This is a genomic window from Bacillus sp. Root920 (genome assembly GCF_001429445.1).
Lineage (GTDB): Bacteria > Bacillota > Bacilli > Bacillales > Bacillaceae > Bacillus > Bacillus safensis.
Window position 1 is genome coordinate 57,672 of the sequence record NZ_LMJV01000001.1, and the last position, 115,343, is coordinate 173,014.

82 protein-coding genes, 2 pseudogenes and 1 riboswitch (2 of these 85 cut by a window edge) are annotated in these 115,343 nt (G+C 43.6%); of the genes and pseudogenes, 65 read left to right on the plus strand and 19 right to left on the minus strand.

All coding sequences use genetic code 11. The annotated features are described in order from the left end of the window. Both ASE42_RS00260 and ASE42_RS00265 read right to left on the minus strand, forming a co-directional pair. A protein-coding gene (locus ASE42_RS00260) for a sensor histidine kinase (protein WP_056764975.1) crosses the window boundary here: on the minus strand, positions 1-795 show its 5' portion. 171 nt of this gene lie to the left of the window's left edge; the window shows 795 of its 966 coding nt (coding positions 1-795); the start codon lies at positions 793-795; its stop codon lies off the left edge, out of view. Between the two features lie 11 nt (positions 796-806). Beyond that, a complete protein-coding gene (locus tag ASE42_RS00265; protein ID WP_056764978.1) occupies positions 807-1,508 on the minus strand; it encodes a LytR/AlgR family response regulator transcription factor in 702 nt (233 codons plus the stop codon). Positions 1,509-1,669: 161 nt separating this feature from the next. Here ASE42_RS00265 and ASE42_RS00270 point away from each other — a divergent pair, with 161 nt between their 5' ends. Both ASE42_RS00270 and ASE42_RS00275 read left to right on the plus strand, forming a co-directional pair. Beyond that, positions 1,670-2,410 (plus strand): ATP-binding cassette domain-containing protein, encoded by a 741-nt coding sequence (locus tag ASE42_RS00270; RefSeq protein ID WP_025092774.1) that lies wholly within the window; start codon positions 1,670-1,672, stop codon positions 2,408-2,410. Continuing rightward, a complete protein-coding gene (locus ASE42_RS00275; protein WP_056764981.1) occupies positions 2,410-3,585 on the plus strand; it encodes an ABC transporter permease in 1,176 nt (391 codons plus the stop codon). Before ASE42_RS00270 ends, ASE42_RS00275 begins: the two co-directional genes overlap by 1 nt. A 56-nt stretch (positions 3,586-3,641) precedes the next feature. Here ASE42_RS00275 and ASE42_RS00280 read toward each other — a convergent pair whose 3' ends face one another. Both ASE42_RS00280 and ASE42_RS00285 read right to left on the minus strand, forming a co-directional pair. After that, entirely contained in the window at positions 3,642-4,193 is a 552-nt protein-coding gene (locus ASE42_RS00280) for a hypothetical protein (protein ID WP_034623944.1), read from the minus strand. Between the two features lie 534 nt (positions 4,194-4,727). Next, positions 4,728-5,789 carry a DUF4352 domain-containing protein gene (locus ASE42_RS00285; protein WP_024424362.1) on the minus strand — a complete coding sequence of 354 codons (1,062 nt, stop codon included), beginning with the start codon at positions 5,787-5,789 and terminating at the stop codon, positions 4,728-4,730. A gap of 527 nt (positions 5,790-6,316) precedes the next feature. On the opposite strand from ASE42_RS00285, the gene ASE42_RS00290 reads away from it, so the two are divergent. Beyond that, positions 6,317-6,745, plus strand: a complete 429-nt coding sequence (locus tag ASE42_RS00290) for a cell wall hydrolase (protein ID WP_024424361.1) — start codon at positions 6,317-6,319, stop codon at positions 6,743-6,745. A 119-nt stretch (positions 6,746-6,864) separates the two neighbouring features. After that, positions 6,865-7,644 carry a glucose 1-dehydrogenase gene (locus ASE42_RS00295; RefSeq protein ID WP_024427225.1) on the plus strand — a complete coding sequence of 260 codons (780 nt, stop codon included), beginning with the start codon at positions 6,865-6,867 and terminating at the stop codon, positions 7,642-7,644. Between the two features lie 20 nt (positions 7,645-7,664). Here ASE42_RS00295 and ASE42_RS00300 read toward each other — a convergent pair whose 3' ends face one another. Together ASE42_RS00300 and ASE42_RS00305 are read right to left on the minus strand one after the other, a co-directional pair. Continuing rightward, positions 7,665-8,705 (minus strand): acyltransferase family protein, encoded by a 1,041-nt coding sequence (locus ASE42_RS00300; protein ID WP_024424359.1) that lies wholly within the window; start codon positions 8,703-8,705, stop codon positions 7,665-7,667. A 210-nt stretch (positions 8,706-8,915) separates the two neighbouring features. After that, entirely contained in the window at positions 8,916-9,908 is a 993-nt protein-coding gene (locus tag ASE42_RS00305) for an LLM class flavin-dependent oxidoreductase (protein WP_044333581.1), read from the minus strand. 406 nt (positions 9,909-10,314) lie between these two features. Here ASE42_RS00305 and ASE42_RS00310 point away from each other — a divergent pair, with 406 nt between their 5' ends. From ASE42_RS00310 to ASE42_RS00380, 15 genes are all read left to right on the plus strand, one after another. Next, positions 10,315-10,917 (plus strand): TerD family protein, encoded by a 603-nt coding sequence (locus ASE42_RS00310; protein ID WP_024427228.1) that lies wholly within the window; start codon positions 10,315-10,317, stop codon positions 10,915-10,917. 20 nt (positions 10,918-10,937) lie between these two features. Beyond that, complete coding sequence (locus ASE42_RS00315; protein WP_024424356.1) at positions 10,938-11,519, plus strand: TerD family protein; 582 nt, start codon at positions 10,938-10,940, stop codon at positions 11,517-11,519. 41 nt (positions 11,520-11,560) lie between these two features. Then, positions 11,561-12,139, plus strand: coding sequence for a TerD family protein (locus ASE42_RS00320; protein ID WP_007498343.1), 579 nt, complete (start codon positions 11,561-11,563; stop codon positions 12,137-12,139). Between the two features lie 140 nt (positions 12,140-12,279). Next, complete coding sequence (locus tag ASE42_RS00325; RefSeq protein WP_024424355.1) at positions 12,280-13,059, plus strand: TerC family protein; 780 nt, start codon at positions 12,280-12,282, stop codon at positions 13,057-13,059. Positions 13,060-13,158: 99 nt separating this feature from the next. Further along, positions 13,159-14,346 (plus strand): HpcH/HpaI aldolase/citrate lyase family protein, encoded by a 1,188-nt coding sequence (locus ASE42_RS00330; protein WP_056764983.1) that lies wholly within the window; start codon positions 13,159-13,161, stop codon positions 14,344-14,346. Then, positions 14,336-15,667: a phosphoribosyltransferase family protein gene (locus ASE42_RS00335; protein WP_056764987.1), complete on the plus strand. Its 1,332-nt coding sequence runs from the start codon at positions 14,336-14,338 to the stop codon at positions 15,665-15,667. The genes ASE42_RS00330 and ASE42_RS00335 overlap by 11 nt, the downstream gene beginning before the upstream one ends. Then, entirely contained in the window at positions 15,660-16,769 is a 1,110-nt protein-coding gene (locus ASE42_RS00340) for a cysteine protease StiP family protein (RefSeq protein ID WP_056764990.1), read from the plus strand. Before ASE42_RS00335 ends, ASE42_RS00340 begins: the two co-directional genes overlap by 8 nt. Beyond that, positions 16,766-17,581 (plus strand): HAD family hydrolase, encoded by an 816-nt coding sequence (locus ASE42_RS00345; protein WP_056764993.1) that lies wholly within the window; start codon positions 16,766-16,768, stop codon positions 17,579-17,581. Before ASE42_RS00340 ends, ASE42_RS00345 begins: the two co-directional genes overlap by 4 nt. Before the next feature lie 70 nt (positions 17,582-17,651). Continuing rightward, positions 17,652-19,268, plus strand: a complete 1,617-nt coding sequence (locus tag ASE42_RS00350; RefSeq protein WP_056764996.1) for a YceG family protein — start codon at positions 17,652-17,654, stop codon at positions 19,266-19,268. Positions 19,269-19,282: 14 nt separating this feature from the next. Beyond that, complete coding sequence (locus tag ASE42_RS00355; protein ID WP_024427234.1) at positions 19,283-20,377, plus strand: toxic anion resistance protein; 1,095 nt, start codon at positions 19,283-19,285, stop codon at positions 20,375-20,377. 399 nt (positions 20,378-20,776) lie between these two features. Continuing rightward, the gene (gene opuAA / locus ASE42_RS00360; protein WP_056764999.1) at positions 20,777-22,042 is read left to right on the plus strand and encodes a glycine/proline betaine ABC transporter ATP-binding protein OpuAA; all 1,266 of its coding nucleotides are present in this window, start codon (positions 20,777-20,779) and stop codon (positions 22,040-22,042) included. Between the two features lie 10 nt (positions 22,043-22,052). Beyond that, positions 22,053-22,898, plus strand: a complete 846-nt coding sequence (gene opuAB / locus ASE42_RS00365) for a glycine/proline betaine ABC transporter permease subunit OpuAB (protein ID WP_056766792.1) — start codon at positions 22,053-22,055, stop codon at positions 22,896-22,898. Beyond that, a complete protein-coding gene (locus ASE42_RS00370) occupies positions 22,898-23,779 on the plus strand; it encodes a glycine betaine ABC transporter substrate-binding protein (RefSeq protein ID WP_044333560.1) in 882 nt (293 codons plus the stop codon). Before opuAB ends, ASE42_RS00370 begins: the two co-directional genes overlap by 1 nt. Positions 23,780-23,885: 106 nt before the next feature. Then, positions 23,886-24,638 carry an alpha/beta fold hydrolase gene (locus tag ASE42_RS00375; RefSeq protein WP_235566652.1) on the plus strand — a complete coding sequence of 251 codons (753 nt, stop codon included), beginning with the start codon at positions 23,886-23,888 and terminating at the stop codon, positions 24,636-24,638. Positions 24,639-24,748: 110 nt separating this feature from the next. Then, positions 24,749-25,471 carry an SDR family NAD(P)-dependent oxidoreductase gene (locus ASE42_RS00380; RefSeq protein WP_056765003.1) on the plus strand — a complete coding sequence of 241 codons (723 nt, stop codon included), beginning with the start codon at positions 24,749-24,751 and terminating at the stop codon, positions 25,469-25,471. A 47-nt stretch (positions 25,472-25,518) separates the two neighbouring features. On the opposite strand, the gene ASE42_RS00385 is transcribed toward ASE42_RS00380, so the two are convergent. Continuing rightward, entirely contained in the window at positions 25,519-26,646 is a 1,128-nt protein-coding gene (locus ASE42_RS00385) for a M20 peptidase aminoacylase family protein (RefSeq protein WP_056765005.1), read from the minus strand. A 153-nt stretch (positions 26,647-26,799) separates the two neighbouring features. On the opposite strand from ASE42_RS00385, the gene ASE42_RS00390 reads away from it, so the two are divergent. The 3 genes from ASE42_RS00390 to ASE42_RS00400 all read left to right on the plus strand — a co-directional run bounded on the left by ASE42_RS00390 (position 26,800) and on the right by ASE42_RS00400 (position 31,061). Further along, a complete protein-coding gene (locus ASE42_RS00390; protein WP_024424344.1) occupies positions 26,800-28,230 on the plus strand; it encodes a YfcC family protein in 1,431 nt (476 codons plus the stop codon). A gap of 217 nt (positions 28,231-28,447) precedes the next feature. Continuing rightward, the gene (locus ASE42_RS00395) at positions 28,448-29,395 is read left to right on the plus strand and encodes an L-lactate dehydrogenase (protein WP_056765009.1); all 948 of its coding nucleotides are present in this window, start codon (positions 28,448-28,450) and stop codon (positions 29,393-29,395) included. Positions 29,396-29,438: 43 nt separating this feature from the next. After that, a complete protein-coding gene (locus ASE42_RS00400) occupies positions 29,439-31,061 on the plus strand; it encodes an L-lactate permease (protein ID WP_056765012.1) in 1,623 nt (540 codons plus the stop codon). Between the two features lie 44 nt (positions 31,062-31,105). Here ASE42_RS00400 and ASE42_RS00405 read toward each other — a convergent pair whose 3' ends face one another. Further along, entirely contained in the window at positions 31,106-32,095 is a 990-nt protein-coding gene (locus ASE42_RS00405; RefSeq protein WP_056765015.1) for a LacI family DNA-binding transcriptional regulator, read from the minus strand. A 109-nt stretch (positions 32,096-32,204) separates the two neighbouring features. Here ASE42_RS00405 and ASE42_RS00410 point away from each other — a divergent pair, with 109 nt between their 5' ends. The 7 genes from ASE42_RS00410 (at position 32,205) to ASE42_RS00440 (ending at position 38,820) form a co-directional block, all read left to right on the plus strand. Next, entirely contained in the window at positions 32,205-33,530 is a 1,326-nt protein-coding gene (locus tag ASE42_RS00410; protein ID WP_056765018.1) for a DegT/DnrJ/EryC1/StrS family aminotransferase, read from the plus strand. Continuing rightward, on the plus strand, positions 33,505-34,371 hold the full coding sequence (locus ASE42_RS00415; RefSeq protein WP_056765020.1) for an HAD-IIB family hydrolase: 867 nt from the start codon (positions 33,505-33,507) through the stop codon (positions 34,369-34,371). The genes ASE42_RS00410 and ASE42_RS00415 overlap by 26 nt, the downstream gene beginning before the upstream one ends. Beyond that, a complete protein-coding gene (locus ASE42_RS00420) occupies positions 34,368-35,414 on the plus strand; it encodes a Gfo/Idh/MocA family protein (RefSeq protein ID WP_056765025.1) in 1,047 nt (348 codons plus the stop codon). Before ASE42_RS00415 ends, ASE42_RS00420 begins: the two co-directional genes overlap by 4 nt. Positions 35,415-35,468: 54 nt before the next feature. After that, on the plus strand, positions 35,469-36,659 hold the full coding sequence (locus ASE42_RS00425; protein ID WP_025092791.1) for an MFS transporter: 1,191 nt from the start codon (positions 35,469-35,471) through the stop codon (positions 36,657-36,659). 92 nt (positions 36,660-36,751) lie between these two features. After that, on the plus strand, positions 36,752-37,381 hold the full coding sequence (locus tag ASE42_RS00430) for a LysE family translocator (RefSeq protein ID WP_024424337.1): 630 nt from the start codon (positions 36,752-36,754) through the stop codon (positions 37,379-37,381). Positions 37,382-37,486: 105 nt separating this feature from the next. Then, positions 37,487-37,870 carry a UPF0715 family protein gene (locus ASE42_RS00435; protein ID WP_056765027.1) on the plus strand — a complete coding sequence of 128 codons (384 nt, stop codon included), beginning with the start codon at positions 37,487-37,489 and terminating at the stop codon, positions 37,868-37,870. A 191-nt stretch (positions 37,871-38,061) separates the two neighbouring features. Further along, the gene (locus ASE42_RS00440) at positions 38,062-38,820 is read left to right on the plus strand and encodes a YqcI/YcgG family protein (protein WP_056765030.1); all 759 of its coding nucleotides are present in this window, start codon (positions 38,062-38,064) and stop codon (positions 38,818-38,820) included. On the opposite strand, the gene ASE42_RS00445 is transcribed toward ASE42_RS00440, so the two are convergent. After that, positions 38,815-40,131: an amino acid permease gene (locus ASE42_RS00445; protein ID WP_029706583.1), complete on the minus strand. Its 1,317-nt coding sequence runs from the start codon at positions 40,129-40,131 to the stop codon at positions 38,815-38,817. The two genes, ASE42_RS00440 and ASE42_RS00445, sit on opposite strands and share 6 nt — an antisense overlap. 112 nt (positions 40,132-40,243) lie before the next feature. Between ASE42_RS00445 and ASE42_RS00450 the strand changes: the two genes are divergently transcribed. The 9 genes from ASE42_RS00450 to ASE42_RS00490 all read left to right on the plus strand — a co-directional run bounded on the left by ASE42_RS00450 (position 40,244) and on the right by ASE42_RS00490 (position 50,337). Further along, a complete protein-coding gene (locus ASE42_RS00450; RefSeq protein WP_024424336.1) occupies positions 40,244-40,840 on the plus strand; it encodes a DUF1989 domain-containing protein in 597 nt (198 codons plus the stop codon). Between the two features lie 199 nt (positions 40,841-41,039). Continuing rightward, positions 41,040-41,861 (plus strand): ammonia-dependent NAD(+) synthetase, encoded by an 822-nt coding sequence (gene nadE / locus ASE42_RS00455; protein WP_025092795.1) that lies wholly within the window; start codon positions 41,040-41,042, stop codon positions 41,859-41,861. A 515-nt stretch (positions 41,862-42,376) separates the two neighbouring features. Beyond that, positions 42,377-43,234 (plus strand): citryl-CoA lyase, encoded by an 858-nt coding sequence (locus tag ASE42_RS00460; RefSeq protein WP_024427250.1) that lies wholly within the window; start codon positions 42,377-42,379, stop codon positions 43,232-43,234. Further along, positions 43,231-44,664: an aldehyde dehydrogenase family protein gene (locus ASE42_RS00465; protein ID WP_056765034.1), complete on the plus strand. Its 1,434-nt coding sequence runs from the start codon at positions 43,231-43,233 to the stop codon at positions 44,662-44,664. Before ASE42_RS00460 ends, ASE42_RS00465 begins: the two co-directional genes overlap by 4 nt. 9 nt (positions 44,665-44,673) lie before the next feature. Beyond that, positions 44,674-45,447 (plus strand): type I 3-dehydroquinate dehydratase, encoded by a 774-nt coding sequence (gene aroD / locus ASE42_RS00470; protein WP_056765039.1) that lies wholly within the window; start codon positions 44,674-44,676, stop codon positions 45,445-45,447. 38 nt (positions 45,448-45,485) lie between these two features. Further along, positions 45,486-47,246: a thiamine pyrophosphate-binding protein gene (locus ASE42_RS00475; RefSeq protein WP_056765041.1), complete on the plus strand. Its 1,761-nt coding sequence runs from the start codon at positions 45,486-45,488 to the stop codon at positions 47,244-47,246. Positions 47,247-47,269: 23 nt separating this feature from the next. Further along, positions 47,270-47,650 (plus strand): cupin domain-containing protein, encoded by a 381-nt coding sequence (locus ASE42_RS00480; protein ID WP_024424330.1) that lies wholly within the window; start codon positions 47,270-47,272, stop codon positions 47,648-47,650. A gap of 125 nt (positions 47,651-47,775) precedes the next feature. Next, positions 47,776-48,978, plus strand: a complete 1,203-nt coding sequence (locus ASE42_RS00485) for a CaiB/BaiF CoA transferase family protein (protein WP_080780824.1) — start codon at positions 47,776-47,778, stop codon at positions 48,976-48,978. Between the two features lie 45 nt (positions 48,979-49,023). After that, positions 49,024-50,337: an MFS transporter gene (locus tag ASE42_RS00490; RefSeq protein ID WP_056765044.1), complete on the plus strand. Its 1,314-nt coding sequence runs from the start codon at positions 49,024-49,026 to the stop codon at positions 50,335-50,337. Positions 50,338-50,581: 244 nt separating this feature from the next. On the opposite strand, the gene ASE42_RS00495 is transcribed toward ASE42_RS00490, so the two are convergent. Further along, complete coding sequence (locus ASE42_RS00495; protein WP_056765048.1) at positions 50,582-51,940, minus strand: hypothetical protein; 1,359 nt, start codon at positions 51,938-51,940, stop codon at positions 50,582-50,584. A gap of 148 nt (positions 51,941-52,088) precedes the next feature. On the opposite strand from ASE42_RS00495, the gene ASE42_RS00500 reads away from it, so the two are divergent. From ASE42_RS00500 to ASE42_RS00520, 5 genes are all read left to right on the plus strand, one after another. Continuing rightward, on the plus strand, positions 52,089-52,862 hold the full coding sequence (locus ASE42_RS00500; RefSeq protein WP_056765051.1) for an IclR family transcriptional regulator: 774 nt from the start codon (positions 52,089-52,091) through the stop codon (positions 52,860-52,862). 85 nt (positions 52,863-52,947) lie between these two features. After that, positions 52,948-53,505: a shikimate kinase gene (locus tag ASE42_RS00505; RefSeq protein ID WP_003214270.1), complete on the plus strand. Its 558-nt coding sequence runs from the start codon at positions 52,948-52,950 to the stop codon at positions 53,503-53,505. A 343-nt stretch (positions 53,506-53,848) separates the two neighbouring features. Beyond that, positions 53,849-54,796: a dihydrodipicolinate synthase family protein gene (locus ASE42_RS00510; RefSeq protein WP_056765053.1), complete on the plus strand. Its 948-nt coding sequence runs from the start codon at positions 53,849-53,851 to the stop codon at positions 54,794-54,796. 77 nt (positions 54,797-54,873) lie between these two features. Next, complete coding sequence (locus ASE42_RS00515) at positions 54,874-55,881, plus strand: LacI family DNA-binding transcriptional regulator (protein WP_024427258.1); 1,008 nt, start codon at positions 54,874-54,876, stop codon at positions 55,879-55,881. Positions 55,882-56,002: 121 nt separating this feature from the next. Beyond that, complete coding sequence (locus tag ASE42_RS00520; protein WP_056765056.1) at positions 56,003-57,379, plus strand: MFS transporter; 1,377 nt, start codon at positions 56,003-56,005, stop codon at positions 57,377-57,379. A 211-nt stretch (positions 57,380-57,590) separates the two neighbouring features. Here the strand turns inward: ASE42_RS00520 and ASE42_RS00525 are convergent, their stop codons facing one another. Then, positions 57,591-58,364 (minus strand): class I SAM-dependent methyltransferase, encoded by a 774-nt coding sequence (locus ASE42_RS00525; protein ID WP_056765060.1) that lies wholly within the window; start codon positions 58,362-58,364, stop codon positions 57,591-57,593. Between the two features lie 116 nt (positions 58,365-58,480). Here ASE42_RS00525 and ASE42_RS00530 point away from each other — a divergent pair, with 116 nt between their 5' ends. Continuing rightward, the gene (locus ASE42_RS00530) at positions 58,481-59,398 is read left to right on the plus strand and encodes a LysR family transcriptional regulator (RefSeq protein ID WP_056765063.1); all 918 of its coding nucleotides are present in this window, start codon (positions 58,481-58,483) and stop codon (positions 59,396-59,398) included. Between the two features lie 243 nt (positions 59,399-59,641). Here the strand turns inward: ASE42_RS00530 and ASE42_RS00535 are convergent, their stop codons facing one another. Beyond that, entirely contained in the window at positions 59,642-60,427 is a 786-nt protein-coding gene (locus tag ASE42_RS00535; RefSeq protein ID WP_056765066.1) for a carbon-nitrogen family hydrolase, read from the minus strand. 211 nt (positions 60,428-60,638) lie between these two features. On the opposite strand from ASE42_RS00535, the gene ASE42_RS00540 reads away from it, so the two are divergent. Beyond that, positions 60,639-61,595 carry an acetylxylan esterase gene (locus ASE42_RS00540; RefSeq protein WP_044333516.1) on the plus strand — a complete coding sequence of 319 codons (957 nt, stop codon included), beginning with the start codon at positions 60,639-60,641 and terminating at the stop codon, positions 61,593-61,595. Between the two features lie 35 nt (positions 61,596-61,630). Here ASE42_RS00540 and ASE42_RS00545 read toward each other — a convergent pair whose 3' ends face one another. Next, entirely contained in the window at positions 61,631-61,945 is a 315-nt protein-coding gene (locus tag ASE42_RS00545; RefSeq protein WP_024424319.1) for a hypothetical protein, read from the minus strand. Between the two features lie 92 nt (positions 61,946-62,037). On the opposite strand from ASE42_RS00545, the gene ASE42_RS00550 reads away from it, so the two are divergent. The 5 genes from ASE42_RS00550 to ASE42_RS00570 all read left to right on the plus strand — a co-directional run bounded on the left by ASE42_RS00550 (position 62,038) and on the right by ASE42_RS00570 (position 68,248). Then, complete coding sequence (locus tag ASE42_RS00550) at positions 62,038-62,808, plus strand: nucleotidyltransferase domain-containing protein (RefSeq protein WP_056766794.1); 771 nt, start codon at positions 62,038-62,040, stop codon at positions 62,806-62,808. Between the two features lie 161 nt (positions 62,809-62,969). Next, a complete protein-coding gene (locus tag ASE42_RS00555; RefSeq protein WP_025092807.1) occupies positions 62,970-63,887 on the plus strand; it encodes a proline dehydrogenase family protein in 918 nt (305 codons plus the stop codon). Positions 63,888-63,910: 23 nt separating this feature from the next. Beyond that, positions 63,911-65,458: an L-glutamate gamma-semialdehyde dehydrogenase gene (pruA, locus tag ASE42_RS00560; RefSeq protein ID WP_024424316.1), complete on the plus strand. Its 1,548-nt coding sequence runs from the start codon at positions 63,911-63,913 to the stop codon at positions 65,456-65,458. Between the two features lie 126 nt (positions 65,459-65,584). Then, positions 65,585-66,817: a PucR family transcriptional regulator gene (locus ASE42_RS00565; RefSeq protein WP_024424315.1), complete on the plus strand. Its 1,233-nt coding sequence runs from the start codon at positions 65,585-65,587 to the stop codon at positions 66,815-66,817. A gap of 132 nt (positions 66,818-66,949) precedes the next feature. Then, entirely contained in the window at positions 66,950-68,248 is a 1,299-nt protein-coding gene (locus tag ASE42_RS00570) for an arsenic transporter (RefSeq protein ID WP_034283290.1), read from the plus strand. Between the two features lie 117 nt (positions 68,249-68,365). Here the strand turns inward: ASE42_RS00570 and ASE42_RS00575 are convergent, their stop codons facing one another. Further along, a complete protein-coding gene (locus ASE42_RS00575; protein WP_034283291.1) occupies positions 68,366-69,043 on the minus strand; it encodes an amino acid ABC transporter permease in 678 nt (225 codons plus the stop codon). A gap of 12 nt (positions 69,044-69,055) precedes the next feature. Then, positions 69,056-69,928 (minus strand): transporter substrate-binding domain-containing protein, encoded by an 873-nt coding sequence (locus tag ASE42_RS00580; protein ID WP_024424312.1) that lies wholly within the window; start codon positions 69,926-69,928, stop codon positions 69,056-69,058. 182 nt (positions 69,929-70,110) lie between these two features. On the opposite strand from ASE42_RS00580, the gene ASE42_RS00585 reads away from it, so the two are divergent. Further along, entirely contained in the window at positions 70,111-70,440 is a 330-nt protein-coding gene (locus tag ASE42_RS00585) for a YckD family protein (RefSeq protein WP_024424311.1), read from the plus strand. A 43-nt stretch (positions 70,441-70,483) separates the two neighbouring features. Here ASE42_RS00585 and ASE42_RS00590 read toward each other — a convergent pair whose 3' ends face one another. Next, positions 70,484-71,248, minus strand: coding sequence for an MBL fold metallo-hydrolase (locus tag ASE42_RS00590; protein ID WP_056765069.1), 765 nt, complete (start codon positions 71,246-71,248; stop codon positions 70,484-70,486). Positions 71,249-71,363: 115 nt separating this feature from the next. Between ASE42_RS00590 and ASE42_RS00595 the strand changes: the two genes are divergently transcribed. Both ASE42_RS00595 and ASE42_RS00600 read left to right on the plus strand, forming a co-directional pair. Continuing rightward, a complete protein-coding gene (locus ASE42_RS00595; RefSeq protein WP_025092811.1) occupies positions 71,364-71,780 on the plus strand; it encodes an Lrp/AsnC family transcriptional regulator in 417 nt (138 codons plus the stop codon). A gap of 28 nt (positions 71,781-71,808) precedes the next feature. Continuing rightward, positions 71,809-72,615 carry an aminoglycoside N(3)-acetyltransferase gene (locus ASE42_RS00600; protein ID WP_056765073.1) on the plus strand — a complete coding sequence of 269 codons (807 nt, stop codon included), beginning with the start codon at positions 71,809-71,811 and terminating at the stop codon, positions 72,613-72,615. A gap of 1 nt (position 72,616) precedes the next feature. Here ASE42_RS00600 and ASE42_RS00605 read toward each other — a convergent pair whose 3' ends face one another. The 3 genes from ASE42_RS00605 to ASE42_RS00615 form a co-directional block, all read right to left on the minus strand. Continuing rightward, positions 72,617-73,003 (minus strand): competence protein ComJ, encoded by a 387-nt coding sequence (locus tag ASE42_RS00605; RefSeq protein ID WP_056765076.1) that lies wholly within the window; start codon positions 73,001-73,003, stop codon positions 72,617-72,619. Positions 73,004-73,122: 119 nt separating this feature from the next. Then, positions 73,123-74,820 (minus strand): methyl-accepting chemotaxis protein, encoded by a 1,698-nt coding sequence (locus ASE42_RS00610; RefSeq protein WP_056765079.1) that lies wholly within the window; start codon positions 74,818-74,820, stop codon positions 73,123-73,125. Between the two features lie 127 nt (positions 74,821-74,947). Continuing rightward, on the minus strand, positions 74,948-75,376 hold the full coding sequence (locus ASE42_RS00615) for a NucA/NucB deoxyribonuclease domain-containing protein (RefSeq protein ID WP_056765081.1): 429 nt from the start codon (positions 75,374-75,376) through the stop codon (positions 74,948-74,950). 367 nt (positions 75,377-75,743) lie between these two features. On the opposite strand from ASE42_RS00615, the gene ASE42_RS00625 reads away from it, so the two are divergent. The 12 genes and pseudogenes from ASE42_RS00625 to ASE42_RS00680 form a co-directional block, all read left to right on the plus strand. After that, positions 75,744-77,813, plus strand: coding sequence for a hydantoinase/oxoprolinase family protein (locus tag ASE42_RS00625; protein WP_024427271.1), 2,070 nt, complete (start codon positions 75,744-75,746; stop codon positions 77,811-77,813). Then, positions 77,803-79,791 (plus strand): hydantoinase B/oxoprolinase family protein, encoded by a 1,989-nt coding sequence (locus tag ASE42_RS00630; protein ID WP_056765084.1) that lies wholly within the window; start codon positions 77,803-77,805, stop codon positions 79,789-79,791. Before ASE42_RS00625 ends, ASE42_RS00630 begins: the two co-directional genes overlap by 11 nt. Next, positions 79,788-80,873 carry an ABC transporter substrate-binding protein gene (locus tag ASE42_RS00635; RefSeq protein WP_056765087.1) on the plus strand — a complete coding sequence of 362 codons (1,086 nt, stop codon included), beginning with the start codon at positions 79,788-79,790 and terminating at the stop codon, positions 80,871-80,873. The genes ASE42_RS00630 and ASE42_RS00635 overlap by 4 nt, the downstream gene beginning before the upstream one ends. 8 nt (positions 80,874-80,881) lie before the next feature. Continuing rightward, positions 80,882-81,973: an ABC transporter ATP-binding protein gene (locus ASE42_RS00640; RefSeq protein ID WP_024427274.1), complete on the plus strand. Its 1,092-nt coding sequence runs from the start codon at positions 80,882-80,884 to the stop codon at positions 81,971-81,973. Then, positions 81,973-82,842 carry an ABC transporter permease gene (locus ASE42_RS00645; RefSeq protein ID WP_024424299.1) on the plus strand — a complete coding sequence of 290 codons (870 nt, stop codon included), beginning with the start codon at positions 81,973-81,975 and terminating at the stop codon, positions 82,840-82,842. Before ASE42_RS00640 ends, ASE42_RS00645 begins: the two co-directional genes overlap by 1 nt. Next, complete coding sequence (locus tag ASE42_RS00650; RefSeq protein WP_024424298.1) at positions 82,835-83,638, plus strand: ABC transporter permease; 804 nt, start codon at positions 82,835-82,837, stop codon at positions 83,636-83,638. Before ASE42_RS00645 ends, ASE42_RS00650 begins: the two co-directional genes overlap by 8 nt. A gap of 367 nt (positions 83,639-84,005) precedes the next feature. Then, positions 84,006-84,099, plus strand: a riboswitch (cyclic di-GMP riboswitch). 145 nt (positions 84,100-84,244) lie between these two features. Further along, a complete protein-coding gene (locus ASE42_RS00655) occupies positions 84,245-94,816 on the plus strand; it encodes a non-ribosomal peptide synthetase (protein WP_056766797.1) in 10,572 nt (3,523 codons plus the stop codon). Positions 94,817-94,838: 22 nt separating this feature from the next. After that, a partial coding sequence (locus ASE42_RS00660) for a non-ribosomal peptide synthetase (protein WP_056766799.1) occupies positions 94,839-103,754 on the plus strand: 8,916 nt, incomplete at its 3' end. A 1-nt stretch (position 103,755) separates the two neighbouring features. Beyond that, a pseudogene (locus ASE42_RS19135) lies at positions 103,756-104,154 on the plus strand (AMP-binding enzyme); the annotation flags it as partial. A gap of 1 nt (position 104,155) precedes the next feature. Next, a pseudogene (locus ASE42_RS00670) lies at positions 104,156-105,798 on the plus strand (condensation domain-containing protein); the annotation flags it as partial. A 43-nt stretch (positions 105,799-105,841) separates the two neighbouring features. Continuing rightward, the gene (locus tag ASE42_RS00675; RefSeq protein WP_056765097.1) at positions 105,842-109,675 is read left to right on the plus strand and encodes a non-ribosomal peptide synthetase; all 3,834 of its coding nucleotides are present in this window, start codon (positions 105,842-105,844) and stop codon (positions 109,673-109,675) included. A gap of 63 nt (positions 109,676-109,738) precedes the next feature. After that, positions 109,739-115,343: the 5' portion of a non-ribosomal peptide synthetase gene (locus tag ASE42_RS00680; protein WP_056765100.1), read on the plus strand. It continues 4,529 nt past the right edge of the window; 5,605 of the gene's 10,134 nt are visible here — the first part of the coding sequence; it begins with the start codon at positions 109,739-109,741; its stop codon lies off the right edge, out of view.

A 115,343-nucleotide genomic window follows, 5' to 3' on the forward strand; every position in this document is an offset into this window, starting at 1 on the left:
CACGTGTTTTTCCATACCTTTTGTGCTGTTTTCACAATGGATTAAAAATAGCCCGCTCCGAATAGAGGTCGTGACCGAAATGCTGCCCTCTTTTCCGGCTTGCTTCGCTTCAATCGCTGCATCTAGAGCATTATCAAGCAGGTTGCCAGTAAAACTAACCTGATCCGCCTTTGAAAAAGGAAGCGATGAAAAGGGTGCTTGAAGGTCTAGTGAAAGTGCAATGTCCTCTTTCTCAGCCCGTTGAAAGAAGGGGTGGAGGGTAGCGGCCAAATATGCATTTTCTCCTTTCATCCATGGGAAATGTTTGACGTATTGCTGAATCAAATCTTTGATTTCATGCTCGTCGTTCGACGCGGAAAAGGCATTTAAATGTCTGGCTGTTTCATGATGTTTACTGCGCAGCTCAAGAAGTAATTCGTTGGTTCTTGATTCCGCGTTTATGAGCTCTTGAAGCCGCCCATTTAACTGTTTCTCTGTCTGCATCACCTTCAATGAGAGGATATCGACTGTCACCATCATGATGAGCGCCAAAAGACAGCTCAGCCCATTCTGTTGCGTTAGAAACAGCAAAAGGCCTGTGCAGGTAATGAGTATAAAAGCGCCTAATATCACATCACCGCTCGTATGAGGCAAAAATCTTTTGTACATGAAAAATGTATAAACACACACCGCGCAAAAGGTAAGAAGCCACAACACAATGGATGATAGCGGCAGAAGGGCTTCAGCAGCCGCATGAAACGCAAGACCTAACCATATGAGGGCATAAATGCGAAATCCAAGATAGAAAGCGTTCACGTTCGTTCTCCTTAAAAATAGTATTTCTTAAAGAATTCTAATTGCTGCTTGGTCATCATGGCTTTTTTATCTGTACCTTCAAAAGACACGATATACGAATTTTTAGCATACGCCGAGAAATTCTTAATGTAATGAATATTAATGATAAACGATCGGTGGGAGCGGATAAAATCCTTTTCAGCCAGATCTCCCTTTAGCTCATTTAATGTCTGATAGGTTTGGATATCTCCTGTCGTTGTCACGATAGTTGTTGACCGGCCCGTTCGCTCAACAAAAATAACATCCTTTTTCTGCAGCACATGAATATTTGACTGCTGTTTAATGAGAAGCCGTCCATGAATGCTTTTCTCCTGCTTGGTGGACATATAACGCTCTAAGCATTTGGCAATTCGATCAGCTTGGTAGGGTTTCATAATATAATCATGTACATTCAAATCAAATGCATGGACTGCATATCCACTGTTTCCTGTCACAAAGACCACATCGACATTCAGTGCGTGAGAATGAATGAGGTCCGCTAATTCATAACCGGACATTCCGGGCATTTCAATGTCAGCAAACAGCAGATCAATGTCTCCTTTTTTGACCTTCTCATATGCATCCTCTGCTGACTGCGTGACAAAGACGATGTCCACAGCCTCCATCCTGCCTACAATGGCGTGCAGCTTTTCTAAATCTACTCGGTAATCGTCGACGAGACCTACTTTTATCATAAAAATCACCTATGACTATTCTTATTATTTGTCTATTTTACCATTTGTTTTTTTGAAATAGATCATTTCAAGACAGAAAAAGGACGTTTCGCGACATTTTTATATCAGGCAAGCGTTATTTTTTCTATCATAGGATTAGAAAGTTGAAAGGGGCGAACCAAATGATTACACTCAGCGATTGCAGCTGCTGGTTTAAAGATAAGAAAAAAGTCGTGAAAGCGATGAAACACATGACGTTCTCCGTGAAGGAAGGGGAAGTCGTTGGCATCCTAGGAGAAAATGGTGCAGGAAAAACAACATTATTGCGCGCCGTAGCCACATTATTAGAGCCTACACACGGAACAGTCACTGTCGCAGGCTTTGATACAGTGAAAGAAGCAACAGAAGTGAAAAAGCGAATTGGTGTCTTGTTTGGTGGAGAGACGGGGCTTTACGATCGTTTGACGGCAAGAGAAAACCTTGAATACTTTGGCAAATTATATGGCTTAGATCAGCATGAAATCAAAGCAAGAATAGAGGATTTGGCAAAGCGTTTTGGGATGAGACAATACATGGATCGCAAGGTGAAAGGATTCTCAAGAGGAATGAAACAAAAGGTGGCGATTGCCAGAACGTTAATTCATGATCCTGACATTATTTTATTTGATGAGCCGACAACAGGCTTAGATATCACGTCGAGTAATATTTTCAGAGATTTTATCCATCAGCTCAAGCAGCAAAATAAAACGATCCTCTTTTCAAGCCACATCATGGAAGAAGTCAGCCAGCTTTGTGACAGTGTCATGATGATTCATCAAGGAGAGCTTGTTTACAAAGGGACACTTCCAGAATTATATGCACAGGAACAAAGTGAAGACTTGAACTATATCTTTATGTCGAAGCTCGCTAGGGGGATTTCATAATGTGGAAAACCGTCTTTTTGAAAGAAATGACAGATGCGCTAAGGGATCGAAAAACGTTGCTCTTAACCGTACTGATTCCTCTTTTGACCATGCTTGGACTGGTGTTCTTTTATGAAAGCATGATTGCAGATCCAGGGGATAAAGCCTATACAGTCGCCATCAATGAACAGCTTCCAGCCGAAATGAACCAAATGATCAAAGAGGTGAAAAACCTACACCTTGAAACATTTGATGATCCGCAGCAAGCCGTCAAGGATGGGGAGGCAAATGCTTACCTAGAAATGCCGATAGAGGCTGGCGATATGCTCAAGCATCAAAAGCCATTCGCCATTAAAATTCACGGATATACGACAGATGATGATTCGGTGATCACAGTTCAAATGCTGCAATCATTGCTGGAGCAGTATCAAAACCAGGTGGTCGAGAAGCGTTTAGCAGCGGATCAAATCGATACGTCCGTTATTCATCCGTTTGAAGTGCAGTCCGTTGATGTAGAAGAAGGTGATGAAGGGGAAAACGGTGTGACCGCTATGCTGTTGTCGATTCTCCTTCCGATGATTTTGGTAACCTCCGTCATCTCAGGTGCTTTGCCAGCTGCGCTTGATATTGTAGCGGGTGAAAAAGACCGAAAATCCATTGAAGCCTTATTCCTGACACCGGCCAGCAGACTCCAGATTCTCATCGGAAAATGGCTCGCTGTCTCCATGTTTGGGATTTTAAGTGGAATTGTGGCGATCGGGATGCTGCTTCTATCCACTTTGCTCTTTACAGAAAAGCTGAAGCAGGCTCTGAACTTTGGTGATCAAATGTGGAGCATTATCGGCGTCATGTTTGCGGCGTTAATCATCTTCTCCTTCATGGTATCCATGATTGAACTGCTGCTCAGCGTGATATCGGGCTCAGTGAAAGAAGCACAGTCGTACATGTCCATGATCATTACACTCGGTGTGCTCCCAATGTTCTTTACTATGAGAGCAGGTGCTACGCAGCTAGATACGTATTACTTTGCCATCCCATTCCTGAATATTCATGCGCTGTGTAAGCAACTGATGTTTGGGATCATTGATCCAATGTCCATCACCCTGACACTCGGTTCCTCGGCCTTGGCAGTCGTTATCCTGTTTGTCATCGTCAGAAGCTTGTTTATGAAAGAGAAATGGATGCTTGCGAAATAAAGAAACGCCCTCTTTGATAGAGGGCGTTTTCAAGTGAATGCCGATCATCGTATTTTTCAGTTTAAGAAACCGAATTGATCCAAGTTCTCTAAATAAAATTGAAAATACTCGTCATGAATACCATCAGGATATTCTTCTAACCCATTTTCGATAAGTGCACCTACAATTAAAGCATTTATATACCTATTAAGCTTTTCGCAACTATCTCTTACGGTAAATTCTGAAACATATAATCCATCTTTACTTTCTAAAATGATATCAATTCTTCTACCTTCTTGTTCATCAAGCAATAAGTGATTATACTCCCATTCTTTTACTCTTTTAGGGTTTAACGGATGAAGACGATTATGAAGTACTTGTTCACGATGATCCTTTTTTTCCTCATTCGAAAACAATTGAATCAATATACTCGGATCATCAATGACAAAACATTTATATATCTTAGTATATTCAAAGTGATCATCATTTACTAAATCTAAAATCTTTGTTTTTGAAAATTCTCTAGCTTGAAATTTAGACGTTATCATCTCAACGACTCGTTCTTTAGTAAAAATCAATTGATCTTTTTTATATAAATATTGTTTAAATAGCTTTTCGTAATTGAACATTATTCACCTCTATTAACTATTTAACGGATCTCCGTAGAAAGCATGAGCTTTTGAAGTTCTTTATGGGGATGCCAGTAATAATAATACCCTTTCTTGATTTCATTCTAGCAATTGCTTGTGACTTATTTATTCCTTTTCCAATATATACTCAGCCTCGGATAATAGCTTCATAATGGTTATATTTTTTATTCCTGTGCTTGTTGGCTTCTGTAGCAATTACATAACCAGCTCCTGCAACAATAATCACCGCACCAGTATGAAATAAAGAATGAGGAGTACCTTTTTTACTTCGAGTTTACACTACATCTTTAACTCAAATAAGCAGAAAAAAATCTTAAGTACAAAAAAGAATAATCAGGATTGAATATCTCATAGTGATCAAGCTAAAGAAATGGAACACTGATTATAGAAAGAAATGTTGTCAAGGGTAAGATAACTTGACTATATTCTGGTTTTTGATGATAGAGGGGGTTCACGATCACCAAACCAGGTGATAAATCATAACAAAAAACCCCCGGAATCGGGGGTTTTTCTTTAGTTCTTGATGAATTTCTCAACTAATGAGCTTGTTTTGTAGTCGTTCAAATCAAGTTTCCATTGGTCGATATCATTTTTCTTCATGTTGACTTCTACTGTTTCTTCAGAAGATGATGGTCCTAATTTTTTAAACTCATCTGGGTAAATTGATAGTAAGTATTTTTGCGCTTCATCATAAGAAGCTGAACGGTTTTTGCTGTAGAACTCAGTCGCTTTCTCTTTCAAACGATCGACAAGCGGACTTGCATCGATTGGTGTCAGAGTCACAGTCACGACAGCTTTATCACCACTGATGGATTTTGTTTTTGTTGAAACTTTTGATTTTTCAGCTAATGTTTCTTTCACAGCTTTCAGTAGCTTATCAAGGTTTTCGTCCTTCGCTGAGCTAGAAGAAATACCTGAAGAAGTGATGTAACCTTGTTTGAATGATTTATCAAATTCGTTCACAACAGTTGATTTGTTATCACCTGTTAGTTTTTCGAAATCATCGTTTTTCTTACCAAAAATCATCACATCAATATAAGAAGAAAGAGCTTTTGCAGATGCTTGTAGTGTATCTGCTTTTTTCATTAAGTCTTTTCCTTTAATATCGAATTCTAATGTTTTGTCATCTTTTTTCGATCCGCTTCCTGGCTCTGTGTAAACAAGCTGGTAGTCCTTGTCTTTGTCAACAACAAAGAAAAGACCGCCTTTTGTCACTTTGTCTGCATTTAAAGAGCTTGATGATAATACTTCGTTGTAGTCATCTGGAGAGATTGTAGATACCTGTGCGTCATCTTGGTAAAGCGTGAAGTTGCTTTTATCAACATTGAGAGGCTCTTTGCTGATATTTTTTACAGATACATTCACTTTTAGTACATACTGATCATCCTGTACAGATGTATCGTATTGAGGTGGTAATGTGTACTCAGCACTTTCTACCTTTACCTCTGCTGCATCAAGAGATTTTTTGGTATCGTTTTCTTTCGCAGCTGTTTTGTCTTTTCCACCACTACAAGCAGCAGCGACAACAGTTACACACAAGATCAGAAGAAACAGGGATAATTTCTTTTTAAACATGGCGTGTTTTCCTCCTCGGGTTTATGGTGAATTTCATTGAAAAGCTGTAGTTCATATCATTCTTTTTGCACAAAAAGAAAAATACTGTATGTTTTTTACTGTAGAATGAAGCGAAAGTACTGTCAATACCTCAGTGCGTTTCCGAGGTTGATTGGCTTCAAGTAGTAAAAATGACACTAAGTTGAGAGGAGAAACTTGTAATTTATTATTTGATATCTCCTGTAGAAACTCAACATTTTATATTTTAAGGTTTTGAGTCGGATTATTGAATAGGTTCAAATGACTGTTTTTGAAGATGATGTCGCAATTAGAAGGATTTTTATGACTTGTAAATGAGTATATAGTAATGAATATTTCTTCCTGTTATGTATATGGTCACTTGGTTTGAGTGTTGTTGGCAGCGAGACACATGTCCAGCAAATTTAGACAGGCTGCCGACACTGAACGTGCTTTTTCATGTCAAAATGGCAGTCATCTACACAGAAACGCTACATAAAATAAAAGAGAAACGAACTGGAGGTGGATGTATGGCAGTGGTAAGAGCGACAAGCTCTGATATTGATTTAATGGCCAGACTGCTGAGAGCGGAGGCAGAAGGTGAAGGGAGGCGAGGGATGCTGCTCGTAGGAAACGTGGGCATCAATCGTTTGCGTGCCAACTGCTCTGACTTTAAAGGGCTGCGTACGATTCCACAAATGATTTATCAGGAGCATGCATTCGAAGCGGTCACGCATGGTTACTTCTATCAGCGAGCACGAGAAACGGAAAAAACACTTGCGCGGAGAAATATTAACGGAGAACGTTTTTGGCCGGCAAAATTCAGCCTTTGGTATTTTAAACCGCCTGGCGATTGTCCGGCGACTTGGTACAATCAGCCGTTTGTGGCAAGGTATAAGTCACATTGCTTTTATCAGCCAACTGCCGAAACGTGTGAAAATGTTTATAACACCTTTTAGCTTGATGAAACGCACAACCCTCTTCGAGTACAAATGCAGAGGGTTGTGTTTTTGTTTTTTCCAAAATGGGTAACCATTGTGTATCAGCAAGATGAAGCACGTGAATGGAGGAAATGAAGATGTATCAAGATTTAAAAGGGAAAACAGCCATTGTCACAGGTTCTTCAAAAGGAATTGGACAAGCGATCGCATTGCGGTTTGGACAAGAGGAAATGAATGTGGTTGTGAACTATAAAGGCGATGAAGATGGAGCTGAAGAGACCGTACAAGCCATTCAGAAGCACGGAGGTGGGGCGGTGAAAGTACACGCAGATGTCTCCAAAGAGGAAGGCATCCAAGCCATCATGGATACAGCACTGGAGCATTTCGGTACAGTAGATGTATTCGTCAATAATTCAGGCTTCAACGGGGAAGAAGCGCTGCCGCATGAGATGACGCTGGAGCAATGGCAAAACGTCATCGATGTCAACATAACAGGTGCATTTTTAGGCGCAAAGGCTGCGCTCGCCTATATGATGGAGCATGACATCAAAGGATCTATTTTAAATATTTCCAGTGTCCATCAGGAAATTCCGCGCCCGTTCAATGTTCATTATTCCACTTCAAAGGGCGGAATGAATATGATGACGAAGACGCTGGCTCTTGATTATGCCGAAGCAGGTATTCGAATCAACGCGATTGCGCCGGGTACCATGGCAACCGAATCGAATGATGATTTACAGGATGAATTGAAAAAACAAAAGCAGCTTGAGAAAATTCCGATGAGAACCTTTGGTGAACCGAAGGAGATTGGGGCCGCTGCTGCATTCCTCGTTTCTAAGGAAGCGGCGTATATCACAGGCACCACCTTATTTGTAGATGGTGGAATGACACTTTATCCTTCTCAAATCAATGATTAATCCAAAAAACATCCGCCTGTTCATCCGGCGGATGTTTTTTGTTCGTAGCGTTGAGCGGCTTTGGCTGGTTTGCCGAGCAGCATCGGGTATTTGCTCAGGAAGGAGATACATGGCACCATGAGCAGCAATGTGCCAATCGTATAAAAAAGTGTCCAAGAGAGCTGTGCTGTATCAGCAATATTGATACCGAGTCCATAAAAAACAAATGCTTTCATGATATCGATACCGGCAAACTGCAAGACAAGAATGACAATAGAATTACGTCCTAGATACGTCAAAATAGGGGATGTTTTCAATTTAAAGCTTAAATAAATCACGGCAGCTGAACCGAGCAGAGCACATGCGTAGAAAATAAAGAGATCACCGTAGTCGTTGACGCGCATATCGATCCGTGAATTAAAGCTTTGCATGTAAGCCGTTAGCACAAGCAGACCTGTACATAAAAGAAGGGTTGGATCTGTTTTTAATTCCACAAACCATTGCTTTGCTAAAAATCCAATCGAATAAAACACAACAGCCGTCAAGGCAACATTGGCGTTCCAAGGAAGACTTTGATCTAAAAGCAAGGTAGAGGCATATCCAGCACCGCCGCAAAGAACAGTCAGCAAGATCACGGCAGCGGGTTTTCCTTTAGAAAGACGATGCATAAAGAAAAATAAAATTTCCACTAAAAAGAGCGTCGTTAAAAACCAAATCGCTGGGTTATGTGTGAGTCTTGCTTCATCTGCATTGGATATGAAAATACCTGTAAACGGAACGAAAGGATCAATATCCGTTTGTCCCTTGAATGCGAAAAAACGGGTAACGGAGAACCAAAATACATACGTAATGATGGAGAAATAGAGATAGGGCAAGAGTAAGCTTTTGGCTTTTTTCTGAATAAATGACAGAGCAGGGGATGAGGATGATCGAAACATCATGCCTGATAGTAAAAAGAAAAGCGGCATATGAAAAGAGTAAATGAATTGCTTGAGCGAATCTGGAATGGGCACATGCGCCATGACCACGAGCAGAATGCCAATTCCTTTAGCTGCATCAACCCAATCGAGTCTCTTTTTCATGTCTGTCATCTCCTTCTTTCTCAGCGTCGTAAACCGTTCATTGAATATGTACCTCTACTATATAAAAGGTACACCTCTTATGCGTTTACAGTTCGCTAACGATTAGAAGACACATTTGCGATCAGATGACAGACGGAAGGATTTTGACATCTTGATGTTACATTTCCCATTTTTTATGACAATGTAAAAAAGAAGCCTGGAAAGCTGGCTTCAAAATAATTCTGCTATTCGCTTGAAGGAACGTTGTTTTTCGATCGGATCAAATGAATTGTTCAGAATCATGATGTCATCCGTTTGATAGCGGTCCATCAAGGTTTGTAATTGCTCTTTCACCGTTTTCTTCGAGCCGACAATCATCCGCTGGCGGTTTTGCAGCACTTTTTTCTTTTCCTGTGTGGTGTAGTGATAGGCGCTTGCTTCTTCTATAGAAGGAACGCGGCTGTCCAGTCCCTTTTCAACACGAAGCAGCCATAAATCTGTACTGCTGGCGATCCTGTCTGCTTCTTCATCTGTTTCACCGCAGATGACAAAGACGGCAAACATAGATTGTGGCTGCCTAGAAAAGACAGATGGAGAAAAGTGTGATCGATACGTCTCAAATGCTTGTGTGCCGCGTGCAGGATGGATAAAGTGGCCAAAAATATAGTTGATTCCAAGCTCCGCCGCCTGCATGGCACTATTTTCTCCCAGCCCAAGCAGCCAAACCGGCGGATGAGCATCAACGAGCGGAGCAGCTTTCACGCCTGCATGCGGATGACCAGAAGGCAGGCTGTCTGATAAGTAAAAAAGAAGGTCCTTCAGCTGGCGGTCAAACTGAGACAGATCTTTAGGCACGCCGTCTGTCAAAGCGAGCCTCGTCCTTTCGATCCCGCCTGGAGATTTGCCGACACCAATCTCAATCCGTCCAGGATAAAGGGCTTCAAGCTGCCGCGTGACCTCTGCTACTTTAAAAGGACTGTACTGAGGAAGTAAAATACCGCCAGATCCGGTACGCAATGTCGTTGTATGAGCCGCAATATGAGCCATTAATATTTCAGGCGCTGTACTAGCGAGCCCTCTTGTGCTGTGGTGTTCAGCGAACCAATAGCGCTCATACCCAAGCGTTTCAGCCAGCTGAGCCAGCTGCGTTGTATGAATCAATGTCTCCTGAGCAGACTGACCTTTAGGAATGGCGACTTGATCTAATATATGAAGTGATGGCATCATCAACATCCTTTCATCAACATGCTGAATATAAGTATAAAGAAATCCATAGGTGGAAGGAAACGAAAGGTTTTATCCTTTGCTTTTATCTTTTCTATATCAACATATGAAACCACATCAATACGCTCCTTATCAGCAAGAGCTGTTCATCGGGAACTTTCGACAATGTTTCACATGAAACACTTCATTAACGACATGAACCATTTCCAATGTGCATCTTTCGTTAAAAAAATATAAAGTGTTTGAAACCTATCTTGAACATAGATCGTATATACTAGTAAATAGAAAAAAGAGTAAGAGGCTCCAATGTCATTTCATGAATTTTGTCGAATTTTCATGTATGATGATTTTAATAGGGTCCATCGCTTAATAAATAGATTTTTATTATGCTGGAGGAGTGATTGATTTGGCGATTACATTAGAAAAAGGTCAACGTATTGATTTAACAAAAGGGAAAACAGGGCTAACAAATATTCTTGTTGGACTTGGCTGGGACCCTGTATCACAAGGCGGCGGATTTTTAGGAAAGCTGTTTGGCGGCGGAGGCGGCGCTGATGTTGATTGTGATGCTTCAGTGCTCATGCTGAAAAATGATAAGTTTACGGAAAATAAAGATTTGATTTATTTTGGCAACCTAAAGAGCAAATGCGGCAGTGTTGAGCATACAGGTGACAACCTGACTGGTGAAGGAGACGGAGATGATGAACAAGTCCTCGTCAACTTGAGCAAGGTGCCGGGTAACGTGAATAAATTGGTGTTTGTCGTGAACATTTATGATGCCCTTAGAAGAAACCAACACTTTGGTATGATTCAAAATGCTTATATTCGCATCGTTGATCGTTCAAACAATCAAGAATTAGTGAAATATAATTTAAAAGATGACTATGCAGGAAAAACTTCGTTAATCGTCGGAGAGCTTTATCGTCACGAGAATGAGTGGAAGTTTGCGGCGCTTGGAAATGGCACAAATGATGCGAAGCTTGCAGATATTACGAGAAACTATATTTAAACAGAAGGGAGAGGTTCCTAGTGGGAATTTCTTTAGCGAAAGGTCAAAAAATTGATTTAACAAAAACGAATCCGGGTTTAACAAAAGTAGTCGTCGGTCTTGGCTGGGACGTCAATAAGTATGACGGCGGACATGACTTTGATCTAGACGCAAGTGTATTCCTTTTAGATGCGGCAGGTAAAGCAAGCTCTCCATCTGACTTTGTCTTTTACAACCAAACAACTGGAGGAGGCGGAAGTGTCGTACATACAGGCGATAACCGCACTGGTGAAGGGGACGGAGATGACGAGCAGGTCAATGTTGACCTTGCAGCTGTACCGGCAAGTGTTGAAAAGATTTCATTTGTCATTACAATTCATGATGCAGAAGCGCGCAGTCAAAATTTCGGACAAGTGTCTAACGCATATGTACGTATTTTAAATGCAGCATCGAATGAAGAACTCATTCGCTACGATTTGGCAGAGGATTTCTCAATTGAGACAGCCATTATTGTAGGTGAATTATACCGTCATGGCGGGGAATGGAAATTCTCAGCTGTCGGATCAGGCTATCAAGGCGGTCTTGCCCGCATTGCAACGGACTTTGGCTTAGATATCGGATAAAGCAATAGTTTCCTATTTTCAAAGACAGGAGAGATACGAATATGGCTATTCAGCTTTCAAAAGGACAACGTGTCGATTTAACCAAAACCAACCCAGGGCTGACGAAAGTGATGATCGGTCTTGGCTGGGATACGAATAAATATTCTGGCGGAGCCGAATTTGATTTGGACGCTTCGGCTTTCTTGGTGGATGCAAACAATCGTTGTCAGCAAGATACAGATTTTGTGTTCTATAATAACCTTCAGCATCCGAGCGGCAGTGTCACTCATACAGGTGATAACCGGACGGGTGAAGGAGATGGAGATGACGAGCAAATTCTCGTTGATTTCTCGAAAATTCCTGCTAACATTGATCGTATCGGAATTACAGTTACGATCCATGATGCAGAGGCGCGCAGCCAAAATTTTGGACAAGTCTCTAATGCATTTGTTCGTGTTGTAAATGAAGAGGGCGGGGAAGAATTGATTCGCTTCGATTTAGGCGAAGACTTCTCAATTGAAACAGCTGTTGTGGTATGTGAATTGTACCGACACGGAAGTGATTGGAAGTTTAACGCGATCGGAAGCGGATTCTCTGGCGGACTTGCAGCTCTTTGTCAAAATTATGGGTTAGAAGTGTAAATAAGAGAAACAAATCAATTCAAGAGATGCTGTCAAAAGCTCATATGAGGGTCTTTTCCTAAGTGAGAAAGAAACAGCGATCAAGAATAGCAGCAGGCGAAAGCCTGCTGATGCTTCTACACTTATAGGAGGAAAACCAGTTGGACATTTTGAAACATATGTTGGATACATATGCCTCGTTTTTTGATTGGCATATGTGGGCAGAGGTATTAACAGACCCTGTCTCTTGGGGGCTTATTGGGACTCTTGTCGTGCTTGAAGGATTGTTATCAGCAGATAACGCACTTGTATTAGCTGTGATGGTGAAACATCTACCAGAAAAGCAGCGTAAAAAGGCATTAACCTACGGATTAATTGGCGCTTATTTCTTCCGTTTTCTATTCATTGGCGTAGGGATGCTGCTTATTAAGTTCTGGTGGATTAAGGTCCTCGGAGCTGCTTACTTAGCATGGCTTGTTATTAAGCACTTCTGGTTAGGTGACGGCGATGATGAAGCGAAGGAACTGAAAAAAGAAGGCTGGTTGATTCGAGTCTTTGGTGTGTTCTGGGCAACTGTTATTTCTGTTGAAATTATGGACCTTGCCTTCTCGGTTGATAGTATTCTTGCAGCATTCGCTGTATCTGAGGAAGTATGGATTCTACTATTAGGCGGAATGCTTGGAATTCTCATGATGCGTACAGTCGCACAGTTATTCCTTGTTCTCATTGACCGTATCCCAGAGCTCGAGAATACAGCGTTTATTCTCATCGGGATCATTGCCATCAAGATGGGCTTGAGTGCTGCTCACATTGAAATCCCGCATCTTGTATTCTTTGCGATTATTATCCTAGCATTTATCGGAACGTTTATCGTTCATAAAATCAATAAAAAGAAACATCAAGAAGTGACAAACGAAGCTGCGGCTTCAAAAGAAGAATAGGACGATCAAAAAGGAATGGAGTTGATTAGCGGCTCCATCCTTTTTTGAATCATCAAGTCATTTGTTCGATTTTCTCTCAACAACAGGAGGTGGCACAGCATGCGGTATTTTCAGTTTTTATCAGAGGCGAGGCAGCACGATATTTTCTTCAAACGGCCGGGGTCGATGCATTTGATGACGCCAAGGCACGTACTTGCGCATGCATTAGGTGCTACTTTGTATATGCCTGCGACAAGACAGGATATAGCAGACATGCTGCTGTCGCAGAAATATGAAGCGCTTTGCTCTGTTGTATTTTGTTTAGAGGATGCCATCGGTGATCAAGAAGTGGAAATGGCTGAACAGAATCTAGTGGTACAACTCGCCAAACTGTCGGACAAATTAACGCATACACCTGAAATGGCTGAACAAATGCCGCTTTTATTTATTCGGGTTCGTTCGCCGAAGCAACTGCTCAAAATGGCAGATTTGCTTGGTCCATCTCTTCGTTTATTGACGGGTTTTGTATTTCCAAAGTGTTCTATTCATAATGCGAAGGATTATTTGGACAGCTTGAAACAGGCGTCCGTACAAACGAAGACAACGCTGTACGGTATGCCCATTTTGGAAACACCCGATTTATTAGAAAAAGAAACAAGATATACGGTGCTGTCTAAGTTAAAGCAGATCATGCTGAATGATGAAGAATATATTTTGAATATTCGTATTGGGGCAACTGATCTTTGCGGCTTATATGGCATTCGCCGTGATCGCGACACCACCATCTATGAAATCAGATTGATTGCTGATTTGATCACAGATATTATCAATTATTTTGGCCGTTCCTTTGTTGTATCAGGTGCTGTATGGGAGCATTTTGGTCCTGCACGAAAGGAACAAAAACCATTCATCCGTGCGCTTTCTAAGGGCGGTGAGCTGTCCTTATCTGAATTCGATGACGTACAAGGTTTACTCAAAGAGACAAGACTCGATGTAGCCAACGGCATACATGGAAAGACAGTGATCCATCCAACACATCTCAAGCCAGTGCAAAGCATGTACGTTGTGACAAAGGAAGAGTACTTGGATGCATTAAGCATTCTGGAACATGCCGACGGCACAGTTGGCGTGATGAAGAGTGCTTTCTCTAATAAGATGAATGAAACGAAGCCGCATTACAGGTGGGCAGAGCACATTTTAATGAAGTCAGACATTTACGGGGTGTTTCATGAAAATAGAAGCTATATCGACATACTCACAGAATCAGAAGCGGCATACGCTGAACATCTTGGAACATATGGAGGTTGAGCTTGACCTTAAAGAAGGTGCGCTCCAGCTTGAAAAAGAGCATCTTTTTGAGATGGCGGCAAGGGTGAACAAAAAAAGAGCCTTTTTATTCGTTAGTAAGGTGCTTGGAAAGCATATTCCTGTTCATCCAGTAAAACCGCTCCTTGTCTCGGGTCTTTTAGCGATGGCATATGCCAAAGAGCAAACGGGAAAGACGCCCCCGCACCAAGATCTTCTTGTAGAGGCACTCAAGACGGATGATCACACGGTGTTAACGGCAGCCTATGAAACACTCAAAGAAGAAAAGCTTTCAGTAGGCAATGAGCCTGTCGTCATCGGCTTTGCGGAAACGGCAACAGCCCTTGGACATGGTGTGTATGATGTGATAGAAGGCGCATCATACATTCATACGACACGTGAACAGCTGCTGGATCTTGACCCGTCATTGGTATTTGAAGAAGAACATTCGCATGCAACAGATCAGCTTTGTTATGCAGACGAAGCATTCCTTCGCACAGACCGCCCCATCGTGTTAGTAGATGATGAAGTCACAACAGGTCGTACCAATATCAACATCATTCGTGACCTTCATGCAAAGTACCCAAGGCATTCTTATACCATTCTTTCCATTTTGGACTGGCGGACGGAGGAGCATGAGATAGCCATGTGCCAGCTTGAAGAGGAGCTTGGAATTCACATCACATCATTGTCTTTATTAAAAGGGCAGATGATTTTTCGAGGCAAAACGCTCGATGAACCAGCTTATTCGTATGAGATTGCGGAGCAAGAGAAGCAGCCAAGTCTCTCTTTTCACTCTCTTCAACCTTTCTTTAAGCAAGTGCCATATTCACTTTCTCATGCAACAAATTCGGCAGGTCATTCGCCATATATACATGAAACGGGTCGTTTTGGTTTAAATGCAGCAGATACGGAAGCGCTCGACCAAGCAGCTGCTGAAGCGGGATTGAGGCTGCGGCAGGAACGTAAAGGAAAACAAACACTTTGCTTAGGGACAGGTGAGTTGATGTATGTGCCAATGAGATTGGCTGCACATATGGGGGAAGGCGTTCTCTTTCATTCAACGACGAGAAGCCCCATTCACCCAGTCGAAAAGGATGGGTACGCTGTCCAAAATGGGTTTACCTTTATAAATCCAGAGGATGCCCGAATTCAGCACTACGTGTACAACATTCCAAAAGGTGAATATGATGATGTATTTCTCTTTTTTGAGAAAAAGGTTTCTCAGGAGGCATTGCTTCCACTTGTTCACTTATTTGCTGAGCGGCATGTGAAGCATGTGCATATTGTGACTTTATCAGACGAGGTGAAGGTGAATGGCTAATGTGTATACAAAGATGGGGAGCTATCCAGAGCAGGATGTAACCTTCTTACTCAAAGATTTATCCTCTATTGAGATGGAGAAAAGTACAGAGGAGCGGGAGCGTTCGATTCAGAGCGGTGCGCATTATTCAGAAATGCTGCCAATTGAGTACAAACCAACGGCATCTTATATGACTTTATTCTATCAATCTCTTGAAGAAAGTAAGAAAAAGGTAGCAGAAGCAGTAGCTGTTGTAGCAGAACAGATTGTGAAGAAGCGAGGTTTCCAAACCGTGCTTTGCAGTTTGGCGCGTGCGGGGACACCGATCGGGGTGCTGATCAAACGATATATTCGAAAGGCGTATGGTGTCGATCTGCCTCATTACAGCATCTCTATTATTCGCGACCGCGGAATAGACGAGAATGCACTGCATTACATGCTGAAAGAACATCCAGGTTTTGAAATTGCTTTTATCGATGGATGGACTGGAAAAGGGGCGATTTCGAAAGAGCTCCAAAAAGCTGTTCTTGATTTTGAAAAAAAGTATGGTGTACGTCTCTCGAGTGAGCTGGCTGTGCTGGCAGACCCCGGCTATTGTACACATGTATACGGAACGAGGGAGGACTTTCTCATTCCAAGTGCCTGCCTGAATTCGACAGTATCAGGGCTTGTCAGTCGTACGGTATTAAACAACCGCTGGATCAATGCCGATGATTTCCATGGGGCAAAGTATTATAAAGAGCTGCTTGATGAGGATGTGTCCAATCTATATGTGGATACAATTGAAGAAGCATTTTCCAGCCTCGGACCAAATGTACAAGAGAAAGCAGAAAACATACTTACGCAAGGAGCACCGGCAGATTGGCGGGGAATGGCATCCATTGAAGCAATCGGTCAGGAGTTTCAAATTGAAAATACCCACTTGATTAAGCCGGGTGTTGGTGAAACGACCCGCGTGCTGCTTAGAAGAATCCCTTGGAAAATCTTGATTCAGCCTGGATCTCAGGAGAAGCTGAAGCATATTTTGCTTTTGGCAGAGGACAGAGGTGTTCCTGTCATTGAATATGCCAATATGTCCTACACGTGCTGTGGATTAATTCGTCCGCTGGAGCAAACGTCATGAAGACATTTGCATTTGCCAGTGATTTAGACCGGACGCTGATTTACTCACATCGAGTGCTTGACCAGTATGCGTATGAAGGAGAGTATGATTTAGTTGAGGTGCTGGACGAACGGCCGCTTTCCTATATGTCTGTTAAAACGAAAAAATCTTTGCAGACGATTCATCAAGCAGGCTGGTTCATTCCAGTGACGACAAGAACAACCGCACAGTATGAACGAATCACCTTCTTTGAGCAAGAGCTTAAACCGGAGTATGCTGTCACAACAAATGGGGGCTGTATTCTTCATCATGGCAAGCCGCTTGAGGATTGGCAGGCCATTGTTGATGAGAGACTTAGGGAGTGTATGCCAGTCAGAGAGATGCTGAGGGCGATCTCCGAGCTTCCAGTTGCGGCATGGGTGAAGCGTACCCGTACAGCAGAGGGAAGATTTCTTTATTTGATTATGAAAGATGAGTATCTATCTCACATTCCGCTTGCTGAATTGAAGCTGTGGGGCGAAGAGAGAGGCTGGCAGGTTTCTCTTCAGGGACGGAAGCTTTATTTTATTCCACAGCCGCTTAATAAGTGGGATGCTGTTTCTTTTCTAAAGGACAGGCTGCAGCTTGAATACGTCTATGGTGCGGGTGATTCTCTGTTAGATGCAGGGCTCATTCGTCAATCAGATATGGGCTTTGCCCCAAGGCATGGAGAAGTTCTGGACTTTGACCCATCACTTGAGCCGACAGCAGCATCTGGCATGGCCGCAGCGGATGAAATCACCGCTTCTGTCATCGATCAGATGATGAACGCAAAAAAGCCTTCGATTCGATAGCAGAAGTAGAAGGCTGAATGATATGATAGTAGTAGCTTTCGAGAAAATATAGGAGAAAGGAAGGAGCGGCGTGAGTTATAAAGAAATCAATGTCACCCATACACGGGCGGAGCAGGAAGCCTGGAAAAACGTGCTGAAAAAGCCGCTCCCTGAAAGAGACGGTTATGTAAAGGACGAGCATACGTTGTCTTTGCCGCGTCTCGCCGCCCGGGTCCTTGGAACTCCGCATGATGCAACCGATTATTTTATTTATTTACATGAATTATACGAAACAGACGGCATGCATATTTTAAGTGAAACACTCAATCGTCATATTGAGCCGGAGCATTTTCAAGCGCTGCAGCGCATTCATTTGATTAACCAAGAAGAAAAGGGATTGTCCGTGAATCGCTTTGTTGCTTTTTTAGATGGTGAACAGCTGATTGTACGCCATCCAAACCCTGTGATGAACCGGCATATCCGTCTTTCATTGATCAAGGTATTTGAGCATTTCAAGCAGCTGCACGAGGGTGGATTTCAGCATCCTGATTTCCGCCGGGTCCTGCTGGATGTCGTGAAGTTTTCAAATAACCATCTAGGTCCATGGCTGAAGGAAGTCAATATCGAAGAAAAAATGCCGGCTGTCATTTGGTATGGAGAGGCGAATAAAAGTCAGCTTTATTTTCTTTACTATGTCATGCTGATTGGCTGTGATGTTGTGCTATTTCATCCAGAAGGCGAGGATTCGTTCCGCGAATTAGATCCAGAAGAAAAGCTGACTTTTATTGATCAGTACCCGGGGACTTCAAAGCTTGAGCCGTTCCCTACTGAAAAGCCTGAGAGGAAATCAACGGTGGCGTACCGCTCGACAAGAGAGCTTGAAGAGGTGCTTCACACGGAAGATTCAATGCTGTATAAGCCGTGGCAATTCAGAGATCATACTCCTCATTCCATTACACTGAAGACCACGTATGATGAGCTGTTTTTAATTGCAAAGGAACGATCCTTTATCCGCCCGAATTTCAAAGCAGACCGGGACACGATACAGATTCCAAATCTCTTTGCGAAAATGATGGGTGTCACACGAGACAAGCGTGAATACTGGGATCGCATTCACACGTTAATGGAAGGGAAAGAGACGAAGACCATTCGCCATTTTCCTTTTACGAAAGAAGTGACTTCGAATTATCAATTTCATTATCAGCATGCACTTTCTTCTGCTGGAGAGATTGATCCTGACTTATTAATGAAAAGCAATGTGTGGCAGTTTTCTCATCTATATGAGGGTACGCAGCGTGCGATAGCAGAGGCGATATCTCGAATCTGTCAGCATCCGAAGCTATTAAAAGAAGGCAATGAGACCGAATTAGATGTCCGCATTTATTTATTCAAGCAGGTTCTGCATATGAGCCAGGACCTCGTTGAACTGATTCAAACCTTTGATTATGCACAAACCGTACCGAAAGTGATTTTATACCATACGGAATATAATGGTGAGCTGACACGTTCTGATGCGGCCGCCCTGATTTTCCTAAATGAAATGGGTGTGGATCTCTTCGTATATCATCCGGCGGGATATCAGTGTATCGAACGGTATATCGATGACCAATTATTTGATACCCATTGGCTTGATGAGATGGTCATGAACCAGGAGTTTAAAGAGCCGTCCATCGTTAGAAAGTTATTTCAATCCATCAAAAACCGATAAGGAGATCAAAGCTTATGACAAATACAAACGGAAATGACATCATTTCAATTGATAAAGAGGAAATCACGATTGAGAAGGCAGACGATATTCGCGTTCAGCTTCGAAACGAACCAGAAGTGCAAAATATCGCGAGACAGATCGATGCAAAAAATCAGCTGGAACTGCTTGAATACGGAAAACAGCCAGCCGTTGAAATCTCTAAGTTCTCTGATCGTATCCTTTCGATGATGCGTTCAACAAGCGTCACTGACTCAGGAACAATGCTGACGCAGCTTGGCAAGATTATGGATCGCTTTGATAAAAATGATTTTGACGAACCGAAGGGTGGTTTGTTGTCAAAAATCTTTAAGCGCGGCGGCAGCATGATCGAAAAGATTTTTAGTAAATATCAAACGCTTGGTGCAGAAATTGAAAAAATTAATGTGGAAATTAGTAAATATAAAGATGAAATGACCAAATCGACTGTGACGCTTGAAGAAATGTATGAGCATAACATTCAATACTATTTGGAGCTGGAAAAGTATGTCGTAGCCGGTCAAATGAAAATCGAAGAATTAAAGCAATTGGTTCCTTCATATGAAGAAAAAGCAGCTAGTGGAAACCAGCTGGCACAAATGGAGCTTGATACGCTTCGTAATGGCATTCAAGCGCTTGAAGAGCGTGTGTATGACCTTGATATGGCACGAATGGTGGCGCTTCAAACGGCACCGCAAATCCGTTTGCTTCAGCGTGGGAATACGAAATTAATCGGTAAAATCAACTCTGCCTTCATCATCACGATTCCAATTTTCAAAAATGGGATCATTCAAGCTGTTACAGCGAAGAGACAAAAGCTTGTGGCTGATTCTATGAGTGAGCTGGATAGAAGAACAAATGAAATGCTGAAACGAAATGCTGAAAACATTTCAAGTCAAAGTGTGGAGATTGCCAAATTATCTGGCCGTCCAAGCATCGACATTGAAACGATCGAATCATCCTTTAATACAATTGTACAAGGGATGAAAGAGACGAAACAGATCGAAGAAGAGAACAAGCGATTACGCGAAGATGGAACAAAACGTATGCTTGAGCTTCAAGATAATATTAAGCGGGCTGCCCTAGAGTCCTAAAAAACAAGCTGTCTGTAACTAAAGTTGCAGGCAGTTTTTTTATGAATTTAAATAAAATTTGAGGAAAAAGGTTTTTATGTGACCATTTTCGGGTAAATCCTGTTAAGGGGAATGGTTCGCCCATGATTCAAAAAAACCGCTATGACGAGGATTCGACTTATTTTTTAGCACAATTAGGAATTTCCAGTAAAATATTGTCTGATGAGAGGAAATACCCCGTAAAATATGTAGTTTATGAAGCATTCTATAGGATTTACGAGTAATACGGCGTATAAACTCTAATGACCTGACCTCTATATGGAATTCATACATATTGTGGGGAAATAAGCGAATTCTAAAGATTGTTCGCATCATAACGCTTATGTTACGGTTATAAAGATGCTAATTTGGAGGGAAAATATGAATTCTGAAGAGAGAAATATCAAAATCAAGATAAATAATGTATCTAAAATTTTCGGTAAAAATGCTAAAAAAGCATCTCAAATGCTTGAAAAAGGGAAAACAAAAAGAGAGATCCTAAAAGAGACCGGCGCAACAGTTGGTGTCAATCGAGCAAATTTTGATGTGTATGACGGCGAGATATTTGTCATCATGGGGCTATCAGGGAGCGGAAAGTCCACACTTGTGAGGCTGCTAAACAGGTTAATTGAACCAACCTCCGGCGAAATATATATTGATGGGGATATGATAACAAATATGTCAAAGGATCAATTGCGTGAAGTCAGACGGAAAAAAATCAGCATGGTTTTCCAAAACTTCGCATTGTTCCCGCACCGTACAATTCTTGAGAACACAGAGTATGGTCTTGAATTGCAAGGTGTAGATAAAGAAGAGCGCAGATCAAAAGCGCTTGAATCTTTAAAGCTTGTTGGACTTGAAGGCTTTGAAGAGCAATACCCAAATCAATTAAGTGGTGGTATGCAGCAGCGTGTTGGATTGGCACGTGCGTTAGCAAATGACCCTGACATTTTATTAATGGATGAAGCATTCAGCGCACTAGATCCATTAATTCGTAAAGATATGCAGGATGAATTGCTTGAGCTTCATACATCTGTAGGAAAAACGATCATTTTCATTACCCATGATTTAGATGAGGCGCTTCGTATTGGTGACCGCATTGTACTCATGAAAGACGGAAATATCGTTCAAATCGGAACACCAGAAGAAATTCTGATGAACCCATCGAATGAATATGTTGAACGCTTCGTTGAAGATGTTGACCTTTCTAAAGTATTAACCGCTGGTCATATTATGAAACGTGCAGAAACAATTCAGATCGATAAAGGGGCACGTGTTGCGCTTACGCTCATGAAAAACCTTGGGATTTCATCTATCTATGCAGTAGATAAGAAAAAGCATTTATTAGGTGTTATTTCTGCCCAAGCAGCGAAAAAGGCAGCAGAAACGGGAGCGTCACTTGAAACTGTTCTTGATAAAGAATTTACGACAGTGTTGGAATCTACGTATTTGACAGAGATCTTTGATGCGGTATCTGATGCGAACATTCCGATTGCCGTTGTCGATGAGAAAAACAGAATGAAGGGCATTGTGGTCAGAGGTGCATTGATTGGTGCATTATCAGGAAATGATGAGTATATCAACATGTCTTCTAACAAGTTAGAGGAAATTAAAGCACAAGAGCCTTCTGCACAGGAGGTAGAATAAGATGTTTAGTATGAGTGATTTACCTAGAATTCCGTTCGCGGAATATATCGATCAATTTGTTGACTGGTTAACATTAACGTTTGGTGGTTTCTTTGATGGCATCACAAATGGATTATCAGGAACAGTAAATGGGATTGTGGCAGCACTTGGCGTCATTCCATCCATTATTTTAACCCTTATCTTTGCCGGCATTGCTTGGTGGATCAGTACAAGAGGAGTTGCTCTTTTCACACTTATTGGATTTTTACTGATCGACTATTTAGGCTACTGGCATCCAATGCTTCAAACACTTGCGCTCGTTTTGACCGCTGTGGTCATTTCCATTGTGATTGGGGTTCCGATCGGTATTTGGGCATCACAGAAGGAAACTGTGCGTAAAATTGTGACACCTATTTTAGATTTAATGCAGACAATGCCTGCATTCGTTTATCTATTACCAGCGATCTTCTTCTTTAATATTGGGGTTGTTCCTGGGGTTGTGGCATCGGTTATCTTCTCCATGCCGCCAACGATTCGTATGACCATTCTCGGTATTAAACAAGTACCGGCTGATTTAATTGAAGCTACCGAAGCATTTGGTTCAACGACATTCCAGCGTTTATTCAAAGTTCAGCTTCCACTTGCAACAAAAACCATCTTAGCTGGTATTAACCAAAGTATCATGCTGGCTCTATCAATGGTCGTCATTGCGGCAATGGTAGGTGCACCAGGACTTGGTTCAGAAGTATATAGTGCGGTAACGCAGCTGAAAACAGGTATTGGTTTTGAAGCAGGTATTGCCATTGTGATTGTGGCGATTACACTTGACCGTATTACACAAAACATTAAAACGAAAAAATCCAGGGGGAATGCTTAATGTGGAAAAAGTCTCTCTACATTGGGATGACCGCCCTGCTTGTCTTTTTACTAGCCGCTTGCGGTGCGCAGACAGATTCAAATGCGAGTGCCGCACAGCAGGTGAATAAAACCATTATCGGAATCGATCCTGGTTCAGGGATTATGGCACTGACAGATCAAGCGAAAAAGGATTACGGCTTAGAGGATTGGACGGTTGTGTCTGCATCAAGTGCAGCCATGACGGCAACGCTTAAAAAATCTTACGACCGTAAAAAGCCAATCATCATCACTGGATGGAATCCACACTGGATGTTTTCCCGCTATGATTTAAAATATTTAGATGATCCAAAAAAATCTTACGGTGAAGCGGAAGAAATTCATACGATTTCACGTAAAGGATTTGCGAAGGATCAGCCGGAAGCAGCCAAAATGCTTAGTCAGTTTAAATGGTCTCAAGATGACATGGGCGAAGTCATGATTGATATCCAAGATGGTGTGAAACCAAAGGATGCCGCCTTAAAATATGTGAAAAAACATAAAGACCAAGTAGCGAAATGGACAAAAGGCGTGAAAAAGTCGAATGGTGGAAAAGTCAATCTGGCCTATGTTGCATGGGATAGTGAGATTGCAAGTACCAATGTTGCGGCAGAAGTATTGCGTGAACTCGGGTTTACGGTGACTTTGACTCAGGTTGAAGCAGGTCCAATGTGGACAGCAATTGCAACCGGAAGTGCGGATGCATCATTATCCGCTTGGCTGCCAAATACGCATAAAACGTATGCAGCGAAGTTTAAAGGAAAATATGATGACCTTGGTACAAGTATGAAAGGTCTTCGAATGGGGCTAGTTGTTCCAACATATATGAAGAACGTAAACTCCATTGAAGATTTGAAAAAATAGTCAATGATGTAGTGGTTCCCTTATAATAGAAGGGAGCATGTTGAAAAAGCAGTCTGCTCAAAAAGCGGCTGCTTTTTCTTATATAGAAGGATGGAGTTGTCGGGCGATGGATAAGTCAATTATGATTTTTCTGCATGGTGGAGGAGTAAGCAGCTGGATGTGGCAGGAGCAGGTTGAAATATTGAAGGACACGTATGAATGCTTTGCCCCTGATCTCATTGGACACGGGACAAGAGCAAAAGAACAGATATTTTCAATGAATGAAAGCACCCGTGAAGTCATCTCATGGATCAAGGAAAATGCGAATGGCCGTCAAGTGATTCTGATTGGATTTTCTTTAGGTGCGCAGATTGCCGTTGATGTGTTATCAAGAGAGCCGGATATCGTAGACATAGCCGTCATCAATAGCGCCCTTGTGATGCCTTTGCCATGGCTCCATTTCATGGTGAGACCCCTCTTGCCACTGACGTATCCATTATTAAAGAAAGATTGGTTTATCCAGCTCCAAGCCGAAAAGATGGGGCTCTCGCAACATGTACTGCATCATTATGCGGCGGAATCGAAACATCTGCAAAAGAAAACCCTTCTTACGATGTTTCAAGAAAACCTCCATTACAAGCTCCCTGACACGTTTCAACAAGCGAAGGCACGCATTCTTGTCACAGTGGGAGAAAAAGAAAAAGGCATTATGAAACGGTCAGCAAAAAAAATAACGAATTCACATCCGAAGGCAACAGGCTTCATCGTTCCCGGTATTGGACATACATTTACTTTTGAGAAGAAAGAACTTTTTACAGAAATGATCAAATGCTTTATAGAGGCACGTGCATTACCAGTCGAATTAAGGGAAATCCAGTAGCCGCGTCAATCAATAAGTGAAGACGAGCATAAAAGGGGCGCCGGTCTCTTAGAATCTGTATGATATAGATATAAAACGCTTACAGTTTGTGTTTCCTAGAAGGAGGAGCTATGAGTAAAAACTATATCATATTCGGTGCAAGTCAAGGATTAGGAGATGCTTTTGTAAAGGGTCTCCCTTCAAGTGGAGATACAGTCTGGATTGTATCGCGAAGTGAACCTAGCAGTTTGAACATAGATGACGGTGTTCATAGAATTTGGCTGAAAATCGACTTATCAAGCCAAACGCATATCCCTTATATGCTTGAAGCCCTTGAGAACCAGACGATTGATGTACTCATCTATAACGTCGGTTTATGGGAAAAACGAGGCTTTGAAGGCGATTATTCCTTTGATCACGATCAGCCAGAGGATATTGCACATTTAATCAATGTGAATGTCACCTCAACCATTACATACATCCAGGCACTGCTTCCGCACGTAAGGAAATCAGAGAATGGGAAAATCATCGTGATTGGCTCAACGGCCGGACTCGACCATACAAACCTGCCGCAAGTCTCGTTTGTTGCATCTAAATTTGGCCTGCGCGGAATTGTGAATGCACTAAGAGAGCATGTGAGGAAAGATAAAATATCCGTCACCTGTATCAATCCAGGAGAGCTGGCGGCGGAGGTTCCGTATGAGGATGGAGCCGAAAAGGCCATCACTCTATATGATGAAACGAGAATCCCTGTCCAGGATATTGTGGAGCTTGCGAGATGTGTGATTCATTTATCAAGGGTATCTTGCGTAAAAGAAATCAACGTTCCAGCCATGGCAGATCTGAATGCATAATATAAAGCAGACCACCCGCTTGATGAGAAGGCGGGTGGCTTTTTCATTTATGATGAATGCTGCTGGAGTGTTTGATAGACAGCTTCGGTCAAAATCTCGATGCCGGTAAAGATTGCCGAGCGGTCGAAGGTCATATACGGATGATGAAGACCAGGCTTTAAATCACAGCCTAAACCGAGCATTGTGGATTTGATATGCGGAAGCTTTGCTGCATAAAAGTGAAAGTCCTCTCCACCTGTTGTGACAATCGGGGGATCAAGCGGCTCTTTACCTAAAACCTGTTCAATTGCATGAGACATGATCTGGACAGCTTCCTCATTTAAGGTGGCGGCAGGCAGACGATGGTCTGTTGAAAGTGTAATGGAAGCGCCAAAGGCATCCGCTACAGAATGAACGGCTCTTTCAATTTCTTTTTCTAGTTCATCCATCACTTCGTTTGTTTGCGCCCGTACATCTAATGTAAAAGAAGCTTTGCCTGGGATGATGTTTGAGCTGCCCCCGCCAGCATGTAGATTGGTCATTTTGACAGAATGCGCGACTCTTGGATCGACATGGATATGCGCGAGTCTCTGCACAAGAGTTGAAGCCACTTCTATTACGTTGATGCCAAGGTGTGGACGTGCACCGTGCGCTTCCTCGCCAATAATGGTGCCGACATAATGATTACTTGATCCGTGCAAAATAGCAGGAGCGCAGCGTCCGTTTAATGTTTCTTGAATTGGACGCACATGTACGCCATATAAGTAATCGACATCTGCCAGCACACCTTTTTCAATCATTTTCAGCGCACCGCCGCCTCTTTCCTCAGCAGGCTGAAAGATGAAACGGATCGTGCCGTTCGGTCGTTCTTTTTCCTTTAATGCCATGAAGGTGCCAAGAGCCATTGTCATGTGTGCATCGTGGCCACATGAATGATTGGCTTGAAACTCACCATCTACTTCCTGCCAAAGTGCATCAATATCAGCTCTCACAGCGACCACTGGTGCGCCTTCTCCAATTTCACCGATCACCCCTGTACAGTCGTCAAATGTTTGAGTTTTGCAGCCCAATTTTTTCAATATATCTTCAATATAAGCGGTCGTTTCTGTTTCTTCCCAGCTGATTTCTGGGTGGGCATGCAAGTGTTCAAAGATGTCTGTCACGGTTTGTTTCATTTCGTTTGTCAAAGTTGTCATGAGAATCCTCCTTGCTGACAGATAATCTGCCAAAACATTATTTTAATGAAATAATATTGCTCTTAAATATCAACAGTGTTTATAATATAACACATCATTTGATTATTCAGAAAATTAAGTGAAATTCCGATCGGGACAAAGGGGTTTTGACACATGAAAACTGCGACAGTATCAGCACCAGAGAAACAAAAACGAAAACTTCAAATGCCAGATGCGTATGTTCTCTTATTTATGATTGCACTGATTTGTACGATAGCAACGTATTTTGTACCAGCGGGTGAGTTTGACCGAAAGACATCTGGGGAGATCACAACAGCCGTTCCTGGCAGCTATCACCGTATTGATCAATCACCAGTGAGTCCAGTTGGCTTTTTTACAGCGATACAAGAAGGAATGGTAGGGTCCTCTTCTATTATTTTTCTGATTCTATTTACAGGCGGAACCATTGCCATTTTGGAGAAGACAGGTGCTATTAACGGGATGATTCACCATGTCATCAGCCGGTTTCAAACGAAGCAATTATTGTTTATTTGTATTGTTGGGGGATTATTTTCAGTCCTTGGAACGACCGGAATTGTCGTGAACTCTGTCATTGGATTTATTCCAATCGGCATCATTGTAGCACGATCCTTGAAATGGGATGCTGTAGCAGGAGCGGCTGTCATATACATCGGCTGTTATGCAGGATTTAACGCAACGATTTTATCTCCATCTCCATTAGGTTTATCACAAACGATTGCAGAGCTGCCGATCTTTTCCGGCATTGGCCTGCGTGTCATTATTTATCTTTGTTTTCTTATTTCTAGTATTGTGTACATCTATTTATATACAAGACGTCTGAAGAATAAAGAAAAGGGAAGCATTCTTGGCGATCAATGGTTTCCTGCTAAGGGGCTTGGCGGAGCCGATGCGGAATCTGTGGACAAGCCTGCATTTACTGGCAGACATAAGCTGATTTTAGCAGTGTGCGGATTGTCACTTGGAGGTTTCTTATATGGCGCACTTCAGCTTGGCTGGACCGATAAGGAAATGGCGGGTGTGTTCATCTTTATGGCTATCGCTGCTGGACTGCTCGGCGGATTAGCGGCCAATGATATTGCGAAAACGTTTATTATCGGGTGCCAAAGCCTTGTATACGGCGCACTTATTGTTGGGATGGCACGCTGTATTTCGGTCATTTTAGAAAACGGGAAGCTGCTTGATACAGTGGTCAACGGCTTGGCGAGTATGCTGACAGGCTTTAGTCCAATCGCTGGTGCGATCGGGATGTATATTGCGAGTGCGCTTCTTCACTTTTTGATTTCATCAGGATCAGGAGAAGCCGTTGTCTTTATCCCGATTCTTGCGCCGCTCGCTGATTTAATGGGCATCACAAGACAGGTAGCTGTAGAAGCAGTGATGCTTGGCGAAGGGGTAGTCAACTGTATCAATCCGACTTCTGGTGTGTTGATGGCTGTGCTTGCTGCAAGTGGTATTCCTTATGTAAAGTGGCTGCGTTTTATGGTGCCTCTTGCTCTCATTTGGTTTGTCATCGGTCTTGTATTTATTTGTATCGGGGTCATGATCAACTGGGGACCTTATTAAATATGTAGGAAGCTGCCGACGAGCGTTTGGCAGCTTTTTTCTTGTGGAAATATGTATGGAGCCAGCGCTTTGAAAGCACAATAAATGTGTTCACAAATTCGCTACATATTTTTTTTGAGCAGTCCCCTTGCAAAAGTTTGTGAAATGTTGCACAATAATAATGTGAAATACTTCACATAAGAAAAACAGCCTAGTTTTACTCAGGAGGATGAGATAAATGACAAACGAAAAAGTAAACAAAGTAGCCCTTATTGGAGCAGGTTTCGTCGGCAGCAGTTATGCCTTTACATTAATAAATCAAGCAATCACAGATGAATTGGTTGTCATCGATTTGAATCAAGACAAAGCAATGGGTGACGTGATGGATTTAAACCACGGAAAAGCATTTGCCCCGCATCCTGTGAATACATGGTATGGAGATTATGAGGATTGTAAGGATGCAGATATCGTCTGTATCTGTGCTGGTGCAAACCAAAAGCCAGGTGAAACAAGACTTGACCTTGTTGAGAAAAATTTAAATATATTTAAAGGCATTGTAGAAAACGTAATGAAAAGTGGATTTGATGGCATTTTCTTAGTGGCCACAAACCCAGTGGATATTTTGACATATGCGACTTGGAAATTCAGTGGTCTTCCAAAAGAACGAGTGATTGGCAGTGGTACGACGCTTGATACGGCAAGATTTAGATACATGCTCAGTGAGTACTTTGACGCAGCGGCACACAACGTGCATGCGTACATCATTGGCGAGCATGGAGATACAGAGCTTGCTGTCTGGAGTCATGCGAATATCGGAAGTGTACCAATTGCAGAATTAATGAAGAGAAATGAGCAATACAAACAAGAAGACTTAGATGAAATCATGGAAAATGTTCGTCATGCCGCTTACCAAATCATTGAGAAAAAAGGCGCCACTTATTACGGCGTAGCAATGAGTTTAGCCCGCATTACAAGAGCGATCCTGCACAATGAAAACAGCATTTTAACTGTCAGCACTTACTTAGATGGAGAGTACGGAGCAGAAGATGTCTACATTGGTGTACCTGCCCTTGTGAATCGAAATGGCGCGACAGAAGTAATGGAGCTTGCATTGAACGACACGGAGAAAGAAAAATTTGCACACAGTGTAAATGTGTTAAAAGAGATTTTGGCTCCTCATTTTTAATCAATCAAAAGCAACCTATCTGAGCAGAAAAGGATGAATCACTATGTGGCAGCAAATATATGATCCGTTTGGTAATGAATTCGTCAGTGCATTGGTGGCAATGCTCCCAATCTTGTTTTTCCTTCTTGCATTAACCGTTTTTAAGCTAAAAGGTGTTTTAGCCGCTTGTTTTACCTTAATCGTCAGTTTTGTAACAGCTGTTTTCTTCTTTCATATGCCGGTTGAAAAGGCATTATCTGCTGTGCTGCTCGGTATATCTAATGGGCTGTGGCCGATTGGATATATCGTCATCATGGCGGTATGGCTCTATAAAATTGCCGTGAAATCTGGTAAGTTCGATGTCATTCGATCTAGTATTGCAGGAATTTCTCAAGATCAACGTCTTCAGCTCTTATTAATTGGTTTTAGCTTTAACGCATTTTTAGAGGGAGCTGCTGGTTTTGGTGTACCGATTGCGATCAGTGCCGCTCTCTTAACAGAGCTTGGGTTTAAACCGCTGAAAGCTGCGATGCTCTGCTTAATTGCCAATGCTGCGTCTGGTGCATTTGGTGCTGTGGGCATTCCAGTGATTACAGGGGCGCAAATGGGCAATATGACGCCGCTTGCGTTATCTCAAACTCTTGTATATACGATCCCGTTTATTTCATTCTGTATTCCGTTCCTCCTCATTCTGATTGTAGATGGATTCAAAGGAATCAAAGAAACTCTGCCAGCCTTGCTTGTTGTGAGTGGAACCTATGCCATTTTGCAAGCTGTCACAATGGTGACGATGGGTCCTGAGCTTGCCAATATTATTTCTGCCTTAGCAAGTATGGGAGTTTTGGCTTTATTTCTTCGGAAATGGCAGCCAAAACACATTTATCGTGAAGAAGGAGCGCCAGATATTGAACAGAAACAAACGTATCGCGGCGTTGAAATACTGAAAGCATGGTCTCCGTTCTATATTTTAACTGCTGTTATTACGGTATGGAGTCTGCCAGCATTTAAAGCATTGTTTGCTGTAGGAGGACCGCTTAACTGGACGACCATTTTAGTGAAAATGCCATTTTTACATCAGCAAATTGTGAAATTACCACCAATTGCACAAACGGAAACACCTATTGATGCGATCTTTAAAATTGATGTCATCAGTGCAACGGGGACCGCCATTCTGATTGCGGTCATGCTGACAGGGATGTTTAGCAGACATATTACATTAACAGAAGGCGCTGTCTGTTTAAAAGCAGCGGTGAAAGAGCTTTGGGTTCCTGTTCTCACTATTTGTTTTGTCATGGGCTTTGCCAACCTTGCAAACTTTGCTGGACTAAGTTCAGCGATTGGACTTGCTCTTGCCAAAACAGGCGATCTGTTCCCCCTTGTCAGCCCAGTGCTTGGCTGGATCGGTGTGTTTATTACGGGGTCTGTCGTGAGTAACAACGCCTTATTCGGTAACCTTCAAGCGGTCACTGCTTCTCAAATCGGCTCACAGGCAGGTTTGTTAATTGGGGCGAATACGACCGGTGGTGTGATGGCGAAATTAATTTCTCCACAATCAATCGCTATCGCTACAGCAGCTGTTGGAGAAACAGGGAAAGAATCTGAGCTCTTCAAAAAGACCGTGAAGTACAGCTTCATCCTGCTCGGTATTGTATGTATATGGACATTCATTCTCGCTCAATTTGTATAGGTTGATAGACTAAAAAAGACTGAGAGAGATCTCAGTCTTTTTCTTTATGTAGATTCTCTTGTCACGAGCCGGGTAGGCAGCTGGATATGTTCGCGCTGTAATGGTTTTTGGTCTTGCAGGAGTGCGATCATTTGCTGCACAGACCGCTGGCCAAGCTCTACGATCGGTATGTCAATTGTGGTGATCGTTGGAGCTGTCACCTCACATATGTCTTGGTTGTCATAGCCGATGACCGCTAGATCCTTGGGGATTTGATAGCCATATGAAATGGCCTGTTTAATGAGCCCAGCTGCGACTTGATCATTGCCGGTGAAAATGGCATCAGGCGCTTTCTTCATGTGATGGATGACATCCATTAAGCGAAAGCCGTCTTCAATGGTAAAGGCCTCTCCAAACAGCCAATCGTCTTGCAGCGGCAAACCGTGAGCAGAGAGTGCATCAAGATAGCCCTGTTTCCTTTGTTTCTGCGCTTCACTGCTTTCTGTATCAAAGCAAAACCCAATCGATTTTCGCCCCGACCGAATCAAATAGTCCACCGCTTTATAGGCGGCTTCCCGTTCATCGTATCCAATAATCGGGATGTTTGCTGTTTGGTGATATTCATTTGCCATGACAATGGGGCCGTTCGTTAAAAATGGCTCAATTTTCTCCCACGTATTTTCTAACGCACCCAATATAACCCCATCGACTTCTTTTCTTTTTAATAATTGAAGCCCTTCAAGTTCTAATGCTTCTTGATAAAACGTCTGGAGCACGATGGCTTTATATCCTTGATCCAGTGCTTCCTTTGAAATGCCTTTAATCAATTGTGCAAAAAAAGGATGGTCCACAGCTGGAACAGACACAGCAATGGTTTTTGTCTGATGTGACCTTAGTGTGCGGGCTGCTGAACTCGGTGTATATTCCATTTCTTTCATCACCTGTAAAATGAGCTGCCGCTTTTCTTCTGACACATATGGGTGATGGTTTAGCACTCTGGAAACGGTGGTGGTTGAAACCCCGCAGCGTTTGGCAATTTCATAAATTGTACACATATTAACAAATCCTTTACACAAAGTTATTGTTCTGAAATCGATAACATCATTTACAATGTGAAACAAGTTAAATATTAACAAAAGGAATTGATTAATTGGAGGGAATGGTATGCAAATATTGACGAAGATATCAGGTAAAAGCAAGGATTATCTTCCTTTGCTGGATATGATCAATCAAGGTGTTCAAGTAAAGGCCGATTCAATTGAAAAGCATCTAGCAAATGAAAAGCTGGTGACGTTCCTTGAGCAAGATATAGAGCGCACAGGTTTGGAAAAAATTCTCTTCCATTATAAACAAAATAAGGAAAAAAAGATACCGTTTCTGCCAGTTGACAAACTGATTTCAGAAGATGAAATCGATGATATTATGCAGGTGCTGAAGGAAGTATTGAGCTCTGGCCGTTTTACTTCAGGGCCATATATTCCGACATTTGAAAAGGCGATTGCTGAGTACTTAGGGAAAAAATATGTCATTGCCACGTCAAGTGGAACAGATGCATTAATGATCAGTCTCATATCAGCAGGCGTCCATCCAGGAGACGAGGTGATTTTGCCGGCCAATAGCTTTGCTGCAACAGAAAATGCAGTGCTTGCCATTGGGGCTGTTCCGGTATATGCCGATATTGATCCTGAAACCTACTGCCTCTCACCGAGTGAAATAGAGAAACATATCACAGATAAAACGGTATGCATTCTACCGGTTCATTTATATGGAAAGCAAGCGGATATGAAGGAGATTTCGGCGATTGCGAAACAGCATGGACTGAAAATCATTGAAGACGGCTGTCAGGCGATTGGCAGCAGCGGCCTTGGCGCTTATGGAGATGGACTTGTTCTCAGCTTTAATCCATACAAAAACCTTGGGGTCTGCGGAAAGGCAGGAGCCATCGCTACAAATGATGAGGCCTTAGCGGAAAAATGCATGGAGATCAGCTATCACGGCTTTGAAGCTGGAAAGAAAAATGTCAAACGCAGTGACTATGGCTTTAATTCGAAAATTGATAATTTGCAGGCAGCGATTGGACTCGAACGAATGAAGTATTTAGGACTGCAAAATTTCAAACGTTTTTACTTAGCCAAGCGATACATTGACCAGCTGCAAACGCTTGAGGATGAAGGATATATGAAGCTCCCGACGCTGACAGATGATCATGTATGGCATCTATTCCCGATTAGAGTGCTGAAGGGAGAACGAGATGAACTGGCATCGAAATTGCTGGAAATGGGCATAGAGACGGATGTCTATTACCCGGTTCTATCGCATCAGCATCAAACAAATCTTGTTTCTCAAAAATATAGACAAACGACACTTCCACACACGGAAAAAGCTGCGCAGCAATTACTTCACTTGCCGCTTTATCCAGGAATGCCGCTGCAAGATCAGGAGAAGGTCATCGAGGGGGTTCATCATGTTATCAAGTCTTCCATTCAATAAAAAACTGCTGAATCAGCCGAAGAATCCGCAGTGGATCGTCTTCTGTGACTTTGATGAAACGTATTATTCTCACGGAATGACAGAGGAGCAGAGAGAGGATGTCAAGCGGCTGGAAGCCTTTGTAGCAGAAAAGAGTGAAGCGGGACAGCTCTTGCTGGGCTGGGTGACGGGAAGCAGTCTCGATTCTGTCACGAGCAAAATGGAAAAAGGCGAGTTTCATCAATTCCCGCATTTCATTGCGTCGAACTTAGGAACTGAGATTGTATATACGTCGGATGCCCATTTTGGACAGCCAGATGCAGAGTGGATGAAGCGGCTGGATGCGCAGGGCTTTTCAAATGAAAAAATCGAAGACATCCTGGAAACCATCCGAGAAAAGGGAATTTCCCTTAGGCCGCAAACGCAGCTGGGCAGCTCAGGGTATAAGAAGAATTTCTATTATCAGGAGCAGGATGAACGGACAGATCTTCATCATCTATCATTTATCCAAACACTGGCTAAAGAGCGAGGCGTGGCGGTCAATATCAACAAATGCAACCCGCTTGCAGGAGATCCTGAGGATTGCTATGATGTCGATTTTTTACCAGTCGGAACAGGGAAGGATGAAATTGTCCGTTTTATGCTGAACCAATATGATTTATCGAAAGATCAAGGCTTTGCCTTTGGTGATAGTGGGAACGATTTGCGGATGCTTCAATCCGTCACACACGGTTTCCTTGTCCAAAATGCGACAGCCGAAGCCAAACGGCACCATCACCAAATTTGTCATCATGGGTATGCAAAAGGAATCTATGAAACACTGAAAACAGTGATGTATAAACATGAGGAGGCACATTCATGAAGAAAATTGGAATTGTTGGAGCAGGGAATATTGCAAAAGCACATGCAAGAGCATTATCAACGATCAAAGGTGCAGAATTATCCGGTGTCTATGATTTGCACGAGTCAGTTGCACAGGGATTTATTAAACAGTACGGCGGGCGTGTGTATTCAAGTATTGAGACACTGGCAGATGCATCTGATGGGTTGATTATTGCTTCTCCTAATTTTTGTCACAAGGACCATGCTCTTCAGTCGCTAAGAGCAGGACAGCCGATTTTATGTGAAAAACCGATGGCTGTGTCGCTGAAGGAAGCGAAGGAAATGGTGGAGACAGCCAAACAGTTCCAAGTTCAAGCCAGTATGGGCTTTAACTATCGTTATTTATCCTTTGTGAATATATTGAAGAACTTGATTGCCAACGGTGAATTAGGCCGCATTTTAACTGTCAGAACTCATTTTAAGAAAAACAGTGCCCTTAGAAGAAAGACTTTTTCATGGAGAGACAGCGGTGAAAGTCTGCGTACGAGCGGTGCACTAGGGGATCTTGGCATTCATTTGATTGATATGCTGTGGTACTTATTTGGCAGTGAAATGAAGAAAGAATCACTTAACACCAAGGTGCTGACACATGTAAAGGAAAAAGAAGAGAAAAAGGTTCAGGTGGATGATCATACCGAAATTTTTGGGCAGATGGAGAATCAAGTGTTCTTTCATTTAGTGACATCCAAAAGCACGCAGCCTGAGGAATGTGGATTTAGTGTAGAAGTCGTTGGTCATGACAAGGTATTCAAATACCATACGAACATGAAAAACGAATATGAGATCAGTGATGGATTGTGTGTGGAGCGTCATCAAATGCCGCAAACTTTGCTGACAGATCCGCCAAATGAATTTTACGGATGGTCCGATACATTCCGCGATCAGCTGATGCATTGGGTGAATACTGATCCATACCCATCTCATATGAAGGTCGCTGATTTTGAAGATGGTTATCGCGCTCAGGCTGCGCTCAATACATGCTTTGAAAGGGAAGAGGCAGTCGTCTCTGCCCAGGCATATTAAAGAGGTGGAGCGGAGGATATCATGACTCCGCTCCTTTTTAGAGGAAGTGAGAAGATGAAAAAGGTATTTTATTTTGGCTGTGTCTTTTATTTTTTTATTGGGACCATTCATGTATTTTTTGGCAGCTTAACACCTTATTTGCTGTCTAGTTACGATAAGGGCCCAGGGGAATTATCATCTTTAATTTTTTTTCAGTTTATTGGTTTTTTGACAGGTGTTCTGTTATCCCCCATTTTAGTGAGAAAAAAAGGCTATGGCGCTGTGCTGACGATGGGTCTTTTGCTGATGATCGGCTCACTTCTGCTGGGGCTATTGGTGCCGGGCTGGACAACGCTTGTGCTGGCAGGTTTTTTTCTTGGGAGCGGCGCTGGCAGTCTTGAGACAACAGCCGGTGCGTATGTCATTTCGATGGCTAATAGTGCAAAGCGAATCAGTATTATGGAAGTCTTTTTTGGACTAGGTGCGCTGTTATTCCCGCTAGTGATTCTGCTGACCGTCACAGAACAGACATGGCAGTATGTGTTTTTATTTCAGGTGGGTGCGCTGACATTTTTCCTCATGCTCTGGCTGGTTTTTATGAACAAACTGCCTCATGGACAGATGGATGCTCCCTCCACAAGGGGGACGCGGAAACCGTCTTTACTTGTTGATCGAAATAATCGAATGATTGTGGTGATCATGATTTGCTTTGCCTTTTTCTACGCAGGGATTGAAACGAACTTTGCGAATTTTTTGCCGTCGATCATGCTGGAAAAAGGGGGAGAAAATTGGGGACTCTTTGCGGTCTCTACTTTCTGGACAGCGATCGTCATCGGCAGAACCGTGATCGCGAGAAAAGCTGATCAGCTGCATCCGCTGCGTTTTTTAAAGCTAAGTGCATCACTGATGATTTTGCTGCTTGTGATATTCGCTCTGACAACCCACATTACCGCGCAGCTGATTCTCATCTTTTTCATCGGCCTTTGCGCAGCTGGCATGTTCCCAATCGCACTGACAGCGTCTGCCTTAATGATTGAAAATGCCATCGATGAGGCGACAAGTTATTTTATTGCAGCTGCGAGCTTAGGCGGAGCCTGCTTGTCCTTTTTGATTGGATTTAGTCTGGAATGGGCAGGAGCGGCTAGTGCCGTCTTTGTATTTGCTTTCTTAGCTGTTCTTCTGTTCGCAGCTGCGATTCAAATGAATCGTTCTAAGAAAAAAGAAACGGTACACGCGCAGCAGTCAGCACTGAAAGCAGACCGCTAAGCCTCCACCTGAAATGATGACAAAGGACTTGTACTAAAACGCAGAAAGTTTGAATAACATGTACAAGTCAGCATCAAAAGGAGGACGTCTATGTGGCGGTGTTTTTTGGTTATATCTTTTTAGGGTTGTCACTTTCAGCGCCTGTTGGGCCAGTCAATGCAGCCCAAATCGACAGAGGGATTAAAAGTGGATTTTGGCATGCGTGGATTTTTGGTGTGGGGGCTATGGCTGCGGATATTGTCTATATGCTTCTCATCTATTTTGGTGTCGCCCAGCTTTTGACTGCACCTCTTGTCAAAACCTTTTTGTGGCTGTTCGGCTTTTTCGTTTTGACCTATACCGGCATTGAAAGTCTGCGTAAAATCAATTTACAGGAGAGTCCGAAAAAGGACAGCGAAAACACATCAATTGGCAAATCGTTCATGACCGGATTTTTCATTTCTCTATCTAATCCGCTCAGTATTTTGTTTTGGCTTGGCATCTATGGCAGCATCTTAGCCAATACGATCGAAAAGTATGGAGCTTCCCAAATGCTCATGTACAGTATGGCTATTTTTATCGGCATGCTGATCTGGGATTTCAGTATGGCGCTGCTTGCTAGTTCGTTTAGGCGTTATTTAAGTGAACGTGTTTTACATGGCTTATCTGTTCTGGCAGGTCTATCTTTACTTGGTTTCGGCGCCTATTTTGGATATCAGGGGATCATGGCGTTGATTGGGTAGAAAAACAGACTGACACATTCAGTCTGTTTTTTTTGTAAGGATTGACAGATATAACACATTATTAAATAATGATGGAACAGAAAATGATTTGAAGGAGCTTCTGCTATGCGTCTGTTTTTGCCAGTATTCAACTATGTGTGTATGTTGATTTTATCAGTCATCACAGCAACATTCGTTTATACGTTTTTATTCATGCCGCCTGAATTGGGCTTTAGTTATGTGGAGATGACCAGTCTGTTCATTTTGCTCGCTTATGTCATTTTTGCTGCACCGATTCAGTTTGTTTTACACCGGCATCCGAAGAGGTTTCGAAGCCGTGACTTACTGATTTATTTTATTGCGGCATGGCTGGTTTGTTCGGCTTTGGCTTTATGGATTGATTATGGGCTTGTTGTGTTCATGAGCTATAAAGTCTATCTGTTTAGCTTCTGCGCAGCCCTTATTTATTGGGTGCTGGATTCCGTCTTTTTGATGAATAATCGATCGTAGGTATGACGAAAGGCTCTCTATTAACTTACACTAGTCTGATCATACATAATAGAATAAAAGAAACAAATACCTGCTCAATTTAAATGGAAACCCCATTTTGTCATGCGCTAGGAAAGTCGTGGAAGGACAGTCACCACAGCCATTTGCACCTCATAGGCTATGGAGAAGACGCTAAAACGAGGTGTAAAGAAATGGCCCAGCTGTATGCAAAAAGTTGCCTTGATCAAAATCTACGATCACTAGAAGAATGGAAGCAGGATGCTTTCACACAATTTGGCGAGATGGTAGGAGATGAAGCCGATACATTCCCTTGTGTACCCGGAAGACAGGGATTTTTTCTCGATCATTTACGCTATGGGTTTGTTGGTGACCCGAGGAAAGAGGAAGCGGTGGATGAATTAGCCCAGCTGCTGAGAGAATATCAAGGCTGTGCGAAAGAAACCGGTCAATATGCTTCATTTATCTGTTTTTTTGAAACACCGCAGGATTTAAAGGAAAGCTCGCTTGAAGAATTTGAGCAGCAGTTTTGGTCGCTGCTTCAACGGCTGCATCATAAAGATGAAGAACCGTGGCCTGAGGAGATTCCGCTAGATACTCATCATCATGAGTGGGAGTATTGCTTCCATGGGGAAGCGTATTTTATTTTGTGTTCCACACCTGCCCACAAACTCAGAAAAAGCCGCCACTTCCCTTATCTCTTGATGGCATTTCAGCCTAGATGGGTGTTTGAAAAATTGAATGGATCGACCAAGTTTGGACAAAAAATGAGCCAGCTCGTTCGCAAGCGGCTCAAAGCATATGATGAGGTCAGTGTTCACCCATCATTAAAATGGTACGGGGACCCGACCAATCATGAATGGAAGCAATACTTTCTCCCAGATGAAGAGGCGGAGAAACCAGCCTCCGCCAAATGTCCATTTACTGCATTAAAAAACATGATGAAATTATGATGCGGTCTGATCCTGCTTCCACTTTTTCCTCATAAATAGCACCATGATGGCAATCACTGCAATGATCCCAAGGCTGATAAAAAAGCCAGGTCGTCCGCTTGCCTCTGTTAATGTGCCTGATACAGCGGCTCCAATTAAGAGCAGCGCAAGAATCATTTCGCACGTTTGGCGGGTGGATGGCTTGGATAGCTTTTTACTTGAGAACAGAATAAAAATCCATGTGTACAGCAGGGTAAGACCGGCTGCTGTTGTGAGATGCTCGTAGATGTGTTTGGACAAAAAGAGTGCAAGCAAAATCGAGACAATTAAGCCAGCAGCAGTTAAGATAATCGAAGACCATCTCACATGCGATGGATCTTTTTGTTTAAAACAAGCAGGTGCATCCTGATGCTCTGACATTGTGCCGAGCAGCGTTGTGACCGCATAGAGAGAGGCAACCAATGTCGAAAAGCCAGCAATAATGAAAATGCCATTAAAGATATGAAGAAAGATCGATAAATGAAACGGCTCTAATGAAGTAATAAATGGACTGCTGTTCTCATTAAAGGCTGTCACTGGGACAAGCAAGAGAGCAAGTCCGATCGAGACGATATAGATGACCGCTAGAATGATCAGCATGACACGTCCAGCTTTTGCCGCATCCTTCGGGTCCTTTAAATGAACCGCCATCAGCCCCATGACTTCAATTCCCCCAAATGCATAAAACGCATAAATCAATCCATTCCAAAGACCAAGCGGACCAAGAGGCATCCATTCGTGATCCTTGTTAGGCAGATGAAGGGTCGGTTTATGTTCTGTCAAAATGCCGAATAATACAAGCACCGCAAGAATCATAAATAGAAAAATCGCCGCTGTTTTCAGTACCGCAAGAACATTTTCTGTCTTTTGAAAAGAAGAAAGCCCAATGATAATGACGAGCAGGGCAAGAGCGGAATAAATCGCAGAAAACACCCAAAGCGGAACAGAAGGAAACCAGTGGCGGGTAAACAGAGAAATGGCGGTTAACTGACTTCCTGTAATCAGCATTTCTGCAAACCAATACACCCAGCCATTGCTAAACCCTGCCCAGCGTCCGTATGCTTTACGAGCATAGGAACAAAATGACCCTTTATCAGGATTATCGGCTGTCATCGCAGCTAAATGTTTAAAGACGAGATACGTTCCGGCCGCAGCAAGCAAAAAGGAGATGCAGACGGAATAACCGGATTTTGTAATGGCGATGCTGGAACCAAGGAAGAACCCAGTGCCAATTGTACAGCCGACTCCGATGAGAGAAAGCTGCCACCAAGATAAAGATTGTTCTTCTTTCAATGCAAGTGCAACACCTTTCTATTTCAATGACATTAGCTTGTGACCGCGTCTTTTTTTTATACATGATCAAGGGGACATTTTGGGCATACTGTCATGGAAAGGAGTGCATGTGATGAACGGAGAACACGTCATTTTACCAAAGGGTAGACTCGGCTTTCGTTTAGGAAAAGGCCAATGTATGCGAGTGGTTGATGTCGAAGGCCAGCAAGTAGCAGATGTGATGGCCTATCATGAAAAAGATTTTTATGAAAAATTTGACCAAGGTGCGACGATGGACAGTTTGTTCTCGTCTAAAGTGAAAAAAGGCGATAAGCTTTATTCTAATTTATATAAACCGATGTTTACGATCATTGAAGATACAGTGGAATGCCATGATTTATACATGCCCGCCTGCCGGCAAGAGATGTATCAGCTTTTATACGGCCGGACGCACTTAGAGGTTATGCATACATGCTACGACAATTTGCGGACTGCCTTTGAGCCCTTTGGAATTCCAAAGGAGGATATGTACTATCCTTTTAACGCCTTTATGAATACAGTCATTGATGAAAAAGGAAAGCTGTCTGTGGAGGAGCCAAAATCGCTGCCCGGTGACTACATTCGCCTGCGGGCTGAAATGGATCTCATTGTGGCCGTGTCTGCATGTCCTGCTGATATTGGGAAGTGTAATGGATCAAGCTGTACATCTATACGGGTAGAAATTGATTAAAAAAGAAAAAGGACCAGTCCATAAAGACGTGGTCTTTTTCACTTGTGAATGTTTGATCATCTAAGAAATAGGGGAACGTCTAACAAAATGTTCTTGATGAAAACATGGTATAATGGAGATTCAAAAAACGTTGTTAAATCAATGAATTGTGAGTAAAACCTGTTCTCTTCATGTAGAGGATGCTTAGGAGGAAAAGTGTATGAGTTTGCAAAAAAAGATCAGCCAAGAGTTGCATGTGCAGCCCTCAATTGACCCAAAGCAGGAGATCGAAAAACGGGTTGGATTTCTAAAGGAATACTTGAAAAAAACCGGGGCAAAAGGATTCGTTCTCGGCATTAGCGGCGGGCAGGATTCAACGCTTGCCGGACGTCTTGCACAGCTTGCTGTCAGTGAGCTTCGTCAAGAAGGAAAAGAGGAGGCGGTCTTTATTGCGGTACGCCTTCCGCATGGTGTGCAGCAGGATGAAGATGATGCACAGCTCGCCCTATCATTTATTCAGCCAGACAAGTCGTGGAAATATGATATTGCACCTGCCGTGTCAGCATTCAGTGATCAATATCAAAAGGAAACGGGCGGCCCATTGTCTGACTTTAATAAAGGGAATGTCAAAGCACGCATGAGAATGATCGCGCAATATGCTGTTGGTGGTGAGGAAGGATTGCTTGTCATCGGTACAGATCATGCAGCTGAAGCAGTAACCGGCTTCTTCACGAAGTATGGTGATGGCGGTGCAGATGTTCTTCCGCTAACAGGTTTGACAAAACGCCAAGGCCGTGCGCTTTTAGAAGCCCTAGAAGCTCCGGAACGCCTGTATTTAAAGAAACCAACAGCCGATCTGCTGGATGATAAACCTCAGCAAACGGATGAAACAGAACTCGGCATTACGTACAATGAAATTGATGATTACTTAGAAGGAAAACCAGTGTCAGATCAAGCCGCCGAAGCGATTGAAAAGCGTTATGTTCAATCAGAGCATAAACGCCAAGTACCCGCTTCCATGTTTGATGACTGGTGGAAATAAAAAAGAAACCTCTCCAGAAGATGGAGAGGTTTCAGCGTGTAGACAAACCCTCGCATTCGTTGTCAGGCCTGCATGCCGGTGCTCACGAATGTCACATTCCGAACCGGTACTCATCCTTCCTAGGGCTGCAAAGGTTTTCTATCACGCTGAAAAGAAGACAAAGGGCTAAAATAAAGATCATTTTAGCCCTTTGTCAATAATCAGAGACCTCTCCAGATGGAGAGTTTTTTTTATGTCGAATTTCAATTGAGTTTGACAAAATAACCAAAAATTCATTAAATTAGTAGAACGATCTACTTAAGTCCATTTAACTAAATATCAATTTTTTTGATCAAAAAAAGCAAACATAATTAGTTCGATTCACTTAATTTCGCTCCTATTGACAGTATTTTCAGAAAAAATAATTGACGAATAAAAAGAATGCGCTTACAATGAAACCACATTCCGAAAAGTGAAATTAGATTCCACTGGATGGAATAAAGGGGTGGTTCACCTCCAAATAAGAAGCTAAAGGAATGATTCACACAATGAAAAATCGAAGTGCACTGGAAATTTACAAAGAGGGAGGCGCTTGGTGGGAGACTGAGATTAGTCATATTCAAAAAAATTCAATTGAAATTCGAGGGTATCCGATTGAAGAACTGATTGGTGAATTGTCTTATCCACAAATGCTCTATTTACTGCTTGTTGGTGAATTATTGGATGATTCAAAAGCAGCTCTTTTTGAAAGTGTTCTTGTCGCAGGTGCGGACCATGGACCAAGAGCACCATCTATTGCAGCAGCTAGAATGGCGGTGACTTGCGGCATTTCGTTTAATTCCTCTGTAGCAACAGGGGTGAATCTATTAGGTGACATTCATGGCGGAGCTGGAGAGAAGGCCATGCGCATGCTATACGAGGCTAAAGCGATCTACGATGATCAAAAGGATATACACTCTGCGGCAAAGCAAGTGTGTCAAACATGGTTAAATCGCAAGGAAAAAATCCCGGGAATCGGCCATCAGCTTCATGATGATGATCCGAGGGTGAGACGTCTATATGAGCTGAGTCACAAACATGTCCAGCAAGGTCTTATCAGCGGCACATATTTACGGTTAGCCGAAGCGATTAGGCATGAGCTTGAACAACTGAAAGGGAAGAAAATCACGATGAATATAGATGGTGTATCTGCTGCCATCCAATGTGAATTAAACATTCCAGCAGAAGCAGCAAAAGGCATTTTTTCCTTATCCAGAGGAATGGGCATCGTGGCGCATGCATATGAGGAGCTGACAAAGGGAGCCCTCGTGAAAGGACCTTGTCCGAATGAAGAAAGATTGGTTCGTTATGCAGGACATGGAACGCGGCACTTGAAGGAGGGAGAGAAAATTTGAGTAGTTTGAGAGCGTTGTCATATATAAACGGCGAGTGGCTGGATACCGGTCGTGTGAAAACAGATATCATCAATCCTTACTCAGGAGAAAGGATCGGTACATCCTATCTCGCCTCATCAGAAGACATAGAACAGGCACTTTCTAGTGCGCAGCATGCTAAAAAACAAATAGCGGGAATATCGGCAATCGAACGCTCAAAGCTTCTAACAAAAGCAGCCACCTTGCTTGAAGAACAAAAAGACCATTTTGCAAAACTGATTTCGCTAGAATTAGGCAAACCGCTTAAAAATACAAGAGATGAAGTTTCGCGGTCAATCGAGACGCTGGCGCAATCGGCGGAAGAAGCGAATCGATTAATAGGTGAGACCATTCCTGGCAATGTATCATCGCGCGGACAGGGAGCAATGGCCATGACATTTAAAGTACCAGTCGGAGTTGTGCTGGCGATTACCCCTTTTAATGCACCGCTCAACTTAATTTGTCACAAAGTCGGTCCGGCCTTTGCGGGAGGGAATGTCATCATTTTGAAGCCTGCACCGCAAACATCAGCTGTTGCCACAGCGTTTGTCGAACTCCTTCTCGAAGCAGGATTTCCTGAGGCTGGTTTGCAGCTTGTGATTGGCGGGGTCGACGCCGGGAAACAGTTAGTCACTGATGATAGAACGAATCTCATCTCTTTTACCGGCGGGGCTGCCGGAGGCGAACACATTACAACCTCTGCGGGATTAAAAAAGGTACTGCTTGAACTCGGAGGGAATGGAGCGACGATTGTTCATCACGATGCAGATATTGAACAAGCCGCATCCATGTGTGCCAAAACAGGCTTTAGTAATTCCGGTCAAAGCTGTATTTCTGTTCAAAGAATTTATGTCCACCAGGAAATGATGCCGTTGTTTACTGAGGTATTAAAACAAAAAGTAGAGCAGCTTGTTGTTGGAGATCCGCTGTCCAGTGAGAGTGATATCGGCTGTATGGTCGATGTACAGGCCGCACAGCGTGTTGAGGCATGGATACAAGAGGCAGAGAGCATGGGTGCCCAGCTTTTATGCGGGGGGAAAAGAAATGGAGCGAGCATCACACCGGCTATTTTGCTAAACCCTCCGAAACAGGCCAAGGTCGTCTGTGAGGAAGTGTTCGGCCCAGTTGTCAGCATTCTCCCTTATGAGGAGCTGGAGGAGGCAATTAAAGAAGCAAATGATAGCCGATATGGTTTGCAGGCAGGGATCTTTACGAATCAGCTGGATGTGGCATTACACGCAGCAAAAGAGCTTGAAACTGGCGGCGTTGTCATCAATGGGACATCGAATTTTAGACTGGATCATTGGCCTTATGGCGGGATTAAACGAAGTGGCCTTGGAAGAGAAGGTCCGCGTTTCGCCATCGAGGAGATGACCGAAACCAAAATGGTCGTGCTTCCAAATGGTCTGTGAAAGGGGCGTATGGATGTGAATGCATTTCAGCAAAAGGTAAAAAGTGTGCAGGCAGGCGGTCAGCCAATGATTTGTACGCCGCTCATCGGACAAACAAAGGAAGAATTGTTTCATGAGATAGAGGTGTTAACAGAGAAGAAGCCTGATGTGATAGAGTGGCGGGCGGATTTTTTTCATCACCTTCATGACAAGGATCAAGTGATAGAAACCCTTAAGGGAATGGTAGAAAAGGCAAAGGGCATCCCATTTTTATTCACCATTCGTTCTGAAAAGGAGGGAGGCGAAAGGATATCACTCTCAGAATCTGAGAAGGTTTCTCTGCTTGCCGAACTTTGTTCCACACAGCTTGTGGACGCCGTTGATTATGAATTCATGCATGATGTGACACATATACAGCAAGTCAGTCAGGCAGCTAAAAGACATGGCGTTACCTTGATTGTGTCGTATCACGATTTCGATCGCACCCCTGAGGTGGATCGCCTCGTGCAGCTATTCGTCAATGCAGAATCAGTCGGCGCCGACATCGCAAAGATCGCAGTGATGCCGCATTCCTATGACGATGCATTAACACTGCTCTCGGCGACCAGCCATGCGAAAAAGCAGCTGTCAATTCCCGTTATTTCCATGGCAATGGCGGAATACGGGGCTTTTACAAGAATGATTGGCGGGCTTTTTGGTTCTGTGATGACCTTTGCTGTAGGGAAAGAAAGCTCAGCTCCCGGGCAAGTGGCGATACAGGATTTGAACAATGTTCTATCTATTGTGTTTTCAAAGAATAAGTGAGTAGCAGATTCATAGCTGCACCGTGAGAGGAGAGAAACATGAAGAAGAATATTTCTACACAGGTTATTCAGTACTTAGAAAATCGGGGAGTCGAGCATATTTTCGGCCTCTGTGGTCATACGAATATTGCTTTTTTATCAGCGCTTGAAAAAAGCTCGATTCAATTTGTAAATGTCAGACATGAACAGATAGCGGCACATGCAGCAGATGGTTATGCGCGGGCGAAGAAACAGACGGCTGTTGTTCTCAGTCATCTAGGACCTGGACTCACCAATGCCGCAACAGGGGTAGCGAATGCAGCACTTGATTCCATTCCAATGGTTGTTATTGCAGGAGATGTCCCAAGTCACTATTACGGAAAGCACCCACACCAAGAAATCAATCTTCATTCCGATGCCTCTCAATACGAAATTTACCGGCCGTTTGTGAAAAGAGCATGGCGAGTCGATATTCCAGAATTATTTCCAGAGATTTTATCAAAAGCATTTCAGTTAGCTGAAAGCGGCCGTCCTGGCCCGGTGCTTATTTCTGTTCCAATGGATGTGTTCTCAAAAGACCTAGATGTGTCCCTGTTTGAACAAATCAACCATCATACACACACCATTGAAAAACCTTCTATTGATGATCAAACGGCCAATCGGATATTAGATCGATTGCTGCAGGCAGAAAGACCGCTCTTATATGTTGGGGGAGGCATTTTATTAGCTGATGCAGCTGAAGAACTAAAGGCTTTTTCTGACCATCTAAGTATCCCTGTCGCCCATTCTTTAATGGGGAAAGGAGCCATGCCGGATGATCACCCAATGACCCTTGGAATGACAGGGTTTTGGGGGACGAAATTTATCAATGATCAGTGCAAAGAGGCGGATTATATATTGGCTTTAGGCACTCGTTTTGCTGAAGCTGATGCGAGCTCGTGGGAATCGGAGTATACGTTCAATTTCCAATCAACCAAGCTCATTCATATCGACATAGATCCGAATGAAATTGGCCGTAACTACCCTGTTGAAATTGGAGCGGTAGCCGATCTTAAGCAAGCCTTGACTGTACTCAATCGAGTGGCGAGAGAAAGGCTGCCAAAAGGGCTGAATCGTCCTGAATTGAAAAAGGAAATTGCGGCATATCGTAAGGATTTTCAGGCTAGCAATCTGACGAATGTTCAAGATGAATCCTTCCCAATGAAGCCGCAGCGTATTTTGCAGGAAGTGCGGGAAGTATTGCCGCCAGATGCGTTTATTACAACGGATGTTGGCTGGAACAAAAATGGGGTTGGACAGCAATTTCCTGTGTTGACGCCAGGAACCATTTTAACGCCAGGCGGCTTTGCAACGATGGGATTTGGAGCCCCTGCCGCACTTGGGGCAAAGATTGCCCAGCCTGACCGTGTTGTTGTGTCACTCGTTGGAGACGGCGGCTTCGGTCAAAATCCATCCGTTCTCGCAACAGCCGTTGAAGAGAACATTCCTGTTGTGTGGATTGTGATGAATAACAGTGCATTTGGCACAATAGCCGGCTTGCAAATGGCGCACTATGAAACGACGTACGGCACTGTTTTTAGAAAAGATGGAGAAAGCTATTCACCGGATTTTGCTGCCATTGCGAGAGGTTATGGAATGAAGGGGATTAAAATCACCTCTGCTTCTGAATTCAAAGAAGCTTTAGCTGAAGCCATTGCTTCTCAGGAGCCTTGCGTTATTGATGTAGCAATGAAAAATGATCCTGTTCCTACGGATGGACATTGGAATATTAATGACATTTATTCACCAAATTCAAAGCGCTCACATGTCAGCGTGAATTAATCAGAATGAGGGAGGAATTAACAATGAAAATTAAAGTATTGAATCCGTTTCAAGATGGGAACCCATTATGGTTAGGCTTAGATCGTCCAGAGGAGCAAATGGTTCGAAAGGTATTTCAAACCATTACACCGGATACAGTTGGTTCAGAACATATGATGGCGGGTCTCACCATTTTTGAACCAGGGGAAGCAAGTTCAGTGCACAATCACCCGGGTTCAGAGGAATTTGATTTTGTGATTAAAGGATCTGGCGAAGTCATTTGTGATGGAGAAAGGCAGTCCTTTAAACAAAATGATTTTATGTTCATTCCTGACGGTGTCCCGCACCAGCATGTGAATACAGGAGATGAACCTTTATGGCTCATTTGGCTCTACACACCGCAAGGGCAGCTTCCAAAGGATTAAAAACCTGCACCGGTAAGCCCTCTTTTTGAATCATCAAGGCTTTCCGGGTCAATCAGAAAGATGAAAAGGGCTAAAATTAGGAATGATTTTAGCCCTTCATCACTTGAATGAAAGGGAGTCAAGCAATGAATATGAATACACCGCTCGAAGGAATAAAAATATTAGACGTCTCTACGATGATTGCTGCACCCTATGGCGCGGTGCTTCTAGGGGATTTTGGAGCAGAGGTCATCAAAGTCGAGATTCCTGGCAAAGGCGATACGCTGCGGCATGTCGGCCCTTTTGCAGATGGGGAACCACTTAGATGGTCTGGTCTCTCACGGAATAAGAAATCCCTTACACTGGATTTGCACAAAGACGAAGCAAAAGACATTTTTAAAAAACTTGCGGGCCAGGTCGATGTGCTGATTGAAAATTTCCGCCCTGGAACACTGGAAAAATGGGGCGTTGGGTACGATGTGTTAAAAGAAATCAACCCTCGTTTAATTATGATTCGTGTATCGGGTTATGGTCAAACGGGCCCGTTTAAGGACAAAGCCGGATTTGGAACACCAGCGACGGCGTTTAGCGGCTTTACATATATTCAAGGGTTTCCAGACCGGCATCCAGTCAGCCCTTCCTTTTCTCTCACTGATTATATTGCTGGCATCTATGTGGCGTTTGCTACTGTGACAGCGATGTATTACAGGGATACACATCCAGAAGGAACTGGGCAAATGGTGGATTTGGCCCTCTATGAATCTGTGTTTCGTATGTTAGAGTTTTTGGTTGCAGAATATGACAAGCTTGGGAAGGTGCGTGAGCGTTCACCGGGGCTGAGCGGACATTCAAGCCCTGCCGGCACCTATGAGACAAAGGATGGTCATTATTTGGTTCTTGTGACGAGTACAGATTCGACCTTCAATCGATTGGCAGAGGCGATGAATCGATTAGATTTACTAGAGAATGAAAAATTCGCGGTCAATGCATCCAGGCTGAGGCATAACAAAGAAATGGATGCGATCGTCTCTGAATGGATCGCGTCGAAAACAAGGGATGACGTATTAGAAATTTTAGATAAACACGGTGTTCCTGTGAGCCCAATCTTAAGTATTCGGGATATTTTTGAGCATCCGCAATTTAAAGCACGAGAGAATATCGTCGAGGTGCATCACCCTCGTCTTGGAAAAGTGAAGGTGCCTGGGATCATTCCAAAGTTTGAAAAAACACCTGGAAGTATCCGTCACATTGCACCTGATTTAGGCGAACATAATTATGAAATTTTAACAAATATGCTTGGCTTAACAGAAGAAGAGTGTAAGCAGTTAGAAGAAAAAGGGGTAATTTAATACGCTCAACCGAACCGCACGCTGCGGAAACAAAGGAGGATGGTTATGAAAGTGCATTCAGAACTGAAGGGGAATGAATTGCAGCCCGCATATGTGAAACCAACGAAAGCCCGTTTTGGCATATTGATTCTGTTGTTTTTTATTACCGCTATTAATTATATTGATCGAGCCAGTGTATCCATTGTTGCTCCTGCAATTCAATCTTCATTGCAATTAAATCCTGCCTTATTAGGCTTGATTTTTTCAGCATTTAGCTGGACATATACAGCGATGCAAATACCAGGCGGTTTTATTCTCGATAAATTTGGCTCAAAGGTAACGTATGGGATATCACTCGTTACTTGGTCTATTTTCACATGCTTACAGGCGTTTGCGAACAGCTTTGCCTTTTTATTTGGCTGCCGTTTGTTTATTGGGATTACAGAATCTCCCGCTTTTCCTGCAAATAACCGTATTGTTACCACATGGTTTCCAAGGCGGGAACGGGCTTTTGCAACAGGTGTTTATACTGCTGGAGAGTATGTGGGTCTTGCATTTGCGACACCTCTTCTATTTTGGATCATGACGACTTTCGATTGGAGAACCGTCTTCATTACGGCAGGTGCGCTCGGTATCATATTTGCTTTCTTTTGGTACAAGTATTATCACGAACCGAAAGAGCATCCGAAGATAAATGAAGATGAGTTAGGATTAATCCGGCAAGGCGATGGGCTGACAGTCGCATCACAGGAGAAGCTGAAATGGGCAGACTTTGCCGCCCTTCTAAAATATCGTAAATTGATCGGGCTTTATATTGGCCAATTCTCTGTTGCGTCTACCCTTTTTTTCTTTTTAACATGGTTTCCGACCTATTTGGCAGAGGCGAAAAATATGGCGTTTCTCAAGGTAGGTTTTGCTGCTTCTCTTCCTTATATTGCTGCATTCTTTGGGGTCTTGTTTGGAGGTTATGTGTCTGATTGGCTGCTTAAAAAGGGCGTATCAGTGAATGTAGCGAGAAAGCTGCCAGTAGTGGTTGGCTTGCTGATGACGAGTACCATTGTTTTAGCAAACTTTACAACAAATATCCCGCTTGTGCTGACCATTTTATCCATCGCTTCATTTGCGCAAGGATTGTCTAATATCTCTTGGACGATGCTGTCTGAGGTGGCACCGCGGGAAATGGTTGGGCTGGCTGGCGGCGTATTTAACTTTTTTGCTAATTTAGCTGGGATCATCACTCCGCTGATTATCGGATTCATCGTGTCGGCGACAGGCTCTTACAATGGAGGAATTTTATTCGTCAGTTTAGTTGCTTTAGGCGGGGCATTGTCGTACATCTTTATCGTAGGTAAAATTGAACGTATTCAATTAAAACCATAGAGAGAAAGCAAAAGAGAACTCAAGGGTGAGTTCTCTTTTCAGCGTGTAGACAAACCCTTGCATTCGTTGTCAGTCCTGCGTGCTGGTGCTCACGAATGTTAAATTCGCTCCGCGCCCGTGCTCGTCCTTCCTAGACTTCAAAGGTTTTCTATCACGCTGAAAAGAAGACAAAGGGCTAAAATCAACATCATTTTAGCCCTTTGTCAACAATCTGAAAAGAGAACTCAAGGATGAGTTCTCTTTTTTATGTATAAAAGATAACGGTGATGATCGCTGCACATGCGATACCCATGCTGATATAAAGGCTGGCAAACCATATATTCCAGCGAGTGATACGGTAAGGGTTGACCTTCATCAAATCAGCTAATAGGGAGACAGAAACATTAAAAGGACTAAACATAACAGTCGATGTGCCAGCAACGATCAGCATGATGGCAATGGGAAGAGCAGGCAGTTCATGGATGACTGGTGCCATCATGCTGACTAACAAAGCAAGTGAGACGAGCGGGTGAAAGCCGCAAAGGGCAGTGATCAGAAAATACAACCCAATGACACAATAAACCCAAATGGCATGGTCTGATATACTGACAATAAATGCTTGAATCGGCTGCATACTGTTTGTCGCAAGGAGCATATCGACAAAGAAGCCTGCACTTAAAAATAGACACATATAGTTGGAGAGCTGACGGGTTCTTTCTTTCCAATGAGGCACAGAGACAGCGATATACTGTTTTCTTTTTTTGATAACAGAAGAGAATAATAGAGCAAATGGAATAATCGTCAGTACTACAGCGAATAAATAGCCTTTCCCAATCCATGCATCGACAAGTGAGACGACTGTCATAAAACCTAGCAGCATGAAAGCGAGCTGAAGGGTTTTTCGCTTAATTCGATGAGGATTGGCGTTTGTTTCTGAAGACTGAATGATGTTTGGTAATCGTTTGCTTTGACGAGAAAAAAGCATCCAATCTATCGCCAGCACAACGACCATTAAACCAAAAGTAATAGGTGCAATTTGATAATATTTTAGTTTGGTTGCATCAATGGTGACGCTTACCAGCACTTCAACAGGACTCCAGCTTAAACATAATGCATATGACCTTAAGAGGTTGCGTGTATAAAGATGTTGTTTCACTTGTTCTTTTAGGGATTCGAGCGACGGTTTGAGCGATGTATATAGTAAAGGAATCGTCGCGATATTTAAAAACATGCCGAGTATATGAGTGACAAATGAACTCTTGCGATAAAGCTGATTTGAGCTCGTTGTATGCAGTGTGAGCAGTTTATTTAATTGTGTATCGAAATGTCCAACATGTATGAGAGAATGAATAAAAGGCAGCATGAAAAAGAGAGAAAGCAAGCCCAGCATGGAATGAAAGTGAAGAAAAAACGTGTGCAATGGCTGGCCGGATAAGAAGAATAAGAACAACCCAATGATGAGAAATACAGCACCTGTTTTCAAATAAAGACCGCTTGCTTTCTTAAAAGAAATGGTGAGCGAGATAGCAGCCAGCAGACCAACAAAATAGGAGAGTATGAGAGCAGGAAATAGTTGATGAACTATATATAGACTGATAAGCAGTGTAAAAACGAGCAGGTACATTCAAATATCTCCTCCATCAAATATCTTCAATTGATTTTATTCTGTCTGGTGGAATTTGTTTTCTTTTAGTGGAACGTTTAAAATGGATTATAGCAAAATCGATCGTTGATGTCGATAAGAAATCAAAGGGGAAAAGGAGAAAGTGAATATGGCTGATAAAAAGTCAAAAGAAGAATCAGGACTGCGTACAGTTCAGCGTGCTTTGGATATTCTTTATTGTTTTAGTGAAGAACGTCAAGAGCTGACGCTAACGGATATTTCAAAAGAGATGAATTTAGCAATGTCTACGACAACGAGACTGCTCAAGGCACTTGAAATGAATCATTTTGTGGAGAAGAATCAAGAAACAATGAAATACCGATTGGGTCAAAGGCTTTATCTCCTCGGATACATTGCAGGGAAGTCCATTAAATTGAGGGAACTGGCTAAGCCACTCATGTACTCACTTCGTGATGAAACAAAGGAAACCGTCAACCTGTATGTACTGGATTCAACAAGCAGGGTTTGTATTGAACAAGCGGAAGGGCTGCAATCGATTCGGCATCTTGTCAAGATTGGTGAAAAGCTGCCATTGTACGCAGGTGCAGGCGGAAAGGTATTATTGGCATTTCAAAGTGAAGAATTTCAACAAAAAGTATTAGCGTATGAGGCTGATCATGTGATGAAGGGTGACTGGCAAAAGGAACGTAAACATATTCTTGACACATATACTTCTTGCAGCATCGATGAACGCGAGGTAGGATCTGCGGCAGTAGCGGCACCAATCTTTAACATTCATGGTGAAGTGAAAGCCTGTTTATCCATATCTGGTCCAACCCATCGGTTTACTGAAGAAGTCATTCCCGAGCTGCAGCAAAAAGTGAAAGAACAGGCACAGCGGCTTTCTGAACAGCTCGGCTACGTCGTCAAACACAATTTTTAAGATTGCCTATCTTTTCGCGCTCCATTTATCATATAATAGAAACATTATGTAGCATTCCTTGTCGTAGGGAGGACGTGTCACGACCATGAAAATCAATAGAGAAATTCCTGTAAGACAGCGGAATATTGTCCTCATTGGCTTTATGGGTGTTGGGAAAACAACCATTGGGCAGCTGGTTGCCAAAAAGCTATATAGAGATTTTATTGATGTCGATCAGGAGATTGAGAAAAAGTACAACATGACGATTCCAGAGATGTTTCAGCAAAAAGGAGAAGCATTCTTCAGGCAGGCTGAAAAGGATTATATCGTCGATTTATGTGAACATACACAGCTCAAGATCGTTTCCCTTGGAGGCGGTGCATTCAAACAGGAAGAAATCAAACGCGCCTGCTTGAAGCATTGTACCGTTCTTTTCCTTGATCTATCGTGGGAGAATTGGAAGCAGCGGCTTGATATTTTAATCGAAAACCGCCCTGTTCTTCACAACCGGACGCTTGATGAGATGAAAGAGCTGTTTGAAGAGCGCCGGGAGATTTATTCTCTTCATAACTCAAGAGTGGAAACAGATCATTTAGAGGCTGAGGAAGTCGCCAATTATATTGTGGACACACTCAAGCTTGGCTGGGATTTATATTCGAAATAAAAAAAGTCTACCGTTGAGGGTAGACTTTTTTCTATTGAATTCTTTTCCTTCGTACATATGATGATGCTTTGACAACCAAAATGTATTTATCCTTTTTTTGGTGTGCAGCCGTTTGGAAAAAGCGGTGATCCTCCTTCAATCAGTTCATGATGATGAGGTTTTTGATATAGATCATTTTCTTTTTCGGAAAAATAAAATAGTATCTAAATTTCAATAAGAGTTTTTTGAATTATGATAATCTTTAAAAAATAATGTTGACAACTTCCGTGAGGACATTCTATGATTGTTTACGTAAACGCTTACGGTAAACGTTTACTATAATCGAATGGGGAGGAATTTGTTGATGAAAAATAAAGAAAAATGGAGCGGTGTATTCCCGGCGGTCTTAATTCCTTTTAAAGATGACTATTCAATTGATGAACCTGCTTTTCGTAAACTTGTTCGCTGGGTGGCGGAGCACGAAGGAATTAACGGGATTGTTGTCAATGGACATACTGGCGAGATTATGACTTTGCTGCCACATGAACGAGCTGAGGCTGTGCGTATTGCAGCCGACGAATTAAAAGGGGAAGTACCTGTCATTTCCGGGGTATCAGCTGAAGGGACAATTGAAGCGATCCAGCATGCAAAAGCAGTTCAAGAAGCTGGCGGAGAAGGTATCCTTCTCATGCCGCCGCATTCATGGCTGAGATTCGGTATGCAGCCTGAATCACCTGTCCAATTCTTTAAAGATGTTGCAGAAGCGATTGACATTTCAATCATCGTCCATCAATATCCAACGTGGACAAAAACCTCATATACAACGAATCAATTACTAGAAATGTCGGAAATTGAAAATGTTGTCTCATTCAAAATTGGTCAAAGAGACATGGCACAATATGAAGTCGATGTGCGCGCACTGAAAAAGCATGCACCAGATGTATCGCTGCTCACATGTCACGATGAATATTTATTGCCAACATTAGTTCAAGGGATTGATGGGGCGCTTGTCGGTTTCGGCTGTTTTGTGCCAGATTTGATCGCTGAACTTGTGAAATGTGTGGAAAAACAAGACCTTGCAGCAGCTAATAAAGTGTACGATAGAATCTTTGAATTAAAGCATGCTGTATATAAAATGGATGAACCTTCCTCTACCTCTCATCTGCGAATGAAGGAAGCGATGTTCCAGAGAGGTTTGATCAGCAGTTCGCTTGCTAGAAAGCCGGTATTACCTTTAACTCAAAAGGAAAAAGAAGAGATTCGCCAAGGCCTTCAAAGTGTTGGTTTGCTTAAGGAAAACGTCAGTAGATAACAGACCATTGATTTCATGATGAAGGTGAGTCAGGTTATAATAGGGTATAAAACAACAGACTCCCGGAGGTATGAAATGTGTCAGTAAGTATTAAAGATGTCGCATTGAAAGCAGGAGTGTCTATAGCCTCTGTTTCCCGAGTATTAAGTGGAAAACCAGGAGTAGGCGCTCAAACGGCTGAAAGAATCAAACAAGTGATTGATGAGTTAGGCTACCGCCCTAATTTAGGAGCGAGAGGGCTCGTGAAAAGAAAGACTGGGAATATCGCTGTAGTGGTTCCCCGCGGTTCATATATTTTGAATAATCCATTTTTTTCAACGATTTTAGACGGCATAGCGAAGGAATTAGATGAGACCGAATTCAATATGCTGATGTCATTTACATCTGTGCAGCAGCAGCGGTTACTTGAGACGCAGGCTGTAGATGGTGCCATTTTATTTTCTCCAAGAAATGAAGAATTGAGCATGGATTGGCTAAAAAGTTTGGCTATTCCCATTATCGTTGTCGGAAGTTACTTAGAGGATTCACCATTTCCATGTGTCAGGCCAGATGATGAAGAAGGTGTTTGTCAATCTGTAACGGCCTTATTTGATAAAGGTCATCGAACCATTGGGCTGGTCAATGGTCCAATGAGTTCGATGCATAGTGTGAGGTATTACAAGGGGTATGAGCGCACACTGAAACGTTTAGGATTAACATTGAACAAAGAGCTTGTGTTTGAGTTAGATGAATTTGATGGGGGAAAAGTAGTAGAAGTGGTTTCTCAATTTCTCCAAGGAAACCAGCACATGACTGGAGTTGTTTGCTCTTCAGATTTTTTGGCGATAGGGGTCATGAAAGCGGCAGAAAACGCAAATGTGTCAATACCTCATGATTTGTCTGTCGTTGGTGCCGATGATGTGCCCATTGCAAGTTTCCTAACCCCTTCTTTATCTTCTGTTCATGTTGATTTAGTTGGAATGGGAAGAAAAGCTGTTTCTTTACTAACACAGTTATTAGAAGGAGAACAGTTAGAGGCGATGGAACATATCTTCCCTATGTATTATATAGATCGGGGTACCACGGGAACGCCAAAAAAGATTTGATAGATGCTGAAAACTCGTATGAACGCTACAGAATTTCAGCTTGATTTAAAATGTAAGCGATTTCTTCAGCGCTCTTCGGCATGTACTTTTGCATCATTTCCTCTAATAAGGAGGAGATACCATGACGTTAGAACTCAGCGGAAATTCAAATTCTCAAGGTGGGCAAGTTGTTGATAGAGCTTCACAACTATTGACTAGGATGGAAAGTGTACCTTTTTCGAGGTGGCATTTAAAACCTCGGATCATTATGGGATCTGCTACCTTTTTTGATGCTTTTGATGCGCTATCTTTAGCGTTTGTTCTCCCGGTCCTCATCGGCATGTGGAATTTATCACCTGCTCAAATTGGCCTTCTTATTGGGTCTGGTTATATAGGACAAGCGGTTGGTGCTATTTTCTTTGGGTGGTTAGCAGAAAGGCGCGGCCGTGTATTTAGTGCAAAGTGGACGGTGTTCCTCATGTCTATTATGAGTATCGCATGTGTATTTTCAGGTAATTTTATGGCCCTTTTTATTTTCCGCTTTATACAAGGGATTGGAGTTGGAGGAGAGGTGCCGGTAGCAGCCTCATATATTAATGAGTTGTCCCGAGCCCAAGGAAGAGGCAGATTTTTTATGCTTTATGAGATGATTTTTCCATTAGGATTAATGATCTCAGCTCAAATTGGTGCATTTGTTGTACCTAGCTTTGGGTGGAAATGGATGTTCTTGATTGGAGGCATTGGAGGTTTAATCGTCTTTGGATTCTTTTTCATGCTGCGTGAATCGCCAAGGTGGCTTATTTCGAAAGGCAGGTTAGATGAAGCCGAAAGAATTATTGAAGAAATTGAAGCGAGTACTGACAAACGAATGCCTGTCGCAAATCAAGTATCCAGCAGTACTGAAAAAGGCGACTGGAAAGAGCTATTTTCAACTTTTTACCGTAAAAGAACATTGGTCGTATGGGGACTATGGTTTTCTGCCTACTTTGTATCGAATGGTTTAAATAACTGGTTACCGAGTCTTTATAATACTGTTTACCATTTGCCAGTCGGAGATTCATTAAGGGCAGCATCTCTCACAAATATTTTACAGACCGTAGGGGTATTCGCTTGTGCATTTTTAATTGATAAAGTGGGACGGAAGCGCTGGGCAACCATTGCATTTGTATTAACAGGTGTGTTATTAACGGCTTTATGGATCAGCGGAGCGACTTCACCAGAAAGCGTCATCTATTTAGGGTCTGCTGCTTACGGAATGATGGGGACAATTACAGTTCTCCTCTATCTATATACACCTGAAATTTATCCGACACGTATGAGGGTGATTGGAACGGCATTTGCTACAGCGTGGCTTAGACTGGCCTCAGCGATCGCTCCTATTATGATAGGCTTTATTTTAGAGGTAAGCGGTGTTTCAACTATTTTTATTCTTTTTGCAAGTGTGACGGTAGTGGGAGCAATTCTTGCTTTTAAAATGATAGAAACGCGCGAGAAAGTATTAGAGGATATTGCACCGTAAGTTACGCATGCAGTAAAGAACTTATTCCAAAGAGGGTAGGTTCTTTTTTATTCAGAGGATCTAAAATGCCTCACCTATCTTCGTTCAATTATCATATAATAGAAACATGATCTATTCGTGAGAAGAGACGTGTCACGAACATGAAAAGCTACCTGTGAAACAGTGATAGATTAAAAAAGTCTACCGGCGATGGTAGACTTTTTCTATCAGTTTAATTTTTGATTCCTTGAAGCAGTGCAGCTTTTAAACAGAAGGAAATGGGCTGATGCTGTGCATCGAATTGAAGCTGAAATAGTTGCTTTGTGTCAGGGTCTGCGGCTTGAAGGTGGGAAACGATCTCCTTTTGAATGTTCTCTGGCGTGCGTCCGCGTATAATCCAGTCCTGATAATCAATATGCAGGTCCCAGTAACGAATCTCTTTCTGAGTCAATTGGTTGTCATCGAAAAGCTCTTTCCATTCTGATAACGAGCTTTCCCGCACATGAGAAGGGTCTCTCAGTCTATTTAAGTGATTAATAAATGAATCCTGTGCAGGGTTTTCAGGTGCATAATGGTCGACGAGCAGAAATTGGCCGCCTTTCTTTAAGACTCGGCTGATTTCCGACATGGCTGCCGGAAGGTTTGGAAAGTGGTGAGCAGCAAATCGGCACGTCACTAAATCAAATGATTCATCAGAGAAGGGCAATGCTTCTGCGGCTGCCTGCTCAAAAGTAATGTGGTTCAGGTGGCGTTCTTCCGCTAGTGCTGCTGCAATCTCGATCATTTTTTGCGTGACATCAATGCCTACCCCTTTAGAGATAACGTCTGAAAAGGAAAAAACGGTATGTCCTGCCGCGCAGCCAATATCAAGTAAATGCTCATGTCCCTTCGCATTTGCTGTTGTTTTCATCCATTCCAGCTCTTCTCCGGCTGCAAATATAGGTGAATCTCGATAGTTCTCGGCATTTTGTGAAAATTGGTTCTCGGCTTTAGCATATGGATTCATTTCTTTTCCCCCTTTGTGGTCTCTTTATCGTAGAATTCCTTCTGTTATTTGTCTAAGACATAAAAGATATGACATGGATAGTTAAAACCTATGAGGTGATGAAAGTGGATATACGAATGATGGAATATGTCATTGAAGTGTACCGGCAGCAAAGTTTTACAAAAGCAGCTGATCAACTTCATATTGCACAGCCTTCTTTAAGCCAGCAAATGAAGAAGCTGGAAGAGGAATTAGACACACCGTTATTTATTCGAAATTATGGACAAGTAACGCCCACACCTCAAGGGAGACGATTCATTAAAAGGGCTGAGAATATTTTGAAGGAAAGAGATGATTTGCTGCGTGAAATGGGAGAAGCAGCTTATGAAATCGGGAAAGAGCTGAACATTGGAGCGCCAGCAGTGACAGGGGGATATGTCTTGCCCGGTTTATTAAAAACCTTTTGTCAAACGTATCCTCATGTTCACGTTCAACTGATAGAAGAGTCTCCTCGTGAGCTTGAAAAACGTCTATTGGCTGGAAAACTGGATTTGGCTATTTTATCTATGCCTGTCGAGCATGAATCATTGAAAACGAAACAAATGCTGACAGAGCCGCTCCTTCTTGCAGTTCCGCAAGCTGCTCAGCCATGGTTATCAGAGGAATTGAACGAGATTATCAAGCAAGCAGGGCAAAAAGAGTCCGGTCACGAAATCGTTCCCTTTCAACTTCTTGAAGGTATCCCATTTATTATGCTGAAAGAGGGATACGGTTTTCGGCAAGTGGTCATGGAACTGTGCCGTCATCACGGTTTTCAGCCAAAAGCGGCTTTTGAAACAAGCCATATTCAAACAGCACAGGCATTGGTCAAAAACGAACTAGGTGTGACCGTTGTGCCGAAAATGGTGGCACAAGAGGATAGGAACCAAGTTATTTATTTAAACATTGATTCATGCCCAACCCGAACACTTGTATTTGCATATGTTGAAGAAAGGTATTTAACGAAAGCCGCTCAAGCCTTCATGGACCTTTATCAGAACCAAGGGAAAGCTTAAACAAACGTTTAATTAAACGCAAACAGCAGGGGAGCACCCTGCTTTAAGATTGGTGACAAAGGGCTAAAATGATCTTGGTTTTAGCCCTTTGTCTTCTTTTCAGCGTGATAGAAAACCTTTGCAGTCTAGAAAGGGCGAGCAGCGGAGCGGAGCGAATTTGACATTCGTGAGCACCGGAGCGCAGACCTGACACCGAATGCGAGGGTTTGTCTACACGCTGAAAGCAGGGGAGCACCCTGCTGTTTAATATAAGTCCAGACGCTGATCCGTCATAACCGGAATTTGCTGTCTGACTTCATCCACTAGCTGAAGATCAATTTCCGCATAATAAATGTCTTCGTCATCTTTTGTTTCAAGCAGGATGCGGCCGAGTGGATCAATCACCATAGAGTGTCCAGGGAATGCCGTGTCTCTGCTTGTGCCAGTTCTGTTAACAGCAATCATAAATGACTGGTTTTCAATCGCTCTTGCGATGAGCAGGCTGCGCCAATGGTCCACTCTTGCTGACGGCCATTGCGCCGTATTGACGAGCACCTTCGCTCCTTTGTTCACAAGTGTTCTGGAAAGCTGCGGGAAGCGGAGGTCATAGCAGATCATCGCACCAATCGTCACATCTTCACCATAGTCAAATAAACCAAGCTGATCACCAGCGGTTAAATAGTTGTGCTCATCCATTAAGCGGAATAAATGAATTTTATCATAATCTAACAAAAGCTCACCTTGGCGGTTAAAAACATACATTGTGTTGGTGATGTTTTCATTCTCTGTCCGCTTATTTAACACACTGCCTGCGATGAGATACACTTGGTGCTTGCGGGCAAAGGAGGAGAAGAGCTGCTTTGTGCGTTCACCGTTTATATCTGCAAGCTGCTCGGCTTGTTCAAGGGCGTAGCCGGTATTCCACATTTCGGGTAAAATGATCAGATCAGGCTGCTCGCGAACTGCTTCTTCTAAAAACGCTTCTGCTTTTTTAAAATTCACTTCAGGTTCTCCAATTTGTACGTCCATTTGGACAAGGGCGATTTTCATATGGGTTCCTCCTTTATTCGCTATATGTCATGTGAAAATCATGAATGTATGTAATGGTTTATTCTAGTCTTCAAGGCCAGTTTCTTTATCATAATGGTTTCCATCATCTTTGCCAATAGAAATGTCAGAAGGTTTTGTTAAATGACTTTCTCAATCAAGAAATGAGTGGTATGATACCTATAACTAATAAAACAAAGGGGAATAGTATGATATGCAATTGTTCGATTTATCACTAGAAGATCTAAAAAAATATAAACCAAAGAAAACTGCACGTCCTGATTTCTCAGACTTTTGGAAGAAATCGCTCGAAGAACTGCGCCAAGTGGAGGCAAAGCCAACACTTGAACCGTATGACTATCCAGTGAAAGGCGTTAAGGTGTACCGCCTGACGTATCAAAGCTTTGGACATTCTAAAATTGAAGGCTTTTATGCTGTACCTGATCAAACTGGCCCGCATCCAGCGCTCGTTCGTTTTCATGGCTATAATGCCAGCTATGACGGCGGCATTCACGATATCGTCAACTGGGCGCTCCACGGCTATGCCACATTTGGTATGCTCGTCCGCGGTCAAGGCGGCAGTGAAGATCAGACAGTGACACCAGGCGGTCACGCTTTAGGGTGGATGACAAAAGGCATTTTATCAAAAGAGACCTACTATTATCGCGGTGTTTATTTAGATGCGGTTCGTGCACTCGAAGTCATTCAGTCCTTCCCTGAAGTAGATAAACACCGGATCGGCGTAATTGGTGGAAGCCAGGGAGGCGCATTAGCGGTAGCAGCTGCAGCCCTTTCAGATATTCCGAAGGTCGTCGCGGCAGATTACCCTTATTTATCAAACTTCGAGCGTGCAGTGGATGTGGCATTGGAGCAGCCTTATTTAGAAATCAATTCGTACTTTCGGAGAAATAGTGACCCGGAAGTGGAAGAAAAGGCATTTGAGACATTAAGCTATTTTGACTTAATCAATTTAGCTGGATGGGTCAAACAGCCAACTTTGATGGCGATCGGTCTGATTGACAAAATTACCCCGCCATCTACTGTGTTTGCGGCATACAACCATTTAGAAACAGATAAAGACCTGAAGGTATATCGCTATTTTGGACACGAGTTTATCCCGGCTTTTCAAACAGAGAAGCTTTCCTTCTTACAAAAGCATTTGCTCAAATAAAAGAACAAAGAGGCCGCTCTAGGAGGGCCTCTTTTTTAATAACTCGTATTTTGTCTCGTTTTTTCATCAGGTACTAACGCGGTGATAATAAGGGCAAGAGCTGTGATGATATGAAGGATGAATCCAAGTATCGGAATCCAGGCGAGGCAGGATGTGATAATCCCAATGATGCTGCCAATCATTGGTCCTTGGTCTCGCTTCGATAAGACGAGTGTGATAATATGCAGAATAAGCATGACCATGAGCGGTGAATAGCCATTGCTAATAATAAATAGTCCTCCGATGACAGGGATGGCAAGACAGGCTTCAAAAATCCCGGTGATCCATTTCATGATGCGAGATATAGACATGAGATCCAACTCCTTTTTCATATATGTCTTATTCGTATTTTACCAAAACGTGAAGAAGTCATGCAGATTTCTATAGAAAGAGTTGATGGATGATGAGAGAGAGAATCAAGGAAGAGCTGAAAATCATCGAAGAAACGTATGACGTAAAAATTTGCCTCGCGGTTGAATCAGGCAGCAGAGCATGGGGATTCCCCTCGACTGATAGTGATTACGATGTCCGTTTTTTATATGTTCCTCGAAAAGAATGGTATTGGGCAATGGAAGAACATCGTGATGTCATTGAACGGCCGATTGATGATGTGCTTGATATCAGCGGCTGGGAGCTTAGAAAGGCACTTCGCTTATTCAATAAATCGAATCCATCCATCATGGAATGGCTGTCTTCTGACATCATCTATGCTGAATCCTTCTCTTTGGCAAAGCAGCTAAGAGAATTAAAGGACCGAGCGTTTTATCCTCCAGCATTGATGTATCATTACCTCAATATGGCGAAGCGGAATGAAAGCCGGCATTTACGAGGAGAGCAGGTGCGAATCAAGAAATATTTCTATGTGCTTCGTCCGCTGCTTGCCTGTCAGTGGATTGAACGGTACCGGACGGTTCCGCCGATGGACTTTCATGAACTGCTCGAAGAACTAGTGGAGGAAGGTCCGCTTTTAGGGGAAATCCATGAGCTGCTCAAACGTAAAATGGACGGAGAAGAAATGGATGTAGAAAACCGCCTCGCTTATGTCCATCCATTTATCGACAAAGAGCTCGCGCGATTTGATGAATTGGTGAAAAGCTACAATCAGCCGAAAGACAACCTGTTGCAAGAATTAAATGAGCTGCTGCAGTCTACCCTTGATGAGGTGTGGGCGTAAGCAGGGAAGAGCCAGCCGGATCACGGCAGGCTCTTTTTTATCTCTTATTGTGATAAAACCACAAAAAAAGTCAGAATTTTTGTCATCTTCAAATATTGTAGCGGACAGCTTATGAGCTTTACAATAAAGACATAGCTTACAAAGAGTGGGAGGTGCCCTTTATGGAGTCGGTCACAAGAAATTTCTTCTTGTTTTTGTCAAAGAGCAGTCTCTTGAACCATATTGCTCGTAATTGGGGAAGTGCTGTTGCATCTAAGAAAATCATCGGAGGGAAGGACTTTGAGAGTGCCATCCCTGTTATCAAGCGATTAAATGACCAAGGAATGGCCGTGACAGTTGATCACCTTGGTGAGTTTGTCACAAAGGCAGAGATTGCCAATGAACGGACGACTGAGTGTATTCAAACCATTCAGCGGATTGCTGAGGCGGGACTCAATTCCCATGTGTCACTCAAAATGACATCCCTTGGCCTGGATATTGACGATGACCTTGTGTATCACAATATGAAACGTATTTTAGATACGGCAGAGAAACACCGTATCATGGTGACAATCGATATGGAGGATGAACAGCGCTGTCAAAAAACGCTGGACATTTTTAAAGAGATGAAATCTCAATATGAGTATGTCAGTACGGTCTTGCAGGCGTATTTGTACAGAACAGAAAAGGATCTTGATGACCTAAATGAGCTGCAGCCATTTTTAAGACTTGTAAAGGGTGCCTATAAGGAATCCGCCGAAGTGGCGTATCCAAACAAAAAAGATGTCGATCTGAATTATCAAAAGCTGATCGAAAAGCAATTGCTCTCAGGGAACTATACAGCCATTGCGACACATGACGATCAAATGATCGAGTTCACAAAAAATATTGTGAAAAAACACAATATACAGACAAGTCAGTTCGAATTTCAAATGCTGTACGGCATGAGATCAGAAACGCAGCAGGCACTTGTGAAAGAAGGCTATCAAATGAGGGTCTATACTCCGTATGGACGAGAGTGGTATGGCTACTACATGAGACGCCTTGCAGAACGGCCGGCAAACATTGCCTTTGCTTTAAAAGGGATGACGAGAAAATAATTTGAAACGGGAGCGTGACAAAAATGACAACACCTTACAAGCATGAACCATTCACGGATTTTAGCCAGGAAGAAAACCGCAAAGCGTTTGAACAAGCATTAGCTAAAGTAACAGAATCACTTGGTCAAACCTATCCGCTCGTGATTAATGGAGAAAGAATTGAAACGAAAGACAAGATTGTTTCGATCAATCCAGCGAAAAAGGATGAAGTGGTTGGAACCGTATCAAAGGCCGGGAAGGAAGAGGCAGAGCAGGCGGTTCAAGCAGCAGCGAAAGCATTCGAAACATGGCGCTACACGTCTCCAGAAGAAAGAGCTGGCGTATTATTCCGAGCTGCGGCAAGCATTCGCCGTAAAAAGCATGAGTATTCAGCCCTTCTTGTCAAAGAAGCAGGTAAGCCTTGGAATGAAGCAGATGCAGATACAGCAGAAGCGATTGACTTCCTAGAATATTATGCCCGTCAAATGCTGGAGCTGGCAAAAGGCAAACCAGTGAACAGCCGCGAAGGCGAACGCAATCAATATGTTTACACACCAACTGGCGTGACGCTCGTGATTCCGCCGTGGAACTTCTTGTTTGCGATCATGGCAGGAACAACAGTAGCCCCAATCGTCACTGGGAATACAGTTGTTTTAAAACCCGCAAGTGCGACGCCTGTCATTGCAGCCCGTTTTGTGGAAGAGCTTGAGCAAGCCGGTCTTCCAAAGGGCGTTGTCAACTTTGTACCAGGAAGCGGAGCAGAGGTCGGGGATTACTTAGTAGATCATCCGAAAACAAGCCTGATTACATTCACTGGATCAAGAGAAGTAGGGACACGTATCTTTGAACGCGCGGCAAAAGTGCAGCCAGGCCAGCAGCATTTAAAACGTGTCATTGCTGAAATGGGCGGTAAGGATACAGTGGTTGTCGATGAGGATGCAGATGTTGAATTAGCGGCTAATGCCATTTTCACATCAGCCTTCGGATTTTCAGGTCAGAAATGTTCAGCTGGATCTCGGGCTGTCGTCCATGAGAAGCTGTATGACCAAGTGGTTGAGCGAGTGAAGGAAATCACAGAAACGAAAACAACAGCCAACCCACTTTCTGCCGATGTTTACATGGGACCTGTCATTGATCAAGCGTCCTTTGACAAGATCACGGATTATATCGAGGTTGGCAAACAGGAAGGCCGCTTAGTCACTGGCGGAACGAGTGATGATTCGGAAGGATACTTTATCCACCCGACCATTTTTGCAGATCTTGAGCCAACTTCCCGTTTAATGCAAGAAGAAATCTTTGGACCAGTCTTGGCTTTCTCGAAAGTCTCTAGCTTTGATGAGGCACTTGAGGTAGCCAACAACACAGAATACGGTTTAACAGGTGCTGTCATTACGAATAATCGTGATCACATCAACCGTGCGAAGCAGGAGTTCCATGTAGGGAACCTTTACTTTAACCGTAACTGCACAGGTGCCATCGTTGGTTATCACCCATTCGGCGGCTTCAAAATGTCAGGAACGGATTCAAAAGCAGGCGGTCCAGATTACCTAGCTCTGCACATGCAGGCAAAAACGATTAGTGAAATGTTTTAATATGGAAAAAGCATGAACCTGCACTGATGGGTTCATGCTTTTTTTGCCTGCTTGCGACTTGTTTCTATACAAATCTGACTGGAAAGAAGTATGATAAATGTATCACTTAATCAGGGAGCAATCGGGATGGAAGAGATATTAGAAAAGCTTCATACATTTTTTGATGTCGATAAATTAATTGCATTTATTAGCGGCTATTTAAAAAAACCAGTCATTTTAGAAAGCACAGAGTGTCAGCTCCTTGCTTATAATTCTTACAGCATTCAGCAGTTTGACCCAGTCAATCAGCAAACGATTTTCTCCAAGGAATGTCCGGGGTCTGTGGTCGATTGGTTAAAGAAAACAGGGGTAATTGAGCGGCTTCACAAGGAGTCAAAGCCTTTTTATGTGAGCGGCCATGACGAGCTCGGATTTAATCGGCGGGTGGCTGTGAGCGCCAAGCATAAACAAGAGGTAGTAGGCTTTATTTGGGTGCAGGACATTGAGGACTCCCTCTCTCAGGAGGAGCTGCAATTTTTACACGAAGCTTCCTTTCAGGTTGGAAAAGTGATTTATAAGAATAAGAAACAGCTTGAGAAAAAGGAAGGCAAGATTGAAGAGTTTTTCAAAAAGGTCATGGATGATCATTTTTATACAGAAGAAGAGCTGAAATGGGAGGCTGAGAACTTAAGCATTCCACTGCCAGCCGTATTTACCGTTATGGTCGTGCACGCTGCCGATAACAAAAGTGAGACGGCAGAAGATGTGAAGGATGTCATTCGAACGTATTTGCAGCTAGAGGATAAAGTGAATCACGTCTATTCGGTTCAAGCAGATATTGTCGTTATATTAGGCAGCCTGTCAGACCGGCACTCACCGAAAGCGACTGCCGCTGATGTCATCGCACATCTGCAATCAAAAACGAATGCCCATCCTTCCCCTTTGTATATTGGGATGGGAAGAGAGTATCGTGATGTCATGAAAATGAGTACAAGTCGATTTGAAGCGATAGAGGTCGTCAAGGCAGTAAAAATTGTCGGAGGGCAAGAACTGATTCCATATGATTATGAGAATTTAGGGGTCTTCCGGTTTTTAGACTCTATTTACAGCCATCAAAAAAAGAAAAACGACTTCAATCCAGATTTGTTACGTTTGAAGGAAAAAGACCGCGAGAGTCAAACTTCGTTTTTAAAAACGCTGGAAGTCTACTTATTGAATAACTGCAAGCTAAAGCCAGCTGCGGAGCAGTTGTTTATTCATCAAAATACATTAAACTATCGAATGAAACAAATTTTTGACATGACTTCGATCGACTTAAGTCATTTTAGCCAGAGATGTGAGTTATTTATTGAATTGATGCTGATGAAAAAAGATCAATAATGATGATGGAATCCGCAGGTGCACGGGATCACCTGCGGGTTTTCATGTGACATGCGAAAATGGCATACAACTGATGCATTTCGTTGTATGATAGATAAAGATTTTATGAGAAAAGTGAAAGGGGGGCCACCTTTGGGATCAGTCACCTTAGCCATTTTGATTTTCATCATGACCCTCGTCCTTGTCATTTGGCAGCCAGGACGTGTCACCATAGGATGGTCAGCGTGTGGAGGCGCCATTCTTGCACTTGCCTTTGGTGTCGTTCATCTAGGCGATGTGTGGGAAGTCACGCAAATTGTATGGAACGCGACCTTTGCCTTTATTGGCATTATTATCATTTCGTTAATTTTAGATGAGATCGGTTTTTTTGAATGGGCTGCACTGCATATGGCAAAAGCCGCAAGAGGCAACGGTGTCCGCATGTTTATTTACTTAACATTGCTCGGCGCTGTGGTGGCTGCTTTTTTTGCCAACGATGGAGCGGCACTGATCTTGACCCCAATCGTTTTATCTGTGGTGAGAGCGTTGAAGCTGGATGAGCGCATGGTGCTGCCTTTTGTGATGGCAAGCGGTTTTATTGCAGACACAACCTCCTTGCCATTTGTCATTAGTAACCTGGTCAATATCGTATCAGCCGACTATTTTCATATTGGTTTTCTAGAATATACAGCGAATATGTTCGTGCCAAACCTTGTGTCGCTTGGAGCGAGCATGCTGGTTCTGTATGTATTTTACCGAAAGCTTATCCCAAAAACCTACGATCTGTCACAGGCAAAGGAACCGGCGTCAGCTATTCGAGATATCCGTATGTTCCGTTTGTCTTGGTATGTGCTCGGCTGTCTGCTTGTGGGTTATTTTGCGGGGGAACTGATCGGTATTCCAGTGTCCATCATCGTAGGCGGGATTGCCCTTGCTTTCTTGTGGCTGGCGAGAAGAAGTCCACAAGTAGCGACAAAGCGAGTGATCAAAGAAGCGCCGTGGTCCATTGTGTTTTTCTCAATCGGTATGTATGTCGTCGTATATGGACTGAAAAATGTCGGTCTTACAGAAATATTGGCGGCATGGATCCAGCAAGGGGCTTCACATGGCTTGCTTGCAGGAACGATGTTTATGGGCGTGCTTGCCGCAGTGCTGTCCTCTGTGATGAACAATCTGCCGACCGTTTTAATTGATGCGATTGCCATTGGACATACAGATACAGCAGGTGTCATGAGAGACGGACTGATTTATGCCAATGTCATCGGCTCCAACCTTGGACCGAAAATGACCCCAATCGGCTCATTGGCGACATTGCTGTGGCTTCATGTCTTAAAGAAAAAAGGCGTCCATATCTCTTGGGGGGCGTACATGAAAGCCGGGATCATCCTGACCATCCCAACCTTGATTCTCACATTACTCGGGTTATATGTATGGTTATGGCTTATTCATTAATTATCGTGTAGACAAATCCTCGCATTCGCCCGCAGGTCTGCGCTTCGGTGCTTAGGGCTGCAAAGGTTTTCTAACACGCTGAAAAAGAGCAGATCCATGAGATCTGCTCTTTTTTTGCTACAGATATTTCGCATAGCGTTTTTCTAAAAAGTCCTGAAGCAATGAGACGACACTACAAATGCCCCAGTAAATGAGTGCGACCAAAATATACATGGTCATATAATCGAATTCTCGTCCGCCTACAATTTTTGCTTGCTGGAAGAGCTCTGGTACAGTAATCATTGCTGCCAGTGAGGAAGCTTTGATTAAATCGAGCATGACATTGGTCAATGGCGGCAGGGCGATGCGGACGGATTGAGGCAAAATGACACCACGCATCGTTTGCCAATAGCTGAGACCTAATGATTTAGCAGCTTCCACCTGTCCACTTGGAACAGAGGAGAGAGCCGCCCGGTTAATTTCTGCAATATAGGCAGCACTATTAAAGCTGAACCCAATAATGGCGGCAGTGACCGCTGTGAACTCAATGCCGATATAGGGGAATCCAAAATAGAGAATAAACAAAATCACTAGAATGGGCACGCCTCGCATGAATGAGATATACAGTCGTGCAGGCAGCCGAAGAATCCATGAATTCGCCATCCTGGCAAGAGCGATAAAAAAGCCAAGAATGGTACCAAAAAACATGCTCACAAAGGAAATGAGCAGCGTCAGCCAGATGCCTTTCATAACAAACGGAAATGACGCCTTTGCCAGTGCAGGATTAAATATATATTCTAAATGAATATCTCCCACGATTGCAGCTCCTTATTTGGAAATGTCGACATCTTCGACATCAGCATCAATTTTCTTAGAGACGTCTGCATGATTAAAGAATTTCTCAGAAATCTTTTTCATTGTTCCGTCTTTTTTCATGTCGCCTAATACACGATTTAATTCTTTTTGAAGCTCTTTGTTGTCCTTCTTCATAACAAAACCTTGTTCATTCGGCATGTACTTCAAGTCAGGGTGAATTGTAATATTTAGTTTAGGAAATGCAGCAAGAGCCAGTGTCTGCAAGTAATAATCATTTAGAATGACATCTGTACGGCCGTTTGCAACATCTTTTAAGTATTGCTCGTTTGTCGCATTATCATAAATGACTTCCTTTGCACCGTACTTACGAGCAACATCCATATAAATCGTTGTGGCAGCCCCTGCTGCTTTCTTTCCTTTTAAATCTTTTAAAGTTTTAATGCCAGATAAATCATCTTTCCGAACGATAGCCGTTCCGTAGGAATATTTATAAGGGGTTGAAAAGGCAAACTTGTCTTTTCTGTCATCTGTGATGTCGATATCATTCGCAGCGGCATCCACTTGACCAGAATTAATGGCGCTCAGCATCCCATCATAGCCCATTTCTTTAAATTCTACTTTCACATCAAGACGTTTAAACGCTTCTTTGACGACTTCTACTTCATAGCCAGTTAATTGATCCTTGCCATTAGAAGTATCATGATAAGAAGTTGGATAAAGGGTGCCTGAAGTTGCAACCACGATTTTCCCTTTCTTTTTAATCTGATCCCACTTTGTGTCTTCAGATTGAGATGAGCCTGATTGACTGCAAGCAGACATAATAAGGATGAAAGCAGATACAACAAGCATGATCCATATAGGTTTTTTATGATAAAAACGACTCATTTAAGAATCCTCCTCTATTTTTTATACAAAACAAAACATAGCACGCTTTCTCTATAAGGACAACGTTTTCAGAAGAAAAGTGAAAAAGTAAGAATATTATAAGCAATTTGCGTGTTAGAAATAATGTATAAAAAAGGAAAGTGAGCGCAAAATAAAGGAGAATAAAGGAGGGAACAACAATGATGAAAAAAATAAGTAGTTTGATCATCTTGTCGATGATGCTGTTATTTGGTTTTCATATAGAAACGGCTCATGGAGAAACACCTCAAATGGAAAAGCGCCCGGTGACACATCAAGTGAAATTAACAGCAGAACAACAAAAACAAATTGAAATCCTTGAGCAGCAAATTCTTTCTAAGCGAAAAGAAGTCATTGAGAAATATGTACAGTACGGCGTGTTAACAAAGGAACAAGGCACACACATCACGAAACGAATGGATGAGCATTACACTCATTTGAAAAAGAACGGATTTGTTCCATTGCTGAAAAAACCACAGCACCATCGCCCATGATAATGATGAAACCGGCAGCGAAGTGCCGGTTTTTTATTGTCGATCAGAAGGTGAGACTTTCCCCATCTTGAGGGACAAAAATGGCTTGATCTGCATGATGTTCTTGAACGTAAGCTTCTAAAGCAGCTCTTGTTAACAGGCAATGATTCACTGCTTCAAGATGACAGACGACAATTTGAGCTTTTGGCTGAGAACGGTGAATGTCTAGAATCTCTTCCTTGGTCATTGTAATAGGATCGCCTTCTAAAAATTGAGCAGCCCCGCTATTGACCACAATGACGTCTGGCTTGCTTGTATTCACAACCTCTTTCGGTTCATCACACCAAATGGTATCACCTGCAATATAAAGGGTAGGTTCATCAGGGTGAGAGAAAACAAAACCGCTCACCTGCCCCATCCGCTTCGCCGTTTCTCCCGTCCCATGCTGTCCGCCTGTACGTTTAATATGAACGCCGCAAATGTCCATTTCATCTTCAATGCATGTGACATGCTGAAATCCAGCTTCTTCAACTTCTTTTCGATCCTTCTCCGATTGAGTATAAATTGGTTGATCCTGAGCTAATTTCCTTTTGGCCTCGTCGTCAAAGTGGTCCACATGTAAATGAGAGAGTAAGACAGCATCTGGGTGTAACAGACTGTCTAAATCTATATTTACAGGAAGCTCCACCATAGGATTGTTCAAATGTTGATTGGCTGTATGAGGGAACGGTGGATATGTTCCTTTTGCTGCTAAAAAGGGATCGATTAAAAAAGTTGAATGACCATAGTGAAGGTATAAAGTCGCATTGCGAATGAGTGTAATTTTCATAAAAAGGACTCCTTTTTTTCTGATTAAGTTTACAGTATATTAAAAGAGTTCTACGTGACAGAGGATTATGAAAGTCTTTTGGCAGAAGGGCTTGATTTTTGAAAGAGGTGAGCCAATGCTAGACCAAACAGATATGAATATTTTAAAAGAACTATCAAAGAACAGCCGATTAACGATGAAAGCTCTAGGTGAAAAAGTTCATTTAACCGGCCAAGCTGTTGCAAATCGGGTGTTAAAGCTAGAAGAAGAAGGTGTGATTGAAGCATATACCATTTCAATTGATTGGCAGACACAAAAGACGATTCAAACCTTTTTGCAGCTATATACCCGTAGTCATCATCATGAACCACTTCTGTCGTTTCTTTATAAAAAGGAAGAAATCAAGAATTTGTTCAAAATAAGTGGTGAAGGCTGTTATATGGCTGAAGGACATTTCTCCAGTCATGATGAACTTGATCAGTTTTTAACGGAGCTGACGAATTACGCAAATTACAAACTGTCTATTGCGGTTAAACGTCTCATTCATCAGTAATAGAAGAGACGCAGGAGGAAAAGGAACGATGCAAAAATTAATCGAAAATCAAGCTGAACCGATGACAAAGGAAAGAATCAAAGCAGACTTGGTTCAACTTGGTGTAAAAAAGGGCATGATTTTATGTGTTCATTCATCTTTATCATCAATCGGCTGGGTAAACGGAGGCGCTGTAGCCGTCATACAAGCATTGATGGAAACCTTAACAGAAGAGGGGACACTGATTATGCCGGCACAAACGTTAGAGCTTTCTGATCCCGCCGATTGGATCGATCCGCCTGTTCCTTATTCATGGTGGAAATCGATCAAAGAAACAATGCCCGCATTTGACCCAGCTTACACGACACCAGCAGCAATGGGAAAGGTGGCGGAAACATTTTGGAAATACCCAGGCGTGGCGAGAAGCAATCATCCCCATTTTTCATTCACCGCCTGGGGGAAAAGAAAACATGAAATTCTGCAACACCATGCACTTTCCTTTGGATTAGGAGAGCAGTCACCTCTTGGCCGCATGTATGATCTTCATGCTCAAGTGCTGCTGCTTGGTGCATCATTTGAGAGCATGACAGCTTTTCATCTAGCTGAATACCGAATCCCTCAGCAGGACCTCATGACAAGAGGGGCCCCTATTTTAGAGAATGGGTGGAGGGTATGGAAAGAGTACCAAGATATCATCACAAGAGAAGAACTATTTGAACAGATTGGCCGTGATTTTCTGCAATCAGGAGGCATCCATCAGCACAACAAAATTGGACTTGCCAGTTCATATTTACTGCCCATGAGAGAATCGGTAGACTATGCGGAACAGTGGCTTGATCTATACGATCAGTCGTAATCTACACTGTTTGGAAATTTACATAATAAACGTCTTGATCAGGCTGCTGTGAGGTGTAGCAGGTAAGCTGATAGTTTCCTTTTGGAATGGAGAAAGACAGCACATTGGCCATGACGCTTGTGATATAAACTTGATCATTTGTAAGCGTAAAGGGAACTGTTATGGCTCTATCAACCGAGACTTGGGGCTCATCGCTATTTAATGTCACAATAATAGACGCCTTCCCATTATTGATTCCTTCAAAGGAAACTCCTTGATCTCCTGTTGCAAATCCTTGAAGAATGTCCTCATCTGTCCAATCAATAACAGGTGGTGTTTCGCTTCCGGTGTATACCGTGATTTGGTGGTAGGAGATAGATAGGGAATAGGCTTGATTTAAGTGATTCATATAAAAAACTCCTTTATTTATGGATTTTTGTTGGAACGTGAATGGTTAAAGAGTGATTCTTGAGGAGAAAGTTAGGCAGCAAGACGATTGTCGCCGTCTTGCGCTATTTGGTGTGGGATCTAGATGTGAAATTGCGAGACCATTGCTTTTAAATCTCCTGCTAAATGGGCAAGCGCTTCTGATGAAGCTGTTACTTCTTCCATTGCAGCAAATTGTTCTTCTGTTAAACCGGCTACTTGCTGTGAATGTTCACTCGTTCGTTTCACGCCTTCTGTAATAGACGCAAAAGACTGTTTCGCATCGTTTGTATAAGCTGCGATTTTTTGTGATGCACTTGATAAATGCTTAATGCCATTCGCCATTTCTCTCATCGACTGCTGGATATCATGAAATGATTCCTCTGTATGAGAGATAAGTACAGCCCCTTGAGCCGCTTCCTCTCTTACTCGTTTGATGGCATTCGTCGAATGAGTCATCTCTTTTTGTATTTCAGAAATGAGATGGGAAATCATGTTTGATGATGCTTGAGATTCTTCTGCAAGCTTTCTCACTTCGTCTGCGACAACAGCAAATCCTTTTCCGTGCTCACCTGCCCGTGCTGCTTCAATTGCTGCATTAAGAGCTAGCAGGTTTGTCTGGCTGGCGATATCTGTAATGACTTTGGAAATATGATCAATTTCAGCTGAACGTGTTTCCAATGCTTGAATCGCTGTACCATTTTCTTCAATTGATTTGGCAATAGACGTCATTTGTGAATGAACTTCACCGATATTGTGTACACCTTTTTGGGCCACTTCTTGTGCGGAGTGACTTCTTGAAGCCATTTGTCCTGCATTTTCAGTGATGTTTGCCAGCTCGTTTGATACTTGAATCATTTTGTGCTCACTAGCTGTCATTTGAGTGGACTGTTCTTCTGAAGATTGTGCCACTTCTTGAATCGTGTATGTGATTTTTTCTGATGCTGCACTCGTTTCTTCTGCGCTAGCTGACAGCTGCTCAGAGGATGTGGCCACTAATTCAGACGTGTTCATGACATTTAGAATGGTTTGATTTAATTTTTCACGCATCTTATTGAAATGGCCAGCCAGATCAGACAATTCATCACCAGCAGTATCCGTCACATTGATGGTTAAATCACCTTCGCCTGCACTCTTAATGGCAGAAGCCATATGCTTGAGACGTGCCTGAATCCGCTTAGTGAAAATAGAAATAATGATGACCGAAACGATCAGACTTAACAAAAGGACGATGACAAATTGTATATAGAATGACTGAAGCATTTGTGAAATCATGCTTTGATTGGCGCCAGTATAAAAAATACCAATTGTTTCGCCTGCTTCATTTTTGATCGGCATATAAGCCGTTTGATAGTCTTTCCCGGCAACATTTGCAGTGCCGTAATAGTTTTCTCCTTTATCTAAAACAGTGGTCTTCACTTCAGGAGAGACTTCTGTACCTACAGCTCGTTTCCCGTTTAACATGACATTCGTAGCAACGCGGGTATTTCCTTGAAAAATCGTGATGGTATCACCGGTATATTCGGCTAATTGGTCAACCAATGTGTCATGATCATTCATTTGCGTATTTCCTTTGAATAGCTTGTCCTCTTTAATCTGCCACGAGCCTTCTACTTTTTCATTCAGGTAGGCGTAGCCTAGTTTTAAATCACCTTTTGCTTTTTCAGTTGCCATTTGCTTGATGTTTTCTGTCATCTCGCGATTCACCACATAACCAACAACTGCGGAAAAGATGATGAGGACACTTAAAAAGATCAGCAAAATTTTGGCGCCAAGCCTCAGTTTTCCCTTTTTCTTCATGCTTTTTAACTCCTTTAGGTATAAGGTAGGATATCCCTCCTTAAGGATTATCGGCATGAAAAAAGTGTTTAAAATACCTGCATGCAGTCATGTGAAAATTTTTTTAATATAGAAAAGGGAAAGGCTGCTAATCAATGATAAATTGAATTCTTGTGCCGTCAGGATCATCCGATAATTGATGACTTATCCACGAGCCTGCGCCTCTATTATCAGAAGGGCGTACATATTTGACAGAAGCTCCTGTGCCTCCTTCTTTGCACATTGCCATTGGCCATTCGTCACGATCATACCCGCGCTTTGTTGGAACGCCATGTAATGATCGATCCCTCTGCTCATCACTATGTTTACGGTCAATTGTACAAATGGATGAATGACCTTCATCAATGGCTTCTTCTATGTGCTTGGCTGTTTCGGGATAGCGGTCTGATGGAAAATGAATCGTTTTGTCATAAGATGAATTCGCTGTCTCTTGTTTCCCTTGCTCCAGCTGGATATAGCCTGTTGCTACACCAATAACAATCAATAAAAGCAAGAGAATCATTTTAAGAAGTTTCATAGGTGCTGGCTCTCTTTCTTGTTTGCGTATTTTGTAAACAGAAGTATAGCAGAATTACTTACCAATTTCTCCTGGTTTTGAAAAAACGCCTTTTAAAATTCAAAAAACAGATTTTACTTGATTTCTTGTTTTTCATTTTTGTAGAAATTCATAAAAATTTTAATTTTGTAGATCATAAAACGATTATGCTCATCCAAAATGGCTTTATCACTGCTTTTTGAGCTAATTTCAAGAATTTAACACACAGAAATTTCAAAAAAATAAAATTGACTAGACCGATCTGCTTTAATAATATGGAGTCAAATATCAAAAAATGTCGTAATTTATCAAAATATGATTCTAATTACATTGTAGGAGGGGAGTACAAATGGCGGATGTCTCATACCGGCTCGGAATAGACATAGGCGGAACATTTACTGATTTATCGTTGATAAATGAAGCAACAGGGGAGCTGACTGAACTCAAGACACCCACAGTGACTGATGACCCAGCCCAAGGTATTATCAATGGGTTAAATCTTCTAAAAAAAAGAGGTGTTGATTTATCCAACATCCAATACCTCGTTCACGGAATGACAATTGGTCTTAATACATTATTGCAGCGAAAAGGAGCAGATTTAGCCCTTTTTGTGACAGAAGGATTTCAAGATATATTGTCACTTCAACGTTTACGACTACCCATTCCTTATGACTTCAATTCTCGTTTGCCAGAACCATTGATACCTCGGAAGCATGTATATCCAATCTCTGAAAGGTTGATACACGATGGTACGATCAAAAACCCTCTCCATCTGCAGCAGTTAGATGATGCAGTCCAGCATGTTATATCTAAAAATCTAGCAGGTATCGTCATTTCTTTTTTACATAGTTATCAAAACCCAGTTCATGAATTACAGGCAAAAGCCTATATCAATCATCATTATCCACAGTTAGAAGTCCTTACTTCATCTGAATTATGGCCTCAAATGAGGGAATACGAGCGTACAGTGATGTCTGTTGTTAATTTGTACATTCAACCAAAGGTGAAACAGTATTTACAAACACTGAAAAGTCGTTTGAAGGAAGAAGGTGTACCAATTTCTCCATACATTACACAATCAAATGGTGGTTTAATGGATGCAGAAAGTGCGGCAACTTCGCCTGTTAAGACTCTCTTTTCTGGTCCGGCAGCTGGTGTCATCGGTGCGGCGAGAATTGCAGCATCAGCTAGTGAACCCAACCTGATCACTTTTGATGTCGGGGGGACGAGTGCAGATATCTCGATTATTCAAAATGGACAGCCTACAATGGCGCAATCCAATCAGCTTTCAGGCTTTCCAATTATTCTCCCATCTGTTGCGATGTATTCAATAGGAGCAGGAGGAGGTTCGGTAGCATGGATTGATCAGGGCGGACTTCTAAAAGCGGGGCCAGAATCAGTTGGCTCAAATCCGGGACCAGCTTCGTATGGAAAGGGAGAAAAAGCAGCTTTAACTGATGCGTTTCTTATATGCGGTTATCTCAATCAAGAACGTTTTGCCGGAGGACATTTACAATTACAGTTGTCTGCGGCGAAAAAGGCCTTTCAGCCAATTGCTGATCAGCTCAACAAAACGGTTGAAGAGGCTGCTGACCAGCTCATTCAAGTAGCCGTAGCCAATATGTACACAGAATTAAGCAATGTGATGGAGCAGCAAGGATTTGACCCTAGAGATTTTAGTTTGCTGGCGTTTGGCGGAGCAGGGCCGGTTGTAGCGAATTTTCTTGCGAGAGAAATTCATGCGAAAAATGTGGTTGTTCCTCCAAGTCCGGGTACATTATGTGCATTAGGTGCTCTGACCGCTGACTTTATTCATGATGCGGTGCTGTCGAAGAAAATATGCTTACAAGACTATTCGATCAACCAACTAAAACAAGATTATGAGAAGCTGTCGCGAAAAGCGACTGATTGGGTCAGCCAGCAGGACATTCAGCATATCAATCAGACATCCATTCTATTATTAGCAGACGCACGTTATCAAGGACAGGCATTTGAGATTGAATTGCCATTATCGATTGATTGGCTAAAACAAGAACAAGACATCCACCAACTCATTGAAGCCTTTCACAAACTGCATCAACGACAATATGGTCATAGGGATGATCAGGCAAACATCGAGTTTACTCATTTACGCGTTCGAGTCATAGGCGAGACGCCTCCGCTGCCTTTTTCACCTGTTCATGAAAGCAGCGGACAGTCTTTGAAACCATATGAATATAGACGAATCTTTATAGAGGAAAAAGAATACGAAGCATCGGTTTATAACCGGGATACTCTGTCAGTAGGTTCTATTGTAAATGGACCAGCCGTTATTGAGCAGGATGATACAACAACATTAATTTTGCCAAACTGGGCAGGCAGCATTGATCCATCAGGTAACTTAGTGATTTCAAAGGAGGCGGCTTTACATGAGAACTGATCCAGCAAAGCTTGAGATGATGCGCAGTTATTTTAATGCGATTGCATCAGGCATGGGACATGTCATTGAACGAACGTCATTTACGACCTTCGTCAAAGAATCTGCTGACTTTGCGACAGCATTAGCCACGCCTTCTGGAGATTTCTTTGTTTATCCGAAGACAGTGGGTGTGACGATCTTTTTAGGGCTGAGTCTAAAAAAGGCGATTGAAGAAAGCGGGCCGATGCAGCCAGGAGACATTATCATCACTAATGATCCTTATACGACAGATGGTTTGGCGACTCACCTGCCAGATGTCCATATCATTAAGCCGATTTTTGTAGATGATGAAATCGTAAGCTATGCTTGGTCTTTTGTTCATGTCAGTGATGTGGGTGGACTTGTGCCTTCGAGTATTTCACCGACAGCAACGGATGTTCATCAAGAAGGATTAAGAATTCCGCCAGTAAAAATTTATGAAGGCGGAAAAGAGAATCAGGTCGTACGTACCTTTTTAAGAGCTAACAGCCGCGCTAGTCATCTAAATGATGGTGATATCAATGCGATGATTGCTGCAGTGAATACAGCAGATATTCGGTTAAAAGAAATGATTGAGAAATTCGGAAAAAACGAAGTGAAACAAGGAATGATAGACTTGCTGAAGCAAGCCGAGGATCGTGCTGGAAAGGTCATTGAAGCTATACCGGATGGAACGAGTGAATTTGCTGATTATTTAGATGATGATATGATCTCAGACGTCCCTATTCGGTTGAAAATCAAGCTAACGATCAAAGGGAAACGGCTGAAGCTCGATTTTTCTGAGTGTGATCCCCAAGTAAAAACAGCCTTTAACCTTGTTACCAATGGTCAGAAACATTCCTTTCTTTATCAAGGGTTGATTAATTACATCATTAGTAAGGATCCTTTTATACCGATTAATGGTGGAATAACGTATCCAATTGACGTGATCTCTCCTAAAGGAACGCTGGTGCATCCAGAATACCCGGCTTCTGTCGGGATTCGTCACTCGATTACGATGAGGCTGTACAATGTCGTGCTAGGCGCGATTGGTAAGCTGCTGCCTGAAGCAGTGCCGGCAGCAGGTGCAGGTCAATCTGCCATTGTGGTTCTCTCTGTACCTGATGATCAAACGGGTGGAAGGAAAATGTCCGTTGTCGAACCATTAGGAGGAGGTGGCGGTGCTCAAAATGGTACTGATGGAGTGGACGGTATTGATCATTCGTCAGGCTTTTTGAAGAATACCCCAATTGAGAGTTTGGAACAGCATATTGATATTCATGTTCACCGATATGAGCTTCTGCCGAATACAGGTGGAGCTGGTGAAAATCGAGGCGGACATGCGATTGGTTTGGAATTTGAAATGATGAAGCCTGAATCGATGGTGACAGCACGAGGAATGGAACGGATGAAGTTTCAGCCTTGGGGGTTAATGGGCGGCCGAGCAGGAGCGGTTGGTGAGGTCAAGCTGATTACAGCTAATGGTGAGAAACAAGACCAGCCCAAAATAGATGTCTTGCGACTTGATAAAGGCGATATCGTTCAATTGATTTCACCAAGTGGAGGCGGCTGGGGGAATCCATTTGACAGGAAGAAAGAAAAAGTCCTTCAGGAAGTGGAAGCAGGTCTATTAAGTGAAGAAAGAGCGCTGCAGCAATATGGTGTGAAAGTATATTTAGACCAAAATGAATGGAAGATTGATGAGGAGCAGACGAGCAGGGTGCGTGAAAAGGTTAATCATTCTCCATCTACTGACGTGTGGGATTTCGGAGAACAAAGAGCAGCTTATGAGAAAGTATGGACGGACGAAGCCAGCAGTGAGCTTGCCGTTCAGCTTCGTTCCTATCCGGCTAATGAACGTACGCACTATAAACATGCAGTTCATCAACATTTCAGTCATAGAAATGAGCCGTTAACAAAGGAAGATATTACTCAAGCACTTCGTCAAATGAATGGACAAAAAGGGGGAAATGAATCATGAAAAGAAGATTAATCGCTATTTTTGCAGGCATCCTATCAATCGTTGTACTGCTGACCGCTTGTGGTGGAAATGGAAAGGATCAAGGCAAACAGCAGCAGACTGTGATTGTTGGCGTATATGGAGGCGATTGGGAAAAGAATATCAAACCAATCCTTGAAAAGTTTGAAAAAGATACAGGAATTAAAGTGCAAACCGTCTCTGGGGCGGATTCTGAATGGTTTACAAAATTAAAAGCGTCAAATGGGAAAAATCCACCATATGACTTACTAATCTTACAGCCTGATACGATTCAAAGAGGTATCGCGGCAAACGTTCTTGCGCCTATTGATGAAGATCAAGCGCCGAACGTCAAAAAGCTTTACCGTTCTGTCCAAAAGAAGCTTACTGTGAATGGAAAACAATATGCAGCAGGCTTTAGTATGGGGCAGCTTGGTATTGCTTATAGAAAAGACCTCGTCAAGCAGGAACCAAACAGCTGGACTGACCTATGGAGCAGTCAGCTGAAAGGGAAGGTAGCCATTTCATCTCCGACTTATTCAGCCGGTTTGCAATTTTTCTCTGCACTTGTTCATGCGCAAGGGGGGACAGAATCAAATCCTAAGGATATTGATAAAGCATTTAAAAGTCTCGCGCAGTTAAAAGGTCATGTAGCTGCTTTTCCAGATAACCCAGGATCGATTCAAACTTTATTAGAACGTGGGGATGTCGCGGCTGTTCCATATTGGGACGGGCGAGTATTTGCACTTGAAGAAGAAGGCATGGATATTGGTTTCTCATATCCGAAAGAAGGTGCTGTTGCAGCTGTTGCGAGCTGGGCTTTGACGAAGGGAAGTCAGCATGAAGAAGCGGCGTACAAACTATTAAACTACTTAAGTGGAAAAGAAGCTCAGGAGGCTTTCTCGGAAAAATCTTATTATGGCATGTCGAATTCTGATGTGAAATACGATGACAAGATTAAGGGGAAAGTGAAAGTTGGAGAAAATTATTACAGCAAGCTGACGTGGGTAGATTATGAAACAGCGACCTCTGAGCTTGGCAATTGGACAAACCGATGGAACGAAGTATTAGGCGGAGGAAAATAGGTGATCGCATGAGTGGAATTCATTTAGAACACATCAGTCAGCACTTCGGTGAGCAGATTGCTCTCAACGATGTCAGTCTTACGGTGAATGAGGGAGAGTTTTTCTCCCTTCTTGGTCCTAGCGGCTGCGGAAAATCAACATTATTAAACATCATTGGCGGTTTTTTAGAACCAACAAAAGGCGTCGTCTATATTGGTGATCAGGATGTGACAGCTTTGCCGCCTTACCAAAGAAAAACAGGTATGGTCTTTCAAAGCTATGCACTTTTTCCACATCTGACTGTATTTGATAATGTGGCGTACGGGCTAAAGGTTCAAAAGAAAAAGAAGGCGGAAATTAAAGAGAAGGTGATGGAAAGCTTGTCTCTTGTTCAATTAGAGGCATTTGCGAAACGGATGCCCCACCAATTAAGCGGTGGTCAGCAGCAGCGGGTAGCGATTGCAAGAGCGCTGGCGATTCAGCCGTCTGTTCTCCTTCTTGATGAACCGCTCAGCAACCTAGATGCCAAACTAAGAAAAAACATGCAGACAGAGCTGCGAAATATTCAAAGGAATGTCGGGATTACAACCATTCTTGTGACACATGATCAAGAGGAAGCCTTAAGCCTTTCTGATCGGGTTGGAATTTTAGGAGAGGGAAGAATTCAGCAGATTGGGACGCCTTTAGAGGTGTACCGCCAGCCAAACAATCGATTTGTAGCTGAATTCATCGGACAGGTGAACATCTTTGAGGCCGTGTACAATGAAGCTGATGCGGCATTTACAGTTCCGCATGTAACCCATTCAAACGGTCAGCATCTTCAGCTGCAGGCTGCGGCACATCAAGAGAAGAGGGAAAAGCAACTGCTTATGCTGCGTCCTGAAAGAATCAGCATCTCTTCTGAGCGGGAGGAAGTAAAGCCGAACCATGTATCAGGCGTGCTGTCAGATGTGAGTTATATTGGGCATTCATTACGTTTGGTTGTGGGGCTTGATAATGGTGAAATCATTGTCCATGCTTCTGATGCGGCATTTCCCGAGCTGCCTGAAGTTGGAGAAACCGTCCATATCCATTGGCAGCCTGAAGATATCGTTTTCTTAGATTCGAAGGTGCATACGTGATGCGAATCAAGAAAAAGAATCAACGATTTCATTGGTTTATGCTGCTGCCAGCCTGTTTGTTTCTTGTAGTATTTTTACTAGCTCCTCTGGTGATGATGCTCGTTCTCAGTTTTCGCGATGTCGATTCGATGATGAATACATTACAAACGTATAGCTTTTCTCAATATATTCATGTGTTCACGACAGATGCATATGTAAAGGCGATTGGAAGTACTGTGTGGGTGGCTTTGCAGACAACGGTGATTTGTTTATTGATGGCATACCCCGCAGCATACGTGCTCGTCAAAGCACCTAATCCGCGTCTGCGGGCATTTTTCTATATCCTACTTGTGTCGCCGCTTTTGACAAGTGTTGTGATTCGGACATTTGCATGGATTGTTCTTCTTTCGCAAAATGGTCTGATCAATGGCATGTTACTAGATTTACAGGTGATTGAGAAGCCGCTCTCGATGCTGTGGAATATGAATGCGGTCATTATTGCCTATGTCCAAGTCATGCTGCCATTTGCAGTACTGCCGATCGCAACAAGCTTAACCGATATGGATCGTCACTTAAGACCGGCTTCTATGAGTCTTGGAGCTGGCCGGATTCGAACCTTTTTTCATGTCACCTTACCACTGACCATTCCAGGCATGGTGACTGGCGCGATCATCGTCTTCTCACTGGCAGCAGGAAGTTATATCACCCCGCTGTTAGTCGGCGGACGGATGCAGCCGCTGCTGCCGCTGTCAATTTATCAGCAGGTCATGCAGGTGTATAATCTGCCTCTTGCTGCGGCTATGTCTTTTACATTATTGGTTTGTGTGCTTGTAGTAGTCAGTCTATTAAGCTATTTATTGAAGCGTTGGGAGGCGAGGATGCATGCGTAAAAAGTCAATAGGTGACCGCTTGCTTTCCATCCTGATTTGGACTGCTGGGTCATTGGTTTATCTTTTTTTAACCATACCTGTTCTTGTGATCGTCCTATCTGCTTTTAGTCCAAATGCCTTTCCTGAATTTCCACCGACTTCGTTCTCTGTGCGCTGGTTTCATGAGGTCGTCTCAAATCCAGAATGGATGGAATCTCTTCGGATTAGTGTGATTCTGCTGTTCATCGTGACACCTCTCACGGTTCTTTTAGGGACAATGGCTTCGTATGCTTTAGCAAGGCTTTCCTTTAAGGGAAAGGAGGCTGTCCAAGCTTTCATTCTGTCACCTCTCATGATTCCTCAGGTGGTGTTAGGGATTGCAATGCTTTACTTGTTTACGGCTATGGGTTTTACAGGGTCTTTGTGGGCGCTCGTCATTGGTCACGTCATCATTGGTTTTCCCTATGTGGTTCGAACGGTAGGCGTGAGTGTTTCGAATTTAGATCCGCGGCTTGAGCTGGCTTCAATGAATCTTGGCGCAGGACCCATTCGCACGTTTTTTCGAGTCACATTGCCTTTGATTAAGCCGGGAATCATTGCAGGAGGGGTGTTTTCAGCTGTGACGTCATTTGGGGAAATATCGATCAGTTTGTTCGTTTCCTCTCCTCAAACCATTACAATTCCTGTCAGGACCTTTAATTACATTGAGCAGACCTTTGATCCAAGTGTCAATGCGATATCTGTCATATTTATTATCATTTCTATCATTGCGCTGCTCATTATTGAAAAAACGATTGGTCTGTCTAAGGTGATGTAAATATAATGAAGAAACAAGGAGTTGTCATTTGAAATGACAGCTCTTTTTTTGTTGTTTTTACAGTAAAAAAATTCATTTTTTTAGGGAATATAGTTCTTAAGATTTAAGAATTTGCGGGGAACGCAAGGAGACCTCTATCCTACATTTTCGGTCATATTTTCAAAATTTAAGGGAAAATATGAAATTTTTGCGGTATTTAGTCGATTATTTTCGGTTGAACGCAACTATTATTAGTTATTTTCGGTAAATATCGTCAATTCTCACAGGATCCCTTCGGTATAACGCATGAATCTTTACACCCATTTTTCGGTGAAAAAAACAATATTTTCATATAAAGTGGACGTAAATAGAAAATATCTAAAAGAAAAGAAGAAAAAGGCAAATCTATGGAAACATAGAGACGCAAAGCCATGTCCTAAGGTAAATGATTCTTTTTTTGCTAAGGTCGGCAGGCTACCGAATGAAAATGGGAGTCCCTCCGTTTTATTCGGGGTGGGCTCCTTTTCGGTTTAACCGTCTATTTTAATGAAATAGACTTGGTTCTTTTGATATAGAGGGTGCAGGGTGAAATTGGTGGAGAAAACATAGAAGAGGCGGAGGATGAGAATGAATACAGTTTATTACCCCTTAACACATGCGCAAAAGCGAGTATTCTACACGGAAAGATTTTATCCAGGTACAAGTATTTCTAATTTGGGTGGATTCGCCAGGTTGAGATCAGCATCTGGTCTCGATCCTTCTTTGGTCGTCGATGTGCTTCAAGCGTACATTCGACAAACTGACTCTCTTCGGCTGAGGCTCGTGTATCGAGATGAAGAGGAGGAGCCTGTTCAATATATCAAACCTTATGAAAAACAGCCGATTCGCATGGAAAAGGGCTGGAGTGAAGAGGAAGTAAGGGTTTGGGCAAACGAGCAGATTCGTGAGCCAATGCCATTGATTGACAGCCCTTTGATTGAATTTACGGTGTTTCAAATCAGTGATCAAGAGTGCTGGCTGTTCTGTAAAGCACATCATATTGTCGCGGATGGTATTTCCATCATTTTAATGGGAAATCGCATTATTGATTTATATCATGACATGCTGCAAGGAGTAGACATCTCGCCAGTTGAGGAGATTTCCTTCGTTGATCACATCATGAGTGAGCAGACCTATGAATCTTCTAAACGTTTTCAAAAAGACCAAGCTTTTTGGAATGAGCAATTTGCTCATATTCCAGACTTCGCATCTTTAAAACCGCATAAGGGATACGAGATGAGTTTGCATGCGGAGCGATTTTCAGGGGATGTTCCAGATTCTTTAAAGGAGAAGCTTCGTGTTTTTTGTGAAGAACAGAAAGTCAGTATGCTTTCGATGTTTATGTCCACTGTCTATATTTACTTACATCGCTTTAGCGGTATGGAAGATGTCGTTCTTGGAACCTTTATGGGCAACCGGACGAATGCCAAAGAAAAAAAGATGATTGGGATGTTTGTATCTACGATTCCAATGCGTGCTTCTGTTCAAGGGTCGCAATCGTTTCTTGATTTCGTAAAGCAGGTCATGGCGGATCAAATGAAGATCTTGCGACACCAAAAGTACCCTTACAATTTGCTCATGAATGATTTGCGGGAAAGAGAAGGGTTTACAGGACGCCTTTTTGATATTTCTTTAGAGTATCAGGTGATGCAGTGGCAGAAAAAAGAGAATCTGTCGTTCATTACTGAACCGATTTTTAGCGGGAGCGGAATGAATGATATTTCAATACATGTGAAAGACCGCTGGGATACTGATACATTGACCATTGATTTGGATTACCGTACAGATGTATTCACAGAAGAAGAAATGAGTAAGATGTTTGATCGATTCTTGATATTACTAGAAGCGGCCGTCTCTCAGCCTGATCAGCTGATCGGGACACTGCCTTTACTTTCAGCAGGTGAACAAAAGGAGCTGCTGCAATTATCTGAAGGAGAATCGTTTGAAAGGCCAGCAGCAAAACCGGTTCATCACCTGTTTGATGAGACAGCCAACAAATATGCAGACCGGACAGCCGTTGTAGCAGAAAATGGAACAATTACTTATGGAGAGCTGCAACAACAGGCAGAAAAGCTGGCACGTTTTTTACAAATGAAAGGTATCTCACGTGATGTGCCTGTTGCTGTTTTGATGGAGCGGAAGACAGATGCCATGGCAGCAGTCTTCGGCATACTAAAGGCTGGCGGGGCATATGTACCAATTGATCCGGCATTACCTGAGGAGCGCATTCAATTTATTGTGGAGGATTCAGGTGCTTCTATTGTGTTAACAGAGGAATCGTTCATTCAAGAGTACCCAGCCCTCTCGGAAAAATTGATCGTGCTGCAGCAAATATTATTAGATGATGGACAGCTGCCTGAGCTCGCCGATCAGACGGCACCGGAGGATTTGGCCTACATGATTTATACATCGGGTACAACTGGAAAGCCGAAGGGCGTCATGATTGAGCATCTTCAGCTTCATCATTTGGTCCATGCTTTGCATCATGAGATTTATCAAGGGGCGAATGAGCTACAAATGGCGCTTCTAGCCCCATTCCATTTCGATGCATCGGTCAAACAAATCTTTGCTGCCCTTTTATTTGGACATACGCTTCATATCATCCCGCGAGAAACGACGAGAAATGGCATGCAGCTAGCGGCTTATTACAGAAAACATCAAATTGAAGCGGCAGATGGAACACCGGCGCATGTGCAGCTTTTACTTGCTGCGGATTTGGACGGGCTGTCATTGACGCACATGTTGATTGGGGGAGAAGCGCTGCCTGCGAAAGCAGCACGTTCACTCATTGAAGCAGTTCGTATGAGTCAGCCTGATTTTACTCTGTGGAATGTGTATGGTCCAACTGAGACGTGTGTGGATGCGGCGGTGCATCGCCTGAATCTCAGTGAGCTGAGCGAATCAACTGAACAGCGCTATGTGACGATTGGAAAACCGCTTGGTCATCATCGTATTTATATTTTAAATGAATATGATCAATTGCAGCTGCATGGGGCAGCAGGAGAACTGTGCATTGCCGGTATAGGTGTTGGGCGAGGCTATGTGAATCAGCCTGAATTGACGGAGAAGGTATTCACAGCAGATCCGTTTTCTCCGCATGAGCGGATGTATCGAACGGGGGATCTAGTCAGATGGCTTCCGGATGGCACGATTGATTATCTTGGCAGAATGGACGATCAAGTGAAAATAAGGGGTTACCGGATAGAAACAGGCGAGATTGAAGCTGTGATGGAGCAGGTAGATGGAGTTGATAAGGCAGTCGTGCTAGTGGTTGACGAAGCGGATGGAGAAAAAGCGTTAAGTGCTTATTATCAAGCTCGTCATGAAGGTGTGTCTGTTGACATGCTGCAAGCGGCTATCAAACATCAGCTTCCAGCGTACATGATGCCTCTTTATTTCAAACAGCTCGATGCTTTTCCACTCACAGTCAGCGGCAAAGTCGACCGTCGTGCACTTGCTGCGTTAAAAGGTGATAGAGCGGTACATGCTGTTTATACGGCACCTAGAAACGATATAGAAACGAAGCTTGTTCATTTGTGGGAAGACATTCTAGATCAAGAGAAGATCGGTGTATATGATTCTTTCTTCGATCGAGGCGGGCATTCGCTCAAAGCAATGACCGTACTTACCAAGGTTCAGCGAGACTTTGAAGTGGAGGTGCCGCTCTCCGTTTTATTTGAACAGCAGACAATTGCTGCTCTAGCTGCTTATATTGAGAAAGCAGAAAGGTCTTCTGAAACGGTGATACCAAAAGCGCCGGCTGCTGATCATTATCCATTGTCGCCTCCACAACAGCGCGTCTATATGGTGAGTCAATTGGAGCAAAGCACTGCATATCATATGCCTGCTGTTGTGAGGTTAAAAGGAACTCTGCAGCTTGAGAAGCTGACTGAAGCCTTTGACAGGCTGATCTCACGTCACGATATGCTGCGCACTTCTTTTCATACGATAAAAGGTGTTCCTCGTCAGCGGATCGTTTCATCAGTGTCCTTTCAAATAGAACAGCTGACAGGCGGTACGATGGAAGAAAACATGCAGCAATTTGTCAGACCTTTTGATCTTGAGTGTGCGCCGCTTCTTCGAATTGGTTTGCAGTCATTGCATGATCAGGAGCATTTGCTCTTTTTCGATATGCATCATTTGATTTCAGATGGTCTTTCGATCGATTTGATGCTGCGTGAGCTGTCAGATGCTTACGAGGGATCGGTTAAAGCACCATTGAAGCTTCAATATCAAGATTATGCTGTTTGGCAACAGCACCAAGGCTTTCAAAAAGAAGAGGCATTTTGGCTGCAAGAATTTTCGGGTGATATTCCGGCTTTACAGCTGCTGACCGATTATCAGCGTCCAGCTGTCCAGTCTTTCGCAGGTGATCGCGTCATCAAAGAAATAGATGAAGCGTTAAAGAATCAATTACAGGAGCTTGCAGCAAACCATCACACGACACTGTATACGGTCTTGCTTTCTGCTTACTATACATTGCTTGCCAAATATACAGGTCAAAAGGAATTTGTGGTCGGCACACCGGCGGCAGGGCGTGTGCATACAGATTTGAATGACATGATCGGTATGTTTGTCCAGACACTTGCTTTGCGGTCTGAGGTAGACCCGAATGGAACCATGTCTCAGCTGATTGAGCAAGTAAAGAAAAAGACAATGCAGGCATTTGAGCATCAGCAATATCCATTTGAACGGCTGCTTGAAAAGCTGAATGTGCCAAGAGATTTTAGCCGTCATCCATTGTTTGACACCGTCTTTACACTCGCGCCGGATCATGGAGCAGCCCAGCATATTGGAGACATGCTGGTCGAGGTTGAAGAAACCAATTTCCATATTGCGAAATTTGATTTAACACTGCAAGCGATGGAGTCCGATCGAGGTTTATCCTTTGTACTTGATTACAGTACGGCGCTATTTAAACGAAGTACGGCAGAGCAGATGATGAAACATTATGTTTATCTGCTGGAGCAGATGGTTCAAGCGCCGCAGGAAGCTATTCAATCCTATCGATTACTGTCTGAACAAGAAGCAGAAGCTCAGTTAAATAAGTGGAATCCGTTACCTTCGCCTTATCCAGCAGAAGAAACCATTGTGACGCAGTTTGAAAAACAGGTGCAGCAGCATGGTCATCAGCCTGCATTGCAATGTGAAGATGAGATTCTTTCTTATCAAGAGCTGAATGACCGAGTGAATCAGCTGGCTCATTATTTGCGTGAAAATGGTTTTGAAAAAGGGATGAAAGCGGCCTTATTCTTTGAACGTTCCAATGAAATGGTGCTCTCTGTTTTGGCTGTGCTTAAGGCTGGCGGTGTCTATGTACCAATTGACCCCGATTTCCCTGATGAGCGCGTGAAGCACTTTTTAACAGACAGCGGTGCACAATTCTTACTGACACATCAAGTGCTGTGCCATCGCTCAGTGCTCACTGCATTTGAGGGAACCATCATAGAAACAGAAGATCAAGCGATTGCTCAGCAGTCAGACAGCCCTATAGATGCTCATATTTTACCTGAGGACTTGGCGAATTTGACCTATACATCAGGTACAACCGGTAAGCCTAAAGGAAATATGGTGACACACCGGAACATTTTGAGAACTGTGAAGCAATCGAATTATCTCACCATTCATCCTGAAGACACGGTGATGAGCCTCTCAAACTATGTATTTGATGCCTTTATGTTTGATGTGTTTGGTGCATTATTAAACGGAGCGAAACTCATTGTTCTGCCAAAGGATCATATTTTAAACATGAATGAGCTTTCTGGAGCGATTGAGAAGGAAAAAGTCAGTATTTTAATGATCACAACAGCTCTTTTTCACTTACTCATCGACATGAAAAAAGACAGCCTGAAAAACGTAAGAAAAGTGCTGTTTGGCGGAGAACGTGCTTCTGTGCCTCATGTAGTGACTGCACTTGAGACAGTTGGGAAAGACAAGCTTGTTCATATGTACGGACCTTCTGAGAGCACAATTTTCACCACATATTATCCTGTGAATCATATTGAGAAGCAGGCGTTATCCATCCCAATCGGAAAGCCAGTGAGTCAAACGGCTGTTTATATTGTAGATGAGTTTGGACATGTTCAGCCGCCGGGTGTGGCGGGAGAGCTATGTGTCGCTGGTGATGGACTGGTGAAAGGATATTATAAGCAGCCAGAACTAACAAGCGAAAAGTTTGTCAACAATCCTTTCCGTCCTGGAGAGGCCATGTATAAAACGGGCGATCTTGCACGCTGGCTGCCGAATGGAGATATTGAATTCATTGGACGGATCGATCATCAAGTGAAGATTCGCGGACAGCGTATCGAGCTTGGTGAAATTGAACACCAGCTGCTTCGGCATCCTCAGGTGAAGGAAGCTGTCGTCATTGCTGCTTCGAATGACACCTTATGTGCGTATTTCACAGCGGAAGGATCTGTTTCATTATCTGATTTGCGCGAGCAAGCAGGACGTGAACTGCCTGTATATATGATGCCGGCATTTTTCATGCAATTAGACGAGCTTCCTTTGACGAATAATGGCAAGGTCGATAGGCGGGCGCTGCCAGCACCTGATCTCAGTGAGCAGGGGGCAAATGAATACACCTCTCCTCAAACAGAAACAGAGCGTCTGCTGTCGAACATTTGGGAGGAAGTTCTTGAAGTGCCGCGAATCGGCAGGCACGATCATTTCTTTGAATGCGGGGGCCATTCGCTGCGCGGCATGAAAATGCTGAACAGGCTATATGAAGAGATGCAGGTGGAGCTCACATTGAAGTCTTTATTTGAATCCCCAACATTAGAAGCGTTCGCCCTTGCGGTTGATCAAGCGGATCAAACGGAGATCAAGCGAGTAGAAGTTGCCAAAGAGGCGTCCTATTATCCAGTGACATCTGCTCAGAAAAGACTGTTTGTTTTGGAGAAAATGACTGATGCGGAGCAAAGCTATCATATGCCGGCTGCCTTAAAGCTAGAAGGAGCCTTTGATGAAAAACGATTTGAAAAGGCAATTGATCAGCTAGTCCAACGTCATGAAGCTTTCCGAACGAGCTTTGATTTTGTTCAGAATGAACCTGTTCAACGGATTGAAACAAATGTCTCTATAGACATTGAAAAAATTGAACAGAACGGCCGAGACATACAGGAATTAATGAATGACTTTATCAGGCCATTTGATGTAGAAAAAGCGCCTTTACTCAGAATAGGGCTGGTTTCCGTCTCCGTAAATGTCCGTTATTTACTGATTGATATGCATCATATCATTTCAGATGGTGCGTCTGTTGGCATTTTAATTGAGGAGCTATCAGCCCTGTATCGAGGAGACAAACTAGAGGAATTACCTGTTCAATATAAGGATTATGCAGTTTGGTCAAAAAGTGAGGCATCTGCTGCGCAAAAAGCAGCTGAAGAGGCTTTCTGGCTGGATCAATTACAAGGGGAGCTGCCTGTACTGGCACTGCCAGAAGATCTGCCAAGGCCAAAAGTGCAAACATTCGCAGGAGATCGTGTCTCATTTACAATCGAAGGTTCGCTTAAAGCGAAATTGGACGAACTCGTTAGAGCGCTCAACAGTACGACCTATACAGTCCTGCTTACTGGCTACAGTATTCTTTTGAGCAAGCTTTCAAGACAAGAAGATATCATCATTGGTTCTCCGGTTGTTGGCAGAACCCATCCTGATATTCAATCTGTGATCGGCATGTTTGTGAACACGTTGGCACTTAGAACAAGACCATCAGGACATCAGACAGCTGCTGAATTTGCTTCAAATGTTCATCAGCTTGTGTTAGAGGCAAATGAGCATCAGCTGTACCCATTTGAAGAATTGGTAGATCAGGTGCAAACGGTTCGCGACACAAGCCGTCATCCAATTTTTGACGTGGTATTCTCAATGGAAAATGCGGATATTCGTGATTTATCAATGGATGGGCTTCACATTGTACCACAGCCATTCGAAGAGAATATTGCCAAATTTGATTTGACCTTAACTGGAAACGAATCCGCAGATCAAATTGAACTCGTGTTTGATTTTAATTGTTCTATCTTTCAAAAGACGTCAATTGAAAAGTGGAAAGAATATTTCCTTCATTTGCTGGAACAAATGGTGTCAGCGCCAGATCAATCGTTAGATCAAATGCAATTATTGTCACCGCAGCAGCAGCAAAAACAGCTGAACGAATGGTTAGGTCCTGTTCTAGACTTCCCGTCAGATCAAACCGTCCATGCCTTGGTTGAAGCTAAGGCACAAGAAGCACCGCACCAAAAAGCGGCAACCTTCTGCGGAACGAGCTGGACGTATAAAGAGCTGAACAGCCGGGCGAATGTAGTCGCTTCAAGACTCATCGCAAACGGCATAAAACCAGGCGACCGCGTCGGTATTTTCACTCGTCCGTCCCTTGACATGACGGCAGCTGTTCTTGGTGTTCTCAAGGCAGGTGCGGCATTCGTTCCAATTGATGCAGACTATCCAGCGCAGCGTATTGCGTACATGCTGGAAGACTGCGGGGCAGAAGTACTTCTAATGCAAAAAGAGCTTACTGCACCAACTTCATTTACAGGTCAAGTGCTGTTCATAGAAGATGCCGTAGAAGGAGAAGCTCACGAGATTCAGATGCATGTGAAGCCAACAGATCTCGCTTATATGATTTACACGTCTGGGACGACGGGGCAGCCGAAGGGTGTCATGGTCGAGCACCAGTCCCTTGTGAATCTTGCATTCTGGCACAATGAAGCCTTCCAAGTGACAAAAGACGATCGAACCGCGAAATATGCCGGCTTTGGCTTTGACGCCTCCATTTGGGAGATGTTCCCGACGTGGATCGCCGGCGCAGAACTGCATATCATCGACGAAGCAATTCGTCTCGATATGATCAAACTCAATGCGTATTTCAATAAAGAAAACATCACCATTGCCTTCCTGCCAACGCAGTTATGCGAGCAGTTTATGTCAATGGACAATCATTCTCTGCGTTATTTACTAACAGGCGGAGATAAGCTGAAACAGGTAAAGCCAGTCCCATACAAACTAGTGAATAACTACGGTCCAACTGAAAATACAGTAGTAGCGACAAGTGGAATGATCGATCCAGAACAAGGCACGATTCCGATAGGAACAGCCATTGCCAATACACGTTTTTACATCATGGGTTCTTTATACGACCTGTCGCCGCCAGGCGTACCAGGTGAGCTCGTGATTGCAGGAAAAGGACTGGCAAGAGGCTACTGGAATCTTCCAGATGAAACCGACAAACGATTTGTCCCAGATCCATTTTATCCAGGTGAGCGCATGTACCGCACAGGCGATCTAGTGAAATGGACAGAGGATGGAGAGCTGATTTATCTCGGCAGAATAGACCATCAGGTCAACATCCGCGGCTTCCGTATTGAGCTGTCAGAAATTGAAGCGCAGCTCCTGACGCTGGATTCGGTCAAAGAAGCTGTTGTGACCACGGTCAAAGGTGCGGATGATCAGGACGCTCTTGCCGCTTACGTGATTACGGAGAACGATACAGATACAGAGGACTTAAAAGAAAGCCTGAAAGATGAAGTGGAAACACTGCTTTGCGGCATTTGGGAAGATGTCCTTGGCGTCAGCCAAGTCGGCATCAACGATCACTTCTTCTTCCTTGGCGGAGATTCGATTAAAGGAATCCAAATGGCAAGCAGACTCACGCAAGCGGGCTGGAAGCTCGATATGAAACTTCTATTCCAGTACCCAACGATTGCGGAGCTGCGCCCATATATCGAAGAAGCTGATCTTCTCACAGCTGACCAATCACCTGTCGAAGGAGAAGTCATTTTAACACCGATTCAGCGTTGGTTTTTTGAACGAAACTTTACGAATCAGCACCATTGGAACCAATCGGTTATGCTCCAAGCACCAAATGGTTTGGATGAACAAATCGTTCAGCAAGTGCTGGAGCAGCTCATGATTCATCATGACGCATTGCGAATGGTATATCCGCTCGAAGAAGGGCGCGTCATCCAGCGTCATCGAGGAATCGAGGAAAATAATGTGGCAATTGATGTGGTGGAAGTAAAAGGAGAGCTGTCGCAGCAGATCCAGCAAGTAGAAAAGCTGGCAAATGAAGTGCAGGCGAGTATGTCGTTAACGGAGGGACCACTAGTGAAACCTGCCATTTTCCGAACAGATCAAGGAGATCATTTATTGCTCGCTGTACACCATCTTGTGATTGATGGTGTGTCATGGCGCATTTTCCTTGAAGATTTCATGGCTCTTTATGAACAGTCGAAGCGCGGGGAAACTCTTACCCTTCCTGAAAAAACACACTCCTTCCAAGAATATGCCCAGAAGCTGACTGAATACGCTGTGTCAGATGAGCTGCTATCGGAAAGAGAGTATTGGAAAAAGGTGCTTGCACATTCCGTTCCTCCGCTTCAAAAGGATCATGTCACGGAGGATCAACGAATGCTTCATACACAGACCATTCGTTTTGCATTGTCTGAAGAGGAAACACGCAGTCTGTTGACGGATGTACATGAAGCCTATCAAACAGAAATCAACGATATTTTGCTGACGGCATTAGGATTGTCCATGAAAGAGTGGACAGGTGAAGACAGACACTTTATTCATCTTGAAGGGCACGGGAGAGAGGACATCCTCCCTGCGGTTAATGTATCACGGACCATCGGCTGGTTTACTAGTATGTATCCTGTGTTATTGGATATGTCGCATGCAGACGATCTTTCTTATCAGATCAAGTATTTAAAAGAGGAACTCAGACACATTCCGAACAAGGGCATCGGCTATGGCGTTTTAAAATACTTAACGCCTGACAAGATGAAGGACGATATCGATTTTCAAGTTACACCAGATATCAGCTTTAACTATCTTGGTCAGTTTGATGAACAGATCGGCGGCGGTGAACTGAGACGCTCTGCATGGCATGCAGGACAATCGCTGAGCCCTGAATCCGAGAAACCTCATGCGCTAGATATTGTTGGTTTCGTAGAACAAGCAATGCTCCATGTGACGATTTCCTATCATCACCTTGAATTCGAAGAACGTACGATGGAACAGTTCAAGGAACTCCTAGAAAAGAATGTGAAGGCATTAATCTCACATTGTCTATCACAGGATGAGAGTCAGATCACACCTAGTGATGTGGGGGATGAGGATCTCACCATGGACGAACTTGAAAAGCTAATGGATCTATTTTAAGCAAAAATGAAGAGGTGGACTTATGAGCAAGCAGAAAATTCAAAAGGTATATCCTTTAACACCAATGCAAGAGGGCATGCTGTATCATGCCATGCTAGACCCTAATTCCTCCTCTTATTTCACACAGCTTGAGCTTGGAATAAGCGGAGATTTTGATCTCGATCTTTTTGAAAAGAGTCTCAATGAACTCGTACGGACATATGACATTCTGCGTACAGCCTTTGTCTATCAGCAATTACAAAAGCCTCGTCAGGTTGTACTGGCTGAACGTCATATAGATGTGTATAGAGAAGATCTATCTCATCTGAATCATCAAGAGCAGAAAAAGGTATTGGATCAATATAAAAAGCAAGTGAGAAAGCAAGGATTTCACTTAACGAATGATCTGTTGTTGAAAGTCGCTGTTTTTCAATTAAATGAAACAAACTGGCACCTGATTTGGAGCAACCATCACATTATTATGGATGGTTGGTCCATGGGTGTTTTAATGAAAAAACTGTTTCATTACTATGAATCTTATCGGAACGGTCGAACGCCGGATCGCTCACAAGGTAAGCCTTATGCGGACTATATCCAGTGGCTTGGAAAGCAAAACAAACAAGAAGCGGAAGACTATTGGACGGAGCGGCTGGATGGTGCTGTTCAGCACCAAGGGCTGCTGCAGCAAAAAGAAGCGAACGGACAATATGACCATCAGGAATGGACGTTTACATGGGACGCTCAAACCGTACAAGCCATTCAAGAAGCGGCAAGACAATGCCAAGTGACAGCACCGAACCTTTTTCAGGCTGTCTGGTCCGTTCTTTTAGGCACCTATCATGCAGCAGATGATGTCACATTCGGAACAGTCGTATCAGGCAGACCTCCAAGTGTGTCTGGGATTGAGCGGATGGCAGGGCTGTTTATCAATACGATACCTGTTCGGGTGACATTAGATCAGGAGCAGACCTTTAAACAGCTGTTTCAAAAGGTTCAGCAGCATGCATTGGAAGCGGAAAACTATGATTTTATGCCGCTTTATGACATTCAGCAGAAAACGGCTGCTGGAGGAAAGCTCTTTGATCATTTGGTTGGGTTTGAAAACTATCCTTTAGATCAGGAGCTGTCTGGTGACACCATGTCTGCACGTCTCGGTTTTGCCATTGATGTAAAGGACGGATTTGAACAAACGAATTTCGATCTCAATGTACTTGTCTATCCTGGTGAAACGTGGACATTGAAATTCAAATACAATGCGATGGCTTTTGAAGAAAAGGTCATTGAAAACATATCAAAACATCTGACCAATCTCATGAAGCAAATCATTCACAATCCTGATGTGCGTCTTCATGAAGTGACATGTATTACAGAAGAAGAAAAGCAGCTGATTGAAGCGTGGAACCAGACGGAGCGAGATTATCCGAAGCATCTGTCCATTCCTGAGCTGCTCGATGAACGTATCAAGGCGCAGCCTGACCATCCGGCATTAGTCGAAGGCGAGCGAACATTCACATACGAAGAGCTTGGACAAGAAATCCGTCGTTTAGCGAGCAGTCTTGTAGAAAACGGCGTTCAGCGGGGGGATGCTGTCGCGGTATATATGAACCGATCAGCAGATGCGGTGATCTCTATTTTAGCCATTTTACATGCAGGGGCTGCTTATGTACCGATTGATCCAGCTCAGCCTGAGGAGAGAATCCGTTGGATGCTTGAAGACAGCGGCGTATCCGTTTTGCTCTATGCTGACAGCCAGCCGCCAGTTGATGAAAGCATCAAAGCTGTTCATGTGACCGGCATGTCTCATCACTCACAAGCGGAGTTATCAGTCGAGACGTCTCCATCTCAATTGGCATATATCATGTTCACTTCGGGATCAACTGGACGGCCAAAAGGAGTTCAAATTGAGCATCAGCATATTGTGAGGTTAGCATGCTCTCAGGAAAAAATAGGGTTGAACACGTCGGATCGTATGGCGCATACAGGAGCTGTCAGCTTTGATGCGATTACCCTTGAAATCTTCACTACGCTTCTGAATGGGGCGACGCTTTATCCTGTTGACCGTGATACTTTATTGGATATTCACCGATTTGAACAATTTATCCAAACACATCAGATCACAGCGCTCTTTTTAACGACTGGTTTATTTAATCAGCTCGCTCAGCAGCGGCCGCAAATGTTCAAAGGGTTAAAAACATTATTCACCGGCGGTGATGTGATCAATGTGAAAAGTGCGGAGCTTGTGAAAAAGCATCATCCATCAATTACCTTGCTGAATGTCTATGGCCCAACTGAAAATACAACCATCTCGACCATTTACGAAGTAAGAGGAGATGAAATGGGCCCGATCCCAATTGGTCAGCCGATCAATCATACGTCAGCTTATATTTTAGATGACTATCAAAGACTTCAGCCAATTGGAGCCCCAGGAGAGCTGTATGTGGGCGGAGATGGTGTTTCAAGAGGGTACATCAAACGTCCAGATTTGACTGATCAAGTATTCATGGCAGATCCTTTTAAGCCGTCAGGACGGATGTATCGAACGGGGGACTTGGCTAGATATGGTGCAGATGGTCAGATTGAATTCCTCGGCCGGGCCGATGATCAGGTGAAAATTCGTGGTTTCCGTATTGAGCTTGGTGAAATTGAATCAGTGCTTCACCAAGAAGTGGGCATAGATGAAGCAGTTGTACTTGTTCAGCAGCTTTCTTCAGATGAAAAGGAAATCATCGCTTACTTCACAGGGTCACTGACAGAAGAAGAGGTACGAGATGTATTCAATCAAAAACTGCCAGCTTATATGGTGCCGCACCATATGATGAAGCTGGATACCTTTGCACTGACATCGAACGGGAAGGTAGATCGAAAAGCTTTACCTAAGCCTGACGAAGTGCATCGCAAGGAAATCAAAATCATTCTGCCTGAGACCGAGACAGAAAAGGCACTCGCTGACATTTGGGAGGAGCTTCTTGGGAAAACGGTTGGGGTAGACGAGCATTTCTTTATGGCTGGCGGGCACTCGCTCAAAGCGATGATGATGTCTGCGAAGGTTCAAGAAGTGCTTCAAAAGGAAGTGCCGATTCAAGTGATTTTCGAGAAGCCGACGATTCGTTCATTAGCGGCTTACATCGATCAGGATGGTCAAGAAGAAGCCGGACATCCTATTTTGCCAGCAGAGCAGGCGGACGAATATCCGGTATCACCAGCTCAGCGACGTTTATACATTTTGCAGACACTTGAACCTGACAGCACGAATTATCATATTCCGATCGTCTTAACGCTTGAAGGTACACTCGAATATCAGCGGCTCAAATCAGCATTTAATCAGTTAATCCAAACACATGAAATCTTAAGAACGAGCTTTCATATGAACGGGGAAGACATTGTCCAAAGGGTGCATGAATGGACTGAATTTGACCTTCCTGTTCATGACATCAAGGAAGAAGAGGCGGAGGCATTTCTTAATGAACGTCAATCGCCATTTGATTTAACAGCAGCACCCCTTTTGCGAGCTCAGCTGCTGAAAGTCAGTGAGAACCGTCACCTTCTCGTCTTGGAAGCACATCATCTCATTACAGATGGCAGCTCCATGAAGACATTCATTCAAGATTTGGCGAAGGCTTACGGTGGAGAAGCTCTTGCTGAACGAGCCCTTCATTATAAAGATTACGCTGTCTGGCAGCTAAGTGAAGAAGAAACGGAGAAACAGAAGGAGCATGAAGCGTATTGGCTGAAGCAATTTGAAGGAGATTTACCGATTTTAGAGCTGCCAACTGATTATCCGCGTCCAGCAGAACGTGATTTTACTGGAGAACGATTCATGTTTGGCTGTGATCAAGCAACGACTCAGCGAATTCAGGAACTGCTTCAGAAAACCGATACGACCATGTATATGTTCTTGTTATCCGCCTTTCAGGTGCTGCTTGCCTCCTATAGCGGGCAGGAAGATATCATTGTGGGTTCCCCTGTTGCTGGACGGACACACCCTGATATCCAAGACATGCCGGGGATGTTTATCAACACCATTGCGATGCGCGGAAAACCAGAACAAACCAAAACATTTTTACAGCTGCTTGAAGAAATAAAAGAAACAAGTGTTGATGCTTTTGCACATCAAAGCTATCCGCTCGAAGAGTTAATTGCACATCTTCCATTAGACCGTGATACAACTCGGAGCCCGCTTTTTAGCGTGTCATTTAACATGCAGAACATGGAGGTACCGGCGCTAAAGCTCGGCGATCTGCACATTTCGCCTTATGCCATTCAGCATCACTCGGTCAAATTTGATCTATCTTTAGAAGCATTTGAACGCGAGGGAGCATTAAAGCTGAGCTTTGACTATGCAGCGGCATTATTTAAAGAAGAGACCGTCCGCAGGTTCGGAACTCATCTTCTGGCGATTATTCGGGAGGCGGTTCGTCATCCAGAGGAACAGATCGGCTTGCTCCATATACTGGATCCGCATGAACAAATAGAGCGTCTGGAGAAAAAAGCCGAAGGACAAACGAATCGTCATGAGCCATTCCATGTCCAATTTTCACGTCAGGCGAAGGAAACACCGGATGCTATCGCCGTCATGGATGATCAAAGAAAACTCACCTATCGCGAGCTTGAGGATATGTCATATGCACTTAGCTGTGAGCTTAAAAAACGAGGCGTCGAGAAGGAACAAACTGTGGCACTGATCCTTGATCGCTCTGTCTATGTCATCGTCTCCATGCTTGGTGTGATGAAAGCAGGAGGAGCGTTTGTCCCGATGGATCCGGCCTTTCCGGCTGAACGAATCCGCTACACATTAGAGGATTCAGGTGCACAAGTCATCGTGACAAATGAGTCTCTAGCAGATTCCTATCAAAATCATAAGTCGATTCAAGTGGTGCAGGTTGAACAAGCAGTGCATCAAAGCCATCCACTAGAATTACCGGAAGTATCGGTTGATCAGCTTGCTTATGTCATTTACACATCTGGGACAACGGGGAAGCCGAAGGGTGTACAGCTCACGCATCGTAATCTATCACACTATGTCAGCTGGCTGATAAATGAGGTGACATTGCAGGAATGTGATCGGACGGCACTGCTTTCTTCTTATGCATATGATCTTGGTTACACAAGCATTTTCCCTGTTTTAAAAGCAGGGGGGACACTCTATGTTCCTCATGAAGACGTGTATACAGACCCTGTACGTCTGATGCGGTTGATTGATGAACAAGAGCTGACTTATATCAAAATGACACCATCCTTATTTCATATGATGGCAGATTCTAAGGAACATTCATTTAATGCTTTACGCCTGGTGGTACTTGGAGGAGAACCGGTGATCCCTGAGGATGTTGAAACATTTATGATGCAGCATCCATGCGTGGCAGTAATGAACCATTACGGTCCGACTGAGACAACCATTGGTACAGTGACCAAGCTGATCACACCGCAAGAGCTGGACGCTTTGAAGGAACGATCTTTGATCGGACAGCCAATTGCTCACACAAGAGCGCTCGTATGCAATCAGCAGCAGCGGCTTGTTCCTTATGGCGCGCCGGGAGAGCTTTATATATCTGGAGAAGGCGTGTCGAGAGGATATTTGAATCAGCCTGAATTAACAGCAGAACGTTTTCTTGAAAATCCATATGATCCTCAAGAGAGAATGTATCGCACAGGGGATTTGGTCAGACAGCATGTAAATGGAGATATTGAGTTTCTTGGACGAGTCGACGATCAAGTGAAAATCCGCGGCTATCGCATTGAGAAACAGGAAATTGAGCATGCCGCACGTGCTCTGGCATCTATTCAAGAAGTCTATGTAAAAGTCCTGCACCTGTCCGGGTTGCCGGAGCTTGCACTCTATTACACAGCGCCTGAACACATTGGAACACTGACGTTTAGAGAAAATCTTGCGGAGACACTGCCGGACTATATGATTCCAACGTACTTTGTGAAAGTCGATCACATTCCACTCACCCAAAACGGAAAGGTGGATGCGAAGTCTCTGCCGCTTCCGCATGAGGTACATATGAACCGTACGGCGCATGTGGCACCAGAAACGGAACTTGAGCGGGTGCTGTGTGACATTTGGTCAGAAGTTCTTGGGGTGGAACAAATAGGTGTTCATGACCACTTCTTTGAATTAGGAGGTCATTCCCTCAAGGGCATGGTGCTCATTTCGAAGGTGCAGGCGAAGCTGAACAAGCATGTGCCGCTCAAAGTCCTTTTTGAAAAACCAACCATACGGGCAATGGCAGCCTACTTGGAAGAAACGGATTCTTCGGTGGTGACATCCATTCAGCCAGCGGAAAAGCAAGATTTCTATCCCGTCTCTTCTGCTCAAAAGCGTATGTATGTACTGCAGCAGCTGCATCCAGAAGCAGTCACTTATCATATGCCAGCCGTTTTAATGATGGAAGGCAGCCTTGATGTGAAGCAGCTGGAAGCAGCGCTTCAAGCCTTGATCGACAGACATGAATCCCTTCGGACAGCCTTTGTCGAAATTGACGGCGTGCCCGTTCAAAAAGTCTATCGCCAAGTGCCTTTTACATTAGAGGTTGATGAAATAGAGGGCGATCAGGAGCAGTCTGTCATCGAGTCATTCATTACACCATTCTCATTACATCAAGCACCATTAATGAGGGCAAAAGTGGCGAAGCTTTCTGATGAGAAATATGTATTCATGATGGATATGCACCATATCATTGCAGATGGTGTCACACGCAGCCTGCTCATTCAAGAACTCGCAGAGCTGTATGAGAAAAAGACGTTACCGCCAGTTCAGCTGCATTACAAGGATTTTGCGGTATGGCAGCAGGAAGAAAAGCAGCAGTCACTGCTTGAGAAACAGCGGCAGTATTGGCTGGAGCAATATGCACAGCCGCCGGAAGACTTAGCACTGCCCCTTGATTTTCCGCGTCCTCAAGTTCAGTCATTTGAAGGAGGACGAGTCGATAGATGGTTGTCTGCTGAAAAGGTGCAGTCCATCAAAACGCTTATGGCGGAAAAAGGTGTGAGCTTGAACATGGTGATGCAAACGGCATTTGCCATTTTCCTTTCCAAGTTAACTGGGCAGACAGATATCGTCATAGGCGCTGTGACCGCAGGACGTACGCATGCTTCGATCGAACGGGTTCCAGGCATGTTTGTCAATACACTGGCTCTTCGAAACGAAGTGCAGCCAGAAGAAACGACAGCGCAGCTGCTTGAAAAAATGAAAGATCGCAGCCTATCAGCCTATGAACATCAAGAATACCCGTTTGAGGAATTGGTGGCTCAGTTAGATCTTCCGAAAGACACGAGCCGCAATCCATTGTTTAGTGTCATGCTGACAACAGATGACCGTGACCTGATGTTACCGGATTTGAATGGACTCAAGCTGTCGCAAAAGCAGCAAGATACCGTTCATGCAAAATTTGATATAACGCTCGGTGTATTTGAAGAAAATGACCAAGTGGGCTTGCGCTTTGAGTATGCAGCGGCCCTGTTTAAAAAGAGCACCATTCAGCGCTGGAGCCGATATATTGAAAAAATCATAGATGATATGCTGGCTAAGCTGAATCAGCCAATTTCAGCGCTATCTCTCATAACTGAAGAGGAAAAACGAGAGCTGATCAATGAATGGTCAGGACCTGCCCTAGACGTCCCGTTAGATAAAACCGTTCATGCCTTGATTGAGGCTAAGGCACAAGAAGCACCTCACCAAAAAGCGGCAACCTTCTGCGGAACGAGCTGGACGTATAAAGAGTTGAACAGCCGGGCGAATGTAGTCGCTTCAAGACTCATCGCAAACGGCACAAAACCAGGAGACCGCGTCGGCATTCTCACCCGTCCGTCCCTTGATATGACGGCAGCTGTTCTTGGCGTTCTCAAGGCAGGTGCGGCATTCGTCCCAATTGATGCAGACTATCCAGCGCAGCGTATTGCATACATGCTGGAAGACTGCGGGGCAGAGGTACTTCTAATGCAAAAAGAGCTTACTGCACCACCTTCCTTTACAGGTCATGTCCTGTTCATAGAAGATGCCGTAGAAGGAGAAGCTCACGAGATTCAGATGCATGTGAAGCCAACAGATCTCGCTTATATGATTTACACGTCCGGGACGACAGGACAGCCGAAGGGTGTCATGGTCGAGCACCAGTCCCTTGTGAATCTTGCATTCTGGCACAATGAAGCCTTCCAAGTGACGAAAGACGATCGAACTGCGAAATATGCCGGCTTTGGCTTCGATGCCTCCATTTGGGAGATGTTCCCGACGTGGATTGCCGGCGCAGAGCTGCATATCATCGACGAAGCGATTCGTCTCGATATGATCAAACTCAATACGTATTTCAATAAAGAAGACATCACCATTGCCTTCCTGCCAACGCAGTTATGCGAGCAGTTTATGTCAATGGACAACCATTCTCTGCGTTATTTACTAACAGGCGGAGATAAGCTGAAACAGGTAAAGCCAGTTCCATACAAACTAGTGAATAACTACGGTCCAACTGAAAATACAGTCGTAGCGACAAGTGGAGTCATCGATCCAGAACAAGGCACGATTCCGATAGGAACAGCCATTGCCAATACACGTTTTTACATCATGGGTTCGTTATATGACCTGTCGCCGCCAGGCGTACCGGGCGAGCTCGTCATTGCAGGAAAAGGACTGGCGAGGGGCTACTGGAATCTTCCAGAGGAAACCGATAAACGATTTGTCCCAGATCCATTTTATCCAGGCGAGCGCATGTACCGTACAGGGGATTTAGTGAAATGGACAGACGATGATGATCTAATTTATCTCGGCAGAATAGATCATCAGGTCAACATCCGCGGCTTCCGTATTGAGCTGTCAGAAATTGAAGCCCAGCTCCTGACGCTGGATTCGGTCAAAGAAGCTGTCGTGACCACGGTCAAAGGTGCGGATGATCAGGACGCTCTTGCCGCTTACGTGATTACGGAGAACGATACAGATACAGAGGACTTAAAAGAAAGCCTGAAANCGCTCTTCCGATCTCGCAGCTCCTGACGCTGGATTCGGTCAAAGAAGCTGTTGTGACCACGGTCAAAGGTGCGGATGATCAGGACGCTCTTGCCGCTTACGTGATTACGGAGAACGATACAGATACAGAGGACTTAAAAGAAAGCCTGAAATGCACGTTGCCTGAATATATGGTACCAGCATGGATCGTAAAACTAGACCAATTTCCAATGACGGCCAATGGAAAAGTCGATCTGAAAGCATTGCCAGCTCCTGATATGGAAGCGAACCAAACGGTATACGAAGCCCCAAGAGATGAAGTGGAAACACTGCTTTGCGGCATTTGGGAAGATGTCCTTGGCGTCAGCCAAGTCGGCATCAACGATCACTTCTTCTTCCTTGGCGGAGATTCGATTAAAGGNATGAAGTGGAAACACTGCTTTGCGGCATTTGGGAAGATGTCCTTGGCGTCAGCCAAGTCGGCATCAACGATCACTTCTTCTTCCTTGGCGGAGATTCGATTAAAGGTATCCAAATGGCAAGCCGACTCACGCAAGCAGGCTGGAAGCTCGATATGAAACTTCTATTCCAGTACCCAACGATTGCAGAGCTGCGCCCATATATCGAAGAAGCCGATCAAATGACAGCTGACCAATCACCTGTCGAAGGAGAAGTCATTTTAACACCGATTCAACGCTGGTTCTTTGAACGAGCATTCAGCGATCAGCACCATTGGAATCTCTCGATGATGCTTCATGCACCAAATGGATTTGACCTTTCCATTACAAAACAAGTCATGCAAAAACTGCTTTCACATCATGATGCACTGCGTATGGTATACAAGCAAGAACATGGCGGCATCCTGCAATACAACCAGCGGGAGCTCACGGAACCGCTGGAGATTATTTCTCAAGATGTCTCAAAAGAGCACGACGTGAAAAAGGCTATTTCCACATATGCCAATGAGTATCAGCATCAGCTGAACCTCGAAACAGGTCCGTTAATGAAAGTGATTTGTTTCCATGCAAAAGATGGCGATCATTTACTCATCGTGACACATCATTTAGTCATTGACGGTGTCTCATGCCGAATTTTACTAGAGGACTTTATGTCTCTATATCAGCAGGCAGCTCAGGGACAAATGCTTGTCCTGCCGCTGAAAACTCATTCCTTTAAAGAATGGGCAGAGGCCATTGAACGTTATGCACAGTCACAGCCATTAAAAAATCAGCAGGAGTATTGGGTAGAGATTGAAAGCAAACCATTAACCACATTACCTGTTGATCATGAAGTGACAAAAAGAAAAGTTGCCGAAACCAAATCAGTTCAAATGCAGCTGACAGAAACAGAAACTGAGCATCTTTTGACCGATATTCATCTGCCGTACACAACGGAAATGAACGATATTCTTTTATGTGCTCTCGGTCTTGCTGTTCAAGAGTGGACAGGTGAGTCCCATGTACATGTGCAGCTTGAAGGTCATGGTAGAGAGGATATTTTATCAGGGCTGGATGTCTCTCGCACGATTGGCTGGTTTACGAGTATGTATCCAGTTGTACTTGAAGCGAAGCCGGATCAGACCATAGCTGATGCTATTAAAGGAACGAAAGAAATGCTGCGGCGTGTGCCAAATAAAGGAATTGGATACGGAATCTTAAAATACATGACAGCCGCTGAACCGTCAGGACAGCACGTACAGCCTGAAATCAGTTTGAACTATCTTGGACAGATTGATCAGGAAGTGACGACAGAACTCTTTGGGCCGTCGACTTATGATATGGGACGACAAGCAAGCCCTGATTCGGAAGCTGTTTATAAGCTGAACCTTAGTGGTCTTGTTCAACAAAATCGATTCATTTTGTCTTGTTCCTATTGTGCAAGTGAATATGAAGAACAGACGATACAGCAGTTCATGGCATTGTTGAAGGGGAAAATTCAATCCATCATCACCCATTGCTTAGCGCAGCAAGAACGGGAATTTACGCCAAGTGACTTCTCTGCGGCTGACCTTGAAATGGATGAAATGGACGACATTTTTGACATGCTTGAGGAGAAATTGACTTAACAACACGAGATGAATCATAAAAAAGGAAGGGAGGATGAAATAGATGAGTCAATTTAAAAGGGATCAAGTTCAAGACATGTATTATCTGTCACCGATGCAAGAAGGAATGCTGTTTCATACCCTCCATCATCAGGAAAAGGGCTTTTATGTAGAGCAAATGGATATGAACGTTAAGGGCACACTGCGTTATGACTTACTTGAGAAAAGCATGAATATCATCGTGGAGCGGTACGATATTTTTCGTACCGTGTTTCTCCACGAAAAAGTAAAGCGCCCTGTCCAAGTTGTACTAAAAGAACGTCCTTTTACACTTGATGTTGTGGACTTGCAAGATCTTTCTGAAGACGAACAGCTTGAACGTATAGAGAAATTCAAACAACAGGATCAGCTGAGAGGATTTGACCTCTCGAAGGATTCTCTCATGCGGGCGTCTGTTTTCCAAACGGGCCCTGCCAGCTATCGCTGGATATGGAGCTATCATCATATCCTTCTGGATGGCTGGTGCTTTGGACTTGTGGTGCAGGAGTTATTTGCGATTTATCATGCACTTTTACATGACGTCCCTTACAAGTTAGAGCCGGTCAAACCATATAAAGAATATATAAAGTGGCTGGAAAAACAAGATAAGCAAGCATCACTTCAATATTGGCAGCAATCATTAGCAGGGTTTGATGGACAATCGACCTTTAAAGAGCAGCGGAAACAAACGAATGAACATGAATTAGGCGAAATTAAGTGGTCCATGAGCAAAGAAGAAACGGCCGCTTTATCAGAGTTAGCGCTGCAGCAAAATGCAACGTTAAGCAGTGCGCTTCAATCCGTTTGGTCGATTCTGCTGAGCAGGTATCAGCGGTCAAATGATGTGCTGTTTGGAACAGTTGTGTCAGGACGTCCGGCAGACTTGGCTGGCGTTGACAGGATGGTTGGATTGTTCATTAATGTCATCCCAAGAAGAATTCAGCTGACAGATCACATGACATTTCGTACACTCCTTTCAGAAACACAGCAGCAGTCTCTTGCAGCCGAGCCGCACCAATATATTCCGATTTATGATATTCAGGCAAAGACAGGTCAGCAGCAGCTCATTGATCATATTGTTGTGTTTGAAAATGTTCCAGCTGCAAAGAAGGACGAGCAAGAAGCACGGTTAGGGTTCACGGTGGAGGACATGAATGTCTATGAAAAATCAAACTATGATCTCAATCTGCTCGCATCGCCTGGAGAAGAATTACTATTGAAGCTGGCCTTTAACCAAAGAGCGTTTGATCCTCAATTTGTTCATAAGTTAAAGGAACAGCTCAGCCTATTGATACATGAGGCGGTCAAGCATCCTGATCAATCGGTTCATACACTCCCATTCGTCACAAAACAGGAAAAACAGCTGATTCTTGAGGAATGGAATGCACCTGAGCTTGAGCATGACCAGCTGTATTTATCGAAATGGTTTGAGCATAATGTCCGCAAACAGCCAAATGCAGTGGCGCTATCAGCAGAAGAGCAAACGATGACATATGCTGAACTGAATGAACAAGCCAACCGATTGGCAAGGCATTTGCAAAAAAATGGGGCCGAACATCAAACGGTCATCGCCATTTTAGCCGATCGAACGCCTGAACTCATTGTCAGTCTGCTTGCTGTCTTAAAAGCAGGCGCAGCCTATGTGCCAATTGATCCCGACTATCCAGAAAGCCGCATTCAATACATGCTTAAAGACAGCGGAGCGACGCATCTTCTGACTCACTCATCCTTTATTGGTCAGGCGAAGGGACTTGGGTTTGCTGGCACGTATCTGTTTGCAGATGATCAGGAGATTTCACTAATGAGCTCAGAGAATCTGCCGCTGGAAGCAGGTTTACACGATACGGCATATATCATGTATACATCAGGCACAACGGGTCAGCCAAAAGGCATCATGACAACCCATTCCAATATTGCCCGGGTGGTCAAAAATACGAACTACTTAACCATTTCAGAAACAGATACACTACTGTCGCTATCCAACAGCGTATTTGATGGCTTTACCTTTGATGTATACGGTGCACTTTTAAACGGAGCAAAGCTTGTCCTGCCGAAAAAAGACACCATTTTAGATATGCATGAGCTGACGGAGCTGATTAAAAGAGAAAGCATTTCTGTCATGTTTGTTCCAACTGCTTTATTTAATCTTCTTATTGATGAAGAAACCGATTGGATGCGCAGTGTGCGCAAGGTGCTGTTCGGAGGTGAGCGTGCATCTGTACAGCATGTGAGAAAAGCCTTTGGTGTCATGGGGAAAGGCAGACTAATCAATGTCTACGGCCCAACTGAATCAACGGTTTTCGCCACCTATTATCCTGTAGATGAAGCTCCGCCGATTGAAGCGCATTCTATTCCAATCGGAAAGCCGATTAACCAAACGGGTGCTTATATATTGAGCCAGCAAGGACAGCTTCAGCCGATTGGAATGGTTGGAGAACTTTGTCTCAGCGGCAAAGGGCTTGCGAAGGGGTATTTGAATCGTCCTGATCTGACAAAAGAAGCCTTTATCACACATCCATTTGCTGCGGGAGAAAGGCTGTATCGTACGGGAGATTTGGCTTATTTTCGAGCAGATGGTCTGATTGAGTATGCAGGCAGAGTGGACGATCAGGTGAAAATTCGCGGCCACCGAATTGAGCTGACAGAAATTGAAGCCCACCTTCTCATGCATCCAGGCGTAAAGCAAGCTGCCCTTATGACGGATCAGCATGGCTCGCAGCATACAAGACTGCTCGCCTATATGACGTGTGAGGAGGAATGGAAAGACAAAGTTGATGTGATCAAGTCAGGGCTGAAGGAGAAACTTCCGGCTTACATGCAGCCTCATGAGCTGATCAGACTTGAGAAAATGCCGCTGACACCAAACGGTAAGATTGATAAACGTCAGCTGCCAAAGCCGGAGACGCCTCAAGGAAACCGCCATGTGAAGCTTCCGGCCAATGAGATAGAACAAAAGCTGCTTGTCATGTGGCGTGAAGTGCTTGAACGAAATGATATCAGTACAGATGACCATTTCTTTGAGCTTGGCGGACATTCTTTAAAAGCGATGTCACTTTTATCAAAGGTGTCGAAGGAATTCGATGTTCAGGTGCCTATTCACTTGCTGTTTGAGACGCCGACAATTGAAGCCATCAGCCGTTATATTCAACAGCAGGATCATGAAGCTGCCGGCTATCTTGTATTCAATGAATCTCAAACGCCAACAGTCTTTGCTCTTCCGCCATTACCGGGCTACGGCTTTATCTATCAGGAAGCTGCCAAAACGCTTGATAGCGTTCGTTTGATCGCCTTTGACTTTATTGAAGCTGATCAACGCATGACGCAATACGTTCAGCATATTCAGCACCTTCAGCCTGAAGGACCGCTGACTTTGATGGGCTACTCTGGCGGGTGCTATCTGGCCTTTGAGCTCGTTCAATCGCTTGAACAAGTAGGACGGACGGTGGAAAAGGTCATCATGATCGATTCCTATAAGAAAATTGGTGAAAGTGATTTAGAAGGACGATCCATTGATGACGATATCGCAGCGATTGTCCATCAATCAAAGCAAAGTGAACTTGCCCAAGAAGAGCTCGTTCAAGAAGCGCTTGCTCAAAAAACGCGGGCCTATTATGAAACATTTGTTAAGGGGGTGAATCAAGGAAAGATACAAGCAGATATTGATTTCATCCAATCAGAAGAGCAAATTGATATTCCAGACTGGATGGATCATTGGGAAGATGCGACGACCGGTGCTTATCGCTATTATCAAGGCTATGGTCAGCATGCTGACATGTTCAAAAACAAAGAATGTGCAGCCCAAAATGCCCAGCTGATCCAAAAGATCGTCAATCAAAAAAATAGAGAAGCCGTTTTGTAAACTTTAGATCAGGCAGGGGTGCACATTAGCAGTCCTGCCTGATAAAAAAGGAAAGGAACTCATATGAAACCATCAATTATGAACCAATCAAATGTACATGAATCAATGGATACGATTTTACAAGATGTACAGAGAACCATTTTACAAACCAACGAAATCGAACGCTTCGCTGTTTTTTCTCGTGAAAAAACCATTCGACCGCGGCCATATCACCTCTCTCATTTATTTCTCGACAATCACATGGAGCAGGAGGCCGCATCTGAATCAATACAGACGCAAACGGCTTCCCCTGCTTTAGCGGACATGCCGCCCGCCCTTTCCTATGGAGGGGATCTAGATGTTAAGGCAGGAGCCCAAACCTTGCAGGACGCCTTAACGGAGGCGGCAAAAACGACAAATGGGCTGACTTATATCGTCAATAGTGAAAATGAACTCACACAATCCTACGCGCAGTTAAAGGAGGATGCCGAGCGGGTTCTGACAGGTTTAAGGGCGCTCGGACTTGAACCGGGTGATCCTGTGTTCTTTCAGTTTTCATCCAATCATGCGATGGTAACAGCCTTTTGGGCGTGTGTGTTAGGGGGATTTGTTCCAACATTAGTGTCCGCTGCACCGACCTATCGGGAAATGAATGCCTCCGTGAAGAAGCTTCATCATGCGTGGAAGCTGCTGGAGCATCCGCTCATTTTAACAGATGACTGGCTGGTTGATGAGGTGCAAGGTTTAGCTTTATTGTGGCATACAGACAAGTTACGTGTCGCAGCCGTTGAGCCGATGCTTTCTTTAGCAAGAGATATAGAAGCTTATCCCGCGACACCGGATGATTCAGTCTTTTTTATCTTAACGTCTGGAAGTACAGGGATGCCCAAATGCGTAGAGCATTCCCATCGAAGCGTGCTGGCGAATGTCAAAGGAACAGTGGCAGCCAATGGGTTTACACAAAAGGATGTGTCGTTAGACTGGATGCCTTTAGATCATATTGGCGGCATTGTGATGTTTCACCTTGTCAATGTGTACACTGGCTGTGAGCAGGTTCGGGCAAGAACAGATGATTTTATCGCTCAGCCGCTGCGCTGGCTTGACTGGATGGACCGCTACCGTGCAACGAAGACATGGGCGCCTAACTTCGCATTTGCGATGATCAATGATTATGAGAAAGACATTTCATCAGGATCTTGGGATCTTTCTGCTATGACTTGTATGATCAATGGGGCTGAAGCGGTCGTACCGAAGACGATTCACCGATTTTTACACTTGCTTGCTCCGCACGGCTTAAAGGGAGACGTCATGAGACCGGCATTTGGCATGTCTGAAATCTCTTCAGCCGTTGTCTTCTCTTTTGCGATAGAGCGGGGAGATGAGAGCAGCGGGGTTCTAACCTTTGAGGAAACATCACTCACAGAGCAGCTAAGACCAGCGGAGGCACGTGAGACAGGAACTGTCAGCTTTACAGAGCTGGGAAGACCAATTCCTGGTATCACGATTCGTATCGTTAATCATCAGAATGAGCTTCTTCCCGAAGATCATATTGGCAGTGTGCAAATTAAAGGGCCGACGACAATGAAGGGCTATTACAAGAATGACGAAGCGAATCAAGAAGTCTTTCAAACAGACGGCTGGTTTCACACGGGGGATTTAGGTTTTCTGCACGATGGAAGGCTGACATTAACCGGAAGAGAAAAAGACATGATCATCATCAACGGGAAAAATTATCACAACTATGAAATAGAAGTCATTGCAGAGGAAGTACCCGGCGTCGAAACGAGCTTTGTAGCCGCTTGTTCCGCCCGGATGGAAGCATCTGCATCCGACGAGCTGATTCTCTTTTTTACACCAAAGCTGTATGAACCTTCTTATATCATGAGGGCAAGTCAGAATATCAAATCCCATATTGCAACAAAAATGGGGTTGTCTGCATCTCGTGTGATCCCTGTCCAGAAGCACGCCTTTCCGAAAACAAGCTCTGGAAAAATAGAAAGGGCACAGCTTAAGAAGCGATGGCAGGAAGGCGAATTCGATGAAATCATCAAGGAGCTGGACATCAGACTTGAAAATGAACACACCTTGCCTGATTGGAGTTTACAAAAGAAGTGGACACCTGCTCCGCTTCATGAAGCGGAAAAACAAACAGAAGGGAATATGGTGATCTTTGCAGACACATTAGGGCTGGCAGATCAATTGAGATCCCTTTCAAGCAATGAACAAACATATATTACGGTTGAACCGGGTCAAGCATTCACACAACTTACACATACACACTTCATCATCCACCCGAATCGGCCGTCTGACTACGAACAACTCTTTGAGACGCTCCGTTCGTATGGCGTTTCGGTGAAACAAATCATTCACCTTTGGAACTACACAACTCAAGAAGACACACTTCATGCAGCGTTGGCGAAAGAAGCGCAGAAAACAGGCAGTATGAGTGCACTATATGTAACTAAAGCGGTCGCTGCCTATGATGAGCCGGTAGAGATCACCTTTGTCTCTGCCAATGCGATGAATTTGCCGGAAGATCAAACACATGATGTGGAGAAAGCAACGACAGCAGGACTGATGACAGCTGTTCAGCATGAATGGCCGTTTATCAAGGTGCGGTGTCTTGATTTTTCTCTGACAGAAACGGATGCTGGCCGTTCTCATGCATCATCGATCATGACAGAGCTCACACATGACACAAGCCATCATATCGCCGCTTATCGTGAAGGTGTTCGTTATACTCCTCTTTTAACACCGCTTCATCTGGAAAAAGAACAAAGGATGAAGAAACCGCCATTTGAATCATCCGGGCTTTACGTGATGACAGGCGGGCTTGGCGGCATTGGGAGGATGCTTAGTGAGTACCTGCTGACATCCTATCAAGCGCATCTTGTGCTGGTTGGAAAAAAAGCGAGAGAGGCTTTATCTGAGGAGCAGCAAGACGTATTGATTTCACTTGAGAATCAAGCGGAAAAGCACGGAGGTACAGTTCTATATGAAAAGGTGGACATCACTGACGCACAAGCCATTGAAGCCCTGATCTCAAGAGAGGAGACGGCATTAGGTAAAAGGCTGCATGGCGTTATTCATTTCGCTGGCATCATTCAAGAAGAGCTGCTTCGTGATATGACGTCTGTATCATTAGATGCGATGTACGAGGCGAAGGTATATGGCACGATTGCGCTACATGAAGCAGCCTCTAAACGGCAAAATGTCTTATTTCTTTCTAGCTCGTCAGCTCGAACGTTAAAGGGCGGGATGACCGTTGGCGCTTATTGTGCGGCCAATGAGTTCGTTGAACAATTTGCTCATTATCAGAGGCTGACATCTACAGTAAAGCCATATTGCTTTAGCTTTAGCATGTGGGATGAGACCGGAATGAGTGAAGGGTCAATGATCAAAGGCATGCTAAAAGAAAGGGGCTATCTCCCGATTCCAAAGCGGGCGGGCATTCAAACAATGCTTGCATGCATGATGACAGAAGTTCCCCTCATTTATATCGGGCTGGATCGATCGAAGCAGGAAATTCAAGAGATGATACAGGGGGAGACTCAAACAGAGCAGGTCATATATGTCTTTTTCAAAACCGATCAAACAAAGGCTGTTGAAGAAAGGCTGTATCAATCCATTTATACGTGTATACAGTCTCGTCTCTCTGGTGAATATTTCGTCCATCTATATCCTGAAGAATACTGGAAAGAAACAGAGGATGGGATGCCGGACGAAGTGCATTTCAATGAATTAATAGAGGAAAGTGGACATGCTTCAGAGGACAGAGCACCTCAAACTGAGACGGAGAAACTCTTGGCACACATTTGGTCCGAGCTGCTTGATGTCTCAAACATCAGCTGTGGTGATCATTTCTTTCTACTCGGAGGTCATTCGCTCAAGGCAACGCAAATGCTGTCTGCTGTTAGACAGAAAACGGGATTTGACGTGCCGCTCGCTGTTCTTTTTGAGCATACGAGACTTGGAGAGTTAGCGGAGTGGATTGATTCACATGCCAAAGCCGATGAAGCGATTCTGATACGGAAAATAGAAAAGGGTCAGGAGCTTCCGATGTCCTATGCCCAGCAAAGACAGTGGTTTCTCTATCAATTACAGCCTGATCTGCCATTATACAATAATACGATTTCCTTTCGGATGAATGGACCTTTAGATGTAAAGGTGCTTCAGCGCAGCTTGCAGCAAATGGTGCAAAGGCATGAATCGCTCAGAACATCCTTTGCGATGAACGGCGATGAACCGGTACAGATCATACATGAGCATATGACTCTTCCAGCGCTTGAGGTGGTCGATGTATCAGATTTGGCATCACAGGAAGAAAAAGAACAAAAAGCGGCTGAGTGGGCGAAAAAAGAAGCGGGCACGCCTTTCCGCTTAGAGCATGATGCACTTTTTCGCACGAAGCTGATTCGGCTGTCAGAAACAGATCATTTGCTGCTGATGTCTATTCACCACATCGTGTCAGATGGCTGGTCGATTGGCATTGCCGCAAAGGAGCTGTCCGAATGGTATACAGCGATCATCGAAGGGAGGGAGCCTGATCTCTCACCGCTGCCGATTCAATATGCAGATTACGCACTATGGCAGAAGGAGTATTTGACGGGAGAAACGCTTCAGAAGCAGCTTTCCTATTGGAAGGAGCAATTTGCGGTACCTGTGGAAGAGTTGATGCTACCGTATGACTACACGCGTCCGGCCGTTCAATCCTATAGGGGAAAAACGAAAAAATACCGCTTATCGAAGCCGCTGTCTGACCAGCTGGCTGCTCTTTCTCAGAAAACGGACAGCACCCTTTATATGACATTACTTTCGGCTTTCTCTACCTTGCTGCATCGATTGTCTTCACAGGATGAGTTTGTCATTGGATCCGTCATTGCCGGGAGAAATCGGACGGAGATGGAGCAGCTCATCGGATTTTTCGTGAATACGCTGGCACTTCGGATCGATCATAGCGGGAATCCGGCTTTCACAGAGCTATTAGAGCGAGTGAAGGAAACAACAATGGGTGCCTATGCGCATCAGGATGTGCCGTTTGAGATGGTCGTAGATGAGCTGAATATTGTACGTGAGGCTGGGAAGCAGCCGCTGTTTCAGGTCATGTTCGTTCTGCAAAACCTGCCCCTTGAAGCTTCTCCGATGGGTGAGGTGACATCTGTTTTAGCTATTGAAGATAATGATACAGCCAAATTCGATCTCTCTCTGTTTGTTTTTGAAGGGGCGGAAGGTCTTCAATTAAAACTAGAGTATGATGCAGACTTATTTTCTGACGACACGATGGAACGGTTCCTTCGTTACTACGAGCAGCTGCTTGCATGTATTTGTGAAAATCCAGCACAGCCGATTAGACAAATGAATTACCTGCCAGAAAAAGAGTGGCATCAGCTGCTCTATGAATGGAGCGGCAAAACAGATCAACCAGCAGGCCCGCTTCTCATCACAGAACGGTTTGAAGCACAGGTGAAAAAGACACCGCATGCGATCGCCCTCGAATCTGGGGGAAAACAGTGGACGTATCAGGAGTTACAAGAGAAAGCCGACCGGCTTGCCGCTTATCTGCAGCAGCGAGGAGTGAAGCCGCATGAACCAGTAGGGCTTCTGATCGACAGGTCGCCTGAAATGATTTTTGGGGTGCTGGCGATTGTAAAAGCAGGCGGGGCCTACGTCCCAATTGATCCTGAATATC

Bases quoted from the DNA above. Each gene is read 5' to 3' on its own strand.
- ASE42_RS00630 (WP_056765084.1), top strand. From the start codon at position 77,803: ATGAGAACTGATCCAGCAAAGCTTGAGATGATGCGCAGTTATTTTAAT.
- ASE42_RS00420 (WP_056765025.1), top strand. From the start codon at position 34,368: ATGAAGAAAATTGGAATTGTTGGAGCAGGGAATATTGCAAAAGCACAT.
- nadE (WP_025092795.1), top strand. From the start codon at position 41,040: ATGAGTTTGCAAAAAAAGATCAGCCAAGAGTTGCATGTGCAGCCCTCA.
- ASE42_RS00635 (WP_056765087.1), top strand. From the start codon at position 79,788: ATGAAAAGAAGATTAATCGCTATTTTTGCAGGCATCCTATCAATCGTT.
- ASE42_RS00290 (WP_024424361.1), top strand. From the start codon at position 6,317: ATGGCAGTGGTAAGAGCGACAAGCTCTGATATTGATTTAATGGCCAGA.
- ASE42_RS00525 (WP_056765060.1), bottom strand. From the start codon at position 58,364: ATGAATCCATATGCTAAAGCCGAGAACCAATTTTCACAAAATGCCGAG.
- ASE42_RS00480 (WP_024424330.1), top strand. From the start codon at position 47,270: ATGAAAATTAAAGTATTGAATCCGTTTCAAGATGGGAACCCATTATGG.
- opuAA (WP_056764999.1), top strand. From the start codon at position 20,777: ATGAATTCTGAAGAGAGAAATATCAAAATCAAGATAAATAATGTATCT.
- ASE42_RS00535 (WP_056765066.1), bottom strand. From the start codon at position 60,427: ATGAAAATCGCCCTTGTCCAAATGGACGTACAAATTGGAGAACCTGAA.
- ASE42_RS00520 (WP_056765056.1), top strand. From the start codon at position 56,003: ATGACGTTAGAACTCAGCGGAAATTCAAATTCTCAAGGTGGGCAAGTT.
- ASE42_RS00655 (WP_056766797.1), top strand. From the start codon at position 84,245: ATGAATACAGTTTATTACCCCTTAACACATGCGCAAAAGCGAGTATTC.
- ASE42_RS00460 (WP_024427250.1), top strand. From the start codon at position 42,377: ATGATTCACACAATGAAAAATCGAAGTGCACTGGAAATTTACAAAGAG.
- ASE42_RS00285 (WP_024424362.1), bottom strand. From the start codon at position 5,789: ATGTTTAAAAAGAAATTATCCCTGTTTCTTCTGATCTTGTGTGTAACT.
- ASE42_RS00415 (WP_056765020.1), top strand. From the start codon at position 33,505: ATGTTATCAAGTCTTCCATTCAATAAAAAACTGCTGAATCAGCCGAAG.
- ASE42_RS00585 (WP_024424311.1), top strand. From the start codon at position 70,111: ATGAAAAAAATAAGTAGTTTGATCATCTTGTCGATGATGCTGTTATTT.
- ASE42_RS00275 (WP_056764981.1), top strand. From the start codon at position 2,410: ATGTGGAAAACCGTCTTTTTGAAAGAAATGACAGATGCGCTAAGGGAT.
- ASE42_RS00550 (WP_056766794.1), top strand. From the start codon at position 62,038: ATGAGAGAGAGAATCAAGGAAGAGCTGAAAATCATCGAAGAAACGTAT.
- ASE42_RS00650 (WP_024424298.1), top strand. From the start codon at position 82,835: ATGCGTAAAAAGTCAATAGGTGACCGCTTGCTTTCCATCCTGATTTGG.
- ASE42_RS00340 (WP_056764990.1), top strand. From the start codon at position 15,660: ATGGCTAATGTGTATACAAAGATGGGGAGCTATCCAGAGCAGGATGTA.
- ASE42_RS00580 (WP_024424312.1), bottom strand. From the start codon at position 69,928: ATGAGTCGTTTTTATCATAAAAAACCTATATGGATCATGCTTGTTGTA.
- ASE42_RS00300 (WP_024424359.1), bottom strand. From the start codon at position 8,705: ATGAAAAAGAGACTCGATTGGGTTGATGCAGCTAAAGGAATTGGCATT.
- ASE42_RS00390 (WP_024424344.1), top strand. From the start codon at position 26,800: ATGAAAACTGCGACAGTATCAGCACCAGAGAAACAAAAACGAAAACTT.
- ASE42_RS00355 (WP_024427234.1), top strand. From the start codon at position 19,283: ATGACAAATACAAACGGAAATGACATCATTTCAATTGATAAAGAGGAA.
- ASE42_RS00625 (WP_024427271.1), top strand. From the start codon at position 75,744: ATGGCGGATGTCTCATACCGGCTCGGAATAGACATAGGCGGAACATTT.
- ASE42_RS00590 (WP_056765069.1), bottom strand. From the start codon at position 71,248: ATGAAAATTACACTCATTCGCAATGCGACTTTATACCTTCACTATGGT.
- ASE42_RS00510 (WP_056765053.1), top strand. From the start codon at position 53,849: ATGAAAAATAAAGAAAAATGGAGCGGTGTATTCCCGGCGGTCTTAATT.
- ASE42_RS00500 (WP_056765051.1), top strand. From the start codon at position 52,089: ATGGCTGATAAAAAGTCAAAAGAAGAATCAGGACTGCGTACAGTTCAG.
- ASE42_RS00270 (WP_025092774.1), top strand. From the start codon at position 1,670: ATGATTACACTCAGCGATTGCAGCTGCTGGTTTAAAGATAAGAAAAAA.
- ASE42_RS00375 (WP_235566652.1), top strand. From the start codon at position 23,886: ATGGATAAGTCAATTATGATTTTTCTGCATGGTGGAGGAGTAAGCAGC.
- ASE42_RS00555 (WP_025092807.1), top strand. From the start codon at position 62,970: ATGGAGTCGGTCACAAGAAATTTCTTCTTGTTTTTGTCAAAGAGCAGT.
- ASE42_RS00330 (WP_056764983.1), top strand. From the start codon at position 13,159: ATGCGGTATTTTCAGTTTTTATCAGAGGCGAGGCAGCACGATATTTTC.
- aroD (WP_056765039.1), top strand. From the start codon at position 44,674: ATGGATGTGAATGCATTTCAGCAAAAGGTAAAAAGTGTGCAGGCAGGC.
- ASE42_RS00405 (WP_056765015.1), bottom strand. From the start codon at position 32,095: ATGTGTACAATTTATGAAATTGCCAAACGCTGCGGGGTTTCAACCACC.
- ASE42_RS00540 (WP_044333516.1), top strand. From the start codon at position 60,639: ATGCAATTGTTCGATTTATCACTAGAAGATCTAAAAAAATATAAACCA.
- ASE42_RS00530 (WP_056765063.1), top strand. From the start codon at position 58,481: ATGATGGAATATGTCATTGAAGTGTACCGGCAGCAAAGTTTTACAAAA.
- opuAB (WP_056766792.1), top strand. From the start codon at position 22,053: ATGAGTGATTTACCTAGAATTCCGTTCGCGGAATATATCGATCAATTT.
- ASE42_RS00615 (WP_056765081.1), bottom strand. From the start codon at position 75,376: ATGAAACTTCTTAAAATGATTCTCTTGCTTTTATTGATTGTTATTGGT.
- ASE42_RS00495 (WP_056765048.1), bottom strand. From the start codon at position 51,940: ATGTACCTGCTCGTTTTTACACTGCTTATCAGTCTATATATAGTTCAT.
- ASE42_RS00545 (WP_024424319.1), bottom strand. From the start codon at position 61,945: ATGTCTATATCTCGCATCATGAAATGGATCACCGGGATTTTTGAAGCC.
- ASE42_RS00370 (WP_044333560.1), top strand. From the start codon at position 22,898: ATGTGGAAAAAGTCTCTCTACATTGGGATGACCGCCCTGCTTGTCTTT.
- ASE42_RS00475 (WP_056765041.1), top strand. From the start codon at position 45,486: ATGAAGAAGAATATTTCTACACAGGTTATTCAGTACTTAGAAAATCGG.
- ASE42_RS00440 (WP_056765030.1), top strand. From the start codon at position 38,062: ATGGCCCAGCTGTATGCAAAAAGTTGCCTTGATCAAAATCTACGATCA.
- ASE42_RS00595 (WP_025092811.1), top strand. From the start codon at position 71,364: ATGCTAGACCAAACAGATATGAATATTTTAAAAGAACTATCAAAGAAC.
- ASE42_RS00505 (WP_003214270.1), top strand. From the start codon at position 52,948: ATGAAAATCAATAGAGAAATTCCTGTAAGACAGCGGAATATTGTCCTC.
- ASE42_RS00435 (WP_056765027.1), top strand. From the start codon at position 37,487: ATGCGTCTGTTTTTGCCAGTATTCAACTATGTGTGTATGTTGATTTTA.
- ASE42_RS00395 (WP_056765009.1), top strand. From the start codon at position 28,448: ATGACAAACGAAAAAGTAAACAAAGTAGCCCTTATTGGAGCAGGTTTC.
- ASE42_RS00450 (WP_024424336.1), top strand. From the start codon at position 40,244: ATGAACGGAGAACACGTCATTTTACCAAAGGGTAGACTCGGCTTTCGT.
- ASE42_RS00485 (WP_080780824.1), top strand. From the start codon at position 47,776: ATGAATATGAATACACCGCTCGAAGGAATAAAAATATTAGACGTCTCT.
- ASE42_RS00380 (WP_056765003.1), top strand. From the start codon at position 24,749: ATGAGTAAAAACTATATCATATTCGGTGCAAGTCAAGGATTAGGAGAT.
- ASE42_RS00385 (WP_056765005.1), bottom strand. From the start codon at position 26,646: ATGACAACTTTGACAAACGAAATGAAACAAACCGTGACAGACATCTTT.
- ASE42_RS00410 (WP_056765018.1), top strand. From the start codon at position 32,205: ATGCAAATATTGACGAAGATATCAGGTAAAAGCAAGGATTATCTTCCT.
- ASE42_RS00295 (WP_024427225.1), top strand. From the start codon at position 6,865: ATGTATCAAGATTTAAAAGGGAAAACAGCCATTGTCACAGGTTCTTCA.
- ASE42_RS00610 (WP_056765079.1), bottom strand. From the start codon at position 74,820: ATGAAGAAAAAGGGAAAACTGAGGCTTGGCGCCAAAATTTTGCTGATC.
- ASE42_RS00345 (WP_056764993.1), top strand. From the start codon at position 16,766: ATGAAGACATTTGCATTTGCCAGTGATTTAGACCGGACGCTGATTTAC.
- ASE42_RS00265 (WP_056764978.1), bottom strand. From the start codon at position 1,508: ATGATAAAAGTAGGTCTCGTCGACGATTACCGAGTAGATTTAGAAAAG.
- ASE42_RS00565 (WP_024424315.1), top strand. From the start codon at position 65,585: ATGGAAGAGATATTAGAAAAGCTTCATACATTTTTTGATGTCGATAAA.
- ASE42_RS00305 (WP_044333581.1), bottom strand. From the start codon at position 9,908: ATGCCATCACTTCATATATTAGATCAAGTCGCCATTCCTAAAGGTCAG.
- ASE42_RS00640 (WP_024427274.1), top strand. From the start codon at position 80,882: ATGAGTGGAATTCATTTAGAACACATCAGTCAGCACTTCGGTGAGCAG.
- ASE42_RS00335 (WP_056764987.1), top strand. From the start codon at position 14,336: ATGGAGGTTGAGCTTGACCTTAAAGAAGGTGCGCTCCAGCTTGAAAAA.
- ASE42_RS00675 (WP_056765097.1), top strand. From the start codon at position 105,842: ATGAGTCAATTTAAAAGGGATCAAGTTCAAGACATGTATTATCTGTCA.
- ASE42_RS00490 (WP_056765044.1), top strand. From the start codon at position 49,024: ATGAAAGTGCATTCAGAACTGAAGGGGAATGAATTGCAGCCCGCATAT.
- ASE42_RS00425 (WP_025092791.1), top strand. From the start codon at position 35,469: ATGAAAAAGGTATTTTATTTTGGCTGTGTCTTTTATTTTTTTATTGGG.
- ASE42_RS00600 (WP_056765073.1), top strand. From the start codon at position 71,809: ATGCAAAAATTAATCGAAAATCAAGCTGAACCGATGACAAAGGAAAGA.
- pruA (WP_024424316.1), top strand. From the start codon at position 63,911: ATGACAACACCTTACAAGCATGAACCATTCACGGATTTTAGCCAGGAA.
- ASE42_RS00605 (WP_056765076.1), bottom strand. From the start codon at position 73,003: ATGAATCACTTAAATCAAGCCTATTCCCTATCTATCTCCTACCACCAA.
- ASE42_RS00320 (WP_007498343.1), top strand. From the start codon at position 11,561: ATGGCTATTCAGCTTTCAAAAGGACAACGTGTCGATTTAACCAAAACC.
- ASE42_RS00400 (WP_056765012.1), top strand. From the start codon at position 29,439: ATGTGGCAGCAAATATATGATCCGTTTGGTAATGAATTCGTCAGTGCA.
- ASE42_RS00280 (WP_034623944.1), bottom strand. From the start codon at position 4,193: ATGTTCAATTACGAAAAGCTATTTAAACAATATTTATATAAAAAAGAT.
- ASE42_RS00645 (WP_024424299.1), top strand. From the start codon at position 81,973: ATGCGAATCAAGAAAAAGAATCAACGATTTCATTGGTTTATGCTGCTG.